114 protein-coding genes and 1 tRNA gene (1 of these 115 running past the window's edge) are annotated in these 110,237 nt (G+C 71.1%); 64 read left to right on the forward strand and 51 right to left on the reverse strand.

Annotation, left to right across the window (positions count from 1 at the left end; translation table 11 throughout):
• Together IH50_RS0112160 and IH50_RS0112165 are read left to right on the forward strand one after the other, a co-directional pair.
• A protein-coding gene (locus IH50_RS0112160; protein WP_030860331.1) for a GTP-binding protein crosses the window boundary here: on the forward strand, nucleotides 1–129 show its 3' portion. Its footprint begins 513 nt before the window's first position; 129 of the gene's 642 nt are visible here — the last part of the coding sequence; its start codon lies beyond the left edge, outside the window; its stop codon occupies nucleotides 127–129.
• A gap of 46 nt (nucleotides 130–175) precedes the next feature.
• Entirely contained in the window at nucleotides 176–1,438 is a 1,263-nt protein-coding gene (locus tag IH50_RS0112165; RefSeq protein WP_030860333.1) for a styrene monooxygenase/indole monooxygenase family protein, read from the forward strand.
• Here IH50_RS0112165 and IH50_RS0112170 read toward each other — a convergent pair.
• The 9 genes from IH50_RS0112170 to IH50_RS0112210 form a co-directional block, all read right to left on the reverse strand.
• Nucleotides 1,402–2,574 carry a C40 family peptidase gene (locus IH50_RS0112170; protein WP_030860335.1) on the reverse strand — a complete coding sequence of 391 codons (1,173 nt, stop codon included), beginning with the start codon at nucleotides 2,572–2,574 and terminating at the stop codon, nucleotides 1,402–1,404. The two genes, IH50_RS0112165 and IH50_RS0112170, sit on opposite strands and share 37 nt — an antisense overlap.
• Before the next feature lie 103 nt (nucleotides 2,575–2,677).
• Nucleotides 2,678–2,992: a hypothetical protein gene (locus IH50_RS0112175; RefSeq protein ID WP_030860336.1), complete on the reverse strand. Its 315-nt coding sequence runs from the start codon at nucleotides 2,990–2,992 to the stop codon at nucleotides 2,678–2,680.
• 28 nt (nucleotides 2,993–3,020) lie between these two features.
• Nucleotides 3,021–3,674 (reverse strand): TetR/AcrR family transcriptional regulator, encoded by a 654-nt coding sequence (locus IH50_RS0112180; RefSeq protein ID WP_030860338.1) that lies wholly within the window; start codon nucleotides 3,672–3,674, stop codon nucleotides 3,021–3,023.
• A 155-nt stretch (nucleotides 3,675–3,829) separates the two neighbouring features.
• On the reverse strand, nucleotides 3,830–4,768 hold the full coding sequence (locus IH50_RS0112185) for an AurF N-oxygenase family protein (protein ID WP_030860340.1): 939 nt from the start codon (nucleotides 4,766–4,768) through the stop codon (nucleotides 3,830–3,832).
• A 113-nt stretch (nucleotides 4,769–4,881) separates the two neighbouring features.
• Complete coding sequence (locus tag IH50_RS0112190; protein WP_030860342.1) at nucleotides 4,882–5,385, reverse strand: DUF3291 domain-containing protein; 504 nt, start codon at nucleotides 5,383–5,385, stop codon at nucleotides 4,882–4,884.
• Between the two features lie 66 nt (nucleotides 5,386–5,451).
• A complete protein-coding gene (locus tag IH50_RS0112195) occupies nucleotides 5,452–6,909 on the reverse strand; it encodes a penicillin-binding transpeptidase domain-containing protein (RefSeq protein ID WP_030860344.1) in 1,458 nt (485 codons plus the stop codon).
• On the reverse strand, nucleotides 6,906–8,273 hold the full coding sequence (locus tag IH50_RS0112200; protein WP_030860346.1) for an FtsW/RodA/SpoVE family cell cycle protein: 1,368 nt from the start codon (nucleotides 8,271–8,273) through the stop codon (nucleotides 6,906–6,908). The genes IH50_RS0112195 and IH50_RS0112200 overlap by 4 nt, the downstream gene beginning before the upstream one ends.
• Before the next feature lie 43 nt (nucleotides 8,274–8,316).
• On the reverse strand, nucleotides 8,317–9,252 hold the full coding sequence (locus tag IH50_RS0112205) for an SH3 domain-containing protein (protein ID WP_030860347.1): 936 nt from the start codon (nucleotides 9,250–9,252) through the stop codon (nucleotides 8,317–8,319).
• A 114-nt stretch (nucleotides 9,253–9,366) separates the two neighbouring features.
• On the reverse strand, nucleotides 9,367–9,873 hold the full coding sequence (locus IH50_RS0112210) for a protein-tyrosine phosphatase family protein (RefSeq protein WP_030860349.1): 507 nt from the start codon (nucleotides 9,871–9,873) through the stop codon (nucleotides 9,367–9,369).
• Between the two features lie 90 nt (nucleotides 9,874–9,963).
• Between IH50_RS0112210 and IH50_RS0112215 the strand changes: the two genes are divergently transcribed.
• Both IH50_RS0112215 and IH50_RS0112220 read left to right on the forward strand, forming a co-directional pair.
• Nucleotides 9,964–10,767: a nuclease-related domain-containing protein gene (locus IH50_RS0112215; RefSeq protein WP_030860351.1), complete on the forward strand. Its 804-nt coding sequence runs from the start codon at nucleotides 9,964–9,966 to the stop codon at nucleotides 10,765–10,767.
• Between the two features lie 106 nt (nucleotides 10,768–10,873).
• On the forward strand, nucleotides 10,874–11,914 hold the full coding sequence (locus IH50_RS0112220) for a Ku protein (protein ID WP_037872284.1): 1,041 nt from the start codon (nucleotides 10,874–10,876) through the stop codon (nucleotides 11,912–11,914).
• Nucleotides 11,915–12,021: 107 nt separating this feature from the next.
• Here IH50_RS0112220 and IH50_RS0112225 read toward each other — a convergent pair whose 3' ends face one another.
• Together IH50_RS0112225 and IH50_RS38735 are read right to left on the reverse strand one after the other, a co-directional pair.
• Complete coding sequence (locus IH50_RS0112225) at nucleotides 12,022–13,731, reverse strand: transglycosylase domain-containing protein (RefSeq protein ID WP_030860356.1); 1,710 nt, start codon at nucleotides 13,729–13,731, stop codon at nucleotides 12,022–12,024.
• Nucleotides 13,728–14,861 carry a sigma factor-like helix-turn-helix DNA-binding protein gene (locus tag IH50_RS38735; RefSeq protein ID WP_234328131.1) on the reverse strand — a complete coding sequence of 378 codons (1,134 nt, stop codon included), beginning with the start codon at nucleotides 14,859–14,861 and terminating at the stop codon, nucleotides 13,728–13,730. The genes IH50_RS0112225 and IH50_RS38735 overlap by 4 nt, the downstream gene beginning before the upstream one ends.
• Before the next feature lie 146 nt (nucleotides 14,862–15,007).
• Between IH50_RS38735 and IH50_RS0112235 the strand changes: the two genes are divergently transcribed.
• From IH50_RS0112235 to IH50_RS37615, 4 genes are all read left to right on the forward strand, one after another.
• Complete coding sequence (locus tag IH50_RS0112235) at nucleotides 15,008–15,523, forward strand: SigE family RNA polymerase sigma factor (RefSeq protein ID WP_030860360.1); 516 nt, start codon at nucleotides 15,008–15,010, stop codon at nucleotides 15,521–15,523.
• Nucleotides 15,513–16,277, forward strand: coding sequence for a hypothetical protein (locus IH50_RS0112240; RefSeq protein ID WP_063759481.1), 765 nt, complete (start codon nucleotides 15,513–15,515; stop codon nucleotides 16,275–16,277). Before IH50_RS0112235 ends, IH50_RS0112240 begins: the two co-directional genes overlap by 11 nt.
• Before the next feature lie 201 nt (nucleotides 16,278–16,478).
• Complete coding sequence (locus IH50_RS0112245; RefSeq protein ID WP_030860363.1) at nucleotides 16,479–17,339, forward strand: class I SAM-dependent methyltransferase; 861 nt, start codon at nucleotides 16,479–16,481, stop codon at nucleotides 17,337–17,339.
• A 132-nt stretch (nucleotides 17,340–17,471) separates the two neighbouring features.
• A complete protein-coding gene (locus tag IH50_RS37615; protein WP_107062030.1) occupies nucleotides 17,472–18,290 on the forward strand; it encodes a hypothetical protein in 819 nt (272 codons plus the stop codon).
• A gap of 355 nt (nucleotides 18,291–18,645) precedes the next feature.
• On the opposite strand, the gene IH50_RS0112255 is transcribed toward IH50_RS37615, so the two are convergent.
• Nucleotides 18,646–18,867: a hypothetical protein gene (locus IH50_RS0112255; RefSeq protein ID WP_030860367.1), complete on the reverse strand. Its 222-nt coding sequence runs from the start codon at nucleotides 18,865–18,867 to the stop codon at nucleotides 18,646–18,648.
• Nucleotides 18,868–19,426: 559 nt separating this feature from the next.
• Between IH50_RS0112255 and IH50_RS0112260 the strand changes: the two genes are divergently transcribed.
• Both IH50_RS0112260 and IH50_RS42015 read left to right on the forward strand, forming a co-directional pair.
• Complete coding sequence (locus tag IH50_RS0112260) at nucleotides 19,427–19,792, forward strand: DUF6083 domain-containing protein (RefSeq protein ID WP_030860369.1); 366 nt, start codon at nucleotides 19,427–19,429, stop codon at nucleotides 19,790–19,792.
• 108 nt (nucleotides 19,793–19,900) lie between these two features.
• Entirely contained in the window at nucleotides 19,901–21,133 is a 1,233-nt protein-coding gene (locus IH50_RS42015) for an HNH endonuclease (RefSeq protein ID WP_234328132.1), read from the forward strand.
• Nucleotides 21,134–21,148: 15 nt separating this feature from the next.
• On the opposite strand, the gene IH50_RS0112275 is transcribed toward IH50_RS42015, so the two are convergent.
• Both IH50_RS0112275 and IH50_RS0112280 read right to left on the reverse strand, forming a co-directional pair.
• Nucleotides 21,149–21,340 carry a hypothetical protein gene (locus IH50_RS0112275; protein WP_030860372.1) on the reverse strand — a complete coding sequence of 64 codons (192 nt, stop codon included), beginning with the start codon at nucleotides 21,338–21,340 and terminating at the stop codon, nucleotides 21,149–21,151.
• Between the two features lie 9 nt (nucleotides 21,341–21,349).
• Nucleotides 21,350–22,198 (reverse strand): helix-turn-helix domain-containing protein, encoded by an 849-nt coding sequence (locus tag IH50_RS0112280; RefSeq protein ID WP_030860374.1) that lies wholly within the window; start codon nucleotides 22,196–22,198, stop codon nucleotides 21,350–21,352.
• A gap of 256 nt (nucleotides 22,199–22,454) precedes the next feature.
• On the opposite strand from IH50_RS0112280, the gene IH50_RS0112285 reads away from it, so the two are divergent.
• The 4 genes from IH50_RS0112285 to IH50_RS0112300 all read left to right on the forward strand — a co-directional run bounded on the left by IH50_RS0112285 (nucleotide 22,455) and on the right by IH50_RS0112300 (nucleotide 25,703).
• Entirely contained in the window at nucleotides 22,455–22,868 is a 414-nt protein-coding gene (locus IH50_RS0112285) for an ATP-binding protein (RefSeq protein ID WP_030860376.1), read from the forward strand.
• 241 nt (nucleotides 22,869–23,109) lie between these two features.
• Complete coding sequence (locus IH50_RS0112290; protein ID WP_158801195.1) at nucleotides 23,110–24,723, forward strand: hypothetical protein; 1,614 nt, start codon at nucleotides 23,110–23,112, stop codon at nucleotides 24,721–24,723.
• A 25-nt stretch (nucleotides 24,724–24,748) separates the two neighbouring features.
• On the forward strand, nucleotides 24,749–25,288 hold the full coding sequence (locus IH50_RS0112295; RefSeq protein WP_030860381.1) for a GNAT family N-acetyltransferase: 540 nt from the start codon (nucleotides 24,749–24,751) through the stop codon (nucleotides 25,286–25,288).
• A gap of 163 nt (nucleotides 25,289–25,451) precedes the next feature.
• Complete coding sequence (locus IH50_RS0112300) at nucleotides 25,452–25,703, forward strand: hypothetical protein (RefSeq protein WP_030860383.1); 252 nt, start codon at nucleotides 25,452–25,454, stop codon at nucleotides 25,701–25,703.
• A 170-nt stretch (nucleotides 25,704–25,873) separates the two neighbouring features.
• On the opposite strand, the gene IH50_RS0112305 is transcribed toward IH50_RS0112300, so the two are convergent.
• Nucleotides 25,874–25,945: transfer RNA gene (locus IH50_RS0112305), tRNA-Arg, on the reverse strand.
• 136 nt (nucleotides 25,946–26,081) lie between these two features.
• On the opposite strand from IH50_RS0112305, the gene IH50_RS0112310 reads away from it, so the two are divergent.
• The 25 genes from IH50_RS0112310 to IH50_RS0112430 all read left to right on the forward strand — a co-directional run bounded on the left by IH50_RS0112310 (nucleotide 26,082) and on the right by IH50_RS0112430 (nucleotide 51,961).
• On the forward strand, nucleotides 26,082–26,564 hold the full coding sequence (locus tag IH50_RS0112310) for a response regulator (RefSeq protein WP_199822073.1): 483 nt from the start codon (nucleotides 26,082–26,084) through the stop codon (nucleotides 26,562–26,564).
• A gap of 79 nt (nucleotides 26,565–26,643) precedes the next feature.
• A complete protein-coding gene (gene nrtL, locus IH50_RS0112315; RefSeq protein WP_030860386.1) occupies nucleotides 26,644–27,624 on the forward strand; it encodes an ArgS-related anticodon-binding protein NrtL in 981 nt (326 codons plus the stop codon).
• Nucleotides 27,625–27,640: 16 nt separating this feature from the next.
• Entirely contained in the window at nucleotides 27,641–29,032 is a 1,392-nt protein-coding gene (gene lysA, locus IH50_RS0112320) for a diaminopimelate decarboxylase (protein WP_030860388.1), read from the forward strand.
• A gap of 158 nt (nucleotides 29,033–29,190) precedes the next feature.
• Complete coding sequence (locus IH50_RS0112325; RefSeq protein WP_030860390.1) at nucleotides 29,191–30,483, forward strand: homoserine dehydrogenase; 1,293 nt, start codon at nucleotides 29,191–29,193, stop codon at nucleotides 30,481–30,483.
• A 6-nt stretch (nucleotides 30,484–30,489) separates the two neighbouring features.
• Nucleotides 30,490–31,551, forward strand: coding sequence for a threonine synthase (gene thrC, locus IH50_RS0112330; RefSeq protein ID WP_030860392.1), 1,062 nt, complete (start codon nucleotides 30,490–30,492; stop codon nucleotides 31,549–31,551).
• Between the two features lie 387 nt (nucleotides 31,552–31,938).
• A complete protein-coding gene (gene thrB, locus IH50_RS0112335; protein WP_030860393.1) occupies nucleotides 31,939–32,856 on the forward strand; it encodes a homoserine kinase in 918 nt (305 codons plus the stop codon).
• Between the two features lie 402 nt (nucleotides 32,857–33,258).
• Nucleotides 33,259–35,295 carry a transcription termination factor Rho gene (rho, locus tag IH50_RS0112340; RefSeq protein WP_030860395.1) on the forward strand — a complete coding sequence of 679 codons (2,037 nt, stop codon included), beginning with the start codon at nucleotides 33,259–33,261 and terminating at the stop codon, nucleotides 35,293–35,295.
• A 178-nt stretch (nucleotides 35,296–35,473) separates the two neighbouring features.
• Complete coding sequence (locus IH50_RS0112345) at nucleotides 35,474–36,562, forward strand: LCP family protein (RefSeq protein WP_030860396.1); 1,089 nt, start codon at nucleotides 35,474–35,476, stop codon at nucleotides 36,560–36,562.
• 196 nt (nucleotides 36,563–36,758) lie between these two features.
• Nucleotides 36,759–36,980 carry a 50S ribosomal protein L31 gene (gene rpmE, locus IH50_RS0112350; RefSeq protein WP_015657814.1) on the forward strand — a complete coding sequence of 74 codons (222 nt, stop codon included), beginning with the start codon at nucleotides 36,759–36,761 and terminating at the stop codon, nucleotides 36,978–36,980.
• A gap of 106 nt (nucleotides 36,981–37,086) precedes the next feature.
• Nucleotides 37,087–38,154: a peptide chain release factor 1 gene (gene prfA, locus IH50_RS0112355; protein ID WP_030860397.1), complete on the forward strand. Its 1,068-nt coding sequence runs from the start codon at nucleotides 37,087–37,089 to the stop codon at nucleotides 38,152–38,154.
• A 27-nt stretch (nucleotides 38,155–38,181) separates the two neighbouring features.
• Nucleotides 38,182–39,027, forward strand: coding sequence for a peptide chain release factor N(5)-glutamine methyltransferase (gene prmC / locus IH50_RS0112360; RefSeq protein ID WP_030860398.1), 846 nt, complete (start codon nucleotides 38,182–38,184; stop codon nucleotides 39,025–39,027).
• Nucleotides 39,028–39,080: 53 nt separating this feature from the next.
• Nucleotides 39,081–39,728 carry an L-threonylcarbamoyladenylate synthase gene (locus IH50_RS0112365; RefSeq protein ID WP_030860399.1) on the forward strand — a complete coding sequence of 216 codons (648 nt, stop codon included), beginning with the start codon at nucleotides 39,081–39,083 and terminating at the stop codon, nucleotides 39,726–39,728.
• A complete protein-coding gene (locus IH50_RS0112370) occupies nucleotides 39,725–40,402 on the forward strand; it encodes a low molecular weight phosphatase family protein (RefSeq protein ID WP_030860400.1) in 678 nt (225 codons plus the stop codon). The genes IH50_RS0112365 and IH50_RS0112370 overlap by 4 nt, the downstream gene beginning before the upstream one ends.
• A 166-nt stretch (nucleotides 40,403–40,568) precedes the next feature.
• Nucleotides 40,569–41,807, forward strand: coding sequence for a serine hydroxymethyltransferase (gene glyA, locus IH50_RS0112375; RefSeq protein WP_030860401.1), 1,239 nt, complete (start codon nucleotides 40,569–40,571; stop codon nucleotides 41,805–41,807).
• Nucleotides 41,808–41,945: 138 nt separating this feature from the next.
• On the forward strand, nucleotides 41,946–43,271 hold the full coding sequence (locus IH50_RS0112380) for an MraY family glycosyltransferase (protein WP_030860402.1): 1,326 nt from the start codon (nucleotides 41,946–41,948) through the stop codon (nucleotides 43,269–43,271).
• Between the two features lie 312 nt (nucleotides 43,272–43,583).
• Nucleotides 43,584–44,021 carry a hypothetical protein gene (locus IH50_RS0112385; RefSeq protein ID WP_030860409.1) on the forward strand — a complete coding sequence of 146 codons (438 nt, stop codon included), beginning with the start codon at nucleotides 43,584–43,586 and terminating at the stop codon, nucleotides 44,019–44,021.
• 210 nt (nucleotides 44,022–44,231) lie between these two features.
• Nucleotides 44,232–45,071: a F0F1 ATP synthase subunit A gene (gene atpB / locus IH50_RS0112390; protein ID WP_030860412.1), complete on the forward strand. Its 840-nt coding sequence runs from the start codon at nucleotides 44,232–44,234 to the stop codon at nucleotides 45,069–45,071.
• Between the two features lie 76 nt (nucleotides 45,072–45,147).
• A complete protein-coding gene (gene atpE, locus IH50_RS0112395) occupies nucleotides 45,148–45,372 on the forward strand; it encodes an ATP synthase F0 subunit C (protein WP_030860414.1) in 225 nt (74 codons plus the stop codon).
• A gap of 42 nt (nucleotides 45,373–45,414) precedes the next feature.
• Complete coding sequence (locus IH50_RS0112400; protein WP_030223820.1) at nucleotides 45,415–45,966, forward strand: F0F1 ATP synthase subunit B; 552 nt, start codon at nucleotides 45,415–45,417, stop codon at nucleotides 45,964–45,966.
• Entirely contained in the window at nucleotides 45,963–46,778 is an 816-nt protein-coding gene (locus tag IH50_RS0112405; RefSeq protein ID WP_030860416.1) for a F0F1 ATP synthase subunit delta, read from the forward strand. Before IH50_RS0112400 ends, IH50_RS0112405 begins: the two co-directional genes overlap by 4 nt.
• A gap of 134 nt (nucleotides 46,779–46,912) precedes the next feature.
• Nucleotides 46,913–48,502, forward strand: a complete 1,590-nt coding sequence (gene atpA / locus IH50_RS0112410) for a F0F1 ATP synthase subunit alpha (RefSeq protein WP_030860418.1) — start codon at nucleotides 46,913–46,915, stop codon at nucleotides 48,500–48,502.
• Nucleotides 48,503–48,523: 21 nt separating this feature from the next.
• Nucleotides 48,524–49,441 carry a F0F1 ATP synthase subunit gamma gene (locus tag IH50_RS0112415; RefSeq protein ID WP_030860420.1) on the forward strand — a complete coding sequence of 306 codons (918 nt, stop codon included), beginning with the start codon at nucleotides 48,524–48,526 and terminating at the stop codon, nucleotides 49,439–49,441.
• Nucleotides 49,441–50,877, forward strand: a complete 1,437-nt coding sequence (gene atpD / locus IH50_RS0112420) for a F0F1 ATP synthase subunit beta (protein WP_030860422.1) — start codon at nucleotides 49,441–49,443, stop codon at nucleotides 50,875–50,877. The genes IH50_RS0112415 and atpD overlap by 1 nt, the downstream gene beginning before the upstream one ends.
• Before the next feature lie 131 nt (nucleotides 50,878–51,008).
• The gene (locus IH50_RS0112425; RefSeq protein ID WP_030860424.1) at nucleotides 51,009–51,386 is read left to right on the forward strand and encodes a F0F1 ATP synthase subunit epsilon; all 378 of its coding nucleotides are present in this window, start codon (nucleotides 51,009–51,011) and stop codon (nucleotides 51,384–51,386) included.
• Between the two features lie 128 nt (nucleotides 51,387–51,514).
• Nucleotides 51,515–51,961: a DUF2550 domain-containing protein gene (locus IH50_RS0112430; RefSeq protein WP_030860426.1), complete on the forward strand. Its 447-nt coding sequence runs from the start codon at nucleotides 51,515–51,517 to the stop codon at nucleotides 51,959–51,961.
• Nucleotides 51,962–52,059: 98 nt separating this feature from the next.
• On the opposite strand, the gene IH50_RS0112435 is transcribed toward IH50_RS0112430, so the two are convergent.
• The 3 genes from IH50_RS0112435 to IH50_RS0112445 form a co-directional block, all read right to left on the reverse strand.
• Nucleotides 52,060–53,886: a glycoside hydrolase family 18 chitinase gene (locus IH50_RS0112435; RefSeq protein WP_030860427.1), complete on the reverse strand. Its 1,827-nt coding sequence runs from the start codon at nucleotides 53,884–53,886 to the stop codon at nucleotides 52,060–52,062.
• A gap of 159 nt (nucleotides 53,887–54,045) precedes the next feature.
• Nucleotides 54,046–54,687: a response regulator gene (locus tag IH50_RS0112440; RefSeq protein ID WP_030860428.1), complete on the reverse strand. Its 642-nt coding sequence runs from the start codon at nucleotides 54,685–54,687 to the stop codon at nucleotides 54,046–54,048.
• Complete coding sequence (locus tag IH50_RS0112445; protein ID WP_030860429.1) at nucleotides 54,684–55,877, reverse strand: sensor histidine kinase; 1,194 nt, start codon at nucleotides 55,875–55,877, stop codon at nucleotides 54,684–54,686. The genes IH50_RS0112440 and IH50_RS0112445 overlap by 4 nt, the downstream gene beginning before the upstream one ends.
• Nucleotides 55,878–56,028: 151 nt before the next feature.
• On the opposite strand from IH50_RS0112445, the gene IH50_RS0112450 reads away from it, so the two are divergent.
• Both IH50_RS0112450 and IH50_RS0112455 read left to right on the forward strand, forming a co-directional pair.
• Nucleotides 56,029–56,610 (forward strand): hypothetical protein, encoded by a 582-nt coding sequence (locus IH50_RS0112450; RefSeq protein WP_030860430.1) that lies wholly within the window; start codon nucleotides 56,029–56,031, stop codon nucleotides 56,608–56,610.
• A complete protein-coding gene (locus IH50_RS0112455; protein WP_030860431.1) occupies nucleotides 56,607–56,804 on the forward strand; it encodes a DUF5708 family protein in 198 nt (65 codons plus the stop codon). Before IH50_RS0112450 ends, IH50_RS0112455 begins: the two co-directional genes overlap by 4 nt.
• Nucleotides 56,805–56,807: 3 nt before the next feature.
• Here IH50_RS0112455 and IH50_RS0112460 read toward each other — a convergent pair whose 3' ends face one another.
• The 3 genes from IH50_RS0112460 to IH50_RS0112470 form a co-directional block, all read right to left on the reverse strand.
• A complete protein-coding gene (locus tag IH50_RS0112460; protein WP_030860432.1) occupies nucleotides 56,808–57,380 on the reverse strand; it encodes a cob(I)yrinic acid a,c-diamide adenosyltransferase in 573 nt (190 codons plus the stop codon).
• Nucleotides 57,381–57,580: 200 nt separating this feature from the next.
• The gene (locus IH50_RS0112465; protein ID WP_030860434.1) at nucleotides 57,581–58,330 is read right to left on the reverse strand and encodes an ABC transporter permease; all 750 of its coding nucleotides are present in this window, start codon (nucleotides 58,328–58,330) and stop codon (nucleotides 57,581–57,583) included.
• Nucleotides 58,331–58,340: 10 nt separating this feature from the next.
• Complete coding sequence (locus IH50_RS0112470; protein ID WP_030860436.1) at nucleotides 58,341–59,123, reverse strand: ABC transporter ATP-binding protein; 783 nt, start codon at nucleotides 59,121–59,123, stop codon at nucleotides 58,341–58,343.
• A gap of 91 nt (nucleotides 59,124–59,214) precedes the next feature.
• Here IH50_RS0112470 and IH50_RS0112475 point away from each other — a divergent pair, with 91 nt between their 5' ends.
• Nucleotides 59,215–59,850, forward strand: coding sequence for a TetR/AcrR family transcriptional regulator (locus tag IH50_RS0112475; protein ID WP_030860445.1), 636 nt, complete (start codon nucleotides 59,215–59,217; stop codon nucleotides 59,848–59,850).
• A 6-nt stretch (nucleotides 59,851–59,856) separates the two neighbouring features.
• Here the strand turns inward: IH50_RS0112475 and IH50_RS0112480 are convergent, their stop codons facing one another.
• Nucleotides 59,857–60,519 (reverse strand): maltokinase N-terminal cap-like domain-containing protein, encoded by a 663-nt coding sequence (locus tag IH50_RS0112480; protein WP_030860447.1) that lies wholly within the window; start codon nucleotides 60,517–60,519, stop codon nucleotides 59,857–59,859.
• Nucleotides 60,520–60,732: 213 nt separating this feature from the next.
• Here IH50_RS0112480 and IH50_RS0112485 point away from each other — a divergent pair, with 213 nt between their 5' ends.
• From IH50_RS0112485 to IH50_RS0112495, 3 genes are all read left to right on the forward strand, one after another.
• On the forward strand, nucleotides 60,733–61,581 hold the full coding sequence (locus tag IH50_RS0112485) for a 3-hydroxyacyl-CoA dehydrogenase family protein (RefSeq protein WP_030860449.1): 849 nt from the start codon (nucleotides 60,733–60,735) through the stop codon (nucleotides 61,579–61,581).
• A 154-nt stretch (nucleotides 61,582–61,735) separates the two neighbouring features.
• Nucleotides 61,736–62,059, forward strand: a complete 324-nt coding sequence (locus tag IH50_RS0112490; RefSeq protein ID WP_030860450.1) for an STAS domain-containing protein — start codon at nucleotides 61,736–61,738, stop codon at nucleotides 62,057–62,059.
• Nucleotides 62,060–62,322: 263 nt separating this feature from the next.
• Nucleotides 62,323–64,848 (forward strand): ATP-binding protein, encoded by a 2,526-nt coding sequence (locus tag IH50_RS0112495; RefSeq protein ID WP_030860452.1) that lies wholly within the window; start codon nucleotides 62,323–62,325, stop codon nucleotides 64,846–64,848.
• Between the two features lie 66 nt (nucleotides 64,849–64,914).
• Here IH50_RS0112495 and nucS read toward each other — a convergent pair whose 3' ends face one another.
• The gene (nucS, locus tag IH50_RS0112500) at nucleotides 64,915–65,586 is read right to left on the reverse strand and encodes an endonuclease NucS (protein ID WP_030860454.1); all 672 of its coding nucleotides are present in this window, start codon (nucleotides 65,584–65,586) and stop codon (nucleotides 64,915–64,917) included.
• Between the two features lie 289 nt (nucleotides 65,587–65,875).
• On the opposite strand from nucS, the gene IH50_RS0112505 reads away from it, so the two are divergent.
• Nucleotides 65,876–66,268, forward strand: coding sequence for an SCO5389 family protein (locus IH50_RS0112505; RefSeq protein WP_030860456.1), 393 nt, complete (start codon nucleotides 65,876–65,878; stop codon nucleotides 66,266–66,268).
• Nucleotides 66,269–66,350: 82 nt separating this feature from the next.
• Here the strand turns inward: IH50_RS0112505 and IH50_RS0112510 are convergent, their stop codons facing one another.
• The gene (locus IH50_RS0112510) at nucleotides 66,351–67,379 is read right to left on the reverse strand and encodes an LLM class flavin-dependent oxidoreductase (protein WP_030860458.1); all 1,029 of its coding nucleotides are present in this window, start codon (nucleotides 67,377–67,379) and stop codon (nucleotides 66,351–66,353) included.
• Nucleotides 67,380–67,621: 242 nt separating this feature from the next.
• On the opposite strand from IH50_RS0112510, the gene IH50_RS0112515 reads away from it, so the two are divergent.
• The gene (locus IH50_RS0112515) at nucleotides 67,622–67,954 is read left to right on the forward strand and encodes a hypothetical protein (RefSeq protein WP_030860460.1); all 333 of its coding nucleotides are present in this window, start codon (nucleotides 67,622–67,624) and stop codon (nucleotides 67,952–67,954) included.
• A gap of 6 nt (nucleotides 67,955–67,960) precedes the next feature.
• Here the strand turns inward: IH50_RS0112515 and IH50_RS0112520 are convergent, their stop codons facing one another.
• From IH50_RS0112520 to mce, 7 genes are all read right to left on the reverse strand, one after another.
• Nucleotides 67,961–68,833: an ABC transporter permease subunit gene (locus tag IH50_RS0112520; protein WP_030860462.1), complete on the reverse strand. Its 873-nt coding sequence runs from the start codon at nucleotides 68,831–68,833 to the stop codon at nucleotides 67,961–67,963.
• Nucleotides 68,830–70,110 (reverse strand): ABC transporter ATP-binding protein, encoded by a 1,281-nt coding sequence (locus IH50_RS0112525; protein WP_030860464.1) that lies wholly within the window; start codon nucleotides 70,108–70,110, stop codon nucleotides 68,830–68,832. Before IH50_RS0112525 ends, IH50_RS0112520 begins: the two co-directional genes overlap by 4 nt.
• A 120-nt stretch (nucleotides 70,111–70,230) precedes the next feature.
• Nucleotides 70,231–71,004, reverse strand: coding sequence for an ABC transporter permease subunit (locus IH50_RS0112530; RefSeq protein ID WP_030860466.1), 774 nt, complete (start codon nucleotides 71,002–71,004; stop codon nucleotides 70,231–70,233).
• A 5-nt stretch (nucleotides 71,005–71,009) separates the two neighbouring features.
• On the reverse strand, nucleotides 71,010–71,960 hold the full coding sequence (locus tag IH50_RS0112535) for an ABC transporter ATP-binding protein (RefSeq protein WP_030860474.1): 951 nt from the start codon (nucleotides 71,958–71,960) through the stop codon (nucleotides 71,010–71,012).
• A gap of 76 nt (nucleotides 71,961–72,036) precedes the next feature.
• Entirely contained in the window at nucleotides 72,037–72,975 is a 939-nt protein-coding gene (locus IH50_RS0112540; RefSeq protein WP_030860475.1) for a cellulose-binding protein, read from the reverse strand.
• Between the two features lie 187 nt (nucleotides 72,976–73,162).
• Nucleotides 73,163–77,008: a polarized growth protein Scy gene (scy, locus tag IH50_RS0112545; protein ID WP_030860477.1), complete on the reverse strand. Its 3,846-nt coding sequence runs from the start codon at nucleotides 77,006–77,008 to the stop codon at nucleotides 73,163–73,165.
• A gap of 229 nt (nucleotides 77,009–77,237) precedes the next feature.
• A complete protein-coding gene (gene mce / locus IH50_RS0112550; protein WP_030860479.1) occupies nucleotides 77,238–77,678 on the reverse strand; it encodes a methylmalonyl-CoA epimerase in 441 nt (146 codons plus the stop codon).
• A gap of 147 nt (nucleotides 77,679–77,825) precedes the next feature.
• Here mce and IH50_RS0112555 point away from each other — a divergent pair, with 147 nt between their 5' ends.
• The gene (locus IH50_RS0112555) at nucleotides 77,826–79,049 is read left to right on the forward strand and encodes an acetyl-CoA C-acetyltransferase (protein WP_078913942.1); all 1,224 of its coding nucleotides are present in this window, start codon (nucleotides 77,826–77,828) and stop codon (nucleotides 79,047–79,049) included.
• Nucleotides 79,050–79,089: 40 nt separating this feature from the next.
• Entirely contained in the window at nucleotides 79,090–80,046 is a 957-nt protein-coding gene (gene meaB / locus IH50_RS0112560) for a methylmalonyl Co-A mutase-associated GTPase MeaB (protein ID WP_030860484.1), read from the forward strand.
• Between the two features lie 9 nt (nucleotides 80,047–80,055).
• Here meaB and IH50_RS0112565 read toward each other — a convergent pair whose 3' ends face one another.
• From IH50_RS0112565 to IH50_RS0112575, 3 genes are read right to left on the reverse strand one after another with little or no spacing between them, the layout of a single operon-like run.
• Entirely contained in the window at nucleotides 80,056–80,508 is a 453-nt protein-coding gene (locus IH50_RS0112565) for a PIN domain-containing protein (RefSeq protein ID WP_030860486.1), read from the reverse strand.
• Entirely contained in the window at nucleotides 80,501–80,788 is a 288-nt protein-coding gene (locus IH50_RS0112570; RefSeq protein WP_030860488.1) for a type II toxin-antitoxin system Phd/YefM family antitoxin, read from the reverse strand. Before IH50_RS0112570 ends, IH50_RS0112565 begins: the two co-directional genes overlap by 8 nt.
• A gap of 40 nt (nucleotides 80,789–80,828) precedes the next feature.
• Entirely contained in the window at nucleotides 80,829–81,446 is a 618-nt protein-coding gene (locus tag IH50_RS0112575; RefSeq protein WP_030860491.1) for a PepSY domain-containing protein, read from the reverse strand.
• Between the two features lie 115 nt (nucleotides 81,447–81,561).
• Here IH50_RS0112575 and IH50_RS0112580 point away from each other — a divergent pair, with 115 nt between their 5' ends.
• Both IH50_RS0112580 and IH50_RS0112585 read left to right on the forward strand, forming a co-directional pair.
• Entirely contained in the window at nucleotides 81,562–82,281 is a 720-nt protein-coding gene (locus IH50_RS0112580) for a response regulator transcription factor (protein ID WP_051767270.1), read from the forward strand.
• Nucleotides 82,278–83,714, forward strand: a complete 1,437-nt coding sequence (locus tag IH50_RS0112585; RefSeq protein ID WP_030860495.1) for a sensor histidine kinase — start codon at nucleotides 82,278–82,280, stop codon at nucleotides 83,712–83,714. Before IH50_RS0112580 ends, IH50_RS0112585 begins: the two co-directional genes overlap by 4 nt.
• A 12-nt stretch (nucleotides 83,715–83,726) precedes the next feature.
• On the opposite strand, the gene IH50_RS0112590 is transcribed toward IH50_RS0112585, so the two are convergent.
• The 3 genes from IH50_RS0112590 to IH50_RS39635 all read right to left on the reverse strand — a co-directional run bounded on the left by IH50_RS0112590 (nucleotide 83,727) and on the right by IH50_RS39635 (nucleotide 85,344).
• Entirely contained in the window at nucleotides 83,727–84,203 is a 477-nt protein-coding gene (locus IH50_RS0112590) for a MarR family winged helix-turn-helix transcriptional regulator (protein WP_030860498.1), read from the reverse strand.
• A gap of 97 nt (nucleotides 84,204–84,300) precedes the next feature.
• Nucleotides 84,301–85,077: an AIM24 family protein gene (locus tag IH50_RS0112595; RefSeq protein WP_030860499.1), complete on the reverse strand. Its 777-nt coding sequence runs from the start codon at nucleotides 85,075–85,077 to the stop codon at nucleotides 84,301–84,303.
• Between the two features lie 108 nt (nucleotides 85,078–85,185).
• Nucleotides 85,186–85,344, reverse strand: coding sequence for an Arc family DNA-binding protein (locus tag IH50_RS39635; protein ID WP_030860502.1), 159 nt, complete (start codon nucleotides 85,342–85,344; stop codon nucleotides 85,186–85,188).
• 50 nt (nucleotides 85,345–85,394) lie between these two features.
• Here IH50_RS39635 and IH50_RS0112605 point away from each other — a divergent pair, with 50 nt between their 5' ends.
• The gene (locus tag IH50_RS0112605) at nucleotides 85,395–86,621 is read left to right on the forward strand and encodes an RNA-guided endonuclease InsQ/TnpB family protein (RefSeq protein ID WP_030860505.1); all 1,227 of its coding nucleotides are present in this window, start codon (nucleotides 85,395–85,397) and stop codon (nucleotides 86,619–86,621) included.
• A 35-nt stretch (nucleotides 86,622–86,656) separates the two neighbouring features.
• Here IH50_RS0112605 and IH50_RS0112610 read toward each other — a convergent pair whose 3' ends face one another.
• Complete coding sequence (locus IH50_RS0112610) at nucleotides 86,657–87,307, reverse strand: AIM24 family protein (protein WP_030860508.1); 651 nt, start codon at nucleotides 87,305–87,307, stop codon at nucleotides 86,657–86,659.
• A gap of 1 nt (nucleotide 87,308) precedes the next feature.
• Nucleotides 87,309–87,941, reverse strand: a complete 633-nt coding sequence (locus IH50_RS0112615) for an AIM24 family protein (RefSeq protein WP_030860511.1) — start codon at nucleotides 87,939–87,941, stop codon at nucleotides 87,309–87,311.
• Between the two features lie 205 nt (nucleotides 87,942–88,146).
• Here IH50_RS0112615 and IH50_RS0112620 point away from each other — a divergent pair, with 205 nt between their 5' ends.
• The 6 genes from IH50_RS0112620 to IH50_RS0112645 all read left to right on the forward strand — a co-directional run bounded on the left by IH50_RS0112620 (nucleotide 88,147) and on the right by IH50_RS0112645 (nucleotide 92,301).
• Nucleotides 88,147–88,491 carry a DUF3817 domain-containing protein gene (locus IH50_RS0112620; protein ID WP_030860513.1) on the forward strand — a complete coding sequence of 115 codons (345 nt, stop codon included), beginning with the start codon at nucleotides 88,147–88,149 and terminating at the stop codon, nucleotides 88,489–88,491.
• Nucleotides 88,488–88,781, forward strand: coding sequence for an MTH1187 family thiamine-binding protein (locus IH50_RS0112625; RefSeq protein ID WP_030860515.1), 294 nt, complete (start codon nucleotides 88,488–88,490; stop codon nucleotides 88,779–88,781). Before IH50_RS0112620 ends, IH50_RS0112625 begins: the two co-directional genes overlap by 4 nt.
• A gap of 547 nt (nucleotides 88,782–89,328) precedes the next feature.
• On the forward strand, nucleotides 89,329–89,553 hold the full coding sequence (locus IH50_RS0112630; protein WP_030860517.1) for a GntR family transcriptional regulator: 225 nt from the start codon (nucleotides 89,329–89,331) through the stop codon (nucleotides 89,551–89,553).
• An 82-nt stretch (nucleotides 89,554–89,635) separates the two neighbouring features.
• Entirely contained in the window at nucleotides 89,636–90,145 is a 510-nt protein-coding gene (locus IH50_RS0112635) for a MarR family winged helix-turn-helix transcriptional regulator (RefSeq protein WP_030860520.1), read from the forward strand.
• Between the two features lie 43 nt (nucleotides 90,146–90,188).
• Nucleotides 90,189–90,521, forward strand: coding sequence for a DUF3817 domain-containing protein (locus IH50_RS0112640; RefSeq protein ID WP_030860522.1), 333 nt, complete (start codon nucleotides 90,189–90,191; stop codon nucleotides 90,519–90,521).
• A gap of 79 nt (nucleotides 90,522–90,600) precedes the next feature.
• The gene (locus IH50_RS0112645) at nucleotides 90,601–92,301 is read left to right on the forward strand and encodes an acyl-CoA mutase large subunit family protein (RefSeq protein ID WP_030860524.1); all 1,701 of its coding nucleotides are present in this window, start codon (nucleotides 90,601–90,603) and stop codon (nucleotides 92,299–92,301) included.
• 108 nt (nucleotides 92,302–92,409) lie between these two features.
• Here IH50_RS0112645 and IH50_RS0112650 read toward each other — a convergent pair whose 3' ends face one another.
• The 3 genes from IH50_RS0112650 to IH50_RS0112660 all read right to left on the reverse strand — a co-directional run bounded on the left by IH50_RS0112650 (nucleotide 92,410) and on the right by IH50_RS0112660 (nucleotide 94,470).
• Nucleotides 92,410–92,838, reverse strand: coding sequence for a VOC family protein (locus tag IH50_RS0112650; protein ID WP_030860526.1), 429 nt, complete (start codon nucleotides 92,836–92,838; stop codon nucleotides 92,410–92,412).
• An 81-nt stretch (nucleotides 92,839–92,919) separates the two neighbouring features.
• Complete coding sequence (locus IH50_RS0112655) at nucleotides 92,920–93,738, reverse strand: SAM-dependent methyltransferase (protein ID WP_030860528.1); 819 nt, start codon at nucleotides 93,736–93,738, stop codon at nucleotides 92,920–92,922.
• Between the two features lie 111 nt (nucleotides 93,739–93,849).
• Entirely contained in the window at nucleotides 93,850–94,470 is a 621-nt protein-coding gene (locus IH50_RS0112660; protein WP_030860530.1) for a TetR/AcrR family transcriptional regulator, read from the reverse strand.
• A 235-nt stretch (nucleotides 94,471–94,705) separates the two neighbouring features.
• Between IH50_RS0112660 and IH50_RS0112665 the strand changes: the two genes are divergently transcribed.
• From IH50_RS0112665 to IH50_RS0112680, 4 genes are all read left to right on the forward strand, one after another.
• A complete protein-coding gene (locus IH50_RS0112665; protein WP_030860532.1) occupies nucleotides 94,706–95,683 on the forward strand; it encodes a tetratricopeptide repeat protein in 978 nt (325 codons plus the stop codon).
• Nucleotides 95,684–96,339: 656 nt separating this feature from the next.
• Complete coding sequence (locus IH50_RS0112670) at nucleotides 96,340–96,984, forward strand: DUF6230 family protein (RefSeq protein ID WP_030860535.1); 645 nt, start codon at nucleotides 96,340–96,342, stop codon at nucleotides 96,982–96,984.
• A 187-nt stretch (nucleotides 96,985–97,171) separates the two neighbouring features.
• The gene (locus IH50_RS0112675; RefSeq protein ID WP_030860538.1) at nucleotides 97,172–97,747 is read left to right on the forward strand and encodes a DUF6114 domain-containing protein; all 576 of its coding nucleotides are present in this window, start codon (nucleotides 97,172–97,174) and stop codon (nucleotides 97,745–97,747) included.
• The gene (locus IH50_RS0112680) at nucleotides 97,737–99,026 is read left to right on the forward strand and encodes a hypothetical protein (RefSeq protein WP_030860540.1); all 1,290 of its coding nucleotides are present in this window, start codon (nucleotides 97,737–97,739) and stop codon (nucleotides 99,024–99,026) included. Before IH50_RS0112675 ends, IH50_RS0112680 begins: the two co-directional genes overlap by 11 nt.
• A gap of 96 nt (nucleotides 99,027–99,122) precedes the next feature.
• Here IH50_RS0112680 and pyk read toward each other — a convergent pair whose 3' ends face one another.
• The 3 genes from pyk to pta all read right to left on the reverse strand — a co-directional run bounded on the left by pyk (nucleotide 99,123) and on the right by pta (nucleotide 103,934).
• Nucleotides 99,123–100,550: a pyruvate kinase gene (gene pyk / locus IH50_RS0112685; protein WP_030860542.1), complete on the reverse strand. Its 1,428-nt coding sequence runs from the start codon at nucleotides 100,548–100,550 to the stop codon at nucleotides 99,123–99,125.
• A 73-nt stretch (nucleotides 100,551–100,623) separates the two neighbouring features.
• Nucleotides 100,624–101,835: an acetate kinase gene (locus tag IH50_RS0112690; RefSeq protein ID WP_030860544.1), complete on the reverse strand. Its 1,212-nt coding sequence runs from the start codon at nucleotides 101,833–101,835 to the stop codon at nucleotides 100,624–100,626.
• Nucleotides 101,832–103,934, reverse strand: coding sequence for a phosphate acetyltransferase (gene pta, locus IH50_RS0112695; protein ID WP_030860546.1), 2,103 nt, complete (start codon nucleotides 103,932–103,934; stop codon nucleotides 101,832–101,834). Before pta ends, IH50_RS0112690 begins: the two co-directional genes overlap by 4 nt.
• A gap of 202 nt (nucleotides 103,935–104,136) precedes the next feature.
• On the opposite strand from pta, the gene IH50_RS0112700 reads away from it, so the two are divergent.
• Nucleotides 104,137–105,162: an ATP-dependent 6-phosphofructokinase gene (locus IH50_RS0112700; RefSeq protein ID WP_030860548.1), complete on the forward strand. Its 1,026-nt coding sequence runs from the start codon at nucleotides 104,137–104,139 to the stop codon at nucleotides 105,160–105,162.
• 250 nt (nucleotides 105,163–105,412) lie between these two features.
• On the opposite strand, the gene IH50_RS41600 is transcribed toward IH50_RS0112700, so the two are convergent.
• The 3 genes from IH50_RS41600 to IH50_RS0112720 are packed head-to-tail and all read right to left on the reverse strand — an operon-like array spanning nucleotide 105,413 to nucleotide 107,265.
• A complete protein-coding gene (locus IH50_RS41600; protein WP_158801197.1) occupies nucleotides 105,413–105,583 on the reverse strand; it encodes a hypothetical protein in 171 nt (56 codons plus the stop codon).
• Nucleotides 105,580–106,257: a DsbA family oxidoreductase gene (locus IH50_RS0112715; protein WP_051767271.1), complete on the reverse strand. Its 678-nt coding sequence runs from the start codon at nucleotides 106,255–106,257 to the stop codon at nucleotides 105,580–105,582. The genes IH50_RS41600 and IH50_RS0112715 overlap by 4 nt, the downstream gene beginning before the upstream one ends.
• A 45-nt stretch (nucleotides 106,258–106,302) precedes the next feature.
• Nucleotides 106,303–107,265: a zinc-dependent alcohol dehydrogenase family protein gene (locus IH50_RS0112720; protein ID WP_030860552.1), complete on the reverse strand. Its 963-nt coding sequence runs from the start codon at nucleotides 107,263–107,265 to the stop codon at nucleotides 106,303–106,305.
• A gap of 73 nt (nucleotides 107,266–107,338) precedes the next feature.
• Between IH50_RS0112720 and IH50_RS0112725 the strand changes: the two genes are divergently transcribed.
• Complete coding sequence (locus IH50_RS0112725) at nucleotides 107,339–107,971, forward strand: TetR/AcrR family transcriptional regulator (RefSeq protein WP_030860556.1); 633 nt, start codon at nucleotides 107,339–107,341, stop codon at nucleotides 107,969–107,971.
• Between the two features lie 95 nt (nucleotides 107,972–108,066).
• Here the strand turns inward: IH50_RS0112725 and IH50_RS0112730 are convergent, their stop codons facing one another.
• The 3 genes from IH50_RS0112730 to IH50_RS37625 form a co-directional block, all read right to left on the reverse strand.
• Complete coding sequence (locus IH50_RS0112730) at nucleotides 108,067–109,008, reverse strand: hypothetical protein (protein ID WP_030860558.1); 942 nt, start codon at nucleotides 109,006–109,008, stop codon at nucleotides 108,067–108,069.
• A gap of 208 nt (nucleotides 109,009–109,216) precedes the next feature.
• Nucleotides 109,217–109,408, reverse strand: coding sequence for a hypothetical protein (locus IH50_RS0112735; protein WP_030860560.1), 192 nt, complete (start codon nucleotides 109,406–109,408; stop codon nucleotides 109,217–109,219).
• A gap of 5 nt (nucleotides 109,409–109,413) precedes the next feature.
• The gene (locus tag IH50_RS37625) at nucleotides 109,414–110,193 is read right to left on the reverse strand and encodes a helix-turn-helix domain-containing protein (protein ID WP_420709051.1); all 780 of its coding nucleotides are present in this window, start codon (nucleotides 110,191–110,193) and stop codon (nucleotides 109,414–109,416) included.
• Nucleotides 110,194–110,237: the final 44 nt, after the last annotated feature.

Below are 110,237 nucleotides of genomic sequence, written 5' to 3' on the forward strand. Positions count from 1 at the left end.
GACGTGCGGGAGGCGTTGACGATCCCCGCACACATACCTGTCATGATCATGGACGCACGCCGCCGGATCTCGGTCATCGAGACCCTCCTGTCCCTCGTGGGCCACGCGCTCGACGAAACCCCCGAGTAACCACCCCGAGCCATCCTCGAGCAGCCCCTTTAGGAGCATCCCCCGTATGCGGAAGATACTCGTCGTCGGAGCCGGCCAGTCCGGCCTCCAGCTCGCCCTCGGCCTCCAGTCGCACGGGTACGAGGTCACCCTGATGTCCAACCGGACCGCGGACGAGATCCGCTCCGGACGGGTCATGTCGACGCAGTGCATGTTCCACACGGCACTCCAGCACGAGCGCGACCTCCAGCTGAACTTCTGGGAGTCCCAGGCCCCGAAGATCGAAGGACTCGGCGTCTCGGTGGCGGCCCCCGGCTCCTTCGACCCGGGCCCCTCGCAGCGCGCGATCGACTGGCTGGGACGGCTCGACGGGTTCGCGCAGTCGGTGGACCAGCGGGTGAAGATGGCCGGCTGGATGGAGACCTTCGCCCAGCGCGGCGGCCAGCTCGTCATCCACGGCGCGGCGGTCGGCGACCTCGACTACTTCTCCCGTACGTACGACCTGGTCCTCGTCTCGGCGGGCAAGGGCGAGCTCGTGCAGATGTTCGCCCGCGACCCGGAGCGCTCCCCGTACAGCGAGCCGCAGCGCGCCCTGGCCGTCTCCTACGTCCACGGCCTCGGCCCGCGTCCGGAGCACCCGGACACGGAGGCGGTCCGCTGCAACCTGGTCCCCGGCGTCGGCGAGATGTTCGTCATGCCGACCCTCACCACCTCGGGCCGCGCCGACATCCTGTTCTGGGAGGGCATACCCGGCGGCCCGCTGGACGCCTTCAAGGACGTCAAGGACCCCTCGGAACACCTCTCCCTGACCCTGGAACTCATGGAGAAGTTTCTCCCCTGGGAGTACGCGCGGGCCACCAAGGTCGAACTGACCGACGCCGGCGGCACCCTCGCCGGCCGCTACGCCCCCACCGTCCGCAACCCCATCGGCCGGCTGCCCTCCGGCGGACTCGTCCTCGGGGTCGCCGACGTGGTCGTCGCCAACGACCCGATCACCGGCCAGGGCTCCAACTCCGCCTCCAAGTGCGCCGCCTCCTACCTCGCCTCGATCCTGGAGCACGGCGACGAGGAGTTCGACGAAACCTGGATGCAGGCGACCTTCGACCGCTACTGGGACGTGGCCCGGCACGTCACCAAGTGGACGAACGCCATGCTCGCCCCGCCGCCGGAGCACATCCTGAACCTGATCGGCGCCGCCGGCCAGCTCCAGCCCGTCGCCGACCGCTTCGCCAACGGCTTCGACGACCCGGCCGACTTCGAGAACTTCTTCTACGACCCGAAGAAGACCGAGGGCTACCTCATGGAGGTCTCGGGCGCGTCCGGCGCGTGAGGTGAGCCGTACCCCTCGTCGGACCCCTCCGTCGCCCCCGCGGGGAGCTTCGGCGGCACGTACCGCCGTACGGGCTCCCCGTCCGGGTCGGGGCGTACGGCGCCCAGCACCGGGTTGGCCGCGATCGGGGAGACCTTGATCCGCGCGCCGGGGCGGGGCGCCTGCACCACCATGCCGTCGCCGAGGTAGAGGGCGACGTGCGTGGCCTCCGGGAAGTACACGACGAGGTCACCCGGCCGCAGCTCGTCCAGCGGCACCCGCTCCAGCCGCGCCCACTGCTCCTGGCTGGTCCGGGGGACCGGCGTCCCGGCGGCGGCCCACGCCTGGGAGGTCAGCCCCGAGCAGTCGTACGCGGCGGGCCCCTCCGCGCCCCACGCGTACGGTTTCCCGAGCTGCTCCACGGCGTACCGCACGGCCCGTTCGCCCGCCGCCGAGGGAGGAGTGCCGCCGCTGCCCAGCGCACCGGAGGCCACCAGCTCCTCCTGCGCCTCGGCCGTGCCGTCCCGCTCCAGCTCGGCCAGGGCGGCGAGCTGCTCGGCGGTGAGCGAGGCGAGGAGTTCCTCGACCGCGCGGAGCCGTTCACGGACCTCGTCCCGCTGCTTCCCGCGCCGCTCGGTGAGGGCGAGCCGGACGCCGAGGGCCTTGCGCGCCCGGCGGGCCAGCGCCTCGGCCTCCCGCTCGGCGCCGGTCAGCCGGCCCACCGTCTCCGCCCGCTCCCGCGCCAGCCGCCCGATCACATGCCCCTGCTCGAGCGCACGCTGCGGATCACGCGCCAGCAGCAGCCGTACGTAGGGGGAGAGGCCGGTGGCGCTCTGGTACTGCTGGCGGGCCAGCCGTCCGGCCGCGCCCCGGCTGTCGCGCAGGGAGAGCCGGGTGCGGGCGAGGGCGCGCTCCAGCCGCGCGGTCTCGGCGCGCTGTCTCCTCAGCCGTTCCTCGGTGGCGTTGTAGGTCTCGGTGGCCTTCTCGGCCTCCCGGTACAGGGCCTGAAGCTCCGTCAGCAGCCCGGCGACGGAACGCCCGTCGGAGCCGGCGCTGCCGCCGCCCGGTTCCGGGACGGCCGCCGCGGGCACGGGCGCGAGGACGGCCCCGGCCGCCAGTACCGCCGTACACACCAGACGCGGCAGCTTTCCTGACATTCCGTCACCTCCGGCGCGGGGCGGCCCGTCCGCTCCGCACCGCGAGCATCGGGCGGGTGTCCGCGGTCCGCTCGCCGAGTGTGCGCGGTTCGGCGCAACCCGGTCACCCGTCGGCGTCGTCCGGCTTGCCCTCCGGCGTGGCGTCCGGACCGGGCGCGGGCTTCGACCACGGCCACTTCCGGCCCTCGCCGGCCCGCCCCGTGGGGTCGTACAGGTACTTCCAGCCCCGCGTCAGCCCGGTCCGCGCGCTGTGCGCCCGGGGCACCCGCCGGTAGACCAGCACGGTGGGCGGGCCGCCGTCCGGGGCCGGGACGGGGATGCGGTACGTCTTCGGCGGATGCCCGGTGATGCCCAGCAGCACGGGCAGCACGCGCCCGTCCATGGGCCCGCCCTCGAAAGGGGTGTCTTCGCTCTTCACGCCCCCAGTGTCGGCGACGCGCGGGCCGTCAGAGGCCCGCGGCCAGCTCCCGCACCAGCGCGTCGGCCTGCGCGTCACGCCGCGCGGTCACCGTCAGCACCGCCACGAACTGCTCCACGAGCCAGTCCCGCAGTTCGTCCAGGGGCGGCTGTTTGCCCTCGTCGAGCCAGATCAGCGAGGCCGCCTCCACGGCGGTGATCCACATCCGGATCGTCATCCGGAGCCGGGGCCCGGGCTCGGCGACCCCGAGGTGACTGAGGATGTGCTCGGCCGCGGCCCGCCGTACGCCGTCCACGATGGCGGTCGTACGGGAGGTCTCCACGACGCTGCCGCCCTGGAGCAGCGCGCTGAACCCGGTGTCGTGCCGGTCGACGAAGGCGAGGTAGCGGTCGAGGGCGCGGGACAGCCGGGACAGCAGCGGGCCCTCGTGCGGTTCGTCGAAGCAGTGCCGCAGCTCGTCGGCGGCGGAGCGGAGGGCGGCCTCGTAGAGCTGCTGCTTGCCGCCCGGGAAGTACCGGTACACCAGGGGGCGTGACACGCCGGCCGCCTCCGCCACGTCGTCCAGGGAGACGTCCTCCGGGGCGCGGTGGGCGAAGAGGGAGAGCGCGGCCTCGAGCAACTGGCTGCGGCGCTCCTCGACGCTGAGCCGCCGGTAGGCGGGGGTGGGGGCCTGCGGGGTCATGCCCGCAGGGTATCCGCCCGCCTGCCCGCGCGAGCGGTTCCGACGACCGCCGCGGTCACCGTCCGGCCCCGTGCGGTAGGCCGATGCCGCCCCGGCCGTGCCCGGTGTGCGGCTTTGCCGTGTGGCCGTGAACCGGGCGGGGTGCGGGCACCCGGCTACGCGAGCAGCCCCGACGACCGCCACAGCTTCCGCCCGACTCCGCGCAGCACACCGATGTCGTCCAGGAAGTCCGTGAGCCGCTTCGAGCCCTGCTGCATCACCTCCCGGCGGTGGGCGCTCGCCCTGACCTGGGCGACGGCCGCGCGCCGGTCCAGGCCGACGTTCGTGTACACCTCGGGGTTCACGAAGGCCACCGAGAACACCCGGGCGAACTCCCCGGAGGTGACCCGGGTGAACTCCCGCGACCACTTCGGCGCGGTCACCATCTGGCGCCGCAGCTCCTCACGGGCGTACCGCACGTGCCGCGCCTCCTCGATCACGTGGATGCGCGTGACGCCCCGGATCAGCGGCTGGACCCGCTCGTCCGGGAAGGTCAGACGCTGCATCCAGTCCAGGACCTCCTCGCCGAGCAGGGTCGCGGTGAAGGAGCCGGGGGTGGTGGAGACCGTCTTGAAGAGCCGGCCGAGGTTCTGGTGGACGCGGCTCACCGGGTACCAGGGCGTGCCGCCGCGCGCGATCAGCCGGGCGAACATCTTGGAGTGCCGGCACTCGTCCTCGATCTCGGTGAGGGCGTAGCGCACGTGCGCGCTGGTGGCGGACTTGTCGTAGATGTGCCGGACCAGGAGCTGCATCAGGATCAGCTCGAACCAGATGCCGAGCGAGGCCAGCGCCGCCGCCTCGTGCCCCGAGAGCAGGAGGCGCTGCTCCTCGCTCATCCGCTTCCACATCGGGGTGCCGTACAGCGACACCAGCTCCGGCGGCCAGAACCACTTGCCCTCCTCGAAGGGCGCCTCCCAGTCCAGCTCCCTGTCCGGGTCGAAGGAGTGCTTCGCGGAGGACTCGAGCAGTCTCAGGGCCACCTGCTCCCGGTCCTTGAGCGTCCCGAGCGCGTCCCGCAGACCATCGATCGCGTCGGCTTCGGACAGGGTCGTCATGACGGTTCCACCTCGGGGCGTCTGGGGTTACCGGCGGGTCACCCCCTTATGAGACTGCCTGTCAGCAAGCCCGTCAATCCCTCGGGCGGGACTTGTCGTCGATGAATCCCCTCCTAGGCCGAGCAGCCCAGTCCCTCCGGTACCTCGCCCGTCACCGGTGCCGGCGACCCCGGCGGGAACGACGTGCGCAGGGTGAAGGCGTGCGGGGTCGGGCCGTTGGTGCGGAGGTGGAGGAGGCGGGATTCCGCCTCCGCGACCGTCGGGCGGTGGCCCGCCGGGACCCACCACAGCGCGACCATCGCCTCCTCGACCCGCTCGAACCACTCCCGCCGCCGCGCCAGCATCTCCCGGTGCCGGCCCTGGTACATGAACGCCGTCAGCGCGTCGGTGTTCCGCCACACGGACAGGTTGAGGATCAGCCAGGAGTCGCCGAAGACGGCGATGTCCGTCGCGTCGTTCCCCTCGCCCTTCAGACGCCAGACGAAGCCGTCCGCGGCCTCCGCGTCCGCGTTCACCGGGTCGAGACCGTCGACGAAGTCCTTCAACTGAGGGGAGTCCAGCGGAGCCTTGAGGCGGGCGATGTTCACCTGGGCGAGTTCGTACGCGGTATCGGTCATGTACCGAACGTTAGGTAGGGAACGTGCCGCTCCGGCACCCCCGTCTCACCAAGTGGGCTCTACAGCCTACGAGTTCAGCACCGCCTCCATCACCGCCCGCGCGATCGGCGCCGCCGTCCCGCCGCCGCTGATCTCCCGCCGGTTCGCCGCCGCGTCCTCGACCACCACCGCGACCGCCACCTTCGCCTCCAGGTCCGCACCGCCCCGCGCCCAGGAGATGAACCAGGCGTACGGCGTCCCGGAGTTGCCCAGCCCGTGCTGGGCGGTGCCGGTCTTGCCGCCCACGATCGCACCGGGGATCGCGGCCTTCGTGCCGGTGCCGTCCTCCACCACGCCCCGCATCAGCTCCCGCAGCCGCGTCGCCGTCGCCGGGTACATGGCCCGCCGTACCGGACGGGAACCCGCCGTCGACACCGTGCTGCCGCCCGCCCGCGTGGTCCGCTCCACCAGGTACGGCTCCCGCACCTGCCCGCCGCTCGCCACGGCCGCCGCGACCATCGCCATCTGCAGCGGGGTCGCCCGGGTGTTGTACTGCCCGATCGACGACAGCGCGAGCTGCGCCCGGTCCACCGTGGTGTCGAAGGTGCTGCGCGCCACCCGGAACGGGATCCGTACGTCCGGGTCGTTGAAACCGAAGGCCTCGGCCGTCGCCCTCATCCTCTCCACCCCCGTGACCACCCCCAGCTTCGCGAACACCGTGTTGCAGGACCAGACGAACGCCTCCCGCACCGAGGCGTCCTCGCACCCCTCGGACCCGTTGGTCAGCCGGGTCCTCGTCCCCGGCAGGGTGTACGGGTCGGGGGAGTCCGTCGGTTTGTCCAGGTCACTCACCACCCCGGCGTCCAGCGCCGCCGCCGCGGTGACCACCTTGAACGTCGAACCCGGCGGATACGTCTGCCGCACCGCCCGGTTCAGCATCGGCCGGTCCGGATCGGCGTTCAGCCGCTCCCAGGCGTCCCGCGCCGCCGCGCCGTTCCCGGACAGCAGCGCGGGGTCGTACGACGGGACCGACACCAGCGCCAGGATCCTCCCGGTCGACGGCTCCACCGCCGCCACCGCGCCCTTCCGCGAGCGCAGCCCCTCGTACGCCGCCCGCTGCGCCGCCGGGTCGATCGTCGTCACGACGTGACCGCCCGCGTTGCGGCCGCGCGTGAACTCGTTCCACAGCGGCAGCGGCGCGAGCACCGGGGCGGCCCCGGACAGCAGCCCGTCCTCCGTGTGCTCCAGCAGCGTCGTGCCGTACTCCTGCGAGGCGAAGCCGGTCACCGGGGCGTACAACGGCCCGTCGCGGTACGTCCGTTCGTAGCGCAGGTGCTCCCCGGTGTCCCGCGAACCGGTGACCGGCCGCCCGCCGACCAGGATGTCGCCGCGCGGCTGCCGGTAGCGGGCGATGGCGTCCCGGCGGTTGGCCGGGTTGGCCTTGTAGTCCTCGGCGCGCAGGACCTGCACACGGGCGGCGTTCACCAGCAGCGCCACCAGCAGCAGGGCGCAGAACAGCGCCGCGTGCCGGATGTGCCGGGTCACCGGGGCACACCCCCGCCGCCCTGCCGCCGCGCGGAGTCGCTCAGCCGGACCAGCAGCGCCACGATCGCCCAGTTGGTCACCACCGACGAGCCGCCCTGCGCCAGGAACGGCATCGCCATCCCGGTCAGCGGGATCAGCCCGGTCACCCCGCCCGCGATCACGAACACCTGGAGCGCCACGAGCGAGGCGAGCCCCACCGCGAGCAGCCGCCCGAACGGGTCGCGCAGGGCCAGCCCCGCCCGGTAGCCGCGCTCCACCAGCAGCCCGTAGAGCAGGAAGATCGCGGACAGCCCGGCCAGGCCCAGCTCCTCACCGGCCGTCGCCAGGATGAAGTCGGACTTGACCGCGAAGCCGATGAGTACCGAGTGCCCGAGCCCGAGCCCGGTGCCGAGCGTCCCGCCCTCCGCGAAGGCGAACAGGGACTGGGCGATCTGGTTCGGGCCCTCGCCCGCCTCGATGGAGCCGAACGGGTGCAGCCAGGTCTCGATCCTGTGGTGCACGTGCGGCTCCAGCCGGCCCACCGCCACCGCCCCCAGCGAGGCCAGCAGCAGCCCCACCGCGATCCAGCCCGTGCGGCCGGTGGCGACGTACAGCAGGACCACGAACAGGCCGAAGAACAGCAGCGAGGTGCCGAGGTCCCGCTCCAGCACCAGCACACCCACGCTGACCAGCCAGACGGCGAGGATCGGGCCGAGCACCCGCCCGGTGGGCAGCCGTAGCCGCAGCCACCGGACGCGGCGGCCGGCGTAGGTGAGGGCGCCCCGGTTCGCGGCGAGGTACGCGGCGAAGAAGACCGCCAGCAGCACCTTCGCGAACTCGCCGGGCTGGATGGAGAATCCGGCGACCCGGATCCAGATCCGCGCCCCGTTCACCGCGGGGAAGAGGATCGGGACCGTCAGCAGGACCAGCGCGACGGTGACGCAGACGTAGGCGTAGTTCTGGAGCACCCGGTGGTCGCGCAGCACCAGGACGACCACGATGAACAGCGCCACGCCCAGCGTCGACCAGATGAGCTGGGCCGGGGCCGCCGGATCGCCCGGCGTCTCCAGGTCGAGCCGGTAGATCAGCACCAGGCCGAGGCCGTTGAGCAGCACCCCGATGGGGAGCAGCACCGGGTCGGCGCACGGGGCGCGCCAGCGCACCGCCAGATGGGCGACCAGCGCGAGCACGCCGAGCCCGGCGCCGTAACCGGCGGCGCCGGGCGGGACGGTGCCGTTCCTGGCGAGGCCGACGGCGCAGTAGCCGTACACCGACAGCAGGACGGCCAGGACGATCAGGGCGAGTTCGACGCCGCGGCGCCCGGTGAGGCGGACGGCGGGCGCGGACGGATCCGCCGTCGCCAGGGTGATACCGGCCTTGCTCATGTCCGGAACTTACCCAAATGGGGCGCCTTGCGTGCTTTGCTCGTCAGCACCAGCGTGGCGCGGGACCGAGGTTGTCGATGTGGGCGGCCGGGCCCCACGCCCAGGTGCCGTCCGTGAGGAGGTACCAGAGGGGGTTGCCGTTCACCCTGTCGCCCGGGACCTTGCAGAAGATCGAGACGACGTCACCCTTGTGGGCGTACCGGATGATCCGCGAACCCCGGTTCGGGGCGCTGCGCAGGGCCAGGGAGTTGACCGTGACGACGCCCCTGTACCGGCCCTGGTCGTCCCGGTTGCCCTGGTCGCCGAAGTTTCCCTGGTCGCCGAAGTTCCCTTGGTCGCCCTGGTGGCCGCCGCCGCCCTGGTTGCCCAGGCCGTTGCCGCCGCCCTGCTGGTTGCCGTTGTTGTTGTTGCCCTGTGGGTAGCCGCCGTTTTGCTGGTTCCCGTTGTTGCCGCCGTTGCCGCCCTGCGGGTAGCCGCCGCCTTGCTGGTTGCCGTTGTTGCCGCCGTTGCCACCCTGCTGGTTGCCGTTGCCGCCCTGCGGGTAGCCGCCGCCTTGCTGGTTGCCGTTGTTGCCGCCGCCGCCTTGCTGATTGCCGTTACCGTTGCCGCCTTGCGGGTAGCCACCGCCTTGCTGGTTACCATTGCCGTTGCCGCCCTGCTGGTTACCGTTGCCGCCTTGCGGGTAGCCGCCACCGCCCTGCTGGTTGCCGTTGTTGTTGCCGCCACCGCCCTGCTGGTAGCCGCCGCCTTGCTGGTTGCCGTTGCCGTTGTTGCCGTTGTTGTTGCCGTTACCGCCCTGCTGGTTGCCGTTGTTGCCGTTGCCGTTGCCGTTGCCGCCCTGGTGGTTCCAGTTCCACTGGCCGCCGCCCTGGTTCGGGCCGTCGGCGGCGACGGCGGGGGCGACGGTGGCCGCGACCACGAGGGCCCCGGCGGCGACGGCTATGGACAGGGGGCGGGTGAGCGGGTGACGCAGGGACATGGGATACCTCCACATGCGGGAAAGCGGGTCGAAGGTGACTTATCGCCACATTAGGAGCGACCCTCCGCACCCGCCCGCCCTGCTGCGCCATCGGGACGGCGCCACCCGCCCCGCCTACTCCGCCCGTCCCTCCAGCAGCCGCGCCGTGGGCAGCCCGGCACGGAGGTAGTCGACGAACAGGTCGTTGTGCAGGGCCCAGGACGAGCGGCGGGAGCGGATCAGCCGGATCGCCGCCTCGGCGGTCCTGCCCCGCCGTACCAGCGCGTGCGCGATCACCAGGCCCGAGCGGTTGTACCCGTGGTAACAGCGCACGAGGACCGTACGGCCGCCGTCCAGTGCCTCGCACGCCGCCTCGGCCAGCCGGATCACGCCCGCGAGCTGCGTCCCGTCCAGCGGCCCGTCGGGGATCGGCCACACCTGGTGCTCGACCCCGGGATCCGGCCCGTACCCGGGCAGCCGCAGCAGCGTCTGCACGAGATCGAACTGCCGGTCCACCACGGCGGACTCCAGCCGCCCGGAAAGACCCCGGAACTCGTGCCCGCCCATCCACAGACCGGGTACGACCTCGTCCCACGGACTGTCCGGAGCCGGCACGTCGGGTCGCCTCCCACGGGTACGCAACGACGCCTCACCACCCAACTCCTCCCCAAGGTAACCGCCTTCTTGCCCCCGGAGCACCCGCCTGTTCCCATGGATGTGGGGTGATGATGCATGGACGGACTGCGCGTCATACCGACCTGGTGGCACGGCCGGGAAAGGCTGTACGTCCGCCTCCCGGACGGCCGGAACCTCGCCTGGTACGACCGTGAGACGGCCAGGGTCGACCTGCTCGACGAGGATCACGAGGAGGACGTGCTCGCCGCGCTCGGCCCCTTCCTCACCGGCCCGGTCTCGGTCGGCCCGCCCCCGGTCCCCACCCCCGCCGAACTGGCACGTCTGTCCCTGCACCCCGACGACGACCTCGCGCCGAACCGCCCCGGCGAGGCCCTGCTGATCGACCTCGACCGCGATCCCGGCCCGGCCCGCCGCCTCCGCCCCGACCCGCGCCGCAGGGCGCTCGCCGCGGAGCGGACGGTGGGCGAGGCCCTGGACCGCATGGACGGCGCCGGCTGGCACACCCTGCACTCGATCCCGCTCCCCGGCGGCGACCGCATCCACCACCTGCTGATCGGCCCCGGCGGCCTGTACGCCGTCCACTCCCTGTACGCCCACCGGCGGCGGGTGACGGTCGCCGACCCCCGGATCGCCCTGGGCCGCCACGAACCGCGCCCCGTGCTGCACCGGGTCCGGGCCGACGCCGACCGCGCCTCCCACGCCCTGACGGCCGAGGTCCGCCCCGTGCTGGTCCTGGTCGGCGCGTCGGCCGTGACGGTCCCGGCCCCGCCCCGCGAGGTGCGCGTCCTGACGGACGCCGACGTGGAGACCCTGGCCCGCACGGGCGGAGTCCTGAAACCGGCCGACACGGAGGCCCTGCACGCGCTGGCCCGGGACCGGAACACCTGGTCCCGGCTGTGACCGGCCGCCCCCGCCGCCCTCCCGGCGAAGAACGCCATAAGATGAGAATCTCGTGCAAAGTGTGACAAACATCCGACCGTGATCGGCGAACGGCCGGACCGGAGAGGTGCTGCACATGAGATCCATCTGGAACGGCGTGATCTCGTTCGGCCTGGTCAGGATCCCGGTCAAGCTCGTGAACGCCACCGAGAGCCACGCGGTCCCCTTCCGCGAGATCCACACGGAGGACGGCGGCCGGATTCGCCACCGCAAGTTCTGCGAGCTGGAGGACCGCGAGGTCACCCCCCAGGAGATCAGCAGGGGCTACGAGGAGGCGGACGGCACGATCATCCCGATCACCGACGAGGACCTGACCCACCTGCCGATCCCCACCGCCAGGACGATCGAGATCGTCACCTTCGTCCCCGAGGACAGCATCGACCCGCTCCAGATGAGCGCCGCGTACTACCTGGCGGCGGGCAGGGCCCCGGCCGCCCGGCCGTACACGCTCCTGCGGGAGGCCCTGAAGCGCGGCAACAGGGTGGCCATCGCGAAGTTCGCGCTGCGGGGCCGGGAGCGCCTGGGCATGCTCCGCGTGGTCGGCGATGCGATCGCCCTGCACGGTCTGCTCTGGCCGGACGAGGTCCGCGCCCCCGAGGGGATCGCCCCCGCCGCGGACGTCACCCTCCACGACAAGGAGCTCGACCTCGCGGACGACCTGGTGGACGCCCTCAGCGGGGCCGGCCTGGAGGACCTGCGCGACGAGTACCGCGAGGCGGTGGAGCAGGTCGTCGCCGCCAAGATCTCCGGCGAAGCCCTGCCCGAGGTGCCCGAACCGGAGCGCGGCGTCGAGGTCCTGGACCTGACGACGGCCCTGGAGCGGAGCGTCCGCGCGCTCCGCGGCGAGCCGGAGGAGGCCGCGACCGGGCGGTCGCCGCGACGCGGGACGTCCCGCTCGTCCCCGAAGGAGACCGGCGGCAGGAAGTCCACGTCGACGGCGGAGAAGAAGACACCGCCTTCGGCGCGCAAGCCGACGTCGAGGACGAGCCGGACCGAGCAGAGGACGACGGCGAAGAGCACGGCCAAGGACACCGCCGGGAAGACATCCGCGGAGAAGTCCCCGGCGAAGGCGAAGAAGACGGCGGCGTCCCGCAAACGTTCGGCCTGACCCGCCGCGCGGTTCGTGCCGTACGACGCGCCCCTCCCGGCCGGCCCCGGGGCGATCCGCGCGCGGCCCCTAAGGGGCGCCCAGCCGCAGGCCGCGCGTGCGGAACGTCACGAGCCTCCCGCCAGCCCCCATATCTCCCCCGCCAGCTCCTCCGCGTACCCCGTCGGGGACGGATCGTCCGGCAACTGCGCGGGCACGGTGGTGTTCTTCTTCGCGCCCGGCCGGTCGGCGAACAGTGCCACGGCCAGGGTGAGCCGGGAGTCGTACCCGACGGACCAGACGGTGCGCCGGGTGATCCCACCCCCCGCCCCGGCGGTGAGGAACGTACCGTCCCCGTCCTCCCCGCCACCCGGGCCGGCCGAGAGGACGGGAGCGGCCTGCCCGCCGAAGCCCTGCCGCGCCCGGTCCGTCACCACGAACACGCCCTTCCCGTCCAGCACCCGCCGGGTCTCCGGGCGCGCGGTGTGCACGGTCTTCCCCCCACGGGTGATCCGGGCCACCGTGCGGGGCTTCGCGTACACCCCGTCCGCCGCCACGGCCGCGTACGCTGAGGCCAGCCGCAGCGGCGTCGGCGCCGTGGACCCGTGCAGCCCGCGCAGCGGACCGCCGAGCCGGACGCCGCCGAACGGATCGAGCACCGAGCCCGCCTCCACCGCCCCGCTCACCGCGTCGTTGAACGGCTGCCGGGCGTAGTCCGCCCCGCCGTACAGCACCCGCACCGCCCCGTCCCCCGGTTCGATCCCCACCACCGCCGTGTGCACCCGCACGTCGCCGTCGCCGTCACCGGAACCCTCCGCCCGCTCCTTCACCGACTCGGCGGTGGCGTCCTGCAACGCCAGGTCGAAGGTGGTGTGCACGGTGTAACCGCCGCGCGCGAGCTGATCCACGGTGATCCCGAGCCGGTCGGCGGCCTCCCGCGCGGCCACGTCGATCAGGTACTGCCGCTGCCCCTCCGTCCCGCCCGGCGGATAGAACCGGAACGCCGGGAAACGGGCGGCCGCCCGTTGCGCGCCCGTGATGTCGCCGGCGGCCTCCATCGCGTCGAGCACCCACTCCCACCGGTCCCGGAGCCGCTCCGTCACCTTCGGGTCGGAGCCCGCCTTCTCGTAGTACGAGGGGATGTTGACGATCGACGCCAGCGCCGCGCCCTGGGAGACGGTGAGGTCTTCCGGCGCCACGTCGAAGTAGTTCCGGGCGGCGGCCCGGACACCGGCGGCGCCCCGGCCGAAGTACACGGTGTTGAGGTAGCCCTCCAGGATCTCGTCCTTGTCGCGCGTACGGTCGAGCTTGACGGCGATCAACGCCTCGCGAGCCTTGCGCGTCAGCGACCGCTCCGGGGTGAGCAGCGCGTTCTTCACGTACTGCTGCGTGATCGTGGAACCGCCCTGCGGGGCGCCGCCGGACACCGTGGCCCACACCGCGCGGGCGACGGCGCGCGGCGACACCCCGGTGTCCGTACGGAACGACCGGTTCTCCGCGGCGATCACCGCGTCCTGGACGTGCCGGGGCACCTGGGACAGCGGCACCTCCTGCCGGTCGACCGGACCGCGCCGGCCCAGGTAGGAGCCGCCGGCGTCGACGAAGACCGTGCTCTGCACGACGGTCTCGGGATGCGGCTCGGGGATGACGGTCAGCCGGTACGCGACCACGACGGCGCCGCAGACGAGGACGACGAGCGCGAGGCAGGCGACGAGCAGCCGCCGCAGCAGGCGTCCGCGGTTGCGGCGCAGACGGGTGCGGAAGGGCACGCGGGGACGGTCCGGGGTCCTGCGCAGGACCCTGAGCGGGAACCGGCCGGCGACCGTGGGCAGCCTCATGGGCGCCACGCCCCGACGGACACCGGCCGCGCCACCGGGGGAGCGAGGTCCGACCGCTCCAGGACGGCACCGGACGCGTCGTACACGGTGACGGTCCCGGGACCGCCGGCCGCGGTGTCCTCCGGCGGCGTCCTCGCGTACCACACCCCCCACCCCGGACTGCCCGCCAGCGTCAGGACGTTCGCGGTGACCGTCCTGCCGCCGACGCGGATCTCGACGCGGGCGGGATCGGCGTCCAGCCCGCGGTAGACGCCGGACCGGAAGTACGTCCCGTCGTCCAGCTTCTCCCCCTGCACGGAGACGTCCTGTACGGAGACGCCTCGGACGAAGCCGCCTCGGACGAAGCCGCCTGCCACGGCACGCCCGAGGTGTCCGTCACTCGCCGGGCGGAACCGGTTGCGTGCCCGCGGGGACGACCAGTGCTGCCCGTCCGGCGTCAGCCAGACCTCCACACCGGGAGCGGCGGCCACCCGCTCACCGGGCGCGACGACCCGCACCGGCCCGGGCTCGAAGCGGTCGGGCACCTCCGGGGCCCCGCCGTCGCCGCCGTCCCCGAGGGGACCGGCGGCGAGGACGGCCGGCGGGGCGAGCAGCAGGGCGCACCCGGCGGCGACCGCCCCCGCCCGCCGCCGGCGGCGCAGCGCGCCGTCCCGCAGGATGCCGTCGAGCGGAACGGCCGGCGGCACGAAACCGGCGAGCACCGCGGCGAACCCCGCCCGCCGCTCCCCGGCCGGGACCCGCTTCCCCTCGCGCCGCAGCACCGCGCGCACGGCCCCCACCGAACACCCCAGCACCTGCGCGATCTCGGCCTCGCCCAGCCCTTCCCAGTACCGCAGCACCAGCACCACCCGGCGCCGGCCGCCCGTACGCAGTGCCCGTCCGCGCAGATGCATCCGGACCAGGGACCGCCGTACATGGAAGTCGACGTCGTTCCGCGGGATCCGCCGCCACCGCGCGCACACCCGCACCAGCGCACGCCGCGCCAGCTCCCCGGCGTCCCGCGCGTCCTCGGTGAGCAGCCGCGCGGTGAGCACCAGCCGCGGCCAGCGGTCGTGCGCGTACCCGGCGAAGTCACCGTCCCCGGCCCGCACTTCGGGCGGGCGCGCCGGGCGCAGAGGGGAGTACGCCACGTCCGTGACGGCGGACCGATGGATCCCGGCACCCGTGTTCAACGTCTTCCTCCAGGGGTGTGCTTCGATGTGCGCGACCTGCGGAACCTGTACGCATGGCGGGGGCGGCCGGGTTGCACGGGAAATCCGAGACACCGGTGGAGGGCATGACCGAGGAAGAGTTCGACGCTTTCTACGCGGCCGCGTTCCCCCGTCTGACCGGGCAGTTGTACGCCTTCACCGGGGACCTCGGCGAGGCCCAGGACGTGGTCCAGGAGGCGTTCGTACGGGCCTGGGACCGGCGTCAGAAACTGCTCGCCGACGAGGCGCCCGAGGCATGGATACGCACCGTCGCCATGCGCCTCGCGGTGAGCCGCTGGCGCCGTGCGAGACGCTGGCTGGAACTGGTGCGGCGCACCCCGCCGCAGGAGACCACCCCCGGACCGGGCCCCGACCGCACCGCCCTGGTCACCGCGCTGCGCCAACTGCCGGAGCACCAGCGCATGGCCGTCGTCCTGCACCACCTGTGCGACCTCAGCGTCGAACAGGTAGCCTCCGAAACAGGCGCACCCGTGGGCACGGTCAAGGCCAGGCTGTCCCGCGGACGGGCGGCACTGGCCAGACACCTGGCGGTGGACGAGGCCGAGGAGCCGGCCTGGAGGGAGAGCGGCCGTGTCGGATGAACTCGCCGATGCCTTGCGCGAGTTGGCCGCACAGCACGAGGTCCCGCCGCGCGTCGGCGCCGCGGAGGTCCGCGACCGTGCCCGGCGCCGCTCCCGCCGCCGCAGGGCGAGTGCCGCGCTCGGCACGGCGGCCGCGGCGGCCTGCGCGCTGACGGCCGTCGCGTTCACCCTGCACACCGGGGACCCAGACCCGGACGGCCGGCCCCCGGCGGCGGCACCCGAGGCTCCCGCCCCGAGCGCGGCCACCCCGGCCCCCACCCCTAGCCCCGCCCTCGCGGGCGTCCTGGACCTGGGCCGTCACACCCTCACGTTCGGCGAGCGCGTCCTGCGCGTCGAATCGCACGCCTTCCCCCGGTTCCCGTCCGGCAGCCGCATGACGGTGGTCGCCAAGGACGACGTCAGGACGCTGCGGCTCGAGAACGGCGTCAAGCCCGGCACCGAGGTCAAGATCCCGTACCTGGTGGAGCTGCGCACCTCCGGCCGGCAACCGGTCTACGCGGGCGCCCCCGCCTTCGACATGAAGGAACTCGCCACGCTCTCCGAAGGGACGGGCTGGCTGGGCATGAGCGCCACGGACGCGAAGTGGTTCCACGCCCGGGTGCGGGAGGGTGACCGCGTCGAGATCACGTCGACGGTCACCCCGGACGCGGGGGCGACGGCCACCGCCCCGGCACGGGCGGAGACGACGGCCGGTGCCCCGGAAACCACGGACCGCACCGGGACCCCCGGCACGGCGGGAGGCACGGACGACTGACCTCCCGCCGCACCGACCGCTGCCGTACCAGGAAGGCGCCCACCGTCCGTACGGGCGGGACGACCGGACTCCCCGCACGGCCTCACCCGCATACCTGGACTACGAGAGGGGAATCGCACACACGAACGGCGGTGGGCGAATCGGCCGCGCGAACGGCCCGACGGAGCCCGCCGGACGCTCCCGCACGGCACCATGGGCCGTATGGCCGACAACCGGATCGTGAACACCCACCAGTCCGAGGCGTGGAACGGCTACGAAGGCCGGCACTGGGCCGACCACCAGTCGCGCTACGACGCCCTCAACGACCCCACCAACGCCCCGCTCCTGTCCGCCGCCCGCCTCCGGGACACGGACGGCGTCCTGGACATCGGCTGCGGCAACGGACACCTGACCCGGCTGGCCGCCCGCACCGCGCACCACGCCGTGGGCGTCGACCTGTCGGCCCCCATGCTGGAACGGGCCCGCGCGAGCACCACCGCGGACCACCTCACCAACGTCACCTACCTCCAGGCCGACGCCCAGGTGCACCCGTTCGAACCCGCGTCCTTCGACGTCGCCCTGAGCCGCTTCGGCATCATGTTCTTCGCCGACCCGGTCGCCGCGTTCACGAACATCGGACGCGCCCTGCGCCCGGGCGGACGCCTGGCCTTCGTCTGCCCGCAGTCCATCGACCGCATGGACCAGTCAGTGATCTTCGCGGCGATGGCCGAGCACGTCCCCCTGCCCGACTTCTCCGCGAAGACGGAGACGGGCCCCGCCGCCTTCGCCGACCCGGCACGCACCCGGCACGTCCTGAGCGAGTCCGCCTACGACGCGATCACCGTCACCCCGCTCGAAGTACCGCAGACGTGGGGCACGGACGCGGCCGACGCCGCCGCCTTCCTCTTCGGCTGGGGCCCCATGCGCCACTGGCTGCGCGACGCCACCCCCGAGGCCGTCGCCAGAGCCCGCCAGGCCGCCACCGACGCCTTCCGCCCCTACGAGACGAAGAACGGCGTACGCCTCACAGCCCACCACTGGCTGGTGACAGCGACCTGGCCGGGAGCCCCGGGACCCGCGTGACCCCACCGGGTCGCACTCTTGCAGCTCCGGCCGGCCGCCCTCCCCGCACACGCCTATAGTGGCCCCGGGCAACGACACTGCCGTACGGGGGGACCGAACGCTGTGCGATCAGACGGACCACGACGAACAGGCGTGATCGCCCTGCTCTGCGCCGCCGCCGTACTGCTCCTCGGCGCGTGCGGAACGGAAACGGCCGGCGGGGGAGGAGGAACGCGGCCGTCGGCGGCGACCGAGCCGCTCCCCTGGACCACGGCGCAGCCCTCCGCGGTCACCGGAGCCCGCCTCGGTGACGACCGCCGCACCCTGTTCCTCGAGACACGGGTGCCCAGTGGCCCGCACCCCTGCGTGCGCGACCTCAAGGCAGTGCTCACCGACCCGATGACCCACCTCGCCCGGGTACAGATCACCTTCACCTCCCCGTCCGGGGACAGGTCCTCCGGCTGCACCGAGGAGCGCACGGCCACGGTAAAGGTCACCCTGCCCGAGCCACTGGGCGACCGGGACGTGATCGTCGACCACTACACGCGCTTCACCGCCGACGGCGCCGAGCCGCCCGCGCTGCGGCTGTGCGGAGAGCTGGGCTGCACGCCACCGGCCACCGGCTGCACCACCGCCTCCTACGAGCAGGCGCTGATGGCCGTCGGCGCGCCCGACCACACCTACCGGAACGCGGAGAAGTGCGACGGGAAGTGGCTGGTGCTGGACTTCTCCTGGCGCACGGGACCGGCCTGCGGCGGTTCGGCGGACCCCGCCTGCTCGTCCCGGCTGGGCGACCGCTACTTCTTCCGCGCGAAGAAATCCGGCTGGGATCCGATCTTCCGCACCTCGGCCGGAGGCTGCCAGGACATCCAGCGCAGGGAGCCCGCCTTCCCGACCTCGCTCTGCGCGTCCCTGGAGCCGCTGTCCCCCTCACTGCACCCGAGCCACCCCCCGGCGACGGCCACCCCGTAAGCCGCCCGGTCCCCGGACGTCACCGACACGCGTGACCGGGCTCACCCGCTCTGCAGCGGATGAACCCGGTCACCTCCGGCACCGCCGGGACACCGTCACGAACGGCGGCCGGCCGCCTTGGGCCGCGCCACACCCGCGTCCGGGAACGACTCCGGACCGTCGTCCGGAGCGAAGGACCAGTCGTCCCCGAAGTCCGGGGCGTGGAAAGGCTGTGTCGCCGGAGGCGGCGCTACCGCGGAAGCGGGGCGAGGCGCCCCTTCCAGGGCGGAGAACTGCGAGGTCAGATCGATGAGGGAACTCCCATTCGTTACGGGCCCCGGTGGGACCCGGCGTGCCGTGACCGGGCACAGCGGTACTACAGCTTGGTCATCTTGGAGTACGGGCTGAGAATCCGCCGTTCCTCCGAGCCGAAGTTCACGACGGTGGCGATCCCCTCCTCGACACCGACGATCCGGCCGAGGCCGTACACGTCGTGGGTGACCTGGTCGCCCACGGCGAACTCCTTGGGCGGCAGCGTGACCGGGGCCTTGAAGGGGCTTGTGGGCAAATGGCGCTTGGGTGCAGCAGACTTTGTCATTGCCCCCAGTATGCGCCCGCCGTGTCCGGCTTGCTGCGGTCCTGCGACGCCCGAATCGTCACACTCCCACAACGCCGCCGCCCGACCGATCTTCACGATCCGGCGAGCGCGAGCAGCGCCGGGGGCGCTGACCTGCGGAAAGGCCCGCAGGAACACGAGAAACGGCCCCTTCTGGCGCCATCACCCCGTCCCGGGACGGGAGCGGACCGACAGGACACCGCGCACGAGCGACCCGAGACGGAGCTCGAACAGCCCTCGGGAACCGGCCGGGGCGGACAGAGGAAGCCCGGACCGCCGGCAGGCCCGAGATCCAGGGCCTGCCCGTCTGCCTCCCGGCCCTCTCCACGGGTACCGTCGACGGCCACGGCGAGCAGCCCCGCCCCAGCCCCCGACCGGCAACGGCCGAGGCCTCCGCCACATCTCGGCCGTGCGCCATCAGCCGTCGGTTGCGGGCTGCACCTACCGCGTCACGTCCTGCCCCTCTGGCGAACATCTGCCCTGAATATCCCGTCCGATTCGCGCTCTACGCCCAAACCGCCGGGCTGACGACCCTCACGGTATGGGGGTTTCGCTGATCGGTGGACAGTCCCGTTGCCCGCACTGCGGGCTGCCGCAGGACCGGGCGGTGACGCTCGAGCACGACTGGGTACTGCTGGAGCCGGACATGCGCCCACTGGCCCACACGGTGCCGGCGGAGCATCGCTGGATCGAGCTGTCCGACGGCCGGGTGACGGTCTACGGCGTGTGCCCGCCGGACCAGTTCCAGCGCTGCCGCGTCGAACACCGCCTCGCCTGCCCGGAACAGCCCTTACCGGATCTGTGGCGGTGGCTGACAGCCCTGAGAGAGGAGAACGCCCGGCAAGCGACCCGGCACGACGCCCCAACGCCGCCCTCACCTCCCGAAGCGTGGCCGGACACCGGCTGACGCGCATGCGCGAGGACCCCGCCCCCGACGTCTCCGTCGATCACGGAGGGTTGTGGACACCGTGAAGGCCGGCATGGATTGTCGTACTGTCCGACTAGCCTTCGGTATATGGGGCTTGGCGACATCAGGTACGAGGACGTCATCGCGGCGACCGAGGAGTTCCGCCGTCTGGGTCGGGACGACTTCCTTCGGAAGTACGGCTTCAAGCGAGCCAGGTCGTACGAGCTGGTCCTGGACGGCCTCCGTTACGACTCGAAGGCCATCGCAGGCGTCGCCCACGGGCATGCCACAGGCGAATTCCTCCGCGCGGGAGACTTCAGCGGCGGTGCGGCCACGGTGGCGCGATGCCTGCGTGAGCTCGGCTTCGTGGTGGAGAACGGGGAGACACCCCTCGACCGCGCCGCCCTCCTGGAGCGCCTCCGGAAACTCAAGGTCTCTCGCGGCCCCGGAAGCTCGGACCCCAGCCGTCACCAGCCGTTGAGCCTCCTGTGGGCGATATCCCGCGCAGCCGACGAGCGGCCCCGCATGACCCCGTGGCCACAGTTCCGGGACGAGGTCGGCCCGCTCCTGGTCGAGTTCGGCCTTCCCAACGCGAAGGCCACACCGGAGTATCCGTTCTGGCACCTCCGGGGCAGCGGACTGTGGGAGGTCCAGGGCATACCGGCCGAGTCGGCCGAGCGGATGCCGAAGGTGAGCCTCCTCGACGCGCACCACCCGCAGGCCGGCTTCTCGGAAGAGGCCGCTGCCCTCCTCCGAGACCCGGTCACCCGCCTGGCCACCCTCACCACGATCTGCGAGACGTACCTCCAGGACGTCGACCGCCAGGCCCTCTTCGAGCGCATAGGCCTCGACGGATACACCACGGCCGGCAGCCTGCTGAACCCGTCGGAGGGGGAGAGCGGCGACACCGGCATGGACGACGAGCACGGGCGGGCGACCGGCCCCGCACCACGCCGTGCCGCGACCCGCTCCGTCATCGTCCGCGACGAAGCCCTGGCCAGGAAGGTCAAGGAACTCGAGGGCGACCGGTGCCAGATCTGCGACACGGCACTCCGCTACCTGAACCGCCCGTACAGCGAGGCCGCGCACATAAGAGGCCTGGGCAGACCCCACCACGGCCCCGACGAACTGCACAACCTCCTGTGCCTGTGCGCCAACTGCCACGTCCTCTTCGACGGCCTGGAGATCTACATAGACCCTGACGGCCTGGTCAGGGGAACGAGAGACGACAGAGAACCCCGCCGCCTCCGCCGCGCCCCCGGACATCCGATCGACGAGGCGCACCTCGACTACCACCGCGACCTCTGCACCCTCAACGCCCGTAAGCCCGCCGTCGACTGACTCGGCCTGCGGGCCCTACAGCAGGTGGTCGGCCTTACCGGCTTTGATGTCGGTGATGAGGGTGCGCAGGGCTTCGAGGGAGTCGGTGAGAGGGCTCTCCTCCTGACCGGCAACGGCTATGTACCCGTTACCGTCGGCATCGGTACCGAGACGGAAGCAGGAGCTGCCCTCGGCGCAGAACGGGGCTTCCCAGGTGATGTCGGGCATCGATACTCCTCAGAGTTGGCGTGAGATGTCGCGGACGAAGTCTCTGGACCGCTCTGGCGACAGAGCCAGACTTTCCAACAGATCGAGCTGCGCCCGGTATTTCGCCAACTGGCCTTCGGCATGGAGGAAGGTGGGCCCGTGAGAGCTGTCCACCTGCACCGTATCGAGCTGCGGGACGGGCCCTTCGATGTGGACGACCGTCTGCCCGGCACCAGGGAAGGCACCGTGGGCGAAGGGCAGAACGAGCACGGTGACGTTGTCCCGCTCAGAGACCTCCAGAAGGTATTCCAACTGGGCGCGGGCCACGTCGGTACCGCCGAACTGCATGCGGAGCGCCGCCTCGTGGATGACCACGACGTACGGGACCGCCTTGTCGCCGGTGATCACCTGTTGGCGTTCGGCACGCAGCGCAAGTCGCAGGGCGACCTCGTGCTCGGGCAAGGCGGGAACCGCGGCCCGGAAGATGGCCATCGCCTGTTCCGAGGTCTGGAGCAGGCCGGGTACGTGCACGGTGTTGGCGCCGCGCATGCGCACCGCGTGGCTTTCGGTCTCCGCGATGTCCAGCAAGCCTTGGGGCAGGATGCCTCGGTAGCGTTCCCACCAGCCCGTACTCGTCTGAGCCATCTCGATGAGTGTCTCGATGTACGTCTCATCGGTCACGTCACAGTTGCAGGCCAAGGTACGCAGGCGATCGGCGCTGATGGTCCGGACCCCGGACTCGATGTTGGAGATCTTGCCCCGGTCCACACCCAGCAGGCCCGCCGCGAACTCCGCGGACATTCCTGACGCGGTACGGATGCGCCGTAGCTCACTTCCCAGCCGCTTCTGCCGCTCTGTGGGGGTCGTCCTCGGGGGCATCGGGATTCCTTCCATCCGAGGCAGGGGTCGTTCGGCGGCGCTCGGAGGCCGCCCTACCTCTCAGTGGTGAATTCTCTTGAGTGCGTGGGAAATTTACCACCGACTGCTCTACTGTCGGTATCGCGCAAGCTACATACAGCAATGCCGGAAGCGCACCGCGCGAGCATGCCCGCCTGCCCTGGGACGGGTGTGCCCGCGATCAGGGCGGTAGGCCACCGGCGAGCCCCGAACCCCCTACAAAGCACTGGAGTTCGTCATGCCCGAAATCCCCCTGGTACCCGTCCACTGGCACTTCCCCGCCCACCCCGCCTCCGTACGGAGGGCCCGCCACGCCGTCACCGAATCGCTGCCGCACGTCTTCCGCCCGCACCTGGGCGACGACCTGAGCCTGCTGACCTCCGAACTGGTCACCAACGCCATCCGCCACGGAGCCTCCCGGGAGGACGAGGACCTCATCGAACTCGTACTGTGGCCGGCCGACGGCCACTACTGGCTCGCCGTCTCCGACCCCGGCACCGGCAAGCCCGTCCTGACTCACCCGGACGCCGCCTCCGAAAACGGCCGGGGCCTGCTCCTCGTCGACAGTCTCGCCACCGCCTGGACCGTCCGCCCCCGCCCCACACGCGGAACCTCCGTGGTCGCGGGCCTCTCTTTCCGCCAAGGCGATTGACCCATCGAAGCGGTCGACCAGGCCGGTCGGATAACACGGCCATGCCCGCGCTGTCCGACCGGCCGGCCCAACTTGACGAAGCCGGAGTCACCGAGCATGACCACCGACCAGGTCCGCCACCGCGAGTGCGCTACATGCTCACCGTTGGACATGGGATTCCTCGCACTGGACTCCGCATGCGTGCTGTCCCTTGCCAACCTCAAGGTTAGGATTCCAGTCTTATCGATCAAGGGGGCGCCCCGTGGACCGCATCGAAAGGCCCGAACTCTTGCCGGACTGCGACGTTCCGGCTCGGCATCGAGGGCCCGACGATTTCGTCGAAACCTGCCTTGTTCGCCTTACGGACGAGACCCTTGCCGACAGTTGGCGCACCAACAGCCTCACCGCCTGCGAGGTTAGAGGCGGCGCCGCCCACGCCGCAGCTGGGTTCGTGGTACAGGCTCCGGGCCCTTGGCACCAAGACCTGCAGCGCATTCTCCGCGCGTCAGGAGCCAACGTTGATCTCCCCCGATACACGCCGGGCGAGTACACACTTGGCCTTTGTTACGTAGCCGGCACCAAGAAACTGCCACGGGGCCTACGGCATCGTGCAGCTGACAGATTGGTCTCCCGCTTCCGTGACGATGCGGGATACGCGGAAGCTCGGCACCTGCTGCCCAAGAACGAATGGGATTGGCTGACGGACGCTGTACGAGAAGGATGGGCAGTGTGGACGGCGCAACTGTTCGCGGATGACGAAACGGCCCCACTGAAGACGCGTATGAGGGTGGGAAGGGCTCTTGCCGAGTACGAGCACCCGACCGGTTACGTGCCCGAAGTCGTGACAAAACTCGTTGCGCATCCGGGTGCTGCGAGTGCCGACCGCCTTGCTGTCGCGATAGCCGTGGCCCACCGCGACCCCAAGGCGGGGGCAGGTCCGCTATGCAGCATCGCATCGGATCCCTTGGTTCAGGTCAGGCACCGGGCACAAGCCATCAAAATGCTGGAGCAGATCGACTTGACCAGGGCCCAGGAGATGCGGGCACTCCAAACCCGCCTTCCCTCGAGCCGAAAAGCTCGTGAGCAGCAGCGTGAAGCAGTTGAATGCGCGAAGCGCGAGGAAGCGGCCCGACGAGAACGCGAGACGCCTGAGGCCGTAGCTGGGCGGCTTGATGCCAAGATCGAAGAAATTCTGAACAGCTTGCGTATCCGGGACGCAGATGATGGCCTCGGCGGTCGTTTTGACGATCACCTTGCCGAGGCCGACTCGCAAGGTGTGGCCCAGGACATCGCCGAAATTTTTGACGCGGTCTGCGATGAAGACATCGACGCCTCCATTCGTCTCTTGGCAACCCTGACTCGCATCAGGTACGGAGATGAGGTCGAAGCGGCCCTGGGCGAATTCGTGTCCGATTATCCGGACGCAGACGTCGTTCCACGACTTACTCAAGAAGGACTGGAGACGTACGCGAAGGAGCGGGCAGAGCGTTTGTGGATTATCTGGAGGGAAGTTGTTGAAGAGAACGGCTGGGATGACGACCAGATCGGTGAAGTGGAGCGTAAGGATGAAGAGATCACCTGGGAAGTTCGCGACCTGATCCTTCGGAAGGCCGGCGATCACCTTCGAGCTCTCGAACACAACTTGACGTGGGAGACCTGGCCAGCCCTCCTGGACGCTGCAGCAGAGAGAAAGTTTGCAGCTGCCTTGGGACACCTGGCAACGGCCCGACTTCTTGCTGAGGAAGCCGAGAGTGCGGAGATCTTGTGGAAGGACGCGATGACGAGGAGTTATTACTTCGATCCGCTGTCAATGTCCTGGCCGCGCGACTTCTGGCTGGTGCTGGAGGAGTGGCGGCACGGCGCGACCGGACGGTGAATTGTGAAGGATCAGGAGTCGTTCCATGTCCGATGAGATCAGGCTACGCCCGGTGACCGGCGAGGATCTCGATCTGTTCGAGCGTGAGTTCAGTGGGCCGGAGGGGACCGGCCCGTACCAGTGGTTCGGCTTCACGTCGCCGGCCGACTTGCGTCGGCGGTTCGCGGAGACCGGCCTGCTCGGCCCCGATGGCGGTGTGCTCTCCGTCGCGGAGGCGGGCAGGACGGTGGGACGGGTCGAGTGGTTCGCCAGTACCTGGGGGCGGCCCGCCACTTCTACCTGCTGGAGTCTGGCGATCGGTCTGATGCCCGCCGCGCGGGGCCGTGGCATAGGCACTCAGGCGCAGCGCCTGCTGGCCGAGTACCTCTTCGATCACACCAGGGTCGAACGGCTTCAAGCCTGGACGGACTGTGCCAACCTCGCCGAGCAGCGCGCGTTGGAGAAGGCGGGCTTCGTCAGGGAGGGCGTGCTGCGCTCCGCGCAGTGGCGCGGCGGCCGGTGGCACGACCAGGTGATCTTCTCCATGCTCCGCGCGGAGCGGCCCGGCGGCGAACCAGGACGGTGATCGTCCCGGCCCCTTCCGGCCCACCCGGACGCGGCCTCCGAAAACGGCCGGGGCCCGCTCCTCGTCGACTGCCTCGCCGTAGCCAGGTACGAGTGATCGACTGATGCGACCCCCGGTCGGCCCCGGCCGGGAGCTTGATCGTTTGAACGTGTACTGTCGCGGTGTGACTGACGACTCTCAGAAGGTCCCGCTCGGGGAACACATCAAGGGTGCCGGGGTCCTTGCAGGCTTTGTCGTCTGGGCACTCACGGTGGGTGTGGCGGGGCTGGTCATCCTCGGCTTCCTCTTGCTCATCCTCTTCATCGTCGGTTTCGTCCTGTACGCGGCTTGGCAGGCGTCAGCGACGTTGGGCCTGATCCTTACGCTGCCCGTTCTGTACGTGGTTCTCGTGACCGCTACGGGCCAGAAATTCTGATCTTCGCGTTTGCGGGGCCTGCCCAGGGCGGATCCCTCAAGATCCTGTCCGCGGATAGCCCACAGGCCGCGTCATAGGGCTGCTCGGAGCGGCACACGGCTGCACATGCACGAAGACCCCGGCATCAGCGTTTCCGCTGGTGACGGGGTCTTTAGGCACTTCCTGCGAAGTGCCCCCGGCAGGATTCGAACCTGCGCACACGGCTCCGGAGGCCGTTGCTCTATCCCCTGAGCTACGGGGGCGTGTCCGTCGCGGTGATCGCGGCGACGGGTAGAACATTACCAGCTCTCCGGGGGTGGTCATGAACCCGTTTTCGCAGCAGGCGGCGGGAGGCCGGGGTCGGTTCGGAGTGCGGGGGGTCGCCCGTGCGGAGTGGAAGTGGGGAAACGCCGGACGCGGTGGCCGGGAGCGACCTACTCTCGAGTTGTGCCAGGCGCATCGGGCCGGGTCCTTGTTGTGGACGACAACAAGGTCATCCGGCAGTTGATCAGGGTCAACCTCGAGCTGGAGGGCATCGAGGTCGTGACCGCGGCCGATGGTGCCGAGTGTCTGGAAGTCGTCCATCAGGTGCGGCCCGACCTCGTCACCCTCGACGTCGTCATGCCGCGGCTCGACGGGCTCCGGACGGCGGCCCGGCTGCGCAAGGATCCCCGGACCAGTCATCTCCCGCTCGTCATCGTCAGTGCCTGCACCCAGTACGAGACCGAGAGCGGGCTCGACGTGGGAGTGGACGCCTTCCTCGCCAAGCCCTTCGAGCCCGGGGAGCTCGTGCGGCTCGTGCAGCGGCTGATCCACGGTCCCCTCGGGCGGGTCCGTGGGCCCGGGGACGCAGAGCCGGCCGCGGGGCACGCCGGCGGGTGAGACCGGTGGCCGTCCACATCCCGGAATCGCGGCCCAACTCATTCGTCTGCCCACCCCCCTCCTCCCCTACGCTTGTCCCGTGACCCCCGTCGAGCTCTCCCGCACCGTGCTGCACGCGGTGCGCCGTGCCGTCGACGAGGGGGAGCTGAGGGTGGCGTTGCCGGAGAAGGTGCTCGTCGCGCCTCCCCGGCCCGGAGGGTGCGGGGACTACGCGACCAATGTCGCCCTCCAGCTCGCGCGGCCGGCCGGACAGCCGCCCCAGCGGGTCGCCGAGATCCTCCGGCCCCGTCTTCTGCGCGCCCCCGGCATCGGGGACGTCGTCGTCACCGGGCCCGGGTTCCTCAACATCAGCCTCGCCGACGCGGAAGGGGCGGAAGGGGCCGCCGGACTCGTCCGCGAGATCCTGCGGTGCGGTTCCCGGTACGGGCACGGCGACGCCCTGAGCGGTCGCACCGTCCGGCTCCGTGCGGCCTCCGAGGTGCGGGCCGTCGTCCACGTCGAGGCGCTCGGCCGGATCCTCCGGTCCCAGGGCGCCGTCGTCCACCTCGACGACGATCACGGCACCGTCGTCCGGCCCGTCCCCGCGCCCGCCGACCCCTTCCGCCTCGGCCCCGACGCCGCCCGCTGGGCCCTGCTGCACCCCGCTCCGCACGACCGGCCCCGGATCGGCGACGAGCATCTGGTGCAGCGGGAGGGCAATCCGCTGTTCCGGGTCCGGTACGCCCATGCCCGCACCCGGGCGCTGCTCCGTAACGCCGCCGACCTCGGGTTCGGTCCCGAGCCCGGTCCCGTGGCGGAGGGCCGGGCGTTGGTCCAGGTCCTCGCCGACCACCCCCGTGTCCTCGTCGCCGCCGCCACCCACCGCGCGCCCGACCGGCTCGCCCGGCAGCTCGTCGCCGTCGCCGATGCCGTGCTGCCGCTGCTGCCCGCCGTCCTGCCCCTCGGCGACGAGAAACCCTCGGCCGCCCACCGCGCCCGGCTCGCGCTCGCCGACGCCGCCGGGACGGTGCTGGCCGGCGGCCTGTCCCTGCTCGGCATCGACGCACCCGACCATCTCTGAAGAGAGCACGCGAACAATGAGCCGTTCCGCCCACCCCGCCGGGCCCCGTCACGCCGACGTCCTCCCCGAGGGGCACTACTCCGCACCGCCCACCGACCTCAACGCCCTCGACTCCAAGGTGTGGGCCGAGACCGTCACCCGTGACACCGACGGTGTGCTCACCGTCGGCGGGATCGACGTCAAGCGGCTCGCCGAGGAGTACGGCACCCCCGCCTACGTCCTCGACGAGGACGACTTCCGGAGCCGGGCGCGGGCCTGGCGCACCGCCTTCGGCAGCGACGCCGACGTGTTCTACGCCGGCAAGGCGTTCCTCTCCCGGGCCGTCGTGCGGTGGCTGGACGAGGAAGGGCTGAACCTCGACGTCTGCTCCGGGGGCGAACTCGCCACCGCGCTCTCCGCCGGGATGCCCGCCGAGCGCATCGCCTTCCACGGCAACAACAAGTCCACCGGTGAGATCCGGCGGGCCGTCGAGGCCGGGGTCGGGCGGATCGTGCTCGACTCGTTCCAGGAGATCGTCCGGGTCGCGCACATCGCGCGGGAGCTCGGCGCGCGGCAGCGGGTGCAGATCCGTATCACCGTGGGCGTCGAGGCGCACACCCACGAGTTCATCGCCACCGCCCACGAGGACCAGAAGTTCGGCATCCCGCTGGCCGGCGGGCAGGCCGCGGAGGCCGTGCGGCGGGCGCTGCAGCTCGACGGGCTCGAGCTCATCGGGATCCACTCCCACATCGGGTCGCAGATCTTCGACATGTCCGGGTTCGAGGTGGCCGCGCACCGGGTGGTGGGGCTGCTCAAGGACATCCGGGACGAGCACGGGGTCGAGCTGCCCGAGATCGACCTCGGGGGCGGGCTCGGGATCGCGTACACCAGTGACGACGACCCGCGCGAGCCGCACGAGATCGCCAAGGCGCTGACCGAGATCGTCACCCGGGAGTGCGAGGCCGCGCGGCTGACGACCCCCCGGATCTCCGTCGAGCCGGGGCGGGCCATCGTCGGGCCCACCGCCTTCACGCTCTACGAGGTCGGCACCGTCAAGCCGCTCGACGGGCTGCGGACCTACGTCTCCGTGGACGGCGGGATGTCGGACAACATCCGGACCGCGCTGTACGACGCCGAGTACAGCGTCGCCCTCGCCTCCCGTGTCTCCGACGCCGAGCCGATGCTGTGCCGGGTCGTCGGCAAGCACTGCGAGAGCGGGGACATCGTGGTGAAGGACGCCTTCCTGCCGGGGGACCTGGCACCCGGTGACCTCATCGCCGTCCCCGCGACCGGGGCGTACTGCCGGTCGATGGCCAGCAACTACAACCATGTGCTGCGTCCGCCCGTCGTCGCCGTCAAGGACGGCGAGGCGCGCGTGATCGTGCGGCGGGAGACGGAGGAGGACCTCCTCCGGCTCGACGTCGGATGAGCGGCGACGGCAGGAACACCGACCGGGAGGCGGAAGATCTTCCGCCTCCCCGGTCGTGAAAATGAAATAGATGTCTCACGATCCGGACATAACGCAGAAAGTTCCGTCCGGTGAGTGAGACTGGTGCAACCGAGACGGTAATCAGGAAACGAGGTCGGATGATGCGTACGCGTCCGCTGAAGGTGGCGCTGCTGGGCTGTGGAGTGGTCGGCTCAGAGGTGGCGCGCATCATGACGACGCACGCCGACGACCTCGCCGCCCGGATCGGGGCCCCGGTGGAGCTCGCGGGCGTGGCCGTACGGCGGCCCGACAAGGTGCGCGAGGGGATCGACCCCGCCCTGGTCACCACCGACGCCACCGCGCTCGTCAAACGCGGCGACCTCGACATCGTCGTGGAGGTCATCGGCGGCATCGAGCCCGCCCGCACGCTCATCACCACCGCCTTCGAGCACGGCGCCTCCGTCGTCTCCGCGAACAAGGCCCTCCTCGCCCAGGACGGCGCCGCGCTGCACGCCGCCGCCGAGGAGCACGGCAAGGACCTCTACTACGAGGCCGCCGTCGCCGGCGCCATCCCGCTGATCCGGCCGCTGCGCGAGTCCCTCGCCGGTGACAAGGTCAACCGGGTGCTCGGCATCGTCAACGGCACCACCAACTTCATCCTCGACAAGATGGACTCCACGGGCGCCGGCTACCAGGAGGCGCTCGACGAGGCCACCGCGCTCGGGTACGCCGAGGCCGACCCCACCGCCGACGTCGAGGGGTTCGACGCCGCCGCCAAGGCCGCCATCCTCGCCGGGATCGCCTTCCACACGCGGGTGCGGCTCGACGACGTCCACCGCGAGGGCATGACCGAGGTCACCGCCGGCGACTTCGCCTCCGCCCGGGAGATGGGCTGCACCATCAAGCTGCTCGCCATCTGCGAGCGGGCCGAGGACGGGGCGTCGGTCACCGCGCGGGTGCATCCGGCGATGATTCCGCTCACCCACCCGCTGGCCTCCGTGCGCGGCGCGTACAACGCCGTGTTCGTCGAGTCGGACGCCTCCGGGCAACTGATGTTCTACGGGCCCGGCGCCGGTGGCGCGCCGACCGCCTCCGCCGTGCTCGGTGACCTCGTCGCCGTGGGGCGGAACCGGATCGGCGGGACGACCGGACCCGGTGAGTCCGCGTACGCCGCGCTGCCCGTCTCGCCGATGGGCGAGGTCGTCACGCGGTACCACATCAGTCTCGACGTGGCCGACAAACCGGGCGTTCTCGCCCAGGTCGCGACCGTGTTCGCCGAACACGGCGTCTCGATCGATACGGTTCGCCAGTCGGGCAAGGACGGTGAGGCCTCCCTCGTCGTCGTCACCCACCGTGCGTCCGACGCGGCCCTCGGCGGGACCGTCGAGGCGTTGCGCAAGCTCGACACCGTGCGCGGTGTCGCCAGCATCATGCGGGTTGAAGGAGAGTAACCAGCAATGACCCACCAGTGGCGCGGAATCATCGAGGAGTACCGGGACCGGCTGCCGGTATCCGACACCACGCCGGTCGTGACGCTCCGCGAGGGCGGCACGCCGCTCGTGCCCGCGCAGGTGCTCTCCGAGCGCACGGGCTGCGAGGTGCACCTCAAGGTCGAGGGCGCGAACCCGACCGGGTCCTTCAAGGACCGCGGCATGACCATGGCCATCTCCAAGGCCAAGGAGGAGGGCGCCCAGGCCGTCATCTGCGCCTCCACCGGCAACACCTCCGCCTCCGCCGCCGCGTACGGGGTGCGGGCCGGGATGGTGTCCGCCGTCCTCGTGCCGCAGGGCAAGATCGCGCTCGGCAAGATGGGGCAGGCGCTGGTCCACGGGGCGAAGATCCTCCAGGTCGACGGCAACTTCGACGACTGCCTCACGCTGGCCCGCGCGCTGAGCGACAACTACCCGGTGGCGCTGGTCAATTCGGTCAATCCGGTACGGATAGAAGGCCAGAAGACGGCCGCCTTCGAGATCGTGGACATGCTGGGCGACGCCCCCGACATCCACGTCCTGCCGGTGGGCAACGCGGGCAACATCACCGCGTACTGGAAGGGGTACAAGGAGTACGCCGCCGACGGTGTCAGCACGCGGACGCCGCGCATGTGGGGCTTCCAGGCCTCCGGCAGCGCGCCGATCGTGCGCGGCGAGGTCGTCAAGGACCCGTCGACCATCGCCACCGCCATCCGCATCGGCAACCCCGCCTCCTGGGACTTCGCGCTCGCCGCGCGGGACGAGTCGGGCGGCGCCATCGACGAGGTGACGGACCGTGAGATCCTGCGCGCCTACCGGCTGTTGGCCTCGCAGGAGGGCGTCTTCGTCGAGCCCGCGTCCGCCGCGTCGGTCGCCGGTCTGCTGAAGGCCGCCGAGCAGGGCAAGGTCGACCCGGGGCAGAGGATCGTGTGCACCGTCACCGGCAACGGTCTGAAGGACCCGGACTGGGCCGTCGCCGGCGCCCCGCAGCCGGTCACCGTCCCCGTGGACGCCGCGACCGCCGCCCAGCGGCTCGGCCTCGTCCAGTAGCCGCGGGACCATACGCGACGTCGTCCGCAAAACGGGCGTAAGAGCGCGTCCACCTGGGGAATTTCCCTAGAGGGGGTGCACGGGGGGCTTGCGACACGCATCGTGCGCCTCCTGTGCGCCCTATGTCGCCACTGAACCTTCCTTCGATAGGCTGTACCGAACCCGCCCGCCGCATATGCCGCGGTATCGCGGCGTCTCCGTGGTCCGGAAAGCGGCCCGGAGCGACCGGAGAGCGGCCGGCCACCCCGGTCGGCGGCGATCCCGGGAGTCGGCCCCCAGGGGTTGACCCCAGGGGGTTTCGTACACCCTCGAATGTCCATCGAATGCCCTCGAACGTTCATCGAATGTCATTCGACAGTCACGCAGCTCAAGGAGAGTCTTCGAGCGATGGCCGGTCCCGCGTTCCGCGCCGCCGCCGTCCGGGTGCGCGTCCCCGCCACCAGCGCCAACCTCGGCCCGGGCTTCGACGCCCTCGGCCTCGCGCTGGGTCTCTACGACGACGTGGTCGTCCGGGTGGCCGACTCCGGACTGCACATCGACATCGCCGGTGAGGGCGGCGAGACCCTCCCGCGCGACGAGCGCCACCTGCTCGTACGCTCCCTGCGCACCGCCTTCGACCTGCTCGGCGGACAGCCCCGCGGCCTGGAGATCGTCTGCGCCAACCGCATCCCGCACGGCCGGGGCCTGGGCTCCTCCTCCGCCGCCATCTGCGCCGGCATCGTCGCCGCCCGCGCCGTGACCATAGGCGCCGAGGCCAGGCTCGACGACACCGCGCTCCTCGAACTCGCCACCGAGATCGAGGGCCACCCCGACAACGTCGCGGCCTGCCTGCTGGGCGGTTTCACCCTCTCCTGGATGGAGCGCGGCGCGGCCCGCGCGATCAGGATGGAGCCCGCCGATTCCATCGTTCCGGTGGTTTTCGTGCCCGGGAAGCCGGTTCTCACCGAGACCGCGCGCGGACTGCTCCCGCGCACCGTGCCGCACGTCGACGCCGCCACCAACGCGGGCCGTGCCGCCCTGCTCGTCGAGGCCCTCACCCGGCGCCCCGAGCTGCTGCTGCCCGCCACCGAGGACCGACTGCACCAGGAGTACCGCGCCCCGGCCATGCCCGAGAGCGCCGCCCTGGTGGAGCGGCTGCGGGGGGACGGGATCCCCGCGGTGATCTCCGGCGCCGGACCCACGGTCATGGCGCTGGCGGACGCGGAAACGGCCGACAAGGTCGAAGCGCTGGCCGGCGACGACTGGGCCGCCAACCGGCTCGGCCTCGACGTGCGGGGCGCGAGCGTGCTTCCGCTCGCCACCTGACACACGGTTGCCGGATTTGGAGAGGGGGAATGTTTGTTGGATCCGGTAGTGTTAACCTCAAGTCTGCACCCGACCCCACCATGGCGAGGTGCCTCGTGTCCCCGTCCGGGACAGACATTCTTCCGGGAGCCCCCCAAGCCGCACTGTGTTCTCTGCTACGTACGCGGGCAGTACGTCGTACGCGAACGCTGAACGGCCCGCGGGGCGGGCTTCGGAACCGGTGCGACCACGCCACGTGACACTGGGTGCCACGGCTCGGGGAAGCGCCATCACCAGATATCTCTTCCGCCGCTCAGGCGGACAACCGCCCCGGCACGGTTCACACAGCAAGGACCGATGCCGGACAGCACAACCGGTCGCCGAGCCAGACAGGCCGACGTCCGCTCCAGGGAAGGACCCTTCGTGAGCGACACCACCGATCTGATGGGCGCACGTGTCGAGGAGACCGCTGCCGCGCCCGCCACGGACGCTTCCGCGCCTGCCACCGGTGCCGGCTCCCGGCGGCGCCGCGGTACCGGCCTCGAGGGCATGGTGCTGGCCGAGCTGCAGCAGGTCGCATCAGGCCTCGGAATCAGGGGCACCGCGCGGATGCGCAAGAGCCAGCTGATCGAGGTCATCAAGGAGGCGCAGGCCGCCGGAGGCGCCGCCCCGGCCAAGGCCGAGTCCGCCGCCGAGACCAAGCCCAAGCGCCGCGCCACCTCCCGGACCCGTACGGGTGAGGCCGCCGAGAAGAAGGCCGACGCCCAGGCCGAGCAGGCCCCCGCCGAGAAGGCCGCGGCCCAGCAGCAGATCGAGATCCCGGGCCAGCCCTCCCCGAAGGCCTCCGAGCAGGCCGAGGAGGCCGCTCCCGTCGAGCGCCGCCGCCGTCGCGCCACCGCCGAGGCGGGCGCCCCGGCCGCCGCCGCGACCGAGACGGTCACCGCCGAGGCGAAGGCCGAGCCCAAGGCCGAGACCCCGGCCCAGCAGCAGTCGCAGCAGCAGGGCGACGCCAAGGGCGACCACGACGGCGGCGAGGGCCGCCGCCGCGACCGCCGTGAGCGCGGCCGCGACCGTGACCGCGGTGAGCGCGGCGACCGCGGAGACCGCGGTGAGCGGGGCGACCGCGGGGACCGTCGCGGCAAGGGCGACGACCAGCAGGGCCAGGGCCGTCAGCAGAACCAGCAGGGCGGCGGCCGGCAGGACCGCCAGCAGCACGACGACGACGACTTCGAGGGCGGCCGTCGTGGCCGTCGCGGACGCTACCGCGACCGCCGTGGCCGTCGCGGCCGCGACGACATGGCCTCCGAGCCGCAGCTCGCCGAGGACGACGTCCTGATCCCGGTCGCGGGCATCCTGGACATCCTCGACAACTACGCGTTCATCCGGACCTCCGGCTACCTGCCCGGCCCGAACGACGTGTACGTCTCCCTCGCCCAGGTCCGCAAGAACGGCCTGCGCAAGGGCGACCACGTCACCGGCGCCGTGCGCCAGCCCAAGGAGGGCGAGCGCCGCGAGAAGTTCAACGCGCTGGTCCGCCTGGACTCCGTCAACGGCATGGCGCCCGAACACGGCCGCGGCCGCCCGGAGTTCAACAAGCTCACCCCGCTCTACCCGCAGGACCGCCTCCGCCTGGAGACGGACCCGGGCGTGCTCACCACGCGGATCATCGACCTCGTGTCGCCGATCGGCAAGGGCCAGCGCGGTCTGATCGTGGCCCCGCCGAAGACCGGCAAGACCATGATCATGCAGGCGATCGCCAACGCGATCACCCACAACAACCCCGAGTGCCACCTGATGGTCGTCCTCGTCGACGAGCGTCCGGAAGAGGTCACCGACATGCAGCGGTCGGTGAAGGGCGAGGTCATCTCCTCGACCTTCGACCGCCCGGCCGAGGACCACACCACGGTCGCCGAGCTCGCCATCGAGCGCGCCAAGCGCCTGGTGGAGCTGGGCCACGACGTCGTCGTACTGCTCGACTCGATCACCCGTCTGGGCCGTGCGTACAACCTCGCCGCCCCGGCCTCCGGCCGCATCCTGTCCGGTGGTGTCGACTCGACCGCCCTGTACCCGCCGAAGCGCTTCTTCGGTGCGGCCCGCAACATCGAGGACGGCGGCTCGCTGACCATCCTCGCCACCGCCCTGGTGGACACCGGGTCCCGCATGGACGAGGTGATCTTCGAGGAGTTCAAGGGCACCGGCAACATGGAGCTCAAGCTCGACCGGAAGCTCGCCGACAAGCGCATCTTCCCCGCGGTGGACGTCGACGCGTCCGGTACCCGCAAGGAGGAGATCCTGCTCGGCAACGAGGAACTGGCCGTCGTCTGGAAGCTGCGCCGGGTGCTGCACGCGCTCGACCAGCAGCAGGCGATCGAGCTGCTCCTCGACAAGATGAAGCAGACCAAGTCGAACGCCGAGTTCCTGATGCAGATCCAGAAGACGACGCCGGGCAACGGCGACTGACGTCACGCTGTCCGCCGGAAGGGCCGCTCCCGCGAGGGGGGCGGCCCTTCCGCGTGTCATCTGCTCCTGCGTTTTCCTGTCCGCCCCGACGGCGGGACGATGGAGGCCGTACGGCGGTGACGGCCCGGGGCCGGCACCGGGTGCGGGGGTGACCGACCGAGGACGAGCCGAGGAGCACATGCCCGCCGAGAGCACACCGGGCCACCGGGACGAGGGGCGCCGGAGCAAGGGCCACCGGGGCCTGAGGGCCGCGGCCTGGGCCGCCGCCGGCATCGTCGCCCTCGGCGGCGCCGGCGCCGGATACGTGTACCTCAAGCTCGACGGCAACATCGAGAGCCTCGACATCGACCGGATCCTCGGCGACGACCGGCCCGAGGAGGCCGGCAACGGCTCCGAGAACATTCTCGTCCTCGGCTCCGACACCCGCTCCGGCGGCAACGAGGAGCTCGGCGGCGGCCCCGACGGCACGAGCGCCCGCTCCGACACCGTGATGATCGTCCACGTCCACGAGGGCCGCACGAGGGCGAGCGTGGTCTCCGTCCCGCGCGACACCCTCGTCGACCGCCCCGAGTGCACCGGCACCGACGGCGCCACCCACCCCGCCGCGCACGCCGTGATGTTCAACTCCGCCTACACCACGGGCGGGGCGGCCTGCGCGGTGAAGACCGTCGAGTCGGTCACCGGCCTGCGCATGGACCACTACCTGGAGATCGACTTCACCGGCTTCCAGAAGCTCGTCGACGCACTCGGCGGCGTCGAGGTCACCACCGGCGAGAACATCGAGGACCCGGACAGCCACCTCCACCTGAAGGCCGGCACCCACCGGCTCGACGGCGCACAGGCCCTCGGCCTGGTCCGCACCCGGCACGGCGTCGGCGACGGCTCCGACCTCGGCCGCATCCGGCTCCAGCAGGCCTTCCTCAAGGCCCTGGTACGGCAGGCCGGGCAGGTCGGCGTCCTCACCGGCCCCAAGAAGCTCTACGACCTCGCCGACACCGCCACCAAGGCCGTCACCACCGACTCCGCCCTCGGCTCGGTCAACGCCCTGATGTCCTTCGCCTCCGGCCTGAAGAACATCACCCCCGCCGGCCTGCACATGATCACCCTGCCGGTGACCTACGACCCGGCGAACGCCAACCGGGTCCTGATCAAGAAAGCCGAGGCCCAGCAGGTCTGGAACGCCTTGAGGAACGACAAGCCGATCCCCAAGAGCGCCACCGAGAACACGGTCAGGGATGAAGCGAGGGGCGTCGTGAGCGCCCCTTAAGGGGCGCGGGGCTGTATCGATGTGCGGCTCCGCCGCGTGGGCGCGACAAGCCCCCACCGGCCCGCAGGGAATACACAACGCGAACCCCCGGTTTTGGGTGATGGCGCCAGTCCTGGCAGACTGGTAAACCGGCCCCGGTTCACGCTCCCGCACCCCGCGGATGCGACCCGGTGCCCTCCCGAACCTAGGAGACACCTTGAAGCGCGACATCCACCCCGAGTACGTCGAGACGCAGGTCAGCTGCACCTGCGGCGCGTCGTTCACCACCCGCAGCACCATCGAGAGCGGCACCATCCGCGCCGAGGTCTGCTCCGAGTGCCACCCGTTCTACACGGGCAAGCAGAAGATCCTCGACACCGGTGGCCGTGTGGCCCGCTTCGAGGCCCGCTTCGGCAAGGCCGCCGGCTCCAAGAAGTAGCGAGCCCCATACCGCCGGTCCACGGCCGTGCCCCCGTCCGGGGGCAGGCCGGGACCGGCGTTTTTGGTCGCCCGCCCCTTCCCCCACGTAATCGCAGGAGCCCAAGATGTTCGAGGCCGTCGAGGAACTCGTCGCCGAGCACGCCGACCTGGAGAAGAAGCTCGCCGACCCGTCGGTCCACGCCGACCAGGCCAACGCGCGCAAGCTGAACAAGCGCTACGCCGAGCTCACCCCGATCGTCGCCACGTACCGCTCCTGGAAGCAGACGGGCGACGACATCGAGACCGCGCGCGAACTGGCCGCCGACGACCCCGACTTCGCCGCCGAGGTCAAGGACCTGGAGAAGCAGCGCGAGGAGCTCACCGAGAAGCTCCGCCTCCTCCTGGTCCCGCGTGACCCCAACGACGACAAGGACGTCATCCTCGAGATCAAGGCGGGCGCCGGCGGCGACGAGTCCGCCCTGTTCGCCGGCGACCTGCTGCGCATGTACCTGCGGTACGCCGAGCGCGTCGGCTGGAAGACCGAGATCATCGACGCCACCGAGTCCGAGCTGGGCGGTTACAAGGACGTCCAGGTGGCCGTGAAGGCCCGCGGGCAGACCGAGCCCGGCCAGGGCGTGTGGGCCCGGCTGAAGTACGAGGGCGGCGTGCACCGCGTGCAGCGCGTGCCGGCCACCGAGTCGCAGGGCCGCATCCACACCTCCGCCGCCGGTGTCCTGGTGACCCCCGAGGCGGAGGAGGTCGACGTCGAGATCAACCCGAACGACCTGCGCATCGACGTCTACCGGTCCTCCGGACCCGGCGGGCAGTCCGTCAACACCACCGACTCCGCCGTGCGCATCACGCACCTGCCGACCGGGGTCGTCGCCTCCTGCCAGAACGAGAAGAGCCAGCTCCAGAACAAGGAGCAGGCGATGCGTATCCTGCGCTCCAGGCTGCTCGCGGCGGCGCAGGAGGAGGCGGAGCGGGAGGCGGCCGACGCCCGCCGCAGCCAGGTCCGCACCGTCGACCGCTCCGAGAAGATCCGCACGTACAACTTCCCGGAGAACCGCATCTCCGACCACCGCGTCGGCTTCAAGGCGTACAACCTCGACCAGGTCCTGGACGGGGAGCTCGCCGCGGTGATCCAGGCCTGTGTCGACGCGGACTCCGCCGCCAAGCTCGCCGCCGCGTAAACCCCGTAGACAGCCCGGAGGACCGTCGTGAACCTGCTGCTCGCCGAGGTGGCCCAGGCCACCCAGCGGCTCGCCGACGCCGGCGTGCCCTCGCCGCGCACCGACGCGGAGGAGCTCGCCGCGTTCGTGCACGGCGTCAAGCGCGGCGAGCTGCACACCGTGAAGGACTCCGACTTCGACGCCCGGTACTGGGAGGTCATCGCCCGCCGCGAGGCCCGCGAGCCGCTCCAGCACATCACCGGGCGGGCGTACTTCCGCTACCTGGAGCTCCAGGTCGGCCCCGGGGTGTTCGTGCCGCGGCCCGAGACCGAGTCGGTGGTCGGCTGGGCGATAGACGCCGTCCGCGCGATGGACGTCGTCGAGCCCTGCATCGTCGACCTGTGCACCGGCTCGGGCGCCATCGCGCTGGCGCTCGCGCAGGAGGTGCCGCGCTCGCGCGTGTACGCCGTGGAGCTGTCCGAGGACGCCCTCCAGTGGACCCGCAAGAACATGGAGGGGTCGCGGGTCGAGCTGCGCCAGGGAAACGCCCTGACGGCCTTCCGGGACCTCGACGGCCAGGTCGACCTGGTCGTCTCCAACCCTCCGTACATCCCGCTCACCGAGTGGGAGTACGTCGCCCCGGAGGCCCGCGACTACGACCCCGACCTCGCGCTGTTCTCCGGTGAGGACGGCCTCGACCTGATCCGCGGCCTGGAGCGCACCGCGCACCGGCTGCTGCGCCCCGGCGGGGTGGTCGTCGTCGAGCACGCCGACACCCAGGGCGGACAGGTCCCGTGGATCTTCGCCGAGGAGCGCGGGTGGGCCGACGCGGCCGACCACCCCGACCTGAACAACCGCCCCCGGTTCGCCACCGCCCGCAAGGCGCTGCCGTGAGCACCCCGCATACTTCATTCCCCCAGCAGCACCCGTACGAGGAGGCCCGCTAGATGGCTCGCCGATACGACACCAACGACGCGACCGACCGCACGACCGGTCTGCGCGAGGCCGCCTCCGCCGTCCGCCGGGGCGAGCTCGTGGTGCTGCCGACGGACACCGTGTACGGGATCGGCGCCGACGCGTTCACCTCGGAGGCCGTCGCCGATCTGCTGGAGGCCAAGGGCCGGGGCCGCAACATGCCCACGCCCGTCCTCATCGGCTCCCCGAACACCCTGCACGGCCTGGTCACCGACTTCTCCGAGCTGGCCTGGGAACTGGTCGACGCGTTCTGGCCGGGCGCGCTGACGCTGGTCGCCCGGCACCAGCCGTCGCTCCAGTGGGACCTGGGGGACACCCGGGGCACGGTCGCCGTGCGGATGCCGCTGCACCCGGTCGCCATCGAGCTGCTCACCGAGGTCGGGCCCATGGCCGTGTCCTCGGCGAACCTGACCGGCCACCCGGCGCCGGAGAACTGCGACGCCGCGCAGGAGATGCTCGGCGACTCCGTCTCCGTGTACCTGGACGGCGGACCCACCCCGGGGAACGTGCCCTCCTCCATCGTCGACGTCACCCGGCCCGTGCCCGTGCTGCTGCGCGAGGGCGCGATCTCGCCGGAGGAGCTGCGCAAGGTGGTACCCGACCTCGAGGTGGCGAATTGACGGCCCCCGAGTCGGGGCGTGGCATAGGCAACGGGGAATCCAGCGCGGAGATCACGACGACCTTCGGTTTCCCGCGCGACACCTTCCGCATCCTCCACGTCAGTACCGGAAACGTGTGCCGCTCGCCCCTCACCGAGCGGCTGACCCGGCATTTCGTGAGCCAGCGGCTGGGGATCCTGGGCGGCGGGCTGATCGTGGAGAGCGCGGGCACCTGGGGGCACGAGGGCGCGCCGATGGAGGCCCACGCGGAGACCGTGCTGGCGGAGTTCGGGGCGGACGCGTCGGGGTTCGTGGGGCGTGAGCTGCTGGACGAGCACGTGATCCGGGCGGACCTGGTGCTGACCGCTACGCGGGATCACCGGGCGCAGGTCATCTCCATGGGGCATTCGGCGGGGCTGCGGACGTTCACGCTGAAGGAGTTCACGCGGCTGGTCAACGCGATCGATCCGGCGACGTTGCCTCCGCTGGACGAGGGGCTGGTCATGCGGGCGCGGGCGCTGGTGCGGGCTGCGGCGGCTCTACGCGGGTGGCTGCTGGCGCCTACGGCCGAGGCGGATGAGGTGTACGACCCGTACGGGGCGCCGCTGACGTTCTTCCGGTCGATCGGGGACGAGATATTCGAGGCGCTGGATCCTGTGGTGACGGCGCTGACCGGGGTGCCGGCCCGGACATAGGTGTCCGGCCGTCGGGGTGGGTTCGCAGGCCTCCGGCGTTGTTCCGCTGTGCCCACCCTCCCCCATTGCCCGAAAGGCATGGGAGGCACCCCCATCGCCCTGCGGAACGACTGCCCACAGCGGGGCAGAGCGCGGTTTCGGGGGGGTTCGGCCTACATTGGGCGGTATGACGGTCGGGCATGCCCTTGAGGGCGATGTGGTGCGGCGGCAGGATCCCGAGCTCGCCGATGTGCTGCTCGCGGAACGCGAGCGGCAGTCGAGTTCGCTTCAGCTGATCGCCGCCGAGAACTTCATGTCGCCGGCCGTGCTGGCCGCCCTCGGCTCGCCGCTGGCCAACAAGTACGCCGAGGGGTACCCCGGCAACCGGTACCACGGCGGCTGCGAGGTCGTCGACGTCGCCGAGCGCCTCGCCGTGGAGCGGGCGAAGGCGCTGTTCGGCGCCGAGCACGCCAACGTGCAGGCGCACTCCGGTTCGTCCGCCGTGCTCGCCGCGTACGCCGTCCTGTTGCGCCCGGGCGACACGGTCCTCGCCCTCGGCCTGCCCCACGGCGGTCACCTCACCCACGGCTCGCCCGTCAACTTCTCCGGCCGCTGGTTCGACTTCGTCGGCTACGGCGTGGACGCGGAGAGCGGGCTCATCGACCACGACCAGGTCCGCGCCCTCGCGCACACGCGCCGCCCCAAGGCGATCGTCTGCGGCTCCATCGCCTACCCCCGCCACATCGACTACGCGTTCTTCCGCGAGGTCGCCGACGAAGTGGGCGCGTATCTGATCGCCGACGCCGCGCACCCCCTGGGTCTCGTCGCCGGGGGAGCGGCGCCCAGCCCGGTGCCGTACGCGGACATCGTGTGCGCGACGACGCACAAGGTGCTGCGGGGGCCGCGCGGCGGGATGATCCTGTGCGGCGGCGAGCTGGCCGAGCGCGTCGACCGCGCGGTCTTCCCCTTCAGCCAGGGCGGCGCCCAGATGAACGCCGTCGCGGCCAAGGCCGTCGCGTTCGGGGAGGCGGCGACCCCGGCGTTCGCCGCGTACGCGCACCAGGTGGTCGCCAACGCGCGGGCACTGGCCGCCGCGCTGGCCGCCGAGGGGCTGGCGGTCACCACCGGCGGCACCGACACCCACCTGGTCGTCGCCGACCCGGCGCCGCTCGGCGTCGACGGGCGCACCGCGCGCGGCCGGCTCGCGGCGGCCGGGCTCGTCCTGGACTGCTGTGCGCTTCCGCACGACGACGACCGCGGGCTGCGCCTGGGCACGGCGGCGGTGACCACCCAGGGCATGGGGGCGAGGGAGATGGTGTTCGTCGCGGGGCTGCTGGCGAGCGTCCTGCGGGGCGGCACCGAGCCCGCGCGGGCCCGGGAGGACGTACGGGAACTGGCCGCGGCGTTCCCGCCGTACCCCCGCTGAGCGGGCCGGTTCCGGGGGAGGCGGCACGGACGCACCGGCACGCGTGCAACCATCGTCAGTACCCGGAAGTCCCCACTCATATGCGTGCCTCGCTAGGGTGTGGGGCTGTGATGGCCAGCGAGACCTGTGGGGAAGCCCGTGCGTGAATACCTGCTGACGCTCTGCATCACGGCCGCGGTGACGTACCTGCTGACAGGGCCGGTACGGAAGTTCGCGATCGTGGCGGGGGCGATGCCGGAGATCCGGGCACGTGACGTGCACCGGGAACCCACTCCGCGGCTCGGCGGTATCGCCATGTTCTTCGGACTGTGCGCAGGTCTGCTGACCGCCGGCCACCTCACCAACCTGGGCCAGCTCTTCGAGAGGTCCAACGAGCCGCGGGCGCTGCTCTCCGGGGCGGCGCTGATCTGGCTGATCGGTGTGCTGGACGACAAGTTCGAGATCGACGCGCTGATCAAGCTGGGCGGTCAGATGATCGCCGCGGGCGTGATGGTCATGCAGGGTCTGACGATCCTGTGGCTGCCCGTCCCGGGCGTCGGCACGGTCGCGCTGACCCAGTGGCAGGGCACCCTGCTCACGGTGGCGCTGGTCGTCATCACCATCAACGCGGTCAACTTCGTGGACGGCCTCGACGGCCTCGCCGCCGGCATGGTGTGCATCGCGGCGGCCGCGTTCTTCATGTACGCCTACCGCATCTGGTACTCGTACGGCATCGAGGCCGCCGCCCCCGCGACGCTGTTCGCGGCCATCCTGATGGGCATGTGCCTGGGCTTCCTGCCGCACAACATGCATCCCGCGCGGATCTTCATGGGCGACTCGGGCTCGATGCTGATCGGTCTGGTCCTGGCGGCGGGCGCGATCTCCATCACGGGACAGGTGGACCCGGACAGTCTGTTCGGCGGGTCCGAGCGCAGCACGGTGCACCAGATGGTGCCGGTCTACATCCCGCTGGTGATGCCGCTGACGATCATCGCGATCCCGGCCGCCGACCTGATCCTGGCGATCGTGCGGCGCACCTGGCGCGGCCAGTCGCCGTTCGCGGCGGACCGGGGGCATCTGCACCACCGGCTGCTGGAGATCGGCCACTCGCACAGCCGGGCGGTGCTGATCATGTACTTCTGGTCGGCGCTGATCGGCTTCGGCGCGCTGACCTACTCGGTGAACTCGGCGTCGATGTGGATCGTGCTGGGCGTCGTCATCCTCTCCGCGCTCGGCCTCGTCCTGCTTCTGCTGCCCCGCTTCACGCCGCGCGCCCCGCGCTGGGCGGAGGCCTTCGTCCCGCCGCGCTACCGGCGCCGCCGGCGGGCCGCCCTGGCCGCCGCCCCGGACGCGTCGGTCCCGGCGGACCCCGGGTCCGCCGACGACGACCACCGCACCCCGGTCGCCGCGGGTGTCTCCGGCGTCAACGGCGCGACCGCCGTCGGCCCCCGCGCACGCCTGGCCGACCGGTCACGGTCAAGGTAAGAATCCGACTAGAGCATTGCCAAGTCGTGGGGCTTCATTGGGTCCTCGTTGGGTGTGCAAACCGCCCCAATACCAGACAAACGGGCCACGTTCTCGCTCAGACGCGCAGATTCACTCTCATGTGTGACGGCGAGCACACCGAACAGGTAAAGACTGCATCAAATAGTTTGTGATACCGTTCACGAGAACCCCGGATACAGCCAAGGAACCGCAGTGCGACGGTTCACCGGCGTGAGGAATTCACCCTCGGCCCGGGGGTCTACGCTCGTCCATGACGACACCCTGCCCCCTGCGAAAAGCGGAGTTGCCGCCATGCCGTCCCCTGACGTCCGGATCCTGGCCCAGGCCGCCGTGCCCACGGCTGCCGCCGGCGCTGTCGCCGCCGTCGTCAGCGCGGTGGTCGCCGGTGGCAAGGGCGCGATCGGGGCGCTCGTCGCGACCGTGGTGGTGATCCTCTTCATGGGGATCGGCCTCTACGTACTGCAGCGCACCGCCAAAACGCTCCCGCACCTGTTCCAGGCCATGGGGCTGATGCTGTACGCGGCGCAGATCCTGCTGCTGTTCGTCTTCGTCGCCCTGTTCCGGGACACCACCCTGTTCCACCCCAAGGCTTTCGCTCTCACGCTGGTCGGCACCACCCTCGTGTGGATCGCCGCACAGACGCGCGCGCACATGAAGTCCAAGATCCTCTACGTCGAACCCGAGTCGACGACGGCCGGAAAGCCCGGAAACCCGGGGCACTCCTCGTGAGGGGTAGGCCCGGGATAAAGAGGCCCCGGAACTCCTGCTATCGTCCGGTGCCAACTGCGGCATCGCGGGCGCGGGCAACCGAGCTGACGCCTGCTCAATGGCGAGGCGAGATGCCCCCCAGCCGCCCCCACATCCGAACCACCAGTCCCGTGCCGAACCGCGGCCGTGCGCCGCGCCGACACAACGAGGTTGCCGTACCTATGCGCCACGATGAAGGAGCCCGCGGTGAGTGCTGACCCGACGCAGGTGCTCGCCTTCGAGACCGACTGCCACCTGTTCGACGGTTGTGGCTTCCCGGCTCCGGGCCTGCACTCGTTCCTCTTCGAGCCGCTCTGGGGCGACGCAGACGGCAACGGCCTGTACTTCAACAAGCCGATGCTGCTCGCGCTGCTCGGTTCCATCATCGTGGTGGGCTTCTTCTGGGCCGCGTTCGCCAAGCCCAAGCTCGTCCCGGGCAAGCTCCAGATGGTCGCCGAGGCCGGCTACGACTTCGTCCGCACCGGCATCGTGTACCAGACGCTCGGCAAGCGCGAGGGCGAGAAGTACGTCCCGCTCGCCGTCTCCCTCTTCTTCTTCGTCTGGATGATGAACCTCTGGTCGATCATCCCCGTCGCCGCCTTCCCGGTGACGTCGATCATCGCCTACCCGCTGGTGCTGGCCCTGATCGTCTACATCACCTGGGTCTCGCTCACCTTCAAGCGGCACGGCTTCGTCGGCTTCTTCAAGAACGTCACCGGCTACGACAAGTCGCTCGGCGCGGTGCTCCCGCTGTCGATGACCATCGAGTTCTTCTCGAACCTCCTGGTCCGCCCGTTCACGCACGCCGTGCGACTCTTCGCGAACATGTTCGCGGGCCACACCCTGCTGCTGCTCTTCACGATCGCCAGCTGGTACATGCTCAACGGCATCGGCATCGCCTTCTCCGCCGTGTCGTTCACCATGGTCATCGTCATGACGCTCTTCGAGCTCTTCATCCAGGCCGTGCAGGCATACGTCTTCGTCCTGCTGACCTGCACGTACATCCAGGGCGCGCTCGCCGAGCACCACTGAGCGACCCAGGTTCCCACCCCCGTAGTCGTCCGGTGGCCAACCCCCACCGGTCCGTAAAGAGAAGGAAGAACTGGCCATGTCCCAGATGCTCGCTGCTGTCGACGGCAACCTCGGTTCCATCGGTTACGGCCTCGCCGCGATCGGCCCTGGCGTCGGCGTCGGCATCATCTTCGGTAACGGCACCCAGGCCCTCGCCCGCCAGCCCGAGGCCGCCGGCCTGATCCGCGCCAACCAGATCCTGGGCTTCGCCTTCTGTGAGGCGCTCGCCCTGATCGGTCTCGTCATGCCGTTCGTCTACTAAGACGAGCACTGACGACCGACCCTTTCGACGAAAGGCACTGATGTGAACTCCGCCCTGGTTTTCCTGGCGGCTGAGGGTGAGAAGGAGAATCCCCTCATTCCGCCGTGGCCGGAAGTTGTCATCGGCCTCATCGCTTTCGTCATCGTCTTCGGTTTCCTCGCCAAGAAGCTCCTCCCGACCATCAACAAGGTCCTGGAAGAGCGCCGCGAGGCCATCGAGGGCGGTATCGAGAAGGCCGAGGCCGCTCAGACCGAGGCCCAGAGCGTCCTTGAGCAGTACAAGGCTCAGCTCGCCGAAGCCCGGCACGAGGCCGCGCGTCTGCGCCAGGAGGCGCAGGAGCAGGGTGCGACGCTCATCGCCGAGATGCGGGCCGAGGGCCAGCGTCAGCGCGAGGAGATCATCGCCGCCGGCCACGCGCAGATCGAGGCCGACCGCAAGGCCGCCGCGTCCGCGCTGCGCCAGGACGTCGGCACGCTCGCCACCACCCTGGCCGGCAAGCTCGTCGGCGAGTCCCTCGAGGACCACGCCCGGCAGAGCCGCGTGATCGACCGCTTCCTCGACGAGCTCGACCAGAAGGCCGAGGCCGCGCGATGAACGGAGCGAGCCGCGAGGCCCTGGCAGCCGCACGCGAGCGTCTCGACGCGCTGACGGACTCCACGTCCGTGGACGCCGGCTCGCTCGCCGACGAGCTGGCCGCCGTCACCGCGCTGCTCGACCGCGAGGTGTCGCTGCGTCGGGTCCTCACCGACCCGGCGCAGGCCGGTGAGGCCAAGGCCGACCTGGCCCGGCGCCTGCTCGGCTCGCAGGTCAGCGGCCCGGCCGCCGACCTGGTGACCGGCATGGTGCGTTCCCGCTGGTCGCAGTCGCGCGACCTGGTGGACGCACTGGAGGAACTGGCCTCCGTGGCCGACCTCACCGCCGCCCAGAAGGCCGGCGCGCTCGACGACGTCGAGGACGAGCTGTTCCGGTTCGGCCGGATCGTCTCCTCCAGCACCGAGCTGCGCGCCGCGCTGACCAACCGGAGCGCCACCGCCTCCGCCAAGGGCACGCTGCTGCGCAGCCTGCTCGGCGGCAGGGCGGCCACGGCCACCGAGCGTCTGGTCACGCGTCTGGTGACCGCGCCGCGGGGACGTAGCCTGGAGTCGGGACTCGAGTCCCTGTCCAAGCTCGCCGCCGAGCGCCGGGACCGTACGGTGGCCGTCGTCACCTCCGCGGTGCCGCTGAGCGACCGGCAGAAGCAGCGCCTGGGCGACGCCCTCGCGAAGCTCTACGGCCGCCGTATGCACCTCAACCTCGACGTCGACCCCGCGGTCGTCGGCGGGATCCGGGTGCAGGTCGGCGACGAGGTCATCAACGGCTCCATCGCGGACCGGCTCGAGGACGCCGGCCGTCGGCTGGCCGGCTGAGCAGCGCATTACTTCATAGCAGTACGCAATTACGGCCCTGGTTGGGCCGTGCAGAGGATTCACCTCGTATCGGGGGGAGTCCCCATACCCCCCAAGTGAAACTTCGGGCCCAACAAGGAGAGCAGGGAACTCAGATGGCGGAGCTCACGATCCGGCCGGAGGAGATCCGGGACGCGCTGGAGAACTTCGTCCAGTCGTACAAGCCGGACGCGGCCTCGCGCGAGGAGGTCGGTACGGTCACCCTTGCCGGCGACGGCATCGCCAAGGTCGAGGGCCTTCCCTCGGCCATGGCCAACGAGCTGCTGAAGTTCGAGGACGGCACCCTCGGCCTCGCCCTCAACCTCGAGGAGCGCGAGATCGGTGCCATCGTCCTCGGTGAGTTCAGCGGTATCGAGGAGGGCCAGCCGGTCACCCGCACCGGCGAGGTGCTGTCCGTCGCCGTCGGCGAGGGCTACCTCGGCCGCGTGGTCGACCCGCTCGGCAACCCGATCGACGGCCTCGGCGAGATCGAGACCGAGGGCCGCCGCGCCCTCGAACTGCAGGCCCCCACGGTCATGCAGCGCAAGTCGGTGCACGAGCCGATGGAGACGGGCTACAAGGCCGTCGACGCCATGACCCCGATCGGCCGTGGTCAGCGCCAGCTGATCATCGGCGACCGCCAGACCGGCAAGACCGCCCTGGCCGTCGACACGATCATCAACCAGCGTGACAACTGGCGCACCGGCGACCCGAAGAAGCAGGTCCGCTGCATCTACGTCGCCATCGGCCAGAAGGGCTCCACCATCGCGTCGGTCCGCCGCGCGCTGGAGGAGAACGGCGCGCTGGAGTACACGACCATCGTCGCCGCCCCGGCGTCCGACCCGGCCGGCTTCAAGTACCTGGCGCCGTACACCGGCTCGGCCATCGGCCAGCAGTGGATGTACGAGGGCAAGCATGTCCTGATCATCTTCGACGACCTGTCGAAGCAGGCCGACGCCTACCGCGCCGTCTCCCTGCTGCTGCGCCGCCCGCCGGGCCGCGAGGCCTACCCGGGTGACGTCTTCTACCTGCACTCCCGTCTGCTGGAGCGCTGCGCCAAGCTCTCCGACGACATGGGCGCGGGCTCGATGACCGGTCTGCCGATCGTCGAGACCAAGGCCAACGACGTGTCGGCGTTCATCCCGACCAACGTCATCTCCATCACCGACGGCCAGTGCTTCCTGGAGTCGGACCTGTTCAACGCCGGTCAGCGCCCCGCGCTGAACGTCGGTATCTCCGTCTCCCGAGTCGGTGGTTCCGCGCAGCACAAGGCGATGCGCCAGGTCTCCGGCCGTCTGCGCGTGGACCTCGCCCAGTTCCGTGAGCTGGAGGCGTTCGCCGCCTTCGGTTCCGACCTGGACGCCGCGTCGAAGGCGCAGCTGGAGCGCGGTCAGCGCATGGTCGAGCTGCTGAAGCAGAACCAGTACGAGCCGATGGCCACCGAGGACCAGGTCGTCTCCGTCTGGGCCGGCACCACCGGCAAGATGGACGAGGTGCCGGTCGCCGACATCCGCCGCTTCGAGAAGGAGCTGCTGGAGTACCTGCACCGCAACGAGCAGGGCCTGATGACCTCCATCAAGGAGGGCGCCAAGATGTCCGACGACACGATCCAGGCGATCGGCGACGCCGTGGCGGCCTTCAAGAAGCAGTTCGAGACGAGCGACGGCAAGCTGCTCGGCGAGGACGCCCCGTCCGCCGCCAAGTGACGTAAGGAAGGGACCTGACTCATGGGAGCCCAGCTCCGGGTCTACAAGCGTCGCATCCGATCCGTCACCGCGACCAAGAAGATCACCAAGGCGATGGAGATGATCGCCGCCTCGCGCGTCGTCAAGGCGCAGCGCAAGGTGGCGGCCTCCACGCCGTACGCGCAGGAGCTCACCCGCGCGGTCACGGCGGTCGGCACCGGGTCGAACACCAAGCACCCGCTCACCACGGAGGCGGAGAACCCGACCCGTGCCGCGGTCCTGCTCCTCACGAGCGACCGCGGTCTGGCCGGCGCCTTCAACTCCAACGCCATCAAGGCGGCGGAGCAGCTGACCGAGCGCCTGGAGCGCGAGGGCAAGCAGGTCGTCACGTACATCGTCGGCCGGCGCGGTGTCGCCCACTACAACTTCCGCGAGCGCACGATCGCGGAGACGTTCACGGGCTTCACCGACGAGCCCTCGTACGCGGACGCCAAGAAGGTCGCGGCCCCGCTGATCGAGGCGCTCCAGACGGAGACGGCGGACGGCGGCGTGGACGAACTCCACATCGTCTACACCGAGTTCGTGTCGATGATGACGCAGACGGCGGTCGACTCCCGGATGCTTCCGCTGCGCCTCGAAGAGGTCGCGGAGGAGAGCACCACCAAGGGCGAGATCCTGCCGCTGTACGACTTCGAGCCGTCGGCGGAGGACGTCCTCGACGCCCTGCTGCCGCGGTACGTCGAGAGCCGGATCTACAACGCGCTGCTCCAGTCGGCCGCTTCGAAGCACGCCGCCACGCGGCGCGCGATGAAGTCGGCCACCGACAACGCGGGCGAGCTGATCAACACGCTCTCCCGTCTTGCCAACGCGGCCCGCCAGGCCGAAATCACCCAGGAAATCAGCGAGATCGTCGGTGGCGCCAGTGCCCTGGCCGACGCGACCGCGGGGAGTGACAACTAATGACCACCACTGTTGAGACCGCGGCGGCCACGGGCCGCGTCGCCCGGGTCATCGGCCCGGTCGTCGACGTGGAGTTCCCCGTCGACGCGATGCCGGAGATCTACAACGCCCTCCACGTCGAGGTCGCCGACCCGGCCCAGGAGGGTGCGCTCAAGACGCTGACCCTCGAGGTCGCGCAGCACCTCGGTGACGGCCTGGTCCGCACCATCTCCATGCAGCCCACCGACGGTCTGGTCCGCCAGGCCCCGGTGACCGACACGGGCTCCTCCATCTCGGTGCCGGTCGGCGACTTCACCACCGGCAAGGTGTTCAACACCCTCGGTGAGGTGCTGAACGTCGACGAGCAGTACACCGGTGAGCGCTGGCCGATCCACCGCAAGGCGCCCAACTTCGACGAGCTCGAGTCGAAGACCGAGATGTTCGAGACCGGCGTCAAGGTCATCGACCTTCTCACCCCATACGTCAAGGGTGGAAAGATCGGTCTGTTCGGCGGTGCCGGCGTCGGCAAGACGGTGCTCATCCAGGAGATGATCTACCGCGTCGCCAACAACCACGACGGTGTGTCGGTGTTCGCCGGCGTCGGTGAGCGCACCCGTGAGGGCAACGACCTCATCGACGAGATGAGCGAGTCGGGCGTCATCGACAAGACCGCCCTGGTCTTCGGCCAGATGGACGAGCCCCCGGGCACCCGTCTGCGCGTGGCCCTGGCCGGTCTGACCATGGCGGAGTACTTCCGCGATGTGCAGAAGCAGGACGTGCTGTTCTTCATCGACAACATCTTCCGCTTCACCCAGGCCGGCTCCGAGGTGTCGACCCTGCTCGGCCGCATGCCCTCCGCGGTGGGCTACCAGCCGAACCTGGCCGACGAGATGGGTCTCCTCCAGGAGCGCATCACCTCGACCCGTGGTCACTCGATCACCTCGATGCAGGCGATCTACGTCCCCGCGGACGACCTGACCGACCCGGCCCCGGCCACCACCTTCGCCCACCTCGACGCGACGACGGTGCTCTCCCGTCCGATCTCGGAGAAGGGCATCTACCCGGCCGTGGACCCGCTGGACTCCACGTCCCGGATCCTGGACCCGCGCTACATCGCGCAGGACCACTACAACGCGGCCATGCGCGTGAAGAACATCCTGCAGAAGTACAAGGACCTGCAGGACATCATCGCGATCCTCGGTATCGACGAGCTCGGCGAGGAGGACAAGCTCGTCGTCCACCGTGCCCGTCGCGTGGAGCGCTTCCTGTCCCAGAACACCCACGTCGCCAAGCAGTTCACCGGCGTCGACGGGTCGGACGTCCCGCTGGACGAGTCGATCGCGGCCTTCAACGCGATCTGCGACGGCGAGTACGACCACTTCCCGGAGCAGGCGTTCTTCATGTGCGGTGGCATCGAGGACCTGAAGAACAACGCCAAGGAGCTGGGCGTCTCCTGAGCATCAGGCTCACCGTGAACCCCTGAGGTTCACACCCGAGGGGGCGGGTGCGTCCCGCCCCCTCGCTCACGCCCCTTAGACTTGTAACCAACACCCGGCACAACCGCCGGGTGGTGACCCGAGGAGCCACCTTGGCTGCTGAGCTGCACGTCGCGCTGGTCGCGGCCGACCGAGAGGTCTGGTCCGGCGAGGCCACCCTGGTCGTCGCGCGCACCACGTCCGGCGACATCGGCGTCATGCCCGGTCACCAGCCGCTGCTCGGTGTGCTGGAGTCGGGCCCGGTGACCATTCGTACGCGTGAGGGCGGGACGGTCGTCGCCGCGGTGCACGGCGGTTTCATCTCGTTCGCGGACGACAAGCTGTCGCTGCTGGCCGAGATCGCCGAACTGTCGGACGAGATCGACGTCCAGAGCGCGGAGCAGGAACTCGCCCGTGCGAAGGCGGAGGACGACGCGGAGGCCGAGCGCCGCGCGGACGTCCGTCTGCGGGCGGCGTCGGCAGGGCGCTGATACCGGCGCGGTGGGATGACGTCACTCAGCCGCGGCCGGCACCGGAGCGATCCGGAGCCGGTCGCGGCTGAGGCAGATCTGGATGATTTTTCCGTTCCGTTACCTAGGAGACGAGGAGGTCGGTGTCGATGGTCCTCGCTCTGACTGTGTGCGGAATCGTGGTGGCCCTCGTGGTGGTGGGGCTCTTCGTCTTCGGCCTGCGCCGCCGCCTCATCCAGCGTTCCGGAGGAACGTTCGACTGCAGTCTGCGCTGGGACGCCCCCGAGTCGGGCGACTCCGGCGGCAAGGGCTGGGCGTACGGGGTGGCACGCTACAACGGTGACCGGGTCGAGTGGTTCCGGGTCTTCTCCTACGCTCCCCGTCCGCGCCGGGTCCTGGAGCGTTCCGCGATCGAGGTGGCCGGCCGCCGGCTGCCCGAGGGCGAGGAGGAGCTGGCGCTGCTGTCGGACTCCGTGATCCTCGCCTGTCTGCACCGGGGCACGCGTCTGGAGCTCGCCATGAGCGAGGACGCGCTGACCGGTTTCCTCGCCTGGCTCGAGGCGGCCCCGCCCGGACAGCGGGTGAACGTCGCGTAGAGCGACGTTCAGGACCCCGCTGGGGCAACGTGGCCCAGACGTAAGCCCTCCCCCGGACGAGTCCGGGGGAGGGCTGCTTACGTGGTACTTCCCGAGGGTTACTTCAGGCCGCTGTCGATGGCCGTCACGAGTTCACCGTTCGAGGTGTCGCCGCTGAACTCCCAGAAGAAGGCACCGCCCAGGCCCTGGCTCTTGGCCCAGGCCATCTTGCTGTTGATGGTGGACGGGGTGTCGTAGGACCACCAGTTGCTGCCGCAGTGGGCGTACGCCGTGCCGGCGATGGTGCCGTTGGCCGGGCAGGAGTTCTTCAGGACCTTGTAGTCCTCGATGCCCGGCTCGTAGGTGCCCGGGGCCGGTCCGGTCGCCGTGCCGCCGGGGGCGGACTGGGTGACGCCGGTCCAGCCGCGGCCGTAGAAGCCGATGCCGAGCAGCAGCTTGGCGGACGGGACGCCCTTCGACTTCAGCTTGGCGATCGCGTCGGCCGAGTTGAAGCCTGCCTGCGGGATGCCGTTGTACGAGGTGAGCGGCGAGTGCGGGGCCGTCGGACCCTGCGCGTTGAAGGCGCCGAAGTAGTCGTACGTCATCACGTTGTACCAGTCGAGGTACTGCGAGGCGCCGCCGTAGTCGGCCGCGTCGATCTTGCCGCCGTTCGAGCCGTCGGCGGTGATGGCCGCGGTGACCAGGTAGTCCTTGCCGAACTCGGCGCGCAGGGCCTGCGCGAGGTTCTTGAAGGCCGCCGGGCCGCTGCTGTCACAGGTCAGACCGCAGGCGTTCGGGTACTCCCAGTCGATGTCGATGCCGTCGAAGACGTCGGCCCAGCGCGGGTCCTCCACGACCTGCTTGCAGGACTTGGCGAACGCGGACGGGTTCTGCGCGGCCTGGCCGAAGCCGCCGGAGTAGGTCCAGCCGCCGAAGGAGTACAGCACCTTGATGTGCGGGTACTTCGCCTTCAGCTGGCGCAGCTGGTTGAAGTTGCCGCGCAGCGACTGGTCCCAGGTGTCGGCGGTGCCGCTGACGGACTGGTCGGCGGTGTAGGACTTCTCGTAGGCGGCGAAGGTGTCGTCGACGGTGCACTGGCCGTTCTTGACGTTGCCGAACGAGTAGTTGATGTGGGTGATCTTGGCGGCCGAGCCGGACGTCACCAGGTTCTTGACGTGGTAGTTGCGGCCGTAGATGCCCCACTCGGTGAAGTAGCCGAGCTTGACCTTGTCGCCGGTGGGCGGCGGCTCCTCGGTGGTGCCGGTGGTGCGGACCTTCACGGCGCCGCTGACCGGGCCGGTCTGGTCGGCGGTGTCACGGGCCTGCACGGTGTAGGAGTAGTCCGTGCCCTTGCTGAGGCCGGTGTTCGTGTACGAGGTGCCGGTCACGGTGGCGACCTTGGTGCCGTCGCGCAGGACGTCGTAGTTCTTGACGCCCTTGTCGTCGGTCGCCGCCGACCAGGACAGCTTCACCGAGGTGTCGGTGATGTCCGAGGCGGTCGGGGTGCCGGGGGCGGAGGGGGCCGAGTCGCCGGGGACCTGCGGGCCTCCGTCGCAGCTCCCGCCGTTGAGCTTGCAGCCGGAGGGGGCGCCGGAGCCGCTGCCGTTGAAGCCGAAGGAGACCGACGCCCCGGGGGCGAGGGTGCCGTTCCAGCCGACGTTCTTGGCGGTCCAGTGGTCACCGGAGTTGGTGACGGTGGCGTCCCAGGCGGAGGTGACCTTGGTGCCGGAGGGGAAGTCCCATTCGACGGTCCAGGAGCTGAGGCTCGTGGTGCCGGTGTTCTTCACCGTCCACTTGCCCTCGAAGCCGGTGCCCCAGTCCTGGGTCTTGGCGTAGGTGGCGGTCGCCGAGGTCGCGGCCTGGGCGGGGCTCGCGAGGGCGACGAGGCCGGCGGCGGGGAGCAGCAGGGTCGCGAACCCTGCGGCGGCTCTGTGTCTGAAGCGCATGCTGCGCCTCCTTAGGGGGGAGAAGCCGTCGGGGGTGTGACTGAGCCATCACACCCGCAGTGCCGCGAGAATAGAAAGGTCTGGACCACGGGTCAATAGGTCTGGACCACTTGTCCTCGTCGTCCCCCTGTGCTTCCGGCCGTCCCCCCTGTGCTTCCGTCAGATCCCCAACTCTTGCGCCAGCACCGCCGCTTGCACCCGGCTACGCAGCTCCAGCTTGCCCAGCAGACGGCTGACGTGCGTCTTCACCGTCGCCTCCGCCATGTCGAGACGGACCGCGATGGCGGCGTTGGACAGCCCCTCGCCCAGACAGGACAGCACCTCGCGCTCGCGCCGGGTGAGGGCGTCCAGGACCGCCGGATCGGCACCCGGCCGGGGGGCGGGCTTCGCGGCGAACTCCGCGATCAGCCGGCGCGTGACGGCCGGGGCGACGACGCCCTCCCCGTGCGCCACCGTGCGCACCGCCCTGATGAGGTCCTTCGCGTCCGTGTTCTTCAGCAGGAACCCGGCCGCCCCGGCCCGCAGCGCCCCGAACACGTATTCATCGAGGTCGAAGGTGGTCAGCACCAGCACGTCGGCGAGCCCCTCCCCGACCACCCGCCGGGTCGCCGACACCCCGTCCAGGCGCGGCATCTGTACGTCCATCAGCACCAGGTCGGGACGGAGTGCACGGGCGAGCGCCACCGCCTCCTCGCCGTCGCCCGCCTCGCCGACCACCTCGATGTCGGGCGCGCTGCGCAGGATCAGCACCAGTCCGGCACGGACGGCGGACTGGTCCTCGGCGACCAGGACCCGGATCATTCCAGTTCTCCTCGGGTGATGTCGGTGACGGGAAGGGACGCGCGGACGACCCACAGCTTGCCGTCCGGGCCGCTCTCCGGTCCTGCCTCGAACGTGCCGTCCAGCAGGGCCACCCGCTCCCGCATGCCGACCAGGCCGGCCCCGGACCCCGGTGCGCGCGGGGTGTCCCGGCCGCCGTACGGGCTGGCCACCCGGATGTCGAGGCCGCCTTCCAGGCGGCGCAGCAGCACGGTGACCTTTCCCGGAGCGGCGTGCTTCAGCGCGTTCGTCAGCGACTCCTGCACGATCCTGTACGCGGCGAGCTCGACCGGTGCGGGCACGGAGGTGGGGGTGGCGTCGAGGGTGACGTCCAGGCCGTTGGCGCGGGCGCCCTCGACCAGGGCGCCGAGGCCGTCGAGGGTGGGGGTCGCGGCCGGTTCCCGGTCGTCGGCCCCGTCGCGCAGGATGCCGATGAGCCGCCGCATCTCGGACAGTCCCTGGACGCTGTTCTCCCGGATCACGGCGAGCGCGTCGCGGGAGGTCCTCTCGTCGTCCAGGGAGAGCGCGGCCGTGGAGTGGATGGCGATCGCGGAGAGGTGGTTGGCGACCATGTCGTGCAACTCCCGCGCCATCCGGGCGCGTTCCGCGGTCACCGCCTGGACGCGGTCCATCTCGGCGAGCAGCGCGGTCTGTTCGGCCCGCAGCCGGGCCGCCTCGGCGGCGTCGCGGTGGTTGCGCACGATCAGGCCGGTCGACGCGGGCGTGAACGCCACACCGCCGACGACGAGACCGACCAGCAGCGCCTCCGGCACCCGCCACACGGCGTACGGCACCAGTGTCGCGGCGATCGTGAGCATGCCGGTGATCCACGGCAGGCGGCGGGCCGCGGCGGGCGTCCCGTACAGGACGGCGGCGTACATCAGGTCGGTGTACATCACGATCGTGGCGATGCTGCCCCGGGTCATCGTGTCCGCGGCCAGCGCCAGCGTGCCGGTCAGCAGCGCGGTGCGCGGAGCGGTGCGGCGCAGCAGCTCGCAGCCGGCGATCACGGCGAGCGGCACGAGGAGGGGCCAGCGGCCGTCGAAGAGCACGAGGGGGTCGTCGCCCCCGCGCACGCCCAGCCCGAGCCCCCACAGCAGCAGTCCGCCGGAGAGTCCGGCCAGCGCGGTCCACACGTCGAAGCGGTGGGGGCGGGGCAGTCGTACGGCCATGGCACCATCCAACACGCTGCGCGCACCCGGCACCTGATCCCCGCGGACGGTCCTGGACTGCATCTTTCGATGTACCGCGAGTTCGTCGGCGGCGACGACGAAACGGGCCGCTCCGCACGGGAGCCTGAAAAGGTGACCGAAGGGAGTAACCGTGATCGTCGCCTTGATCGCCGCCTGTGAGATCGGCTTCTGGGTACTGCTGGCCGCCGGACTGGCCTGCCGCTACCTGCTGAGAATGCCGCGCACCGGCCTCGCGCTGCTGCTGTGCGAGCCGCTGCTGGAGGTCGTCCTGCTGGTCGCCACCGCGCTGGACCTGAAGAACGGCGCCGAGCCGAACTGGACGCACGGTCTGGCCGCGCTCTACATCGGCTACACCGTCGGCCACGGCCACCGCACGGTGAAGTGGCTCGACGGCCACGCCGCCCACCGCCTGGGCGGCGCCCCGAAGCCGCTCGGCCCGCCCCGCTACGGGATGGCCCGCGCCCGGCACGAGGCCAAGGTCTGGCTGGGCACGCTGACCGCCGCCGTCGTGGCGACCGCGCTGCTCCAGTTCGCCATCTGGTACGTGGACGATCCGAGCCGCGTCACGTCCCTGGAGTCCTGGCGCTTCACCGCGTGGCGGATCGCCGGTATCCACGGCCTGGTGGCCCTGGCCTACTGGATCTGGCCGAAGAAGGCCCCGGCGGGCGAGCGGGACGTTGCCGGCGTGGGCAAGGAGCGTGTCGGCCGATGACACGGGCGTCCAGGAACCTTCTCGCGGGGCCCGCCACGCTGGTGGCGGGCCTGGCGCTGTGGCTGTTCGCCGGGAGTGTGGACCTGCCGGCGGTCGACCCCGTCAAGGTCGGCGTGGTGCTGATGTGCGTCGGCGGCGTCGAGACCCTGCTGGGTCTCCACCGGGCCGTGCGCGGCCGGGCGGAGCCCCGGTAGGGCTCAGCGCTCCCCGCCCGGCACCCACAGCACGTCGCCGGTCTCCTTGTTCGCGATACGGGCGAGGATGAACAGCAGGTCGGAGAGGCGGTTGAGGTAGGTGGCGGTGAGGGGGTTCATGGTGTCGCCGTGGACCTCCAGCGCCGCCCAGGTGGAGCGCTCGGCGCGGCGGACGACCGTGCAGGCCTGGTGGAGCAGGGCCGCGCCGGGCGTGCCGCCGGGCAGGATGAAGGAGCGGAGCTTCTCCAGCCGTTCGTTGAAGGTGTCGCAGTCCGCCTCCAGCCGGTCGACGTAGAACTGCTCGACCCGCAGCGGCGGGTACTCGGGGTTCTCCACGACCGGCGTCGACAGGTCGGCGCCCACGTCGAACAGGTCGTTCTGGACGCGGGTGAGGACCTGGACGACCTCGTCCTCCAGACCCCCCAGCGCGATCGCCGTGCCGATCACCGCGTTCGCCTCGTTGGCGTCGGCGTAGGCGGAGATCCGCAGATCGGTCTTGGCGACCCGGGACATGTCACCGAGGTTCGTGGTGCCCTTGTCGCCGGTCCGGGTGTAGATACGCGTCAGGTTGACCATGAGGTCAGCCTAGGGGGTGTCGTTCGGATCAGGCCGGCTCCAGTGAGCGGTGCCCTGTGGTTCAAGCCGAGCGGGGTCTGGTGCCGTGCATCGCAAGGCGGAGGAGGGCGCCAGGGCGGAGCCCTGGCAACCGACGACAACGCGGCGAGGTGCGGTGCCAGGCCCCGCGACCCCGGCAAGATCCAAACGACACCCCCTGGTTACGCTCCGGCCGTCCGGAAGACGCGTGTGCCCACCGTCACGGCGAGGACCGCGAGGCCGACGGCGACGACGGTGCCGTACAGCATGGGGGCCGTCGCGTAGGCGCCGACGTAGGCGTCCCGCATCGCGTCGACCAGATAGCGGAACGGCATCAGGTGGGAGAGGACGTCCAGCCAGGCGGGGCCCAGGGTCATCGGCAGCATCAGGCCCGACAGCAGCATCGACGGCATGGTCAGGGCGTTGATCGTCGGCCCGAAGGTCTGCGGGGTGTCCATCCTCATGGCGAGCGCGTAGGACAGCGCGGCCAGGGACACGGTCAGCAGGGCGACGAAGGCGAAGCCGATCAGCACCCCGGCCAGCGGGGCCCGCAGCCCCATCACCAGCGCCGCCAGCACCAGCAGCACCGCCTGGAAGACGAACAGCGTGGCGTCCCGCAGCACCCGGCCCAGCAGCAGGGCGAGCCGGCTGACCGGTGTGACCCGCATCCGCTCGACCACCCCCTGCCCCTTCTCGATGATGATCGAGAAACCGGCGAACGAGGCACCGAACAGACCGAGTTGCAGCAGCAGCCCCGGCACCAGAAGCTGCCAGGAGCTGCCCTGTCCGCCGAGCGGCAGGTCGGTCAGCAGCGGGCCGAAGAACAGCAGGTACAGCAGCGGCATCAGCACCCCGAAGAGCAGGGCGAAGCGGGAGCGCAGGGACTGGCGCAGATAGCGCCCGTAGATGAGCGCGGTGTCGTGGAGCAGCATCGTGGGGGTCCTATACGGCTACGGGGGCGGCGTCGGCCGGGGCGGCGTCGCGGCCGGTGATGGCGAGGAAGGTGTCCTGCAGCGAGGCGTCGGCCGAGCCGCCGTACTCCAGCTTCAGGGCGGCCGGGGTGCCCTCGGCGACGACCGTGCCCCGGTCGACGACGACCAGCCGGTCCGCGAGCGCGTCCGCCTCGTCGAGGTAGTGGGTGGTCAGGAACACGGTGGTGCCGTGCTCGTCGCGCAGCCGGCGCACCAGGTCCCAGAGATCGGCGCGGCTGCCGGGGTCGAGACCGGTCGTCGGCTCGTCCAGGAACAGCACCTTCGGGCGGTGGGTGAGCGCCATCGCGATGTCCAGGCGGCGCCGCTGGCCGCCGGAGAGCGCGGCGCATTTGCGGTCCAGCAGCTCGGTCAGGTCCAGGTCCCGGGCCAGCTCCTCGGCGCGCTCCACCGCCCGCGCCCGGGTGAGCCGGTAGAGCCGTCCCTGGGTGACCAGCTCCTCCCGCACCGTGATCTGCGGATCGACCCCGCCGGACTGCGCCACGTAGCCGCAGGCCCGCCGCACCCCGGCCGGGTCGGTCGCCAGGTCGTGGCCGGCGACGGTGGCCGCGCCGCCGGTGGGGGCGAGCAGGGTGGTGAGCATCCGCAGGGTGGTGGTCTTCCCGGCCCCGTTGGGGCCCAGGAAACCGAGGATCTCCCCCTCGCGGACGGTGAGGTCGACACCGCGCACGGCCTCCACCGGGCCGCGCTTGGTCTGGAAGGTACGGGCCAGTCCGGCCGTACTGATGATTGCCATGACCTCAGAAAAACAGAGTCACTGAAACTTTGCAACCACACCAAAAATACAGAGACACCAGTGATCGCCGGGCCGACCTACGATGAGAGGCATGACAGAGGGGCTCAGGGAGCGGAAGAAGCGCGAGACCAGGCAGCGGATCTCGGACATCGCCACCGGACTGTTCCTGGAGCACGGCTTCGTGACCGTGACGATGGCGGAGGTGGCGGAGGCCGCGGACGTCTCCGTGAACACGGTCTACAACTACTTCCCCGCCAAGGAGGACCTCTTCTTCGACCGCTCCAAGGGTGTCGTCGACCAACTCGCCCGCTGGGTCCGGGCCCGGGACGCGGGGGAGTCGGCCGCCCGCGCCGTCCTGCGCGAACTGCGCGCCGACATCGAGGCGGTGTCACCCCGGGTGGGCCTGATGGAGGGCTACGACCGCTTCATGCGGGTCATCCACGACTCCCCGCCGCTGCGCTCCCGGCTGTGGAGCATGCAGCAGGAGACCCAGGACAACCTCGAGGCGGTGCTCCGCGAGGAGACGGGCGCCGCCCCCGACGACCCGCTGCCGGGTCTGGTGGCCGGTCAGATCTGCTGGATCCACAGCACGGTGTTCGTCACCATCGGCCGGGAGATGCTGAAGGGCCGCGCACCGGCCGAGGTGTCGCGCGAGATCCTCGTGCTGGTCGACGACATCGAGGAGCTGCTGAGCGACCGGGTCCTCGGTTACGCGGTGCGCGGCTGAACCGGGCTACGCCGGCGGGGCCGCGTACAGGACGCACAGCAGGCCTCGCGCGCGGGTGCCGTCGGGCGCCTCCCACGCGCCCGCGACATGACCCGCCGCACCCGGCCCGGGAAGCGGTGTGCCGTCCGGGGCGGGCAGCAGGGTGCGCAGGACCCGCAGGGCGGTGCCGTCCGGCGCGGACAGCTCGGTGTGCTCCGGGGTGTCCTCGACGGCGGTGAACTCCGCCGGGACCGGCGTCTCGCCCGCGCAGGCACGGGTGACCTCCTCGTCCGGGGTGTCGCTGACGCTCTGGGCCTGGGCCCGCACGCGGCCCTCGACCAGCGCCGCCAACTCGGCGACCGCCACCGGGTCGTGGCAGCCGTCGTAGACCCAGCGCCGCCCGAGGACACCGTGTTCCGCGGTGCCGACGAGGGCGTGCTCCGCCCCGTCGAGCGGGGCGCCCCGGTAGGTGAGCGGCACCAGGTAGGCGGCCGGCCCGGCGCCGGAGGCGTCGGTGACGACCATGAACTCGATGCCGACCTCCCCCTCCGGGTCGTCGAGCCGGAAACCGCCGGCCCTGGTCAGCCGCGGACCCTCCGCGCCCCCGTGGTACCAGGGGCGCGAGGGCAGCCAGGCGGTCAGCAGGCCGAGCTTGGTCGGCTCGAGGGTGGTGCGGTGGATCACGGCCATGCCGAGGTTCTCCTCCGTCGATCGGACACCGGCCCCCTACCCTCGCATCACGGGACGGCACCTGACGGCCCGTCGGATCACCCGGCACCTGCCGTCGGTGTGATGTCCGTCATGTGAGACGTGACGCGCGTTACTTACCGGTCACACCGGGCCCCGCGGACGCTAATGTCCGCTCCTGGAGAACAAGACAGCGCGTATCAGGGGAGTCGCACAGTGGCACGCAAGCTCGCCGTCATCGGGGCCGGTCTCATGGGGTCCGGCATCGCCCAGGTGTCTGCCCGGGCGGGCTGGGACGTCGTCCTGCGGGACGTCACCGACGAGGCGCTCACGCGCGGCACCGACGGGATCAAGGCGTCGTACGACAAGTTCGTGAGCAAGGGCAGACTGGAGGCGCACGACGCCGACGCCGCCCTCGCCCGGATCACCGCCACCACCGACCTGGACGCCTGCGCGGACGCGGACGTCGTGGTCGAGGCGGTGTTCGAGAAGCTCGAGGTCAAGCACGAGATCTTCCGCACCCTCGACACGATCGTGCGCGAGGACGCCGTCCTCGCCTCCAACACCTCCGCCATCCCGATCACCAAGATCGCGGCCGTGACGGAGCGCCCGGAGCGGGTCGTCGGCACCCACTTCTTCTCGCCGGTGCCGATGATGCAGCTGTGCGAACTGGTCCGCGGCTACAAGACCAGCGACGAAACCCTCGCCAGGGCCCGGGAGTTCGCCGAGTCGGTCGGCAAGACCTGCATCGTCGTCAACCGCGACGTCGCCGGCTTCGTCACCACCCGCCTCATCAGCGCCCTCGTCGTCGAGGCCGCCAAGCTGTACGAGTCGGGCGTGGCGAGCGCCGAGGACATCGACCTCGCCTGCAAGCTGGGCTTCGGCCACGCCATGGGACCGCTGGCCACCGCCGACCTCACCGGCGTGGACATCCTGCTGCACGCCACCGACAACATCTACACCGAGTCCCAGGACGAGAAGTTCGCCGCTCCCGAGCTGATGCGCCGGATGGTTGACGCCGGTGACATCGGCCGTAAGAGCGGGCAGGGCTTCTACGAGCACTGACACCGCGCGTTCGCCCCGGCGCGCATCACACGCCGGGGTGAATTCGGTATCGGTTCGCTCACAGGCAGCAACCTCGGACGCCGCCACGCAGTCAGAGGTTGCATCACCGGCCATCAGAAAACGCGGAGCACGAGACGCCTATAGGGGAGTGCGTATGTACATCAAGGGCGACCACGCCGGGCTGGTCGTCGGGGGCCGCCTCGACGTCCGCAGCGCGGCGGACGCCCGTACGGTCCTGCACTCGGCCGTCGACGACGGAGTCGGCGACCTGGTACTGGACCTGTCCGACCTGGACTCCTGGGACGCCACCGGACTCGGTGTGATCATGGGGGCCCACCGGCGGGCCGGCCGCTGTGGCCGGCGCCTGGTACTGCGGGACGTTCCGCCGCAGATGCAGCGCCTGCTGGTGGCCACCCGGCTGCACCGGATCCTGGCGATCGAGGGAGGCATCGGGGTGGACACGCTGCCCCGCGTATGAGGGCGTACGGGTGCGGGACGGACGACCTCCGGGAACCGGACCGACCTCGACGAATCCCTCGACGCGCGCACAATCCTCACGAGACCGTGACGTCCGGGACCGCGCGGCACCCCGGACTGTCGTAGATACTGAGCGAAGGTTTAGGGTTCGGCTGCCTGCTGCCCTGCAAACCCTGAGCGGGCCCGGACCAGAAGCGACAGCGCGGTGTGCGACGAGGCCGGGAGGGGCTTCCACCACACGACGCTTTTGGGGGGCTAGGACCTATGGACCCGAACAACCCGGGACCCGAGGAGTACGGCCACGAGGGTGACAGCCCGGCGCCGCGTCAGCGTCCGCCCAGGGAATCCCTCACGTCCGACTTCGGACAGCACGCGCCCGCGCTCGCGCGCACGGTGCAGCTCGTCTCCGGCGACTTCCTGCTGACCGTCAACCCCGTCGACGGCAGCGAGATCGAGCCCTGCCCGCCCGCCGAACGGCCGGCCCGCCCCGCGAAGCTGACCGAGGCCGAGCGCGCCGAGATCGAGCGGGCCGCCAGGCCGCCCGTCCCGCCGGGACCCGCGCAGCTCCCGCTGCCGCTGCTGGCCCGCCAGGAGGAGCGCGAGAAGCTGGTCCGGCTGCTGGCCCGCGGCCGCTCCGTGCGCCTCACCGGCCCGGCCGGCTCCGGCCGCACCCGGCTCCTCGACACCGTCGCCGAGGACTGCGCGGACCTCGCCCCCGACGGAGTCGTCCGCCTGAACGGCCACCGCCGCTCCGCCGACGACCTGCTGCACGACCTCTTCTACGCCGTCCACGACGCCCCGCTGCACCGCCCGGACCGGGACGAACTCACCGACCGGGTCCGCGAGATCGGCGCCGTCGTCGTCCTCGACGACCTGGAGTTCGGCGGCGCCGCCCTCGACGAGCTGCTGGACGCCACCCCCGAGTGCGCCTTCCTGCTCGGCGTCACCCCGGACGTGCCCGAGCCGTCCGCGAGCGCCGGCATCGAGGAGGTCACCCTCCCCGGCCTCGACCGCGCGGCCAGCCTCGACCTGCTCCGGCACGCCGTCGGCCGGGACCTCACCGAGGACGAGTCGAACTGGGCCGGCGACCTCTGGTTCGAGTCCGAGGGCCTGCCGCTGCGCTTCGTCCAGGCCGGTGCCCTGCTGCGGCAGCGCGACCGGCTGCGGGCCGGCGCCGACGCCGTCGACGAGTTCGGCGTCTTCGAGGACGTACGGCCCGACGAGACCTCCTACACCCCCACGGACGGCGACGAGGTGCCCCTGCCCTCGCTCGGCGAGGCCGCCGCCCCCGCCCCGCTGCTCGCCTCCCGGCTCAGCGTCTCCGCCCGCGCCACCCTCCGGTTCGCCGTCGCGCTCGGCGGCGAGGTGCCCCACCAGGCGCATCTGCCCGCCCTGGTGGGCGACACCCACGCCGACGCCGCGCTCGGCGAGCTGGCCGCCTGCGGACTGGTCTCCGCGGCCGGCTCCCGCTACCGGCTCGCCGCCGGCGTACCGGCCCAGCTCGAGGCCGCCGGATACGCCGACGAGGCCGAGGAGCAGGTCCGCGCGGCCGCCCGGCACTACGCCTGGTGGACCGGGCACCCCTCGGTCACCCCGGAGCGGGTGTGCGCCGAGGCCGACGCGGTCCTCGCCGCGCTCACCCTGCTGTCGCCGCTCACCACGGCCGTCACCGAGGACGAGCAGAGCACGGCCGTGCGGCTCGCCCGTACCGCCGCGCCCGCGTTCGCCGCGGGCCTGCACTGGAGCGCCTGGGAGAAGGCGCTGCGGGCCGGCGCGGAGGCCGCCCTGCTCGCCGGGGACGTGGCGGAACAGGCCTACTTCCACCACGAACTCGGCATCCACGCGCTGTGCGCCGGACAGCTCGACCGGGCGCGCGCCGAACTGGAGACGTCCGTCGGACTGCGCGGCGCCCTCGCCGACAAGCGCGGCACCGTCGCCGGACGCAGGGCGCTGGCCCTCGTCGCGGACCGCTCCGGAACCCCGCTCACGCTCATGCCGACCGCGGGGGAGGAGGTGCCCGAGGCCCGCTACGAGGAGTCGGCCCCGCCGCCCCGCGGGGTGCCGATGGCCTTCCCGGACCTCCAGCTTCCCTCCGACACCGGTCTGGTCGTCAACCGCACGGTGGTGCCACCGCGGCCCACGCCGTCCACGCCGCCGGCCAAGCCGGGCGGCGGCCTCAAGGGGCTGGCCAAGCGCAACCTGGTGGCGGCCGGCGCGGGCGCGCTGCTCGTCGCCGTGCTGGGCACGGTGGTCACCCTGGGCGCCACGTCGGAGAACGACGCCGGCACCCCGTCCGAGAACGTCGGCGTCAACCCCTCCGCCAGCCAGGGCGTCGACGACGGCAGCCTCGGCGCCGATCCGGCGACCGGGGACGAGGGCGACACCGGTGAGGCCACCAGCCGGCCGACCGACCCGGGCCCGGACGGCACCGTGGGCACGTCCGACGACCCGACGCCGACGGCCAGTTCGTCGAAGGAGCCGTCGGACGGGCCGAGCGACACCAAGAAGCCGGACGATCCGTCGAAGTCCCCGTCGAAGTCCCCGTCGAAGACGCCGCCGCCCGGACCGTCCCACAGCGAGTCCCCCACACCGACCGAGACGGAGCCGGAAGAGGAGGAGACGCCGCCGGAGACGCCGACGCCGACGGAGCCGGGAACGCCGACGGACACCACGCCCACCACCACCAACTCCGCGAGCGACGCCGCCCCGTCCACCCCCGTGGAGACGAACGCGAGCGCCCCGCAGAGCGGCGACACGGACCCGTCCGGGGACCCCGGACAGGTCATCTGACCCGCGGGACACACACGAGGGCCGGGTTCCCCGCGGAACCCGGCCCCCGGTCCGTACCGGCGCGGCTCAGAACAGCCGCAGCTTGTCGTCCTCGATGCCGCGCATCGCGTCGTAGTCGAGGACCTGGCAGCCGATGCCCCGGTCGGTCGCGAGGACCCGGGCCTGCGGCTTGATCTCCTGCGCGGCGAACACGCCCCGCACCGGGGCGAGATGGGGATCGCGGTTCAGCAGCTCCAGATAGCGCGTGAGCTGCTCCACGCCGTCGATCTCGCCGCGCCGCTTGATCTCCACCGCGACGGTCCGCCCCTCGGCGTCCCGGCACAGGATGTCGACCGGGCCGATCGCCGTCATGTACTCGCGGCGGATGAGGGTGTAGCCCTCGCCGAGGATCTCGATCCGGTCGGCGAGCAGTTCCTGCAGGTGCGCTTCCACGCCGTCCTTGATCAGGCCGGGGTCGACGCCCAGTTCGTGCGAGGAGTCGTGGAGGATCTCCTCCATCGTGATGATGAGCTTCTCGCCCGCCTTGTTGACGACGGTCCAGACTCCCTCTTCGTCGCCGGTCCCCTCCTTCAGGACGCAGGGCGGCGACATCCAGTTCAGGGGCTTGTAGGCCCGGTCGTCGGCGTGGATCGAGACGCTGCCGTCCGCCTTGACCAGGATGAGACGGGGTGCCGACGGCAGGTGCGCGGTGAGCCGCCCGGCGTAGTCCACGGAGCAGCGGGCAATGACGAGACGCATGGTCGGCAACGCTACTCGACCGGCCGGGGTCGACGCGATTCGCCGTCACCCACGACCAACAGGAGCCACCGGACGCGTCCTGAATCTCCAAGAAAACGCTTGTTTCGACGGTGGCCGATTACCGGCCCACAGGAAGTCCCGCATCCGGCCATTCGCCTGGTGCCGCCATCGTCGGATGCTTACGGTATTGAACGGGAGGTCGCGAACTGTGTACGCAGCGTGTCCGATAACGCGCACTCCCTTATCTGTCAGGCAACCCCTGCTCGTTGGGGGTGCGAGAGGAGAACCCATGTCGCTCGACGTCTCACCGGCCCTACTCGAACAGGCCGAGCGAGGCGAGGTCGACGAAGCGGAATTCGTCGACTGCGTCCGGACCTCCCTGCCCTTCGCATGGGAGATGATCAGCTCCCTGGTGGCACAGCTGAAGGTGGACGGCGGACCCTTCGCCGACAACCAGACGCCCCCGCCGGACGAGCACGCACGCGGTCAGCTGCTGCGTGCGCTCGCGAGTGACGCGATACGCGGCGCGCTGCAACGGCACTTCGGTGTACGGCTGGCCTTCCAGAACTGCCACCGGGTGGCGGTGTTCCCGCTCGACCCCTCGGTCGACGAGAGGCACGCCCGTTTCACCTCGGTGCGCGCTCAGATCCTGAACCAGTCGCCGGAACTGCGCGACTGCTGACGCGCTCCACCGTTCGCTTGCCGCTCCGTACGCGGGAGGTGCAGTCGTATTGGGGCGGCAAGCCTGCGTGAACCCCGCTCGCTCAGCCGAGCCGGGGCAGTACCTCGGCTCCGAGCCGCCGGACGTTCTCCTCGGTGGCCGCCAGGTCGCCGGAACCCTCGACGAGCAGGGCGAAGCGGGAGATGCCGGTCCGCTCGCTGGTCGCGGCGAGCCGGTCGGCGCACAGCTGCGGGGGGCCCACCGGGTGCAGTCCGCAGAGGAGTTCGGTGTACGCCAGCGGATCGCGCATCCGCCGCTGCCGCCCGTCCACCGTGACATGGGCCTCAAGACCCTGTTTCAGCCAGCCGGGCATCGCCTTCGTCAGGGTCTCCGCCGCGTCCGAGCGCCGGTCCGCGATCTGGCAGACGCCGGCCGAGACATGGGCCGCGCGGCGGACCTCCCGGGCCGGCCGCCCGCAGGCACGGGCGTGGTTGCGCCACAGGGCGACCATCTCGGCCTTCTCCTCGTCCCCGATGTGCATGCCGAGCAGCATCGGCAGCCCGCGCTCGGCGGCCAGCCGTACGCTCGCCGGGGAGGTGCAGGCGACCACGACCTCCGGGCCCTCCGCCTCGTCCAGGGACTCCGACGGGCGCGGCACGACGGGCACCTCGCGGAACCGGAACCGCTCGCCGTCGGCCCCGACGGACGGTTCGCGCAGCCAGCGCACCAGCAGATCGAGTGATTCCGGGAACCCCTTCTCGTACGCCTCCGGGCCGGCCCCGAACACCTCCAGGTCGACCCACGGCCCGCCGCGCCCGAGGCCCAGCGAGAACCGTCCGCCGCTCGTGATGTGCAGCAGCGCGGCCTGTTCGCCGAGGGCGACGGGGTGGACGGTGGACAGCACGCTGACCGCCGTACCGACCCGCAGCCGGCGGGTGCGGCCGAGCAGTAACGCGGCCAGGGTGACGGCCGACGGACAGGTGCCGTAGGGCACGAAGTGGTGCTCGGCCAGCCAGACCGTGTCGAGGCCCGCCTCCTCGGCGACCTCGGCGGAGCGGACCGCGCGGTGCAGTGCCTCTCCCTGGCCCTGCCCGGGGAACTGGGCGGCCAACACGAAACTTCCGATGCGCATTGCTTTTCCTGCTTCCTTGGCTCCGACGCGGAGCTCCCCCGCAGGGCATAACCGCCCGACACGTGCCGAGGACACGGCCGGGCGGGGGACTTTGCGGATTGTCTGCAGAATCGGCCGCTCAGGAGGGGCGCCGCGTCATCACGGAGGGGACTTGTGACGATTGGTTCCGTACACGTACCCCTGCGCGCGCCGCGTAGGCTGGACGCGGCCCCAGCATCCTGTATAGCCCCGTGAGGTGTTCTGTGTCCCCGCGTCGCAACCGACCCAAGGGAGCCGGTTCGTCCGGCCGGAGCGCCGAGGACGACCGCTCCGGGCGCTACGGCGGCTGGCAGTCCACGGAGAGCTGGCAGGGCGAGGAGTGGAGCGTGCGGCACGTGGCCGGCGCCAGTGCCCAGGGCAAGGCCTACCGGTGCCCCGGCTGCGACCAGTTGATCCCGGACGGGGTGCCGCACGTGGTGGCCTGGCCCGAGCACGCGGGCGTCGACGACCGCCGTCACTGGCACAAGGCGTGCTGGAACGCGAAGGACCGCCGCACCACGCGGGTGCGGCGGTCCCGTGACGCGCCGAGGTTCTGAACGCCGTTATACGTCCCGCTTTTTCAGCAGGGCGAAGGCGCCGCCGAGCGCGGCGGCCGTGACGACCAGCATGATCCACAGCGGGTCCCAGCCCGACGGGCCGGACTCGCTCAGCGAGCTGGAGTAGAAGACGCCCATCTGGTTCGGGATGGAGTACTCGAACAGCGCCTCCTGCACGTCCGCCAGCGAGGACGAGAACATGAACAGCGCGATCACCAGCGGGGCGAGCACGGCACCGATCATGAGGGTGATGGCGCCCGCGGAGTGCCGGACGACCGACCCGAGCGCCAGCGACAGCGTGCCGATCAGCGCCACGTAGAGCGAGACGCCGACCGTGGCCTTCAGCCACTCCTCGCCGGAGGGGTCCTTGGCGTTGTGCTCCCCCAGCAGCGCCGTGTGCAGGAAGCCGACCAGCGTCGCGCACACCAGGGTCACCGTGAAGGCGAGCAGGAAGAACACCAGGGCCTTCGCCATGAGCACCCGCCCGCGCGAGGGGCAGGCGACCATCGTGGTGCGGATCATGCCGGTGCCGTACTCCGACGCCGTGGTGAGCACGCCCAGCGTGATGATGCACATGGTGCCCAGCAGCAGCCCGAAGAAGCCGAGGGCCAGCGGGCTCTCGCCGCCCATGTCGGGGTCGGAGCCGGAGACCACCAGGCCGACCAGCAGGCCGATGCCGACCACGAGCAGCACGAACACGCCCAGCGTCCACATGGTCGAGCGCACGGACCTGATCTTCGTCCACTCGGAGGTGAGCGCGTGCCCGAGGTGCGTACGGACCACGGGGATCGGCGAGGTGTAGGTGGGGTACGGGGAGCCGGGCGCCGCCTGCCAGTCGGGTGCGGCGGTCTGCGGCATCGGGGGCGGGGGCGTGCTCATCGGGCGTCCTCGGGCTTGGTCAGGTCGGCGGCGGGAGCGGTCGGGGGCGCGGCGGGCGCTGCGGGAGCGGGCGCGGCGGGCGGCGCCGCCGGGGCCTGGGCGGGCGGCGCCTGGGGCGCCTGCGGGGCGGGCTGCGCGTACGGGTTGGGCGCGGGGGCGCCGGGGGCCGCTCCGGGGGTGCCCGGGGCGCCGTAGGGGCCCGCGGGGGCCTGCGCGGGCACGCCCTGCGGCGCGGCGAAGGGCTGCCCGCCCTGCTGGGGCGGCGGCGGGGCGTACCAGCCGGGCTGGCCCTGCCCCGGAACCGGCATCGGCGGCTGCGCGCCGGGCGGCAGCGGCTGCTGGAGCCCGGCCTTCTGGTCGGTGGTCGAGCGGTAGTCGACGGCGCCCTGCGTCATCCGCATGTACGCCTCCTCCAGCGACGCCTGGTGCGGCGACAGCTCCCACAGCCGTACGTCGGCGTCGTGGGCGATGTCGCTGATGCGCGGCAGCGCCAGTCCCGTCACCCGCAGCGCGCCGTCCTGCTCGGGCAGCACATGGCCGCCGGCCTCGGTGATCGCGGCGGACAGCTTCTCGCGCTGCTGCGGCTCGGTGTCGGGGGTGCGCACGCGCGCGAAGTCGGCGGAGTTGGCGGAGATGAAGTCCGTCACGCTCATGTCGGCGAGGAGCTGTCCGCGCCCGATGACGATGAGGTGGTCGGCGGTCAGCGCCATCTCGCTCATCAGGTGGGAGGAGACGAAGACCGTACGGCCCTCGGCGGCCAGCGCCTTCATCAGGTTGCGCACCCAGAGGATGCCCTCGGGGTCGAGCCCGTTGACCGGCTCGTCGAACAGCAGCACCTGGGGGTCGCCGAGCAGCGCGGCGGCGATGCCGAGCCGCTGGCCCATGCCGAGGGAGAAGCCCTTGGACCGCTTGCGCGCCACCTCGTGCAGGCCCACCACGCCCAGCACCTCGTCCACCCGCCGGGCCGGGATGCCCGAGAGCTGGGCCAGGCTCAGCAGGTGGTTGCGGGCGGACCGGCCGCCGTGCACCGCCTTCGCGTCCAGCAGCGCGCCGACCTGACGGGGGGCGTTGGGCAGCTTGGCGTACGGGTAGCCGCCGATCGTGACCCGTCCCGCGGTGGGGTTGTCCAGACCGAGGATCATCCGCATCGTCGTCGACTTGCCCGACCCGTTGGGCCCCAGGAACCCGGTGACGGTCCCCGGACGCACCTGGAAGGAAAGGTTGTACACAGCGGTCTTGTCGCCGTACCGCTTGGTCAGGCCGACTGCCTCGATCATGCTCCGCACCCATCGAAAGGTTCAGGACAGCGGGGCACACGCCCCCGTAAGGGTTAGGAGCTTATCGAGGCGCTGACGGTTCCGCTCAAACCGAGGTAAAAACCGGTCCCGCGCGGTCGCTCACTGGGCGTCGCGCCGCTTCAGCAGCACATAGCCGCCGACGACCGCCGCGAGCACCCAGAACACCATGATCCCGAGGCCGCCCCAGGGCCCGTACGGGGTGTCGTCGTCCGGGGGCGTCACCACCTGCATGATCCTGCTGCCGGCCTGGTCGGGCAGGAACTGTCCGACCTGCTTCGTGGCGTCGACGTTGCCGAGGATGTTGGAGATCAGGAAGAAGAACGGCATCAGGATGCCCAGCGACAGCAGGGGGAAGCGCAGCATCGTGGCGGCGCCCATCGAGAACAGCGCGATCAGCGTCATGTAGAGGCCGCCGCCGATCACCGCCCGCAGCACCCCGTCGTCCCCGATCGACGCCCTGAGGTCGCCGAGCATCGCCTGGCCCAGGAAGAACGTGGCGAAGCCGGTCGCCATGGAGACGACCAGGGCGAGCGCGGTGGCGACCGCCAGCTTGCTGAACAGGAAGGTGCCGCGCTGCGGCACGGCCGCCAGCGAGGCGCGGATCATGCCGGTGCTGTACTCGTTCGACACCACCAGCACCCCGAACACGATCATCGCGAGCTGTCCGATGCTCATCCCGGCGAAGCTGATGAACGTCGGGTCGAAGGAGAGCCGGTCCCGCGCGCTCAGGGTCTCGAACTCGTTCCTCGACAGCGCCGAGATCAGCATGCCGAGCGCGATGGTGACGACCACCGCCAGGGAGAGCGTCCACACCGTGGACGCCACCGACCGGATCTTGGTCCACTCCGACCGTACGACCTGCGTCACCGCCATGCCGCTCAGCCCTTCTTCCAGCTCTCGCCCCACTGCCGCCGCGGGGGCGCGGGCGCGCCGGCGTGGTACTCCACCGACTCCGCGGTCAGCCGCATGAACGCCTCCTCCAGGGAGGCCTGCCGCGGGCTCAGCTCGTGCAGCACCACCTGCTGCCGGGCCGCCAGCTCCCCGATGTGCTCGGCCTTGGAGCCGTCCACCTCCAGTGCCCCGTCGCCGCTCTCCACGGCGGTGATCCCCGCCCGGTGCAGCACGTCGAGCAGCCGCTCGCGCTGCGGGCTGCGGATCCGGACGTACGAGCGGGAGTTGCGCTCGATGAACTCGGTCATGGAGGTGTCGGCGAGCAGCCGGCCCTGGCCGATGACGACGAGGTGGTCGGCGGTCAGTGCCATCTCGCTCATCAGGTGGGAGGAGACGAAGACCGTACGACCCTGAGCGGCGAGGGATTTCATCAGCGTGCGGATCCAGTGGATGCCCTCGGGGTCGAGGCCGTTGACCGGCTCGTCGAACATCAGGATCCGCGGGTCGCCGAGCAGCGCGGCGGCGATCCCGAGCCGCTGGCCCATGCCGAGCGAGAACCCCTTGGCCTTCTTCCGCGCCACCGCCGTCAGCCCGACCGCGTCCAGCACCTCGTGCACCCGCTGCCGCGGGATGCCGTTGCTCTGCGCCAGGCACAGCAGGTGGTTGTAGGCGCTGCGGCCCGGGTGCGCGCCCTTGGCCTCCAGCAGGGCGCCGATGCGGGTCAGCGGGTTCCTGAGCCGCTCGTAGTGCGTGCCGTCGATCCGCACGTCCCCGGTGGTCGGGTGGTCCAGGCCCAGGATCATCCGCATGGTGGTCGACTTGCCGGCGCCGTTCGGGCCGAGGAAGCCCGTGACGATACCCGGCCGGACGGTGAAGGTCAGATCCCTGACCGCCACCTTCTCGCCGTACCGCTTGGTCAGCCCCTCGAGCTCGATCATGCGATCACGCTAGAACGGGACAAAGCCCTCTGCCACCTCAGTGGCAGAGGGCTTCGCCGGTGTACGTCGGTCGCCGTTACCGGGACTGCTGGGCCGGGACCCCGCGGGAGATCGGCTCGTCGTCGGTGGCGGGCGAGCCGGTCGCCGCCACCGCGGCACCGGTGAGCGTCGCCAGCATCTCGCGGACGTTCGTGAGCTGGGCGTTGATCGAGTCGCGGCGGTTGGTCAGCGCCGCGAGCTCCCGCTCGGATTCCGAACGGATCCGGTCGGCCTTGGCGTTGGCGTCGGCCACGATGTCCTCCGCCTGACGCTGGGCCGTCTCCACCGTCTGGCGGGCGCGGCGCTCGGCGTCGGTGCGCAGCTTCTCGGCCTCCAGGCGGAGCTGCTCCGCGCGGTGCTCGATCTCCGCGAGGCGCTTCTCGGCCTTCTGCTGGCGCGAGGCCAGGTCGCGCTCGGACTGCTCGCGGCGCTTGGCGAGGTTCGTCTCGAAGTCGGCGGCGGCCTGCGCGGCCTTGGCGCGGGTCTCCTCGAAGAGGGCGTCCGCCTCCTCCCGCTTGGACTGCGCGTCCTTCTGCGCCTCGGAACGCAGCTGGGCGGCGTCGCCCTGGGCCTTCTCGACGATCCGGGCGCCCTCGTCCTCCGCCTTCGCCTTGCGGTCGGCGGCGTAGGACTCGGCGTCGTTGCGCACCTGCTGGGCGGCCGACTCGGCGAGCTCGCGGTGCTGCTCCGCCGCGCGCCGGGCTTCCTCGCGCAGGTCCTTCGCCTCCTCCTCGGCGAGGCGGAGGATCTTCTCCACGCGCGCGCCGAGACCGGCGTACGACGGCTCGGCGTCGTTGACCTGGGCCTGGGCGTTCTGTGTCTCGAGGTGGAGCTCTTCGATGCGCTTTTCCAGAGCGGTGATGCGGGCGAGAGCGCTGTCACGGTCGGAGACGAGCTTGGAGATACGTTCGTCCACCTGAGCGCGGTCGTATCCACGCCGCACAAGCTCGAAGCCGTAGGGGGAAGTGTCGCTCATGGGGTTCCTGTCGAATGAGACCGGTGAGGTGATAGGTGGAATCCTAGGGGCGAAAGCGCTGTGTCATCGAGCGGATGCGCGTTTGATACGGAGAATGACACCCCTTTTGAGTGGCTCGCCGCCGGAATGCTTGCCAAAAGCATGATCAAAGCCCTCACTCTACAAGGGATTTCGTCCGCTTTGCCAGCTATTCCGCCGACTTGCCACCCGTACGTGTACCCCCCGCGGCGGCCCCCGCCTTGACCCCGTTGTCCTTGGCGCCCCCCGGCGCCTCGAAGGACTCCAGCGCCTCCAGCACGTCCTGCACGCGCGAGATCTCCGCGTTGATGTCCTCGCGGCGCCGCACCAGCACCTCCAGCTCGCGCTTGCCCTCCTCGACCGTGCGCCGCGCCTCCCGGACCGCCTCGGCCTTCAGCTCCTCGGCCTCCCGCACGAGCGAGGCCTTCTTCTGCTCCGCCTCCTTGAGCAGGCCCTCGGCCTTCTTCACGGCGGCGATCCGCACCTTGCCGGCCTCGGAGTTGGCCTCGGAGACGATCTCCTTGGCCTTCGCCTCCGCCTTGGCGAGCTGCTCCTCGGCGGCCTTGATGAGCGCGTCGCACCGGTCGCCCGTCGACTTCATCGTCTCCGCCGCCTCACGGCGGGCCCGCTCGTGCAGCTCCTCGATCTCGGAGGTGATCCGGTCGCGCAGCTCCTCCGCGCGCTCCCTGATCTGCGTCGCGTCCCGGCGCGCGCCGACCAGCAGTTCGTCCGCGTCCGTACGGGCCTTCTCCACCCGCGTGTTGCCCTCGACGGTCGCCTCGGCGACCAGCCGGTCGGCCTCGCTGCGGGCCGCGCCGACCATCGTGTCCGCCTGCGCCTCGGCCTCCGCCGTCGTCTTCAGCGCCTGCTGCCGCGCCTCGGCGAGCAGCTTGTCCGCCTCGGCGGTGGTCTCCGTGATGAGCGTGTCCACCTGCTCGGCCGCCTCGGAACGCCGCTTGTTGGCGTCCTTGCGGGCCTCGTCCAGCGTCCGCTCCGCCTCCTCGCGCGCGGCGGACACCAGCCGCTCGGCCTCCGACTCCGCACCGGACCTGACCCGCTCGGCCTCCTGGCGCATCCGCTCCGCGTGCGCCTGCGCCGACCCGACCGTCTCCGCCGCCTCGGCGCGCAGCCGCTCCGCGTCCCCGGTGGCGTCCGCGATCAGCTTCTCCGCCTTGGACACCGACTCCGACCGCAGCCGCTCGCTCTCCGCGAGGGTCTCGTCGGTGAGCCGCTCCGCCTCACTGCGGGCCTCGGTGATGAGGGTGTCCGCCTGCGTCGCCGCGTCCGAACGGATCCGGTTGGCGTCCTCACGGGCGTCCGCCCGGGTGCGCGCGGCGGCCTGCTCCGCCTCGGCGATCGTGTCGGACGCCTCCGTCCGCACCCGCTGGGCGTGCTCGGACACGTCCGTACGGATCCGGTCGGCCTCCGCGATGGCCTCGGACACCGTCCGCTCGGCCAGCGCCTTCGCGGCCTCCGTCTCCTCCTGCGCCTCGCGCCGCAGCCGGCCCGCGTCCTCGCCGGCCCGCTCCCGCTCCGCGTAGGCGTCGGAGCGGACCCGGTCCGCCTCCTCCTCGGCCTCACGGCGGGTGCGCTCCGCCGCGTGCTCGGCGGCGCTGCGCAGCCCGGCGATCTCCTCCTGCGCCTGCTCGTGCAGCCCGGCCACGGAGTCCCGCACCTGCTGGGCGTGCTGTTCGGCCGCCGACACCATCTCGGTGGCGCGCCGGTCGGCCTCCTCGACCAGCCGTACGGCCTCGGCCTGCGCCTCCTCCACCCGGGTGCGCGCCGACGCCAGCAGCTCCTCGCTCTGCTCGCGGGCCCGCTCGCGCTCCTGGTCGGCCTCCTGCCGGGCCGCGCCGAGGAGTTCCTCGGCCTCGCGGCGGCGCCGGGCGGCCTCCTCCTGCGCGGCGGCCAGCGTCTCCGAGGCCTCCGTACCGATCCGCTCGGCGGCGGCCTGCGCCTCCGCGCGCATCCGGTCGGCGCTGTCCTGCGCCTCCGACTTCAGCCGCTCCGCCTCGGCCGCGGCCTCCGACCGCAGCCGCACGGCGACGGACTCGCCCTCCGCGCGGGACGCCGACGCGTCCGCGGCGGCCTCGTCCCGCAGCCGTTCGGCCTCCGCCTCCGCCTGCTGCCGCAGCGTCCGGATCCGCTCGGCGGCCTCCGCGCGCAGCCGCTCGGTCTCCTCGGCCGCCTCCCGGCGGATCCGGCCGGCCTCCTCACGCGCCTCGCTCAGCGCCTGCTCGGCCGACGCCAGCCGCTCCTCGGCCTCCGTGTGCAGCCGCGTCAGCTCCTCGGCGGCCTCCGCACGGCGCGCCTCCACCACCCGCTCGGTCTCCTCGCGCAGCTCGCGCGCGGCCCGCTCGGCGTCCTCCTTGAGCGCGTCGGCCTGCTCGACGGCCTCCGCGCGGTGCCGCTCGGCCTCCTGACGGGTGCGCTCCAGCGTCTCCTCGGCCTGCCGGCGCAGCGTCGTGGCCCGCTCGATGGCCTCGGTGCGGACCTTCTCGCTGTCGCCCTGCGCGGTGGAGCGCAGTTCGTCGGCGTCCGCCTTCGCCTTGGCGAGCAGCTCCTCGGCGGACCTCGCCGCCTCCTCGATCTGCGCCACGGCCTCCTTGCGGGCCTCCGCGCGGATCTTCTCGCCCTCGGCGACCGCGTCGGCGCGCAGCTGCTCGGCCTCGCCGCGCAGCCGGCGGGCCTCCTCCTGCAGCTCGACCGTCTTGGCGCGGTACTCCTTGGTGTCGTCCTTCGCCGCGCCCTTGAGCTGCTCGGCGATGTCGTGCGCCTCCGCGCGCAGCCGGTCCGCCTCGGCCTCGGCCTCGCTGCGGATCCGCTCGGCCTCCTCGGCCGCCGCCCTGGTGGTCCGCTTGGCCTCCTCGGACGCCTTGTTGAGGACGTCCTCGGCGGTCTTGGCCGCCTTGGAGAGCTGGGTGGCGGACTCCTCGGCGGTGAGTGCGCGGGCCTTCTCGGCGGCCTCCGCGACGATCTTCTCGGCCTCCGCGCGGGCGTCGGCGACCAGCTGCTCGGCCTCCGCCTTGGTGGACTCGGCCTCCTTGGTGGCCTCACTGACCAGCCGCGCCACCTGCTCCTTGGCGGTGCGCGTACGGGTCTCGTTGGCGGACTCGGCGGAGGCGAGCGCCTTCGCGGCGGACTCCTTCGCCTCGGCGAGCACCTTCTCCGCCTCCGCGCGGGCCTCGCGCAGCGCGGATTCGGCCTGGGACATCCGCTCCTCGGCGGCCCGGCTGAGCTCCTGCGCCTCACGGCGCGCGGCCTCCGCCTCGCCGGCCGTCGACGTCCGGAGCTGCTCGGCGTGGTCGGTGGCCTCCTGGGCCTGCGTCGAGGCCGCGTTCAGCAGCCGCTCCGCGTCCGCGCGGGCCCGGCGCAGGATCTGCTCGGCCTCCGCGCGGGCCGACTCCGCCTCGCTCCGCAGCCGCTGCCGGGCCTCGGCCGTCAGCCGCTCCGCCTCCGCGCGGGCGGCGGCCAGCGCCTGCTCGGTCTCCGCGCGGGACTCCTCGAGGAGCCGGCGGGCCTGCTGCTCGGTGCGGGCGCGCAACTGCTCCGCCCACGCCACGTTCTCGTTGACGTGCGACTCGACGGTCTGCCGGCGCTCCGCCAGCTCCTGGTCGAGCTGCTGGCGCCGCGTCACCGCCTCCTGGTGCAGCTCCGCCTGGAGCCGGGCCGCCTGCTCCGCGTGCTCCTGGAGGATCCGCTGGGTCTGCGCCCGCGCCTGGCTCAGCTCCCGCTCGGCGTCCGCGCGGATCTGGTCGGCCTGCAGCTGCGCGTTGCGCAGCAACTGCTCGGCCTGGTAGCCGATGTCACCGCCGTCGTACGCGGGCCGGGACATGATGGTGCGCCGCGCCTCGTGCAGCTTGGCGCGCAGCACCTCGACCTGGTAGCCGAGGTCCTCGGCGTGCTGGATCGCCTTTTCCCGCTCGGTCTTCAGCCGCTTCATCTCGGCTTCGAACCGAGAGAGGTGGTCGACGTCAGCCGCCGGCTCTCGCTCCTGGCTCTCGTAGCCCCGCACTGCGCGGTCCCATCCGTCCCCTGGTCGCAAGTCTGGCCGAGCTCCGTCCATCCGCCGAACGGGGCCCCCGGGGAATGGTGTCAGATCAGCGGCGGAGCATGGGCTGCCGCCCCGCGCTCGCCCCCCGGAAACCGGACCCCGGCGATCCCGCCGCCAAAGACGACGGGACTCGGTCACCACGCATCGAGCGGCGACCGGACCCAACCCTACCGGCCCTTATGTACGTGGGTCAGTGCCCGGACGACTCAACGGGCGCCGAAGTGACCAGTTCCGTCAGTACGCCGTGGCAGTCCTTGGGGTGCAGGAAGGTGATTCGTGACCCCATGGAGCCGCGCCGGGGCTCTTCGTACAGAACGCGTACGCCCTTGTCCTTGATGTCCGCGGCCTCCGCGTCCACATCCGCCGTACCGAAGGCGATGTGGTGGACGCCCTCGCCGTTCTTCGCCAGCCACTTGGCGACGGTGGAGTCCTCCCGGGTCGGCTCCAGGAGCTGCAGGTAGGAGGCCCCGCCGTCGGAGGTCTCATTGATCTTGAGCATGGCCTCGCGCACGCCCTGCTCCTCGTTGACCTCGGAGTGGAACACCTCGAAGCCGTACGTGGACCGGTAGAACTCGACGGTCTTGTCGAGGTCGAAGCAGGCGATCCCGATGTGGTCGATTCGCGTCAGCATGGATTCAGTGCAGCGCTCCCGCGATGGTTACGCAACGTGCGCGCGATCACACCGAAAGGGCGATGACGTGGTCCACCGCACGTCAGTACATTCGAAGTAAACCCTCGTTCACTCCTCGGCTGTGCAGCCGGAAGGGGATCGCAGCTCATGTCTTCCGAAACTTCCGCACCATCCGCAACGAACGGCACGACCTCCGTCATCGTCGCGGGCGCCCGCACCCCCATGGGTCGGCTGCTCGGCTCACTGAAGTCCTTCTCCGGAGCCGACCTCGGCGGCTTCGCGATCAAGGCCGCCCTCGACCGTGCGGGGATCGGCGGCGACCAGGTCCAGTACGTGATCATGGGCCAGGTGCTCCAGGCCGGCGCCGGCCAGATCCCGGCCCGCCAGGCCGCCGTCAAGGCCGGCATCCCGATGAGCGTCCCGGCGCTCACCGTCAACAAGGTGTGCCTCTCCGGCCTCGACGCCATCGCGCTGGCCGACCAGCTCATCCGCGCCGGCGAGTTCGACGTGATCGTCGCCGGCGGCCAGGAGTCCATGACCAACGCCCCGCACCTGCTGCCGAAGTCCCGCGAGGGCTTCAAGTACGGCGCGGTGCAGATGCTCGACGCCATGGCGTACGACGGTCTGACCGACTCCTTCGAGAACATCGCCATGGGCGAGTCCACGGAGAAGCACAACACCCGCCTCGGCATCGCCCGCCCCGAGCAGGACGAGATCGCCGCCCTGTCCCACCAGCGGGCCGCCGCCGCGCAGAAGAACGGCGTCTTCGAGGCCGAGATCACCCCGGTCGAGATCCCGCAGCGCAAGGGCGACCCGGTGCTGTTCAGCAAGGACGAGGGCATCCGCGGCGACACCACGGCCGAGTCGCTCGGCAAGCTGCGTCCGGCCTTCGCCAAGGACGGCACCATCACCGCGGGCTCCTCCTCGCAGATCTCGGACGGCGCGGCGGCCGTGGTCGTGATGAGCAAGGCCAAGGCGCAGGAGCTGGGCCTGGACTGGATCGCCGAGATCGGCGCCCACGGCAACGTGGCCGGTCCCGACAACTCCCTCCAGTCGCAGCCGTCCAACGCGATCCGGCACGCCCTGAAGAAGGAGGGCCTGGAGGTCTCCGACCTCGACCTCATCGAGATCAACGAGGCCTTCGCCGCGGTCGCCGTGCAGTCAATGAAGGACTTGGGTGTTTCCACCGAAAAGGTGAACGTCAACGGCGGCGCCATCGCGCTGGGTCACCCGATCGGGATGTCCGGCGCCCGGCTCGTCCTGCACCTGGCGCTGGAGCTGAAGCGGCGCGGCGGCGGTGTCGGCGCGGCGGCGCTGTGCGGCGGCGGCGGCCAGGGCGACGCGCTGATCGTGCGGGTTCCCAGGGCCTGATCCGCTTTTTGCAGGTTTTCCTCTCGTGAACGGAGCTGTGATGCAGGACGTCTCCTCGCTGGTCGCCCGGGCCAGGGAAGGCAGGCCACGGGCCGTGGCCCGGCTGATCTCCCTGGTGGAGGGGGCGTCCCCGCAGCTCAGGGAGGTGATGGCGGCCCTGGCGCCGCTGACCGGGAACGCGTACGTGGTCGGCCTGACCGGCTCCCCGGGCGTGGGCAAGTCCACCTCCACCTCGGCCTTGGTGACCGCGTACCGCAAACAGGGCAAGCGGGTCGGCGTCCTCGCGGTGGACCCCTCCTCGCCCTTCTCGGGCGGCGCCCTGCTCGGCGACCGCGTCCGCATGTCGGAGCACGCCTCCGACCCGGGCGTCTACATCCGCTCGATGGCGACGCGTGGCCACCTGGGCGGCCTGGCGTGGGCGGCCCCGCAGGCCATCCGCGTCCTGGACGCGGCGGGCTGCGACGTGATCCTGGTCGAGACGGTGGGCGTGGGACAGTCGGAGGTGGAGATCGCCTCCCAGGCCGACACGTCGGTGGTGCTCCTGGCCCCCGGCATGGGCGACGGGATCCAGGCGGCGAAGGCCGGAATCCTGGAGATCGGCGACGTCTACGTGGTCAACAAGGCCGACCGCGACGGCGCCGACGCCACCGCCCGCGAGCTGAACCACATGCTCGGCCTCGGCGAGTCCCGCGCCCCCGGCGACTGGCGCCCGCCGATCGTGAAGACGGTCGCCGCGCGGGGCGAGGGCGTCGACGAGGTCGTCGAGGCCCTGGAGAAGCACCGCGCCTGGATGGAGGAGGGGGGCGTCCTGACGGAACGCCGCCTGGCCCGGGCCTCCCGCGAGGTCGAGACCATCGCGGTCACGGCCCTGCGCGAACGCATCGGCGACCTCCACGGCGACCGCCGCCTGGACGCGCTGGCGGAACGCATCATCGCGGGCGAGCTGGACCCGTACCGGGCGGCGGACGAACTGGTGGCGGGGCTGACCCGGGGCTGACCGCAGTGGTCAGAGATCGTCGGGCAGGAGCCGGAAGGCGGGTTCTCCGGTGAGCGGCCGCATCATGCGGAAATGGCTGTCCGTGGTGAAGAGGGACGTCGTCCGGAAGGCCGCCGCCAGCGCCACGTTCATCGCGTCCGCCAGCCCCACTCCTGCCCCGCCGTCGGTGTCGGCATATCCGCGCATCACCGCCATGGCCGCCCTCAGGTGCGGCGTGGTCTCGGGAATCTCGAACCGGCGGGCCTCCGCCTGCCCTGCGACGAAGTCCAGCGCGCTCATGGCCGCACGGGCACCGATCCGTGACGTCAGCAGGTAGTCCAGCTCGGTGAGCACCATGGGCGACACCACGAGGTGACCCATGCGGGCCAGAGCCTCCCGGTGAGCGGCGTGGCGGGGGTCCTTCGGGGTGAACAGCCGGTACAGCGCGTTGGTGTCGGCGATCGCGACCGGGACGTCAGCCATCGGTCTCCTCGGCCGTCGCTCCACCCATACCGCGCAGCGTCGCCTCGATCTCGTCGTCGTCGAGCACCGGACCCCCCAGGTCGGGGATGTCCAGGTCGCCCATGGGGTCGGTGCGGAACGGGTACGCGGGGCGGCCCGTGGGCGTGCCCCGGGGAACGATGTCCCCTATGGGCACGCCGTCCTTGGTGATGGTCACCGTCTCCCCGGCCGCCACGCGGGCCAGGACGCGTGATGTCTGCTGATTGAGTTCCCTGAGCGGGACCTCGGCACCGTCACTCATTCCTCTAATGTACTACCCGTTCTACATGGCGGGGCGGTGCTCAGTCGTCGTCCGGGTCGTCCCCGTCGTCGTCCCGGTCCGCCGTGACGGAGCCGCTGCGCAGGTCGACCCGCCAGTCCCGCTCGTCCCCGCCGGAGGCGCGGGTCTCGGTCTCCCAGCCCCGGTCATCGTCGTCGTCCAGCTCCACCGACGTCACCGTCCCCTTGGCGGCAGCCGCCTTCGCGGCCTCCTCGGCCGTCACCGACGCCCCCTTCAGCGCGGCCCGCACCTCGGCGGTGTCGTCCTCGTCATCCTCCGAGGAGCCCAGGACCTTTCCGGTGCCCGGGTCGATACGCACGCTGTGCCAGGTGTCCCCCTTGCCGAGGACGTCGACCTCCCAGACCGCGTCGTCCAGTTCGGCGGAGACGGCCGTGCCCGGCGTGTGCTTCAGCGCGGCGGCGATGGCGCCGGCGGCGGTGACGTCACCGGAGACGGCACGCTCGTCGCGGTCGTCGTCCCGCGTGTCGTCGTCGCGCCCGTCGTCGTCCCCCGCCCGGGTCTCCGCCCGCGCCACCGACGCCGGCCCGTCGTCGTCCCCCGAGACCGCGAGGGCCGTGGCCGTACCGCCCCCGACGAGAGCCGCGGCGGTGACGACGGCGATCACGATGTTGCGCTTCATGCTGGTTCCTCCCGAGCTGCTTCGTTTGCGACGCCTTCAATCTCGCCGACCGACGCTGAGGAGAACCTGAAACCGGCTGAAAGGATCTTCAGGTTCCCTTTGCGACCCTTGACGCATGCGCCCACCCGTCTCCCACCACCACCCTGCCGGAGGCGCTTCGCGCCGCCTCTTTCGACTCTTGATCGTGGAGGACGAGAAGCGGCTGGCCCTGTCGCTCGCCAAGGGCCTCACCGCCGAGGGCTACGCCGTGGACGTCGTCCACGACGGCCGGGAGGGGCTGCACCGGGCCACGGAGGGGACGTACGACCTCATCGTCCTCGACATCATGCTGCCCGGCCTGAACGGCTACCGGGTCTGCGCCGCCCTGCGCGCCGCCGGCCACGACGTGCCGATCCTGATGCTCACGGCGAAGGACGGCGAGTACGACGAGGCGGAGGGCCTCGACACCGGCGCCGACGACTACCTCACCAAGCCGTTCTCGTACGTCGTCCTCGTCGCCAGGATCAAGGCGCTGCTGCGCCGCCGGCAGGGCGCCGGGGCCTCCCCGGTCCATGTGCACGGCGACCTCAAGGTGGACACCGCCGCCCGCCGGGTCTTCCTGGACGAGGACGAGGTGACCCTGACCGCCAAGGAGTTCTCGGTCCTCGAACACCTGGTGCTGCGGGCCGGCGAGGTGGTCTCCAAGGCCGACATCCTCGAACACGTCTGGGACTTCGCCTACGAGGGCGACCCCAACATCGTCGAGGTCTACGTCAGCGCCCTGCGCCGCAAACTGCGCGCCGGCCTCATCCGCACCGTGCGCGGCGCCGGCTACCGCCTGGAGACGGCGCCGTGAGCCGCCTGTTCGGCTCGGTCCGCGCACGGGCGACGCTCGGCGCCACCCTCGTGGTCGCGGTCGCCCTCGTCGCGGCCGGCACCGCCGTCCTGCTGTCGCTGCGCTCCAACCTGATCGGCGAGGCGGGCACCCAGGCGGAACGCTCCGCGCGGGCGGTCGCCTCCGAACTCGCCGCCCGGACGCCGTACGACAGGCTGTCGGGGCTGGACGGGGACGACCGCCCGGTGCAGATCGTCGACGAGGACGGACACCTGGTCGCGGCGAGCGAGGACCTGGAACGGGTCACCGGCACGGCGACCACCGACGTGACCCCGCGGTCGCCGAGGCCGGACGACGACGATTCCGACGACTCCGACGACGACTCGGACGACTCCGGCGACGAGTCCGACGACGGCTCCCTCGCCCCCGGCGAGATCGCCGGCGAGATCACCTTCAGCAACGGCTCCGCCACCGTCGACGGCGACACCGAGGACTACCGTTTCGCCGCCGTGGAGGTGGAGACCGGCGACCGGGGCCGCCTCACCGTCCACGCGGGCGCCCCCCTCGCCGCCGAGCACAGCGCCGTACGGACCGCGCTGACCGTGATGCTCATCGGCTTCCCCCTCCTGTTCGGCGTCGTCGCCGGCGTGACCTGGCTGGTCACCGGCCGCGCCCTGCGCCCGGTGGAGGGCATCCGGAGCGAGATGGCCGCGATCACCGCCTCCGAGGACCTCGCCCGCCGCGTCCCCGAACCGGCCACCCACGACGAGATCGCCCGCCTGGCCCGCACCACCAACGAGACACTGGCCGCGCTGGAGGCGTCCGTGGAGCGGCAGCGGAGGTTCGTCGCCGACGCCTCGCACGAGCTGCGCAGCCCGATCGCGTCCCTGCGCACCCAGTTGGAGGTGGCCGCCGCCCACCCCGCGCTGCTCGACCTGGACGGCGCCGTCGAGGACACCGTGCGGCTCCAGCACCTCGCCGCCGACCTGCTGCTGCTCGCCCGCCTCGACGCGGGGGAGCGGCCCGCCGACGCCCGGGTCGACCTGTCCGCGCTGGCCCGCGAGGAGGCCGCGGGACGTACGGGCGTGACCGTGGACGCGGAGGCGGCGGAGGTCAACGGATCCCGGGGACAACTGGCGCGCGTGCTCGCCAATCTGCTGGACAACGCCCGGCGGCACGCCCGCGAGCGGGTCACCGTGACCGTACGGCGGGAGGGCGGCTGGGCGGTCCTGGGGGTGGCCGACGACGGCGAGGGGGTGGCCGAGGCCGACCGGGAGCGGATCTTCGAGCGGTTCGTACGGCTGGACGCCGCCCGCAGCCGCGACGACGGTGGCGCGGGGCTGGGGCTGGCGATCGCGCGGGACGTCGCCGTACGGCACGGCGGGACGCTCACGGCGTCCGCGGCGCCGGCCGGCGGAGCCCTCTTCGAACTCCGCCTGCCGCTCGCCCGCTGAGACCGGGGGCCGTCAGTGACGCCCCCGCTGCCCCCGCAGGTGCTCGGCGATGGGCTTGAGGGCCTTGTCGAGCTCGGTGAGGGCCTCGGGGGAGAGCAGGTCGATGAAGTGCCGGCGCACGGACGCCACATGGTGCGGCGCGACCTTCTGCATGGTCTCCATGCCGTGGTCGGTGAGGACCGCGTACAGCCCGCGGCGGTCGGACTCGCAGTTCTCCCGCCGGACCAGGTGCGCGTTCTCCATGCGGGTGATCTGGTGCGAGAGGCGGCTCTTGGACTGCATGGTGGCGGAGGCGAGGTCGCTCATCCGCATCCGCCGGTCCTCCGACTCGGACAGGTTCACCAGGATCTCGTAATCGTTCATCGTCAGGCCGAACGGCTGCAGATCCTTCTCGAGCTGGTACGTCAACAGCCTGTTGACCTCCAGGTGGGTGCGCCAGGCGCACTGCTCCGCATTGGTCAGCCAGCGGGTGGCCGTCTCGGTCTCCATGAATGAAGTCTACCTAAGGAAGTTGAATGGCGAACTAATAAGGCTTCCGCGTGACACCATGCGCAGGCGTTCGATGTCACACCCCGCACATTACCGCTCACAGCCCGAAGCGACGCTGGAGGTCTCCGAGCTGTCCGGGAAGACGCGGTGTGCCCGCCCCCTGCCCGTGGCCACCCGAAACGCCGCTTCCGGGTACCCCCGGCTCCTGCGGAGTGACCCCCGTCGCCTGCTCCGCCATCAACGTCTCGGACGACTGGAGCAGCACCGTGCCCGCCCCCACGAACTCGAACTGGTGCTCCTCGCCGGAGGCCCCGCCGAGGCCCGTCATCGCACGTAGACCGCCCATCAGGCCGGTCATGTAGCCGTGGTCGTAGTGGTGGCACGGGGAGGGGCAGTCCGCCCATCCGACCAGCGCCTGCGGGTCCACCCGGATGGGGGGTTCCATGAACACCACCGGACCGTTGGATGCGGCCACGAACTTCCCGGTTCCGATCAGTGTCAGAAAACCCGGCACGATCGACTGCTTGAGCGCGAGACTTGGCTGAAAAGCGAGGAGGTTGCCCGAGCGAATGGTCAGGTTGCCGTCCTCGAGGTCGTACGAATTCACGTCGAAGGCCCGGTCGGCGAGGAGCATCTTGCCCGAGCCCTCCGCCACGACCCAGTCGCTCGCGTGCAGTGGCGAATGGAACGACGTGCGGACGAGCCGGTCGAGTCGCCCGTGCCCGATCCCGTTGAAATCGATCGAACCGTAGTAGGCGATCATCTTCCCCTTCTGCATGAACCACTGGGTGCCCTTGAGCTCCACGCAGAAGGTGTAGGGATCGACGCTGTCGTCGGACGGCAGCGTCATCGGGTCGTGGACGGTGGGGTTCATCGTGTTCCTCCCGGGACGTCCTGGCCTTCAGGTCGGGGTGGGGGTACCTCCCGCTTGCGGGGGAGAGCCGGACCCCCGTGGAGCAGGGAAGGGGAAGTCGAATCGCCGTCAGGGTGATTCGGCGTCAGCCATGGCGGCGTTGCGCTCGGCCTCCAGGCGGTAGACGATCTCGGAGTTGAGGGACCTCCGGGTGGACTTGGTCTGAGTGACCAGCCACTCGTGCAGATCGGTGGGCAGTCGGAGTGTGATGCGCTTCTCTTCGTCCATGATTCCAAAGTAGTGGTTCCTTGATAGGCATCTAGTGGCAGAATGACACTATGACGACACGATGGAAGGCTTTGGGGGATGCCGGGCGCGCTCGGTACACCTACCGGCTGCGTGTGTCGTCGGCCGCCCGGACGGCGCTGCTCGCCGAGTGGGACCGCTGCCGCTGGGTGTGGAACGAGTGTGTGGCCAAGTCCCGCGCCGTGCACGCCCACAACCGCACGCACCCCGGCGACAGGCTGACGTGCGGCCCGGCCCAGCTCGACAGGATGCTGACCGGGGCCCGCGCGACGACGCCGTGGCTCCGGGAAGGCGCTTCGGTGCCGCAGCAGCAGACCATCCGCGACTTCGCCAAGGCCCGTTCCAAGGTGCTCAAGGACATCGACAAGCGCCTGCCGGTGCGGCAGCGCGCCGGGATGCCACGGCACAAGAGGAAGCGTGAGGCTCTGCCCACGCTGAACTACACCACCCGGGGCTTCCGGCTGAAGGACGGCCGCCTCCACCTGGCGGGCGGTATCGCGCTGACGGTGGTGTGGTCGCGTGAACTTCCGGCCGCCCCCTCGTCGGTGCGTGTATACCGCGATGCGGTCGGGCATTGGTACGCCTCGTTCGTCGTCGCCACCGAGGTCCAGCCGCTCCCCGCCACAGGCCGCGTGCTCGGCGTGGACTGGGGCGTCAGGGAAACCGCCACCACCACATCCGACACCCACGACCTTCCCCACGCCCAGCACGGGAAGACCGCCGCCCAGCGCCTCGCCCGCTACCAGCGGATGACAGCCCGTCGTAAGCCCGCTCGTGGGCAGGCGGCGTCCAAGGGATACCGGCAGGCGCAGGCGCAGGCCGCGAAGCTGCACAAGAAGGTCGCCCGGCAGCGGCAGGACACCGCCCGCAAGTGGGCCAAGCGCGTGGTCCGTGACCACGACGCCATCGCCGTCGAGGACTTCCGGCCGAAGTTCCTCGCCAAGACCACCATGGCCCGCAAAGCCGCCGACGCGGCGATCGGCGCCACGAAGACGGCCCTGATCGAGATGGGCCGCAAGCACGGGCGGGACATCCGCCTCGTGCACCCCGCGCACACCACCATGGACTGCGCGTCGTGCGGAGCGAGAACCAAGCACGCACTTCCTCTTTCGGAACGTACCTACACCTGCACCGCGTGCGGAGCCGTGTCCCCCAGGGACAAGAACTCCGCCCGCGTGATGCTGGTCCGGGCTGGTCTCATCCCGGCTGGTGTCGAGGGCGTAAGACCTCCGGGAGCGCTGCTCCCGGAGGCAGCCTGAGCCAGGAATCCCCCGCCCTCAGGCGGGGGAGGATGTCAAAGCTTCTCCTCCGACGCCTGGACGTACACGGCACCGCTGCCGCTCAGCTCCAACTGGAACGCCTCGCCGGATCCCCGGCCCACCATGTCCCGCCAGCCGAGCGCGGTCGACAGCTTGTTGCGGACGTCACCGTGATGGGCGACGTAGGCCTGCGGATCGACGTGCACCGGCCGCTGCGGGGTGATCGGGACCTCGATGACCCCTCCGTGGGCCATCACCGCGACGGCCCCGTGCCCCTTGAGCGAGGTCGTGAACAGCCCCTGCCCGGAGACCTGCCCCCGCACCATGCCCATCACCCCGCCCTGCGAGCCGAGGAACACCGTGCCCTGCTGCAGGGTGCCCTCGAAGGCCAGCAGCCGGTCGGCCTCGACGTACAGCGTGTCCCCGGCGAGGTTGATCACCTGCACGTGGTGGCCGCCGTGCCCAAACAGCACGGTGCCGCTGCCCTCGACGGTCATCAGCGGCGTGTCCTCGTTGGCGACCCGCCGCCCGATCATCGACATCACCCCGCCCTGACCGCCCGCCATGTTCGGGGTGAAACCGACCTCCCCCTTGTACGCGAGCATCGCGCCGCGCTGACTGAACAGCCGCTGACCGGGTGACACCGTCGCCTCGATCATCTTCGCGTTGATCTCCCGGAAGCCCATGTCACACGTCCCCCGCGATCGTGTTCCGCTCACTGGGCTGCACGTAGACCAGCCCGTCGCCCTCGAACCGGATCTGGAAGGCCTCGCCGCCGCCTTCTCCCATCAGGGTGCGGAAGGTCACACCCGACTGGAAGGACTGCCGCAGGTTCCCCTGGTGGGCTACGTAGGCGCCGGGGTCGACCGTCAGCGGGTACTGCGGGCTGACCCGGAGCAGCACCGCCGGCCCGTCCGACAGGAGCGCCGCCTGACCGTGCCCCTCGACCGTCGTCGTGAACAGCCCGTTGCCCTGCGAGGCCCCGCGCAGCCCCGTGAACGTGGTCCCGGTGCGCAGACCCCCATCCGTCGCCAGCAGATTGCTGGACTCCACGTACAGCTTGTCGCCCCGCAGACCCACCAGATTGATCTCGGAGGCCCGGTCCGCGAAAAAGCAGGTCCCGTGCCCCTTCACCTCCATCAGTGTCATCTGCTCACCCGTGAGCCGGCGGGTCACCATCCCCCGCAGCCCCTCACCGCCACCGCTGAGCTTCTTGAAGGCCATCTCACCGTCGTACGCGACCATGGAGCCGTTCTTCGCCTTCACGGCATCCCCGGTCATGTCGACGGCGAGCACCTTGCTGCTCTGAAGTCGGAACATCGCCACGTCTGCGACGGTAGCCGCACCGCCGCCCCCGCCGACAGATCCCGAAGGTGGAGTCGCACCCTGACCGGCCCCCTACGGAACGCACGGACCCCCTCCGGTGATCGCGGACGGCGTTTGCCACAATGGCGGGACGCTTGTGCGTGCGTTCACAAGCCGTCCGACCCGTCAACGCCGACGTCTCTCCCACCGAAGGTGACCCGTGGACATCAAGACCGCCTCCGCCCTCCGCCGCCTCCGCCTGGTCTCGGGCCCCGAAGCGATCTCGTTCCTGCTGCTGCTCGTCTGCTCGGTCCTGAAGCGGACGACCGACTTCAACGCCGTCCCGGTGATGGGCTATGTCCACGCCTTCCTCTTCATCCTCTACGTGGTCCTCTGGGCCGACGCCTGGAACCGCGCCAAGTGGCCGCTGAAGACCGCCGCCTTCTACTTCCTGATGTCGGTCCTCCCGACCGGCGGCTTCTTCGCCGACCGCCGCCTCAAGCGCGAGGCCGAGGACGCGGTGATCGCCTCCCGCGCCCGTAACGAAGGCGTCGTGAACGCATGATCGTCGCCTTCTCCGTGACACCGCTGGGCGTCGGCGAGGACGTGGGGGAGTACGTCGCCGACGCCGTGCGCGTGGTCCGCGCATCCGGCCTGCCGAACCGCACCGACGCGATGTTCACCTCGATCGAGGGCGAGTGGGACGAGGTCATGGACGTGGTCAAGCGCGCCGTGGCCGCGGTGGAGGCACGCGCGCCGCGCGTCTCCCTGGTCCTCAAGGCGGACATCCGCCCGAACGTGACGGACGGCCTCACCTCCAAGGTGGAGACCGTCGAGAGGCATCTGGCCGAGTAACCGTGTGCGGGGCCGCGTCCCCCGGCCCCAGTGGTCCCACCGGGCTTGTCGGTGGGGCCACTGGGGTCCTTCATGTGTGTCCGTCGGCCGCTGCTACCGGCGGGGCCCGTCCGTCCGCCGTCCGGTACCTCAGGGCTGTCCAGCCCCAGCCGCTCACCGCGCAGAACCGCGACCAGGACTGCTTCCTCGGCGGAGTGCGCGACGAAGCGCAGGGCGGCCCTCAACTCCGGTGGCGTCGCCCCGGCGTCGTCGGCCAGGCCCCGTGCCCGAACGGCGTCTGCCTGCGCGGTCGTGATCAGTTCGGCCTCCAAGGCGTCGGCCAGTCGGTTGACGACCCCGTCGCCCGGTGAGACGAACGCGGGCCGGTCGCCCTCTCGCCAGGGCAGGCGTCGAAGCTGGGTAGTGTCGTGCATGTCGTCGCTCCTTCATAGCGGCGGCTACGCCCCGGGGCCGTTCGCGCGGTCACCGGGGTACTTACAGTGACGACCTTACGCGGTTACGCGCTTACGCGGTAGCTCGTATCCGCATTTCCGCGGACGCTGGAGGTATGGAACTTGATCGCGCCGTTCCCGTCTGGCCCCAGGTGGCCGCAGACCTCCGTCGACGCCTGGACGCCGGCGAATGGGAGCCCGGTGAGCGCTTCCCCGGCACGGTCGCGCTGGCGGCGGAGTACGGCGTGACGCAGTCGACGGTCCAGAAGGCCGTCGTCGCCCTCCGGGAGGAGGGTCGCCTGCGCACGGTTCTGGGGGCGGGGAGCTATGTCCTGCGCTGACGGCGGTTCACTGCGTGATGCGGCGGGACCGATGAGTGAGACGGGGCTGACCGACATATGACCGGCCGGTAGGGTCTGGTCCGTGCCGAAGCCGCTCAGTCTCTCGTTCGATCCCATCGCCCGCGCCGACGAGCTCTGGAAGCAGCGCTGGGGAAACGTACCGTCGATGGCCGCGATCACCTCGATCATGCGGGCGCAGCAGATCCTGCTGGCCGAGGTGGACGCGGTCGTCAAACCGTACGGGCTCACGTTCGCGCGGTACGAGGCGCTGGTGCTGCTGACCTTCTCCAAGTCCGGTGAGCTGCCGATGTCCAAGATCGGCGAGCGGCTCATGGTGCACCCCACGTCGGTGACGAACACCGTGGACCGCCTGGTGCGCTCGGGCCTGGTCGCCAAGCGCCCCAACCCCAACGACGGCCGCGGCACCCTCGCGACCATCACCGACAAGGGCCGCGAGGTGGTCGAGTCCGCCACCCGCGACCTGATGGCCATGGACTTCGGTCTGAGCGCCTATGACGCCGAGGAATGCGGCGAACTCTTCGCGATGCTCCGGCCGCTGCGGGTGGCGGCGGGGGACTTCACGGAGGACTGACCCGGGACAAGATCTCCCGGAACGGGCCGTTACGCTCGTGTCCATGAAGAAGAGCGTGCTGACCCGCTACCGGATCATGGCCTACGTCACCGGTGTCCTCCTCGTCGCGCTGACCCTCGGCATGATCGGCAAGTACGTGCTCGACATGGGTGGCGCGGCCGACTTCACGCAGGTGGTCAGCATCGCCCACGGATGGCTGTACGTCGTCTACCTGATCTTCGCCTTCGACCTCGGCTCCAAGGCGAAGTGGCCGGTCAAGAAGCAGCTCTGGGTGCTGCTCGCCGGGACCGTCCCCACCGCCGCGTTCTTCGTGGAGCGCAGGATCAGCCGCGAGCTGGAGGGCAAGATCGCGGACGAGGCTCCCGCAGTCGCGTAACGCGTCTCACCGCCGTACGGAGCAGCGTGCGGCGGTCTGCCATCGACATTTACTTGGACGTCCTAGTAAATTCGAGGGTATGGACGCTGACGCCATCGAGGAGGGCCGCCGACGCTGGCAGGCCCGGTACGACGCCGCTCGCAAGCGCGACGCGGATTTCACCACGCTCTCCGGCGATTCCGTGGAGCCGGTGTACGGGCCCCGGACCGGGGACACCTATGAGGGGTTCGAGCGGATCGGCTGGCCGGGGGAGTACCCCTTCACCCGCGGGCTGTATCCGACCGGCTACCGGGGGCGGACGTGGACCATCCGGCAGTTCGCCGGGTTCGGGAACGCGGAGCAGACCAACGAGCGCTACAAGATGATCCTCGGCAACGGCGGGGGCGGCCTCTCCGTCGCCTTCGACATGCCGACGCTCATGGGCCGCGACTCCGACGACCCGCGCTCCCTGGGTGAGGTCGGCCACTGCGGGGTGGCGATCGACTCGGCCGCCGACATGGAGGTCCTGTTCCGGGACATCCCGCTCGGGGACGTGACGACCTCCATGACGATCAGCGGGCCCGCCGTGCCCGTCTTCTGCATGTACCTCGTCGCCGCCGAGCGCCAGGGCGTCGACCCCGCCGTGCTCAACGGCACGCTGCAGACGGACATCTTCAAGGAGTACATCGCGCAGAAGGAGTGGCTCTTCCAGCCCGAGCCCCATCTGCGCCTCATCGGCGACCTGATGGAGCACTGCGCCGCCGGCATCCCCGCCTACAAGCCGCTCTCCGTCTCCGGGTACCACATCCGCGAGGCCGGGGCGACGGCCGCGCAGGAGCTGGCGTACACGCTCGCGGACGGCTTCGGGTACGTGGAACTGGGACTCAGCCGCGGACTGGACGTGGACGTGTTCGCGCCCGGCCTCTCCTTCTTCTTCGACGCGCACGTCGACTTCTTCGAGGAGATCGCCAAGTTCCGCGCGGCCCGGCGCATCTGGGCGCGTTGGATGCGGGACGTCTACGGCGCCAAGAGCGACAAGGCGCAGTGGCTGCGCTTCCACACCCAGACCGCCGGTGTCTCGCTGACCGCGCAGCAGCCGTACAACAACGTCGTACGGACCGCCGTGGAGGCACTGGCCGCCGTGCTCGGCGGGACCAACTCCCTCCACACCAACGCCCTCGACGAGACCCTCGCGCTGCCCAGCGAGCAGGCCGCCGAGATCGCCCTGCGCACCCAGCAGGTCCTGATGGAGGAGACCGGCGTCGGCAACGTCGCCGACCCGCTGGGCGGTTCCTGGTACGTCGAGCAGCTCACCGACCGCATCGAGGCGGACGCCGAGAAGATCTTCGAGCAGATCAAGGAGCGGGGCCTGCGCGCCCACCCGGACGGCAGGCACCCGATCGGGCCGATCACCTCCGGCATCCTGCGCGGCATCGAGGACGGCTGGTTCACCGGCGAGATCGCCGAGTCGGCGTTCCGCTACCAGCAGGCGCTGGAGAAGGGCGACAAGCGGGTCGTCGGCGTCAACGTCCACACCGGGTCCGTCACCGGCGACCTGGAGATCCTGCGCGTCAGCCACGAGGTGGAGCGCGAGCAGGTGCGTCTCCTCGGCGAGCGCAAGGCCGCCCGCGACGACGCCCGGGTGCGCGGCGCGCTCGACGCCATGATCGCGGCCGCGCGCTCCGGCGCCAACATGATCGAGCCGATGCTGGACGCCGTACGCGCGGAGGCGACGCTCGGCGAGATCTGCGGTGTCCTGCGCGACGAGTGGGGCGTCTACACGGAGCCCGCCGGCTTCTAGACCCGACGCCGCTCGGTCAGGCCGGCGGGCTCTGCCCTGCCGGGCACAGCCCGCCGGCCTGGGCACCGCGGCAGGGGAGAGGGATCCCCACCCCGCCCCGGGAGACGCTCAGTCGAGACAGAACTCGTTGCCCTCGATGTCCAGCATCGGGATGCACGCATCGTTGCCGTCGTACAGCGTTTGCACGTGTACCGCGCCGAGCGGGACCAGCCGTGCGCATTCGGCCTCGAGTGCGGCGAGGCGCTCCTCACCCACGAGACCGGTGGCAACCCGCACGTCGAGATGCACCCGGTTCTTGACGACCTTGCCCTCGGGTACGCGCTGGAAGTACAGGCGCGGGCCCACCCCTGTGGGGTCGACGCAGGCGAACCATGAATCCCGCTGCTCGGGGGGCCGGGACCGCTGGTAGTCGTCCCACGTGGCGAACCCCTCCGGCGGAGGCGGTACGACGTACCCCAGCACCTCGCACCAGAAACGGGCGAGGCGCTCGGGCTCCGCGCAGTCGAAGGTGACTTGGAACTTCCTGACCGATGTCATCGGGGCACCGTAACAAGGGTTTTCGTTGCTCGTCTCCCGCTGGGCCCGCTTGCCAGGAGGGGGCATCTCCGCGCGGTCGCGTCACGGCTTGCGGGCCACCGCCCCGTACAGCGAGATCACCGCGTGCTCGTCGGTGGTCTCGCCGACCGCGAGTTCGGGATGCCAGTCGGTCAGCTGGACCAGGCCCGGCTCCACCGGCTCCAGACCCTCGAAGAAGCGGGCGATCTCCGCACGGCCGCGCGGCGCGAGCGTGACGCCGCCCGCCCTGTACATCTCGACCCCGCGGCCGACCGCCTCGGGATCGAAGTCCGCGGTGAGCTGCGACAGCACCAGGTAACTGCCGGAGGGCAGCGCCCCGACGAGCCGCGCCACCAGCCCGTACGGGTCGTCCTCGTCGCCGAGGAAGTGCGTCAGCGCGACGAGGGACAGCGCCACCGGACGGTCGAAGTCCAGCTTCTCGCAGGCCTGTTCCAGGATGCGGCCGGGCTCGCGCACATCGGCCTGGACGTAGTCGGTGACGCCCTCGGGGGTGCTGCGCAGCAGCGCCTCGGCGTGCTTCAGCACGATCGGGTCGTTGTCCGTGTAGACGACGCGGGATTCGGGCGCGATGCCCTGGGCCACCTGGTGCAGATTGGGCTCGGTGGGGATGCCGGTGCCGATGTCCAGGTACTGGCGGATTCCCGCCTCACCGGCCAGCCACCGGGTGACCCGTTGCATGAACCAGCGGTTGGTGCGGGCGATGTGCCGGGCCGTGCCGTCGACGCCCATGATCCGCCGGCCCAGTTCCTCGTCGACCGGGTAGTTGTCCTTGCCGCCGAGGAACCAGTCGTAGACCCGGGCCGGGTGCGGCCTGGAGGTGTCGATCCGTACGGCGGCGGATTCGGTCCCTGTCCCGGTCATGTGCGCCTCCCTGGCTGCTCGGCGTCCCGCACGTCCCGGTGCGGGGCGATCATCGATCCTCGCAGCGCGCCGGGGGCGGTGACAGGCGACTACCGGCCGACCGTGGCCGGTTCAGGGCCCCGGTGCGGCGAGGCCCGACAGCAGGAGCCGGGTGAAGCCGTGCACCCATTCCTCGTCGGCCGGTTCCGCGCTCACCAAGGTGCGGTGCACCACCGCGCCGGCCACCATGTCGAAGATCAGGTCGACCGTGCGGGCCGCCTCCCGCGCGTCGGGCTCGGGCGGCAGCTCGCCCCGCGCCTGTGCCCGCGCCCGGCCGGCGAGGACGAGACGCTTCTGCCGGTCCACGATCGAGGCGCGGATGCGTTCGCGCAGGGCGTCGTCCCTCGTCGACTCCGCGACCACCGCCATCAGGCCGTTCCGGGCCTCCGGGCGGGCCAGGATCGCGGCGAACTGGAGCACCACGCCCTCGATGTCGGCGGCGAGCGAGCCGCGGTCGGGCAGGGTCAGCTCGTCGAAGAGCTCTGCGACGGCGTCCACGACCAGTTCGTTCTTGCCCGCCCAGCGCCGGTAGAGGGTCGTCTTGGCGACCCCGGCGCGGACCGCCACGTCCCCCAAGGTGAGCTTGGACCAGCCCAGTTCGACCAGAGCCGCACGGGTCGCGGCCAGGATCGCGGCGTCCGCGGCGGCACTGCGCGGGCGCCCGGTGCGACTGGCTGGAGTGCGGCTCTGCATGGCACGACCATAACGGCGGATTCCGTGCGTCCGTGCGTGAGGGAGATCACCGGGGCGCCCTGTTCAGCGAGCCCCGGACGGTATTACGCTACGACCCGTAGCGAAAGCACGCGCGACCGGCGTGCCCGAGCGACGACCACCGGCGTGGGGTGGGGACCCGGCGCCAACAGCACACGTACGCCTGGCTTTCCCGGGCGTTTTCACACACACGCGGAGTACGGGGGAGGATAGACGCATGCAGCCACGGAACATGTCCATGAGCGGAGTCGTCGACCTCGCCGCGGTGAAGGCGGCCCAAGAGGCCAAGGCGAAGGCGGAGCAAGCGCGCGCGGAAGCGGCCCGGCAGGGCGGCGGGGGCGCGATCTCCCCGGCCGATCTCGTCATCGACGTCGACGAGGCAGGCTTCGAGCGCGACGTCCTGCAGCGGTCCACCGAGGTCCCGGTCGTCATCGACTTCTGGGCCGAGTGGTGCGAGCCCTGCAAGCAGCTGAGCCCGCTGCTGGAGCGGCTCACCGTCGAGTACAACGGGCGCATCCTCCTCGCCAAGATCGACGTCGACGCCAACCAGATGCTGATGCAGCAGTTCGGGATCCAGGGGATCCCGGCGGTCTTCGCGGTGGTGGCCGGACAGGCGCTGCCGCTCTTCCAGGGGGCCGCGGGCGAGGCGCAGATCCGCCAGACCCTGGACCAGCTGGTGCAGGTCGGCGAGCAGCGCTTCGGCCTGACCGGCCTCGACGTCGACCCCGACGCCGAGCCGGGCGGCGGCGCGCAGGCGGCCCCGGCCGAGGCCGTCGGTCCGTACGACGCCCTGCTGGAGGCCGCCGTTCAGGCTCTGGACAGCGGTGACCTCGCCGGTGCCGTCCAGGCGTACAAGAACGTGCTCGCCGACGACCCGACCAACCCCGAGGCCACCCTGGGGCTCGCCCAGGCCGAACTGCTCCAGCGGGTGCGGGGCCTGGACCCGCAGCAGGTGCGCAAGGACGCCGCCGAGAAGCCGGGGGACGCCGGGGCGCAGATCGCCGCCGCCGACCTGGACCTGGTGGGCGGTCATGTCGAGGACGCCTTCGGCCGGCTCATCGACACCGTGGCGCGCACCGCGGGCGACGACCGCAACGCCGTACGGGTGCGGCTGCTGGAGCTGTTCGAGGTGGTCGGTGCCGACGACCCGCGCGTGGTCGCCGCGCGCCGGGCGCTGGCGCGGGCCCTGTTCTGAGTCACCCGGGCGCCATTGCCCGATTCCGTCCGGTTTGCCGGGGGTTCGGGTGTGTGGGGTTCGAGTTGCCGAACGGATCACGGATGCCGGTGCGGCCGCGCTTTACCAAAACTTGGTAATCGCGGCCGCTGTTACTGCGAGTAAGTCACTGGCGTGAATCTGTCGGAGTCTGTCCATCAATCAACGGTTTTGTACGGCACGTGCGGTGAACCCAGCGTCGCCGCGCGGCGCCGTCGGGTCGTGGCGGGGTTACCCGGCCGTTACCAGTGAGTAACGAAGCCCCTTGTGCCGACGGCGAGAATGGACCACGATCGGCGACGCTCGGTCCATTGCCCGTATCCCGACAGCCGGTCGGGCCGCGGGAGCTCCTGGGTCCCCACCGAGCAGAACCGGCGGCAGTGACGCCGGTTCTCGGACAGGGGGGTCTTCGCCCACCCGGCGAAGCCTGTCCAGCAGGGTTGTGCGTGATGCGTGTCAGGCGCGACCAGTGGTTGTCGCTCGGGGGTGATCGCCGGTGATCGGGCGCGTCGTACGCGCCGCCGAGCTCGGGCGCTCTCCTTCCCGAGGACGTAGCACTTCTCCCATCCCTGCCCGGCCGGGCCGCCGTTCACGGCGACGGGCCGGAGCAGGAGATGTACGTCCGAGAAGGAGGAAATATGGAGTCCCAAGTGCGTGGCGGGACCAGATGGAAGCGGTTCGCTGTGGTCATGGTGCCCAGCGTGCTCGCGACGGCGGCGGTGGGTGTCGGCCTGGCGCAGGGCGCGCTCGCGGCGTCGTTCAGCGTGTCCGGCCAGCAGTTCAAGGTGACGGCCGGTCACCTGCACGGTGAGGGTTTCGCCCAGTACGGCGGTATCGACACCGTCTACACGTCGACCGATGGTGAAAAGCAGACGCAGGTTCCGGTCGCCATCTCGTCGTTCACCGACGCGACGATCACCAAGATGTGCCAGTCGGTGGCGACGAAGATCCCGGTCATCAACAAGACGATCTACCTTCGTCTTGACGCGGGCAGGGACAAGGACAAGCCGGTCACGGCCAAGAACCTCTACATCGACGTCGCCCAGCTCGACGCCGATGCGACGTTCAACAACATCGACATCGGTGTTGCGGTCAAGAACAAGAGCCGCGGCCCTGCCGTCAAGGAGGGCGAGAGCGTGCTGCCGGGCGGCTTCGCCCAGCAGGCCGAGTCGGCCGACCTCTACGGCGTCGAGCAGACGGCGTGGGCGACCACAGCCGGCACGTTCACGCTGAACGGCCTGTCGATGCGTCTCGGCACGGACGCCAAGATGGAGTGCTACTAGACGGCTTCCGTCACCGGGGTGTCCCGGGGCGGCTGAGCTGCCCCGAGGGGCGGAGAGGCCATTGCTTCTCCGCCCCGCCGCCCGGCCGGTCCGCGTGCCGGACCACCCCACAGACCCACACTTCCGGCTTCTCCACGCCTACGGCCGAGCCGGTACGTACTTCCACCGGACCCAGGGAGCTTTTTCCATGAGTGCCGAGACTCCGGTCCAGAGCGCCGGTACCTTCACCCGGCTGCGACTGCGGTTCCGCGACTGGCGAGGCACCCGGCCGTTCTGGGCCGGCCTGTTCACGCTGCTGGGCGGCATCCCCATCGCGTACTTCCCCTACGCCACGCTCAAGCTGGGCCACATGTCGCTCGCCATGGCGACGACGGCCGGCGCCGGGTCGCTGATCATCGGCGTGCTGCTGTTCACGCTGGGCCTGACCATGTGGTTCCAGTCGGCCACCCGGGTCTTCGCCGGTGTCGCCGCGATCCTGCTGGCCCTGGTGTCCCTGGTGGTCTCCAACATAGGCGGCTTCCTGATCGGCTTCCTGCTCGCGCTGATCGGCGGGGCGCTCGCCCTCTCCTGGGCGCCGGGCGAGCCGCCGGTCGAGGCGGCGGGGGAGCACGACGGCGCCGACGCGCCCACGGGTGAGGCGGCACCGGACGCCACGCCCCAGGACCCCGCCGCAGCACCGCAGTTCCCGGCCGTCTCCTTCGAGAAGGGGGAAGACGGTGAGGCGGACGGCGTCCGGGCCGCAGGGGGGCACCGTGTCGGCTGACGAGGTGCGCGGACCGCGGCACGCGGCCCCGAAGAAGCCGCTGTTCACCAGGTTCCACGTGCCGAGCGGCAAGGTGATCGCCCTGGCGGCGATGCCCACGGCGGTCCTCATGGGGATGGGGTTCACGCCGACGCTGGCCCTCGCCGACAACAACGACGGGACGCCGACGGCGAACAGCCTGACCGTCGACGAGTACCAGGCCTGCCTGGAGATCGTCGAGAACGCCGGGAAGGACGACGCCTCCGCGTCGCCCACGCCGTCCGCGTCGGCGAGCGGGAGCGCGTCCGCGGACGAGGAGCCCTCGGCGGAGACCTCCGGTGAGCAGAAGGCGCCCGAGGCGGACAAGGGCACGGACAAGGACACGTCCTCTTCGTCGGATTCAGGTTCCGACGACAAGGACGAGCCGGCGCCCGCCCCCTCGGCCTCCGCCCCCACCGCAGAGGACACGGCCGAGCCCGCGCCGGAGCCCTCCAAGACCGACCGCAACCTCCTCGAGGGCCTCGGAGACGCCCTCAAGGACGTCCTCACCCCGAAGAAGAAGGAGGCCGAGGCGAGCCCCACCCCGTCCGCCTCCGCCACGCAGGACGCGGCGAAGAGCGCGGCGAAGGACGCGACCGAAACCGCCGAGGAGACCACCGAGAAGGTCACCGAAGCGGCGAAGGACACCGCCGAGGACACCACCGACAAGGCGACGAAGGCCGCCGAGGACACCAAGGAGACGGCCGAGGAGGCCACCGAGCCCCCCGAGGCCACCGCCTCCGCCTCCCCCACCCCCTCCGCGTCGGCCACGGTCGACCCCGAGGACTGCCCGGTGGCCACCGACGCCGAGGGCGGCGTCGACAACGAGCTCCTGCTGCCCGACGACCCCTGGACCCTCAACGCCAGCTCGCTGCTGCTGAAGGGCGCCTCGTACGAGGGCATCGTCGAGGTGCGGACGGCGAGCGGCGGCACCAAGAGGGTGCTGAAGTACGTCATCTCCGACGGCACCGACATCGGAGACCTGCACCAGACGGTCAAGGACAAGCGGTCCGGCGCGACCCACCACGTGCAGGCGGCCAAGGGGTCGACGTCCACCATCCGCGACGGCGACACCGTGATGTACACCGAGAGCATCTCCGGCAACCTGCTCGGACTGATCCCGATCACGTTCGACCCGGAGCACCCGCCGCCGCTCGACATCCCGCTGATCTACTTCACCAAGGTGACGGTGAAGCAGGCCGGCCAGTTCGGCGGCACCCTGCACGTCCCCGGGCTCCAGCAGTACATCACCACCGGCTGAACGCCACCAAGACCCCCCCGGGAGCCGCAAAATACCGAGGGCGTCCCCTGTGAGACCACAGGGGACGCCCTCGGTGCCGTACCGGACCCTTTACGGTCAGCCGGTCGCCTCGCCCAGGTGGTGGACGCGGACCATGTTGGTGGTGCCGGGGACGCCGGGGGGCGAACCGGCCGTAATGATCACGATGTCGCCCTCGCTGAAGCGGTTCAGCTTGAGCAGCTCCTGCTCCACCAGCTCGACCATCTCGTCGGTGCTGTTCACGAACGGCGCGACGTACGGCTCCACGCCCCAGCTCAGCGCGAGCTGGTTGCGGGTCGACTCGTCCGTGGTGAACGCCAGGATCGGCTGGGCGGCGCGGTAGCGGCACAGCCGCCGGGCCGTGTCACCGGACTGGGTGAAGGCCACCAGGCCCTTGCCGCCGAGGAAGTCGGCGATCTCGCAGGCCGCGCGGGCCACCGAACCGCCCTGGGTGCGCGGCTTCTTGCCCGGCACCAGCGGCTGCAGGCCCTTGGAGAGCAGCTCCTGCTCGGCCGCCTGGACGATCTTCGACATCGTCCGCACGGTCTCGATCGGGTACGCGCCCACACTCGACTCGGCCGACAGCATGACCGCGTCGGCGCCGTCCAGGATCGCGTTGGCCACGTCGGAGGCCTCGGCGCGGGTCGGCCGGGAGTTGGTGATCATCGACTCCATCATCTGGGTCGCCACGATCACCGGCTTGGCGTTGCGCCGGCAGAGCTCGATCAGGCGCTTCTGCACCATGGGGACCTTCTCGAGCGGGTACTCGACGGCGAGGTCGCCGCGCGCGACCATGACGGCGTCGAAGGCCGCCACGACGTCCTCCATGTTCTCCACCGCCTGCGGCTTCTCCACCTTGGCGATGACGGGGACCCGGCGGCCCTCCTCGTCCATCACGCGGTGGACGTCGGCGACGTCCTTGGCGTCCCGGACGAAGGAGAGCGCGACCAGGTCGCAGCCCATCCGCAGGGCGAAGCGCAGGTCCTCGACGTCCTTCTCGGACAGCGCGGGCACGTTCACCGCCGTGCCGGGCAGGTTGATGCCCTTGTGGTCGGAGATGACACCGCCCTCGATGACGATCGACTTCACGCGGGGGCCGTCGACCTCGGTGACCTTCAGCTCGACGTTGCCGTCGTTGATCAGGATCTGGTCGCCCTTGGCCACGTCACCGGGCAGGCCCTTGTAGGTCGTTCCGCAGATCGTCTTGTCGCCCGGGACGTCCTCGGTGGTGATGGTGAACTCGTCACCGCGCACCAGCTCGACGGGACCCTCGGCGAAGGTCTCCAGGCGGATCTTCGGGCCCTGGAGGTCGGCGAGGACGCCGATGGCCCTGCCCGTCTCCTTGGCGGCGGCACGGACCCGGTCGTACCGGCCCTGGTGCTCGGCGTGCGAGCCGTGGCTGAAGTTGAAGCGGGCCACGTTCATGCCGGCTTCGATCAGAGCGACGAGCTGCTCGTGGGAGTCGACCGCGGGGCCGAGAGTACAGACGATTTTCGAACGGCGCATGGGGCGATCCTATCGGTTTGTTTCGCAGCGGAATATTCCGTCTGACGGAAAGTACATATGAGGAAGTCCCTGCTCAGTTGTTCTTTCCGACCAGTGCGTATGTCTGCTGAGCGATCTCCATTTCCTCGTCCGTCGGTACCACCGCGACCGCGACCCGCGCGCCCTCGGGCGAGATCAGCCGCGGCCCGCCGCCGCGTACGGCGTTGCGTCCGCCGTCCACCGCCAGGCCCAGCCCCTCCAGGCCCGCCACGGCCGCCTCCCGCACCGGGGCGGCGTTCTCGCCGACCCCGGCGGTGAAGACCACCGCGTCCACCCGTCCGAGAACGGCGTAATAGGCACCGATGTACTTCTTCAGACGGTGAATGTAGATGTCGAACGCCAGCTTCGCCTGTTCGTCGCCCTCGTCGATCCGGCGCCGGATCTCCCTCATGTCGTTGTCACCGCAGAGTCCGACCAGACCGCTCTTCTTGTTGAGGAGAGTGTCGATCTCGTCGGCGGACATTCCGCCAACACGCATCAAATGGAAGATGACGGCCGGGTCCATGTCTCCGGACCGCGTACCCATCACGAGCCCCTCCAAGGGCGTCAGCCCCATGGAGGTGTCCACGCAGCGTCCGCCCCGTACGGCCGAGGCGGACGCCCCGTTGCCCAGGTGCAGCACGATGACGTTCACCTCCTGGGGCGTCTTCCCCAGCAGCTTCGCGGTCTCCCGGGAGACGTACGCGTGCGAGGTGCCGTGGAAGCCGTAGCGGCGGACGCGGTGCGCGTCGGCGGTCTCGACGTCGATCGCGTAGCGGGCCGCCGACTCCGGCATCGTGGTGTGGAAGGCGGTGTCGAAGACGGCGACCTGCGGCAGGTCCGGGCGCAGCGCCATGGCGGTGCGGATGCCGGTCAGGTTGGCCGGGTTGTGCAGCGGCGCCACCGGGATCAGCCGCTCGATCTCGGCCAGCACCGGGGCGTCGATCACCGTCGGCTCGGTGAAGCGCTTCCCGCCGTGCACCACCCGGTGGCCGATCGCGGCCAGCTCGGGGGAGTCGAGGCCGAGGCCGTCGGCGGCCAGCTCCTCGGCCATCGCCTTCAGCGCCGCGTCGTGGCCGGAGACCGGGCCGGTCCGCTCCCGGGTCCCGCCGCCCGCCGCGAGCGGGGTGTGCCGGACGAGGGAGGTCCGCTCACCGATCCGCTCGACCAGACCGGAGGCCAGCCGGCTGCTGTCGCGCATGTCCAGCAGCTGGTACTTCACCGACGAGGAGCCGGAGTTGAGGACGAGGACGCGGGTGCGGCTCACTGGACGGTCGCCTTCTCGGTCGGGGACGGGGCGGGGGACTGGGCCTGGATCGCCGTGATGGCGACGGTGTTGACGATGTCCTGCACCAGGGCGCCCCGGGACAGGTCGTTGACCGGCTTGCGCAGCCCCTGGAGCACCGGCCCGACGGCGATGGCGCCGGCCGAGCGCTGCACGGCCTTGTAGGTGTTGTTGCCGGTGTTCAGGTCGGGGAAGACCAGCACCGTCGCCTGACCGGCCACCTCCGAGCCGGGCAGCTTGGTCGCCGCGACCGACGGCTCCACGGCCGCGTCGTACTGGATCGGCCCCTCGATCCGCAGGTCGGGCCGGCGCGAGCGCACCAGCTCGGTGGCGGCGCGTACCTTGTCGACGTCGGCGCCGGAACCGGACGTACCGGTCGAGTACGACAGCATCGCGATCCGCGGCTCCACCCCGAAGCGTGCCGCCGTGACCGCCGACTGCACCGCGATGTCGGCGAGCTGCTCGGCGTCCGGGTCCGGGTTGACCGCGCAGTCGCCGTAGACCAGCACCTTGTCGGCCAGGCACATGAAGAAGACGGACGACACGATGTCCGCGTCCGGCTTGGTCTTGATGATCTCGAAGGCCGGCCGGATCGTCGCCGCCGTGGAGTGCACCGAGCCCGACACCATGCCGTCGGCGAGGCCCTCCTGCACCATCAGCGTGCCGAAGTAGTTCACGTCGGAGACGACGTCGTAGGCCAGCTCCACGGTGACGCCCCGGTGGGCGCGCAGGGCGGCGTACTGCTCGGCGAACGCGTCCCGCAGCTCGGAGGTGGCCGGGTCGATCAGCTGGGTGTCGCCCAGGTCGATGCCCAGGTCGGCGGCCTTCTTGCGGATCTGGTCGACGTCACCGAGCAGGGTCAGCTCGCACACGCCCCGGCGCAGCAGCACCTCGGCCGCGTGCAGCACCCGCTCCTCGGTGCCCTCGGGGAGCACGACCCGGCGCAGGTCGGAGCGGGCCTGCTCCAGCAGCTTGTGCTCGAACATCATCGGGGTGACGCGGTCGCTGCTGGGCGCGGAGACCTGGCGGGTGAGCTCGGCGGTGTCGGCGTACCGCTCGAACAGGCCGAGGGCCCGCTCCGCCTTGCGCGGGGTGGCCGCGTTCAGCTTGCCCTCCAGGGAGAAGAGCTGCTCGGCGGTGGGGAAGCTGTTGCTCGGCACCGACAGCACCGGCGTGCCGGGGGCGAGCCGGTCGGCGAGGGTGAGGATGTGCTCGGCCGGGACCTCGTCCAGGGTGAGCAGCACCCCGGCGATCGGCGGGGTGCCGGCGCTGTGCGCGGCCAGCGAGCCGACGACCAGGTCGGCGCGGTCGCCCGGCGTGACGACCAGACAGCCCGGCGTCAGGGCGGCGAGGAGGTTCGGCAGCATCGCACCGCCGAACACGAAGTCCAGGGCGTCGCGGGCCAGCCCGGAGTCGTCGCCGAGCACCACCTTCGCGCCGAGGGTGTGCGCGATCTGGGAGACGGTCGGGGCGGACAGCGCCGGCTCGTCCGGCAGCACGTAGCAGGGCACCGGCAGCCGGCCGGCGAGCCGCTCGGCGAGGTCGTCCCGGTCCTCGCGGGCGACCCGGTTGACCACCATGGCGAGCACGTCGCAGCCGAGGCCGTCGTAGGCGCGGTAGGCGTTGGTGGTCTCGGCGCGCACCGACTCGGCGGTCTGCTTGCGGCCGCCGACGACCGGGATCACCGAGGCGCCGAACTCGTTGGCGAGCCGGGCGTTCAGGCTGAGCTCGTCCGGGAACTGGGTGTCGGCGTAGTCGGTGCCGAGGACGAGGACGACGTCGTAGTCGCGGGCGACCCGGTGGAACCGGTCGACGAGGGTCGACACCAGCTCGTCCGTGCCCTGCTCGGCCTGGAGGGCGGACGCCTGGTGGTAGTCCAGGCCGTAGACGGTCGCCGGGTCCTGGGTGAGCCGGTACCGGGCGCGCAGCAGTTCGAAGAGGCGGTCGGGCCCGTCGTGCACCAGGGGACGGAAGACGCCCACCCGGTCGACCTGCCTGGTCAGGAGCTCCATGACCCCGAGTTCGACGACCTGGCGGCCGTCGCCGCGGTCGATACCGGTCACGTACACGCTGCGGGTCACGCGCGCTCTCCGTTTCGTCGAGGCCGCAAGGGTCTTCGGCGGGGCCGCAAAAAATCGCCCACTCAGGTGAGCGGACCCCTCTTGACAATACCTCCGGCGCTGGCTAGGACGCCCACCTGTAGGGCGTCGGCGGGGCCCCGGGGGACGTGAAAGAATCGGGACTGACTCACCGGTATCGACAGCGACCAGGAGACTCGGCACGATGCGCATAGGAGTACTCACCGCAGGCGGCGACTGCCCTGGACTGAACGCAGTGATCCGGTCGGTCGTGCACCGGGCGGTCGACAACTACGGCGACGAGGTCATCGGCTTCGAGGACGGCTACTCCGGCCTGCTCGACGGCCGCTACCGCACGCTCGACCTCGACGCGGTCAGCGGCATCCTGGCCCGCGGCGGCACCATACTGGGCTCGTCCCGGCTGGAGCGCGACCGGCTCCGCGAGGCCTGCGAGAACGCCTCCGACATGATCCGTGACTTCGGCATCGACGCGCTGATCCCGATCGGCGGCGAGGGCACGCTCACCGCGGCGCACATGCTGTCGGACGCGGGCCTGCCGGTGGTCGGCGTCCCGAAGACGATCGACAACGACATCTCCTCCACCGACCGCACCTTCGGCTTCGACACGGCGGTCGGCGTCGCGACGGAGGCGATGGACCGCCTCAAGACCACCGCCGAGTCCCACCAGCGCGTGATGGTCGTCGAGGTCATGGGCCGGCACGCGGGCTGGATCGCCCTGGAGTCCGGCATGGCCGCCGGCGCCCACGGCATCTGCCTGCCCGAGCGCCCCTTCGACCCGGCCCAGCTGGTCAAGATGGTGGAGGAACGCTTCGCCCGCGGCAAGAAGTTCGCGGTGATCTGCGTCGCCGAGGGCGCGCACCCGGCCGACGGCACCATGGACTACGGCAAGGGCGAGATCGACAAGTTCGGCCACGAGCGCTTCCAGGGCATCGGCACGGCCCTGGCGTACGAGCTGGAGCGCCGGCTCGGCAAGGAGTCCAAGCCGGTCATCCTCGGCCACGTCCAGCGCGGCGGCGTGCCGACGGCGTACGACCGCGTCCTCGCCACCCGCTTCGGCTGGCACGCGGTGGAGGCGGCGCACCGGGGCGACTTCGGCAAGATGACGTCCCTGCGGGGGACCGACATCGTGATGGTGCCGCTGGCGGAGGCGGTCACCGAACTGAAGACGGTCCCGAAGGACCGGATGGACGAGGCGGAGTCGGTCTTTTAGGCGGTACCGCCCGAGGGGGTGGTCCCGAGCCGTTGAGCGGTGGGGCCACCCGTGCTCACCGCGGTGCTCACTCACACCGTGATGACGCCGGTCGAGGGCTGTCCCGGCAGGTCCGGAGCGGCGGCACACGGCTTCGGTATGTGCGATCCGTCGGACGTCACGAGGCGGACGGGCGGCGTGCACAGCGCCGCGGTGGCCGCGGCGACGGCGTCCACGAGACATCCGCTGCCGGGCGGACGGCCAGGAGCGGTCAGACGGGCTCCCGGCCGTCCCGGCTCCCTTCGCCGTGCTCCGACGGGTCCGCCTCCCCGGCCGGTGGTGGCATCGCGGGCAGCGGTACGGCACAGACCCCTGTGTCGGGATCGCAGAAGGCGTCGGTGGGGACGTCGAGGATCGTGAAGGGCTGGGAGCCGGTGCTCATACGGTCTGCTCCTTGTCCTGTCGGGCCGCACGGAGGGCGTCACGGTAGGCGTCGGCGGTCGCGACGCCGGGGATGGCGAGCCGGTGGTCGAACACGGTGAAGGGGACGCCGGTGACGCCTGCCTGGAGAGCGGTGCGCCGGTCGGCGCGCACGGCGTCGGCGTAGGCGTCCGTCCTCGCCGTCGCCTCGGCCTCCTCGGCCGGAACACCGAGCCGGGTGGCGGTCTCCACCAGGTAGGCGGTGTCGTAGATGTCGACCGCCTCGGTGAACAGGTCGCGCTGCAGGCGGACGAAGAAGGCGTCGCCCTGACCGTGCGCCTGGGCCAGGCGCAGGAAGCGGTGCGCGTGGAAGCCGTTGGAGCTCGGACGGTGCAGCCGGTACTCCTGGCCCTGGTCGCCCGCGAGGCGGGCCATGCCCCGCTCGTGCCGCTCGGCCGCGGCCTGGTCACCGCCGTACTTGTGCAGCACGTACCCGAAGGAGTCGACGCGTGTGTCGTCGACGTCGGGCAGCAGCTCGAAGGAGTGACGCACCACGGTGATCCTCGCGGCTCCGCCCTCGGCCGCCACGGCTTTGTCCAGCCGTGGCTCGGCCAGGTAGCAGGCGGGACAGCAGAAGTCCATCCACACGTCGACGCGCAGGGTGGTGCCGGGGCCGGGGGGTGCTGGTGCGGACATGGGGCGTCCTTTCCGTTTCGGGTGGGTGAAGGCGGGCGGGAAGGGTCAGGGCGTGAGCACGATCCGGCCGAAGACCTCACCGGCGTCCATCCTCCGGTGCGCCACGACCGCCTGGTCCAGCGGGAGAACGTCGTGCGTCACCGTGACGAGTTCGCCCCGTGCCGCGGCCGCGAACTGGTCCTCGCGCACGGTCCGCAGATCCGTCGCGGGAACCGTGGCGGCGCTGAAGGTGGCGAACGACAGCGACCGCTGGAACTGCGCCATCAGCGTCATCCCGAAGTCCGCGGGCGGTGGCCCCCCGACCGCGCCGACGGTCACCAGGCGCCCGTTCGGGCGGAGCCGGTCGAACAGTTCCGGCAGCCCGTCGCCGCCCACGACGTCGAGGATGACGTCGTAGCCCTCCGGGGCGTCGGGGCCGCCGCGCCCGGAACGGTCCAGCACATGCGTCGCACCCAGCCGGCGCAGGCGTTCTCCGCGTTCGGCCGACGAGGTGGTCACGGCCACCGCGGAGGCGCCCGTACGGGCCGCCAACTGCACGGCGAGGACACCGATGCTGCCCGCCGCCCCGCGTACCAGGACCGCCTCGCCGGGCGTGAAACGGGCGTGCTCCAGGGCGAAGTGGGCCACCGCCCCGGAGCTTCCGAGGGTGACCGCGTCGGCCGGCTCCAGGCCCTGGGGCAGGGACAGCACCTGGTCGAGCGGCACGCACGCCTGCTCGACGTAGCCGCCTCCCATACCGGTGAAGGCCCACACCCGCCGGCCGGTCCAGGACGCGTCGACGCCCTTGCCCACGGCCGTGATCGTGCCCGCTACCTCGCTGCCCGGGACGAACCCCGGTTCGAAGCCGTAGGCGGCCAGGTCCCCCCTGCGGATCACCACATCCGCGCCGGCGACCCCCACCGCCTCGACGTCGATCAGTACCTCCCCCTCGGCCGGGGAGGGAGTCGGCAGGTCGACGACGGTCAGCCCTTCCGGGGCGCCGTACGCGCGGATCTTCACGGCCTTCACAGTGTTCTCCTCCAGGTGGGTTCCGTTCCGGACGCTAACGGACGCCCCCGTCCGTTTCTTTTAAAGTGAGAGCATGCCCCGGAAAGTGACTCACGCCCTGAGGTCCGACGCCCGCGACAACCGCGACCGGCTCCTCGACGCCGCCAGGGCGCTGTTCTCGGTGGAGGGCCTCACCGTCCCGATGCGGGAGGTCGCGAGCCGCGCCGACGTCGGACCGGCCACGCTGTACCGGCACTTCCCAACGAAGGAGGCACTGGTCACCGCCGCCTTCGAGGACCAGTTGCGGGCATGCCGGGACATCATCGACGAGGCCTGCGCGGATCCCGACCCCTGGCGCGGGCTGTGCCAGGTCATCGAGCGCATCTGCGTACTGCACGCACAGGACCGGGGCTTCACCGAGGCGTTTCTGTCGGCCTACCCCCGGGCCTTCACGGCGGCCGTCGGCCACGGCCACATGCTCAAGGCGATCGCCGACCTGGCCGGCCGCGCGAAGCGCACGGGACGGCTGCGCCCCGACTTCGTACCGGACGACCTCATCCTCATGCTCCTGGCCAACAAGGGCCTGCAGACGGCCTCCCCCACCGCCCGCCCAGCCGCATCCCGCCGCTTCGCGGCCTACATCGTCCAGGCCATCACCCACGGCCCCCACAACACACCCCTACCTCCACCGGCCCGCCTCGCCACACCGGAGCCTGGCCCGGGCTGAGCACGGGGCAGGCCGGAGCTCGCGGGCGGCGACGAGCGGCGGGATGTTCGAGGGTGTCCAGGTCGTTCGTCGCACAAAGGTCTTGGGCGGGTCGGCTACGAGTTCGATGACACCAGCCGCGTATGGACGAGCGCTCGCAGCATCGCGGCGCCCGCCCCCACCGCTGCGAGGTGCAGGACCGCCGCGAGCGCGAGGTTCTCCGGCAGGGTCGCATCGGCCGGTTGCGCGACCGCCAGGTACAGGGTGAACGGAAGCTTCCAGCCGCTCCAGGCGAACAACGAGCCCGAGCCGAGCCAGCCGAACACCATCGGGCCCCATCGGGGGACTCGTGCGGGCCGGCCTCGGACGGCAGCCCAGGTGGCGGCGGACGCCACGAACGCCCAGAGCCCGAAGACGCCGGACAGTACACGCCAAGCGAGGTCCCGCTCGCCGGGGTGGGCGACCCCTGCGGTGCCGCCCACCGCCCAGTACAGCCAGATGAGACCGACTGCGGCGCCGACCACCGTCATCCACGGCAGCGCCCTCGGTGAACCCTCCCCACGGTCGCCGAGCCGACCCGCGAACGCGTCCGGCCAGCGCCGCCGCAAGTACGCGGGCAGCGCGACGGCCAGACCCAGCCCCATCCCTACAAACCCGATCTGAACCAGCGCGGCCTCCCAGACCGGCATCGACGGGTCGGCGTCACCCCCGCTCTTCGGATTGCCATCCTCTGAGCTCAGCAGCGAACTGAGAACGGCGTACGGCAGCACCGGGACGAGGAACCCCGTCCCCACCCAAGCGCAGAAGGCCAACGGCGCCCCCGGTATGCGCATCCCCCACGGCCGCACCAGCGCGAGCGCCACCGCGATCCCGATCCCTGCCATACCGATCGTGGCGCTGTTGAGCACCACCCACTCCGCCTTGCCGAATCCGGTCCCGACCGGCAGCAGCCCCAAGAGCGAACCGACCACCCACGACACCTTGATCAGCAGGTAGGGCGTCAGCGCCAGCGCTGCCCCGTACGCCGCGACCCGCCCGGCCCGATCCCATCGATTCACTTGAACTCCCCATTCAAGCAACGGAGCTCAAGTCTCATTCACCACTGTCCCCACGGGCGTCAACCGCCGGGCGCATCCATGTCATCACTCAGGAGGAGTGAGAATCAGCCGACGGGAGCACACAAAACTGCTGGGGCGCGACGAGCCGCCGATTCAAGCCCTCGGCCAGCCAGATGCAGCGCTCGATCGCACCCTTGAAATTGATCATCTAGAGAAGGTGGTCGGCCTTGCCGGACTTGATGTCGCGGATGAGGGTCTGAAGGGCTTCGCGGGTGTCGGTGAGGTAGTGGTCCTCCTGGCCGGCGACGGCGATGTAGGCGTTGCCTTGGAGGTCGGTGCCTATGCGGAAGCAGTTGTTGCCCTCGGCGCAGAAGGGGGCTTCCCAGGTGATGTCGGGCATGGCGGCTAGGCTCGAGGGCCTGTCTGCACCCCCTTTGACCACAACTCTTCGGCATGTTCGGCGAACCGGGCGAACATGCCGGCACCGCCGAGCTTCCGCAGGTGCAGCAGGGGGGAGTCGTGTCCGACCAGTCGGGCCAGATGGGGCGTGACAAGCGCCTCGTCGTCGAAGCGGAAGACCGACAGTGAGACGTGACTGGCCGCGTCGCTCGCCGTGGAGAAACGCGCTTCCAGGCCCTCGTGCGCACCGAGTTTGTCCAGGTGTTCGAGCGTGATTCGGATACGCGTGGAGACAGTGAGAGCCACGTCTTCGATCTGCTCGCGGTTGCGCGTCGTCTCGCCGTCGGGGTCGCCCAGCAGGAAACGCACACGGCACCCGCTGTCGAGCTTCCGGCGCAGGGTCGACACGAACGCGGGCTGGTCGATCCAGAGGAAATAGTTGGTGTACCCCGCGAAGAGGATGTCCGTCGTGGACTTCTCGACGAGTTCGGCCCAGACCGTCGAGGGGCAGGAGGAACGGTAGGGGTAGGAGTGGATGATTTCGCGGTCCCCGCCGGACTTGATCCGGTCCTTCACCGCTTTCGGCCACAGCATCTCTTCGTCAACTCCCAACGCCTCGCAGGCGTCTTCCCGATTCCTGGCATGCGGGATCAGTTCGGCGTCCGCCACCCACCGTTCCACGGTCTTACCGGAAACGCCTACCCGTACCGCTAATTGTCTGGGCGACAGATTGGCCGACTGCATAGCCGATCTCAGTGCGCTGTTCAAGACTCCCCCCGAAGACATTTGGGCGTTTTCCTACGTTACTGCTGAAACGCCTCAGGTGTCAC

This window comes from Streptomyces sp. NRRL S-37 (genome assembly GCF_000721605.1).
Lineage (GTDB): Bacteria > Actinomycetota > Actinomycetes > Streptomycetales > Streptomycetaceae > Streptomyces.

Excerpts from the sequence above, each read along its gene's own strand:
- atpD (WP_030860422.1), top strand. The coding sequence starts at position 49,441 with ATGACCACCACTGTTGAGACCGCGGCGGCCACGGGCCGCGTCGCCCGG.
- atpA (WP_030860418.1), top strand. The coding sequence starts at position 46,913 with ATGGCGGAGCTCACGATCCGGCCGGAGGAGATCCGGGACGCGCTGGAG.
- IH50_RS0112610 (WP_030860508.1), bottom strand. The coding sequence starts at position 87,307 with ATGGGCTTCCGGGAGATCAACGCGAAGATGATCGAGGCGACGGTGTCA.
- IH50_RS0112665 (WP_030860532.1), top strand. The coding sequence starts at position 94,706 with ATGCAGCCACGGAACATGTCCATGAGCGGAGTCGTCGACCTCGCCGCG.
- IH50_RS0112630 (WP_030860517.1), top strand. The coding sequence starts at position 89,329 with ATGGAACTTGATCGCGCCGTTCCCGTCTGGCCCCAGGTGGCCGCAGAC.
- IH50_RS0112225 (WP_030860356.1), bottom strand. The coding sequence starts at position 13,731 with ATGAGGCTGCCCACGGTCGCCGGCCGGTTCCCGCTCAGGGTCCTGCGC.
- IH50_RS0112530 (WP_030860466.1), bottom strand. The coding sequence starts at position 71,004 with ATGGCGGTGACGCAGGTCGTACGGTCGGAGTGGACCAAGATCCGGTCG.
- IH50_RS0112460 (WP_030860432.1), bottom strand. The coding sequence starts at position 57,380 with ATGGTCAACCTGACGCGTATCTACACCCGGACCGGCGACAAGGGCACC.
- IH50_RS0112185 (WP_030860340.1), bottom strand. The coding sequence starts at position 4,768 with ATGACGACCCTGTCCGAAGCCGACGCGATCGATGGTCTGCGGGACGCG.
- IH50_RS42015 (WP_234328132.1), top strand. The coding sequence starts at position 19,901 with ATGGGGCTTGGCGACATCAGGTACGAGGACGTCATCGCGGCGACCGAG.
- glyA (WP_030860401.1), top strand. The coding sequence starts at position 40,569 with ATGACGGTCGGGCATGCCCTTGAGGGCGATGTGGTGCGGCGGCAGGAT.
- IH50_RS0112245 (WP_030860363.1), top strand. The coding sequence starts at position 16,479 with ATGGCCGACAACCGGATCGTGAACACCCACCAGTCCGAGGCGTGGAAC.
- IH50_RS0112520 (WP_030860462.1), bottom strand. The coding sequence starts at position 68,833 with ATGAGCACGCCCCCGCCCCCGATGCCGCAGACCGCCGCACCCGACTGG.
- IH50_RS0112615 (WP_030860511.1), bottom strand. The coding sequence starts at position 87,941 with ATGTTCCGACTTCAGAGCAGCAAGGTGCTCGCCGTCGACATGACCGGG.
- IH50_RS0112655 (WP_030860528.1), bottom strand. The coding sequence starts at position 93,738 with ATGACCGGGACAGGGACCGAATCCGCCGCCGTACGGATCGACACCTCC.
- IH50_RS0112285 (WP_030860376.1), top strand. The coding sequence starts at position 22,455 with ATGCCCGAAATCCCCCTGGTACCCGTCCACTGGCACTTCCCCGCCCAC.
- IH50_RS0112430 (WP_030860426.1), top strand. The coding sequence starts at position 51,515 with ATGGTCCTCGCTCTGACTGTGTGCGGAATCGTGGTGGCCCTCGTGGTG.
- IH50_RS0112735 (WP_030860560.1), bottom strand. The coding sequence starts at position 109,408 with ATGCCCGACATCACCTGGGAAGCCCCCTTCTGCGCCGAGGGCAACAAC.
- IH50_RS0112260 (WP_030860369.1), top strand. The coding sequence starts at position 19,427 with ATGGGGGTTTCGCTGATCGGTGGACAGTCCCGTTGCCCGCACTGCGGG.
- IH50_RS0112190 (WP_030860342.1), bottom strand. The coding sequence starts at position 5,385 with ATGACCGATACCGCGTACGAACTCGCCCAGGTGAACATCGCCCGCCTC.
- IH50_RS0112385 (WP_030860409.1), top strand. The coding sequence starts at position 43,584 with ATGCCGTCCCCTGACGTCCGGATCCTGGCCCAGGCCGCCGTGCCCACG.
- IH50_RS0112490 (WP_030860450.1), top strand. The coding sequence starts at position 61,736 with ATGTACATCAAGGGCGACCACGCCGGGCTGGTCGTCGGGGGCCGCCTC.
- IH50_RS0112575 (WP_030860491.1), bottom strand. The coding sequence starts at position 81,446 with ATGAAGCGCAACATCGTGATCGCCGTCGTCACCGCCGCGGCTCTCGTC.
- IH50_RS39635 (WP_030860502.1), bottom strand. The coding sequence starts at position 85,344 with ATGGACGAAGAGAAGCGCATCACACTCCGACTGCCCACCGATCTGCAC.
- IH50_RS0112440 (WP_030860428.1), bottom strand. The coding sequence starts at position 54,687 with ATGATCCGGGTCCTGGTCGCCGAGGACCAGTCCGCCGTCCGTGCCGGA.
- IH50_RS0112505 (WP_030860456.1), top strand. The coding sequence starts at position 65,876 with ATGTCGCTCGACGTCTCACCGGCCCTACTCGAACAGGCCGAGCGAGGC.
- IH50_RS0112625 (WP_030860515.1), top strand. The coding sequence starts at position 88,488 with ATGATCGTCGCCTTCTCCGTGACACCGCTGGGCGTCGGCGAGGACGTG.
- IH50_RS0112465 (WP_030860434.1), bottom strand. The coding sequence starts at position 58,330 with ATGCTGCTCCACGACACCGCGCTCATCTACGGGCGCTATCTGCGCCAG.
- pyk (WP_030860542.1), bottom strand. The coding sequence starts at position 100,550 with ATGCGCCGTTCGAAAATCGTCTGTACTCTCGGCCCCGCGGTCGACTCC.
- IH50_RS0112700 (WP_030860548.1), top strand. The coding sequence starts at position 104,137 with ATGCGCATAGGAGTACTCACCGCAGGCGGCGACTGCCCTGGACTGAAC.
- IH50_RS0112540 (WP_030860475.1), bottom strand. The coding sequence starts at position 72,975 with ATGAGCGACACTTCCCCCTACGGCTTCGAGCTTGTGCGGCGTGGATAC.
- IH50_RS0112495 (WP_030860452.1), top strand. The coding sequence starts at position 62,323 with ATGGACCCGAACAACCCGGGACCCGAGGAGTACGGCCACGAGGGTGAC.
- atpB (WP_030860412.1), top strand. The coding sequence starts at position 44,232 with ATGAAGGAGCCCGCGGTGAGTGCTGACCCGACGCAGGTGCTCGCCTTC.
- IH50_RS41600 (WP_158801197.1), bottom strand. The coding sequence starts at position 105,583 with ATGAGCACCGGCTCCCAGCCCTTCACGATCCTCGACGTCCCCACCGAC.
- IH50_RS0112200 (WP_030860346.1), bottom strand. The coding sequence starts at position 8,273 with ATGAGCAAGGCCGGTATCACCCTGGCGACGGCGGATCCGTCCGCGCCC.
- IH50_RS0112565 (WP_030860486.1), bottom strand. The coding sequence starts at position 80,508 with ATGGCTGACGTCCCGGTCGCGATCGCCGACACCAACGCGCTGTACCGG.
- IH50_RS0112675 (WP_030860538.1), top strand. The coding sequence starts at position 97,172 with ATGAGTGCCGAGACTCCGGTCCAGAGCGCCGGTACCTTCACCCGGCTG.
- IH50_RS0112580 (WP_051767270.1), top strand. The coding sequence starts at position 81,562 with ATGCGCCCACCCGTCTCCCACCACCACCCTGCCGGAGGCGCTTCGCGC.
- IH50_RS0112255 (WP_030860367.1), bottom strand. The coding sequence starts at position 18,867 with ATGACAAAGTCTGCTGCACCCAAGCGCCATTTGCCCACAAGCCCCTTC.
- IH50_RS0112170 (WP_030860335.1), bottom strand. The coding sequence starts at position 2,574 with ATGTCAGGAAAGCTGCCGCGTCTGGTGTGTACGGCGGTACTGGCGGCC.
- IH50_RS0112555 (WP_078913942.1), top strand. The coding sequence starts at position 77,826 with ATGTCTTCCGAAACTTCCGCACCATCCGCAACGAACGGCACGACCTCC.
- IH50_RS0112180 (WP_030860338.1), bottom strand. The coding sequence starts at position 3,674 with ATGACCCCGCAGGCCCCCACCCCCGCCTACCGGCGGCTCAGCGTCGAG.
- IH50_RS0112605 (WP_030860505.1), top strand. The coding sequence starts at position 85,395 with ATGACGACACGATGGAAGGCTTTGGGGGATGCCGGGCGCGCTCGGTAC.
- IH50_RS0112480 (WP_030860447.1), bottom strand. The coding sequence starts at position 60,519 with ATGGCCGTGATCCACCGCACCACCCTCGAGCCGACCAAGCTCGGCCTG.
- IH50_RS0112475 (WP_030860445.1), top strand. The coding sequence starts at position 59,215 with ATGACAGAGGGGCTCAGGGAGCGGAAGAAGCGCGAGACCAGGCAGCGG.
- IH50_RS0112535 (WP_030860474.1), bottom strand. The coding sequence starts at position 71,960 with ATGATCGAGCTCGAGGGGCTGACCAAGCGGTACGGCGAGAAGGTGGCG.
- IH50_RS0112660 (WP_030860530.1), bottom strand. The coding sequence starts at position 94,470 with ATGCAGAGCCGCACTCCAGCCAGTCGCACCGGGCGCCCGCGCAGTGCC.
- IH50_RS0112235 (WP_030860360.1), top strand. The coding sequence starts at position 15,008 with ATGACCGAGGAAGAGTTCGACGCTTTCTACGCGGCCGCGTTCCCCCGT.
- thrC (WP_030860392.1), top strand. The coding sequence starts at position 30,490 with ATGACCCACCAGTGGCGCGGAATCATCGAGGAGTACCGGGACCGGCTG.
- IH50_RS0112640 (WP_030860522.1), top strand. The coding sequence starts at position 90,189 with ATGAAGAAGAGCGTGCTGACCCGCTACCGGATCATGGCCTACGTCACC.
- IH50_RS0112295 (WP_030860381.1), top strand. The coding sequence starts at position 24,749 with ATGTCCGATGAGATCAGGCTACGCCCGGTGACCGGCGAGGATCTCGAT.
- meaB (WP_030860484.1), top strand. The coding sequence starts at position 79,090 with ATGCAGGACGTCTCCTCGCTGGTCGCCCGGGCCAGGGAAGGCAGGCCA.
- IH50_RS0112445 (WP_030860429.1), bottom strand. The coding sequence starts at position 55,877 with ATGGCCGTACGACTGCCCCGCCCCCACCGCTTCGACGTGTGGACCGCG.
- IH50_RS0112510 (WP_030860458.1), bottom strand. The coding sequence starts at position 67,379 with ATGCGCATCGGAAGTTTCGTGTTGGCCGCCCAGTTCCCCGGGCAGGGC.
- IH50_RS37625 (WP_420709051.1), bottom strand. The coding sequence starts at position 110,193 with ATGTCTTCGGGGGGAGTCTTGAACAGCGCACTGAGATCGGCTATGCAG.
- IH50_RS0112435 (WP_030860427.1), bottom strand. The coding sequence starts at position 53,886 with ATGCGCTTCAGACACAGAGCCGCCGCAGGGTTCGCGACCCTGCTGCTC.
- mce (WP_030860479.1), bottom strand. The coding sequence starts at position 77,678 with ATGCTGACGCGAATCGACCACATCGGGATCGCCTGCTTCGACCTCGAC.
- nucS (WP_030860454.1), bottom strand. The coding sequence starts at position 65,586 with ATGCGTCTCGTCATTGCCCGCTGCTCCGTGGACTACGCCGGGCGGCTC.
- thrB (WP_030860393.1), top strand. The coding sequence starts at position 31,939 with ATGGCCGGTCCCGCGTTCCGCGCCGCCGCCGTCCGGGTGCGCGTCCCC.
- IH50_RS0112415 (WP_030860420.1), top strand. The coding sequence starts at position 48,524 with ATGGGAGCCCAGCTCCGGGTCTACAAGCGTCGCATCCGATCCGTCACC.
- prfA (WP_030860397.1), top strand. The coding sequence starts at position 37,087 with ATGTTCGAGGCCGTCGAGGAACTCGTCGCCGAGCACGCCGACCTGGAG.
- IH50_RS0112205 (WP_030860347.1), bottom strand. The coding sequence starts at position 9,252 with ATGTCCCTGCGTCACCCGCTCACCCGCCCCCTGTCCATAGCCGTCGCC.
- IH50_RS0112525 (WP_030860464.1), bottom strand. The coding sequence starts at position 70,110 with ATGATCGAGGCAGTCGGCCTGACCAAGCGGTACGGCGACAAGACCGCT.
- IH50_RS0112325 (WP_030860390.1), top strand. The coding sequence starts at position 29,191 with ATGATGCGTACGCGTCCGCTGAAGGTGGCGCTGCTGGGCTGTGGAGTG.
- IH50_RS0112365 (WP_030860399.1), top strand. The coding sequence starts at position 39,081 with ATGGCTCGCCGATACGACACCAACGACGCGACCGACCGCACGACCGGT.
- IH50_RS0112455 (WP_030860431.1), top strand. The coding sequence starts at position 56,607 with ATGACACGGGCGTCCAGGAACCTTCTCGCGGGGCCCGCCACGCTGGTG.
- IH50_RS0112405 (WP_030860416.1), top strand. The coding sequence starts at position 45,963 with ATGAACGGAGCGAGCCGCGAGGCCCTGGCAGCCGCACGCGAGCGTCTC.
- IH50_RS0112595 (WP_030860499.1), bottom strand. The coding sequence starts at position 85,077 with ATGAACCCCACCGTCCACGACCCGATGACGCTGCCGTCCGACGACAGC.
- IH50_RS0112570 (WP_030860488.1), bottom strand. The coding sequence starts at position 80,788 with ATGAGTGACGGTGCCGAGGTCCCGCTCAGGGAACTCAATCAGCAGACA.
- atpE (WP_030860414.1), top strand. The coding sequence starts at position 45,148 with ATGTCCCAGATGCTCGCTGCTGTCGACGGCAACCTCGGTTCCATCGGT.
- IH50_RS0112645 (WP_030860524.1), top strand. The coding sequence starts at position 90,601 with ATGGACGCTGACGCCATCGAGGAGGGCCGCCGACGCTGGCAGGCCCGG.
- IH50_RS0112345 (WP_030860396.1), top strand. The coding sequence starts at position 35,474 with ATGCCCGCCGAGAGCACACCGGGCCACCGGGACGAGGGGCGCCGGAGC.
- IH50_RS0112590 (WP_030860498.1), bottom strand. The coding sequence starts at position 84,203 with ATGGAGACCGAGACGGCCACCCGCTGGCTGACCAATGCGGAGCAGTGC.
- IH50_RS0112280 (WP_030860374.1), bottom strand. The coding sequence starts at position 22,198 with ATGCCCCCGAGGACGACCCCCACAGAGCGGCAGAAGCGGCTGGGAAGT.
- IH50_RS0112670 (WP_030860535.1), top strand. The coding sequence starts at position 96,340 with ATGGAGTCCCAAGTGCGTGGCGGGACCAGATGGAAGCGGTTCGCTGTG.
- IH50_RS0112275 (WP_030860372.1), bottom strand. The coding sequence starts at position 21,340 with ATGCCCGACATCACCTGGGAAGCCCCGTTCTGCGCCGAGGGCAGCTCC.
- IH50_RS0112165 (WP_030860333.1), top strand. The coding sequence starts at position 176 with ATGCGGAAGATACTCGTCGTCGGAGCCGGCCAGTCCGGCCTCCAGCTC.
- IH50_RS0112215 (WP_030860351.1), top strand. The coding sequence starts at position 9,964 with ATGGACGGACTGCGCGTCATACCGACCTGGTGGCACGGCCGGGAAAGG.
- IH50_RS0112725 (WP_030860556.1), top strand. The coding sequence starts at position 107,339 with ATGCCCCGGAAAGTGACTCACGCCCTGAGGTCCGACGCCCGCGACAAC.
- lysA (WP_030860388.1), top strand. The coding sequence starts at position 27,641 with ATGAGCCGTTCCGCCCACCCCGCCGGGCCCCGTCACGCCGACGTCCTC.
- IH50_RS0112650 (WP_030860526.1), bottom strand. The coding sequence starts at position 92,838 with ATGACATCGGTCAGGAAGTTCCAAGTCACCTTCGACTGCGCGGAGCCC.
- IH50_RS0112470 (WP_030860436.1), bottom strand. The coding sequence starts at position 59,123 with ATGGCAATCATCAGTACGGCCGGACTGGCCCGTACCTTCCAGACCAAG.
- IH50_RS0112715 (WP_051767271.1), bottom strand. The coding sequence starts at position 106,257 with ATGTCCGCACCAGCACCCCCCGGCCCCGGCACCACCCTGCGCGTCGAC.